The sequence below is a fragment of the Pseudomonas putida genome (assembly GCF_050989985.1).
In the GTDB taxonomy this organism is placed as follows: domain Bacteria; phylum Pseudomonadota; class Gammaproteobacteria; order Pseudomonadales; family Pseudomonadaceae; genus Aquipseudomonas; species Aquipseudomonas putida_AI.
In genome coordinates, this window is record NZ_CP158815.1 from 6424112 (window position 1) to 6538072 (window position 113961).

General features: G+C 60.4%; 104 protein-coding genes, 2 tRNA genes and 1 pseudogene (2 of these 107 only partly in view). 51 read left to right on the top strand and 56 right to left on the bottom strand.

Features of this window, described 5'->3' with window-relative positions; translation table 11 throughout:
* The 14 genes from ABTV29_RS29300 to hutC all read right to left on the bottom strand — a co-directional run.
* Window positions 1-1090 carry the 5' portion of a glucan biosynthesis protein G gene (locus tag ABTV29_RS29300; RefSeq protein WP_433772064.1) on the bottom strand. 728 nt of this gene lie to the left of the window's left edge, so the window shows 1090 of its 1818 coding nt (coding positions 1-1090); it begins with the start codon at window positions 1088-1090; the stop codon falls past the left edge of the window.
* A 321-nt stretch (window positions 1091-1411) separates the two neighbouring features.
* Window positions 1412-1849 (bottom strand): D-aminoacyl-tRNA deacylase, encoded by a 438-nt coding sequence (gene dtd, locus ABTV29_RS29305; RefSeq protein ID WP_433767992.1) that lies wholly within the window; start codon window positions 1847-1849, stop codon window positions 1412-1414.
* A complete protein-coding gene (pip, locus tag ABTV29_RS29310) occupies window positions 1846-2817 on the bottom strand; it encodes a prolyl aminopeptidase (protein ID WP_433767993.1) in 972 nt (323 codons plus the stop codon). Before pip ends, dtd begins: the two co-directional genes overlap by 4 nt.
* A 246-nt stretch (window positions 2818-3063) precedes the next feature.
* Window positions 3064-3867, bottom strand: a complete 804-nt coding sequence (gene hutG, locus ABTV29_RS29315) for an N-formylglutamate deformylase (protein ID WP_433767994.1) — start codon at window positions 3865-3867, stop codon at window positions 3064-3066.
* A 10-nt stretch (window positions 3868-3877) separates the two neighbouring features.
* Entirely contained in the window at window positions 3878-5083 is a 1206-nt protein-coding gene (hutI, locus tag ABTV29_RS29320) for an imidazolonepropionase (protein WP_433767995.1), read from the bottom strand.
* A 101-nt stretch (window positions 5084-5184) separates the two neighbouring features.
* The gene (gene hutH, locus ABTV29_RS29325; protein ID WP_433767996.1) at window positions 5185-6717 is read right to left on the bottom strand and encodes a histidine ammonia-lyase; all 1533 of its coding nucleotides are present in this window, start codon (window positions 6715-6717) and stop codon (window positions 5185-5187) included.
* A 118-nt stretch (window positions 6718-6835) separates the two neighbouring features.
* Entirely contained in the window at window positions 6836-8359 is a 1524-nt protein-coding gene (hutH, locus tag ABTV29_RS29330; protein ID WP_433767997.1) for a histidine ammonia-lyase, read from the bottom strand.
* Window positions 8360-8521: 162 nt separating this feature from the next.
* Window positions 8522-9352, bottom strand: a complete 831-nt coding sequence (locus ABTV29_RS29335; protein ID WP_433767998.1) for a quaternary amine ABC transporter ATP-binding protein — start codon at window positions 9350-9352, stop codon at window positions 8522-8524.
* A complete protein-coding gene (locus ABTV29_RS29340) occupies window positions 9349-10200 on the bottom strand; it encodes an ABC transporter permease (protein WP_110965926.1) in 852 nt (283 codons plus the stop codon). The genes ABTV29_RS29335 and ABTV29_RS29340 overlap by 4 nt, the downstream gene beginning before the upstream one ends.
* 71 nt (window positions 10201-10271) lie before the next feature.
* Window positions 10272-11240 (bottom strand): ABC transporter substrate-binding protein, encoded by a 969-nt coding sequence (locus ABTV29_RS29345; RefSeq protein ID WP_433767999.1) that lies wholly within the window; start codon window positions 11238-11240, stop codon window positions 10272-10274.
* Between the two features lie 69 nt (window positions 11241-11309).
* Window positions 11310-12782 carry a purine-cytosine permease family protein gene (locus tag ABTV29_RS29350; RefSeq protein ID WP_433768000.1) on the bottom strand — a complete coding sequence of 491 codons (1473 nt, stop codon included), beginning with the start codon at window positions 12780-12782 and terminating at the stop codon, window positions 11310-11312.
* A 151-nt stretch (window positions 12783-12933) separates the two neighbouring features.
* Window positions 12934-14616, bottom strand: a complete 1683-nt coding sequence (hutU, locus tag ABTV29_RS29355; RefSeq protein WP_433768001.1) for a urocanate hydratase — start codon at window positions 14614-14616, stop codon at window positions 12934-12936.
* Between the two features lie 520 nt (window positions 14617-15136).
* Entirely contained in the window at window positions 15137-15706 is a 570-nt protein-coding gene (locus tag ABTV29_RS29360) for a HutD/Ves family protein (protein WP_433768002.1), read from the bottom strand.
* Window positions 15707-15716: 10 nt separating this feature from the next.
* Window positions 15717-16427, bottom strand: a complete 711-nt coding sequence (hutC, locus tag ABTV29_RS29365) for a histidine utilization repressor (protein ID WP_173677901.1) — start codon at window positions 16425-16427, stop codon at window positions 15717-15719.
* Between the two features lie 146 nt (window positions 16428-16573).
* Here hutC and ABTV29_RS29370 point away from each other — a divergent pair, with 146 nt between their 5' ends.
* Window positions 16574-17938, top strand: coding sequence for a formimidoylglutamate deiminase (locus ABTV29_RS29370; RefSeq protein ID WP_433768003.1), 1365 nt, complete (start codon window positions 16574-16576; stop codon window positions 17936-17938).
* Between the two features lie 114 nt (window positions 17939-18052).
* On the opposite strand, the gene ABTV29_RS29375 is transcribed toward ABTV29_RS29370, so the two are convergent.
* Together ABTV29_RS29375 and bamE are read right to left on the bottom strand one after the other, a co-directional pair.
* On the bottom strand, window positions 18053-18622 hold the full coding sequence (locus ABTV29_RS29375; RefSeq protein WP_433768004.1) for a lipocalin family protein: 570 nt from the start codon (window positions 18620-18622) through the stop codon (window positions 18053-18055).
* A 31-nt stretch (window positions 18623-18653) separates the two neighbouring features.
* The gene (gene bamE / locus ABTV29_RS29380; protein WP_433768005.1) at window positions 18654-18908 is read right to left on the bottom strand and encodes an outer membrane protein assembly factor BamE domain-containing protein; all 255 of its coding nucleotides are present in this window, start codon (window positions 18906-18908) and stop codon (window positions 18654-18656) included.
* A gap of 417 nt (window positions 18909-19325) precedes the next feature.
* On the opposite strand from bamE, the pseudogene ABTV29_RS29385 reads away from it, so the two are divergent.
* Both ABTV29_RS29385 and ABTV29_RS29390 read left to right on the top strand, forming a co-directional pair.
* Window positions 19326-20177: pseudogene (locus ABTV29_RS29385) on the top strand (cache domain-containing protein); the annotation flags it as partial.
* 141 nt (window positions 20178-20318) lie between these two features.
* Entirely contained in the window at window positions 20319-21083 is a 765-nt protein-coding gene (locus ABTV29_RS29390) for a methyl-accepting chemotaxis protein (RefSeq protein WP_430523163.1), read from the top strand.
* A gap of 117 nt (window positions 21084-21200) precedes the next feature.
* Here ABTV29_RS29390 and ABTV29_RS29395 read toward each other — a convergent pair whose 3' ends face one another.
* The 5 genes from ABTV29_RS29395 to ABTV29_RS29415 all read right to left on the bottom strand — a co-directional run bounded on the left by ABTV29_RS29395 (window position 21201) and on the right by ABTV29_RS29415 (window position 30275).
* Window positions 21201-21803 carry a DUF924 family protein gene (locus ABTV29_RS29395; protein ID WP_433768006.1) on the bottom strand — a complete coding sequence of 201 codons (603 nt, stop codon included), beginning with the start codon at window positions 21801-21803 and terminating at the stop codon, window positions 21201-21203.
* Window positions 21804-21806: 3 nt separating this feature from the next.
* Window positions 21807-22817: a class 1 fructose-bisphosphatase gene (locus ABTV29_RS29400; protein WP_433768007.1), complete on the bottom strand. Its 1011-nt coding sequence runs from the start codon at window positions 22815-22817 to the stop codon at window positions 21807-21809.
* Between the two features lie 275 nt (window positions 22818-23092).
* A complete protein-coding gene (locus ABTV29_RS29405; protein ID WP_433768008.1) occupies window positions 23093-24463 on the bottom strand; it encodes a DUF3999 domain-containing protein in 1371 nt (456 codons plus the stop codon).
* Entirely contained in the window at window positions 24460-27666 is a 3207-nt protein-coding gene (locus ABTV29_RS29410) for a DUF2339 domain-containing protein (RefSeq protein WP_433768009.1), read from the bottom strand. The genes ABTV29_RS29405 and ABTV29_RS29410 overlap by 4 nt, the downstream gene beginning before the upstream one ends.
* A 158-nt stretch (window positions 27667-27824) precedes the next feature.
* The gene (locus ABTV29_RS29415; protein WP_433768010.1) at window positions 27825-30275 is read right to left on the bottom strand and encodes a glycogen/starch/alpha-glucan phosphorylase; all 2451 of its coding nucleotides are present in this window, start codon (window positions 30273-30275) and stop codon (window positions 27825-27827) included.
* A gap of 257 nt (window positions 30276-30532) precedes the next feature.
* Between ABTV29_RS29415 and ABTV29_RS29420 the strand changes: the two genes are divergently transcribed.
* From ABTV29_RS29420 to ABTV29_RS29435, 4 genes are all read left to right on the top strand, one after another.
* Window positions 30533-30973 (top strand): YkgJ family cysteine cluster protein, encoded by a 441-nt coding sequence (locus ABTV29_RS29420; RefSeq protein WP_433768011.1) that lies wholly within the window; start codon window positions 30533-30535, stop codon window positions 30971-30973.
* A gap of 386 nt (window positions 30974-31359) precedes the next feature.
* On the top strand, window positions 31360-32538 hold the full coding sequence (locus ABTV29_RS29425) for an efflux RND transporter periplasmic adaptor subunit (RefSeq protein WP_433768012.1): 1179 nt from the start codon (window positions 31360-31362) through the stop codon (window positions 32536-32538).
* Window positions 32535-35627 carry an efflux RND transporter permease subunit gene (locus tag ABTV29_RS29430; RefSeq protein WP_433768013.1) on the top strand — a complete coding sequence of 1031 codons (3093 nt, stop codon included), beginning with the start codon at window positions 32535-32537 and terminating at the stop codon, window positions 35625-35627. Before ABTV29_RS29425 ends, ABTV29_RS29430 begins: the two co-directional genes overlap by 4 nt.
* Complete coding sequence (locus tag ABTV29_RS29435; RefSeq protein ID WP_433768014.1) at window positions 35624-37033, top strand: efflux transporter outer membrane subunit; 1410 nt, start codon at window positions 35624-35626, stop codon at window positions 37031-37033. Before ABTV29_RS29430 ends, ABTV29_RS29435 begins: the two co-directional genes overlap by 4 nt.
* Window positions 37034-37152: 119 nt before the next feature.
* Here the strand turns inward: ABTV29_RS29435 and typA are convergent, their stop codons facing one another.
* Window positions 37153-38973: a translational GTPase TypA gene (gene typA / locus ABTV29_RS29440; RefSeq protein ID WP_433768015.1), complete on the bottom strand. Its 1821-nt coding sequence runs from the start codon at window positions 38971-38973 to the stop codon at window positions 37153-37155.
* Between the two features lie 139 nt (window positions 38974-39112).
* The gene (gene thiI / locus ABTV29_RS29445; RefSeq protein WP_433768016.1) at window positions 39113-40567 is read right to left on the bottom strand and encodes a tRNA uracil 4-sulfurtransferase ThiI; all 1455 of its coding nucleotides are present in this window, start codon (window positions 40565-40567) and stop codon (window positions 39113-39115) included.
* A 329-nt stretch (window positions 40568-40896) separates the two neighbouring features.
* Here thiI and glnA point away from each other — a divergent pair, with 329 nt between their 5' ends.
* The 5 genes from glnA to ntrC all read left to right on the top strand — a co-directional run bounded on the left by glnA (window position 40897) and on the right by ntrC (window position 46468).
* Window positions 40897-42303, top strand: coding sequence for a type I glutamate--ammonia ligase (gene glnA, locus ABTV29_RS29450; RefSeq protein ID WP_110965907.1), 1407 nt, complete (start codon window positions 40897-40899; stop codon window positions 42301-42303).
* A 296-nt stretch (window positions 42304-42599) separates the two neighbouring features.
* Window positions 42600-43115, top strand: a complete 516-nt coding sequence (locus ABTV29_RS29455) for a DUF4124 domain-containing protein (RefSeq protein ID WP_433768017.1) — start codon at window positions 42600-42602, stop codon at window positions 43113-43115.
* Window positions 43112-43729 carry a DUF4124 domain-containing protein gene (locus tag ABTV29_RS29460; protein ID WP_433768018.1) on the top strand — a complete coding sequence of 206 codons (618 nt, stop codon included), beginning with the start codon at window positions 43112-43114 and terminating at the stop codon, window positions 43727-43729. Before ABTV29_RS29455 ends, ABTV29_RS29460 begins: the two co-directional genes overlap by 4 nt.
* 220 nt (window positions 43730-43949) lie before the next feature.
* Window positions 43950-45035: a nitrogen regulation protein NR(II) gene (gene glnL, locus ABTV29_RS29465; RefSeq protein WP_433768019.1), complete on the top strand. Its 1086-nt coding sequence runs from the start codon at window positions 43950-43952 to the stop codon at window positions 45033-45035.
* Window positions 45032-46468 carry a nitrogen regulation protein NR(I) gene (gene ntrC / locus ABTV29_RS29470; RefSeq protein WP_433768020.1) on the top strand — a complete coding sequence of 479 codons (1437 nt, stop codon included), beginning with the start codon at window positions 45032-45034 and terminating at the stop codon, window positions 46466-46468. The genes glnL and ntrC overlap by 4 nt, the downstream gene beginning before the upstream one ends.
* 619 nt (window positions 46469-47087) lie before the next feature.
* On the opposite strand, the gene ABTV29_RS29475 is transcribed toward ntrC, so the two are convergent.
* On the bottom strand, window positions 47088-47528 hold the full coding sequence (locus ABTV29_RS29475; protein WP_433768021.1) for a hypothetical protein: 441 nt from the start codon (window positions 47526-47528) through the stop codon (window positions 47088-47090).
* Here ABTV29_RS29475 and trmL point away from each other — a divergent pair.
* Entirely contained in the window at window positions 47527-47982 is a 456-nt protein-coding gene (gene trmL / locus ABTV29_RS29480) for a tRNA (uridine(34)/cytosine(34)/5-carboxymethylaminomethyluridine(34)-2'-O)-methyltransferase TrmL (protein ID WP_433768022.1), read from the top strand. The genes ABTV29_RS29475 and trmL overlap by 2 nt on opposite strands.
* A 167-nt stretch (window positions 47983-48149) precedes the next feature.
* Here trmL and secB read toward each other — a convergent pair whose 3' ends face one another.
* The 3 genes from secB to ABTV29_RS29495 are packed head-to-tail and all read right to left on the bottom strand — an operon-like array spanning window position 48150 to window position 49348.
* Window positions 48150-48635 carry a protein-export chaperone SecB gene (gene secB / locus ABTV29_RS29485; RefSeq protein WP_433768023.1) on the bottom strand — a complete coding sequence of 162 codons (486 nt, stop codon included), beginning with the start codon at window positions 48633-48635 and terminating at the stop codon, window positions 48150-48152.
* Window positions 48636-48678: 43 nt separating this feature from the next.
* Window positions 48679-48933 (bottom strand): glutaredoxin 3, encoded by a 255-nt coding sequence (grxC, locus tag ABTV29_RS29490; RefSeq protein ID WP_433768024.1) that lies wholly within the window; start codon window positions 48931-48933, stop codon window positions 48679-48681.
* Window position 48934: 1 nt separating this feature from the next.
* Window positions 48935-49348 (bottom strand): rhodanese-like domain-containing protein, encoded by a 414-nt coding sequence (locus ABTV29_RS29495; protein WP_433768025.1) that lies wholly within the window; start codon window positions 49346-49348, stop codon window positions 48935-48937.
* 155 nt (window positions 49349-49503) lie between these two features.
* Between ABTV29_RS29495 and gpmI the strand changes: the two genes are divergently transcribed.
* The 5 genes from gpmI to ABTV29_RS29520 all read left to right on the top strand — a co-directional run bounded on the left by gpmI (window position 49504) and on the right by ABTV29_RS29520 (window position 56167).
* Complete coding sequence (gene gpmI / locus ABTV29_RS29500; RefSeq protein WP_433768026.1) at window positions 49504-51033, top strand: 2,3-bisphosphoglycerate-independent phosphoglycerate mutase; 1530 nt, start codon at window positions 49504-49506, stop codon at window positions 51031-51033.
* A 253-nt stretch (window positions 51034-51286) separates the two neighbouring features.
* Window positions 51287-52582, top strand: a complete 1296-nt coding sequence (locus tag ABTV29_RS29505; RefSeq protein ID WP_433768027.1) for a murein hydrolase activator EnvC family protein — start codon at window positions 51287-51289, stop codon at window positions 52580-52582.
* Between the two features lie 31 nt (window positions 52583-52613).
* A complete protein-coding gene (locus ABTV29_RS29510) occupies window positions 52614-53933 on the top strand; it encodes a S41 family peptidase (RefSeq protein ID WP_433768028.1) in 1320 nt (439 codons plus the stop codon).
* 2 nt (window positions 53934-53935) lie between these two features.
* Window positions 53936-54712, top strand: a complete 777-nt coding sequence (locus ABTV29_RS29515) for a divergent polysaccharide deacetylase family protein (protein ID WP_433768029.1) — start codon at window positions 53936-53938, stop codon at window positions 54710-54712.
* Between the two features lie 114 nt (window positions 54713-54826).
* Window positions 54827-56167, top strand: a complete 1341-nt coding sequence (locus tag ABTV29_RS29520) for a Vps62-related protein (RefSeq protein ID WP_433768030.1) — start codon at window positions 54827-54829, stop codon at window positions 56165-56167.
* Here the strand turns inward: ABTV29_RS29520 and ABTV29_RS29525 are convergent.
* The 7 genes from ABTV29_RS29525 to ABTV29_RS29555 all read right to left on the bottom strand — a co-directional run bounded on the left by ABTV29_RS29525 (window position 56148) and on the right by ABTV29_RS29555 (window position 61995).
* Window positions 56148-56903 (bottom strand): substrate-binding periplasmic protein, encoded by a 756-nt coding sequence (locus ABTV29_RS29525; protein WP_433768031.1) that lies wholly within the window; start codon window positions 56901-56903, stop codon window positions 56148-56150. The genes ABTV29_RS29520 and ABTV29_RS29525 overlap by 20 nt on opposite strands.
* A 78-nt stretch (window positions 56904-56981) precedes the next feature.
* On the bottom strand, window positions 56982-57752 hold the full coding sequence (gene hisF, locus ABTV29_RS29530; protein WP_007897430.1) for an imidazole glycerol phosphate synthase subunit HisF: 771 nt from the start codon (window positions 57750-57752) through the stop codon (window positions 56982-56984).
* Window positions 57753-57761: 9 nt separating this feature from the next.
* Window positions 57762-58499 (bottom strand): 1-(5-phosphoribosyl)-5-[(5-phosphoribosylamino)methylideneamino]imidazole-4-carboxamide isomerase, encoded by a 738-nt coding sequence (gene hisA / locus ABTV29_RS29535; RefSeq protein ID WP_433768032.1) that lies wholly within the window; start codon window positions 58497-58499, stop codon window positions 57762-57764.
* A 42-nt stretch (window positions 58500-58541) separates the two neighbouring features.
* A complete protein-coding gene (locus ABTV29_RS29540) occupies window positions 58542-58802 on the bottom strand; it encodes a DUF2164 domain-containing protein (RefSeq protein ID WP_433768033.1) in 261 nt (86 codons plus the stop codon).
* Entirely contained in the window at window positions 58803-59441 is a 639-nt protein-coding gene (gene hisH, locus ABTV29_RS29545; RefSeq protein WP_433768034.1) for an imidazole glycerol phosphate synthase subunit HisH, read from the bottom strand.
* Window positions 59441-60034, bottom strand: coding sequence for an imidazoleglycerol-phosphate dehydratase HisB (gene hisB / locus ABTV29_RS29550; RefSeq protein WP_024778052.1), 594 nt, complete (start codon window positions 60032-60034; stop codon window positions 59441-59443). The genes hisH and hisB overlap by 1 nt, the downstream gene beginning before the upstream one ends.
* A gap of 299 nt (window positions 60035-60333) precedes the next feature.
* A complete protein-coding gene (locus ABTV29_RS29555) occupies window positions 60334-61995 on the bottom strand; it encodes an OFA family MFS transporter (RefSeq protein WP_433768036.1) in 1662 nt (553 codons plus the stop codon).
* Window positions 61996-62285: 290 nt separating this feature from the next.
* On the opposite strand from ABTV29_RS29555, the gene ABTV29_RS29560 reads away from it, so the two are divergent.
* From ABTV29_RS29560 to ABTV29_RS29580, 5 genes are all read left to right on the top strand, one after another.
* Complete coding sequence (locus ABTV29_RS29560) at window positions 62286-62690, top strand: acetyl-CoA sensor PanZ family protein (protein ID WP_433768037.1); 405 nt, start codon at window positions 62286-62288, stop codon at window positions 62688-62690.
* A 78-nt stretch (window positions 62691-62768) separates the two neighbouring features.
* Window positions 62769-64997: an AsmA family protein gene (locus ABTV29_RS29565; protein ID WP_433768038.1), complete on the top strand. Its 2229-nt coding sequence runs from the start codon at window positions 62769-62771 to the stop codon at window positions 64995-64997.
* Window positions 64994-66061, top strand: a complete 1068-nt coding sequence (mutY, locus tag ABTV29_RS29570; protein WP_433768039.1) for an A/G-specific adenine glycosylase — start codon at window positions 64994-64996, stop codon at window positions 66059-66061. The genes ABTV29_RS29565 and mutY overlap by 4 nt, the downstream gene beginning before the upstream one ends.
* Entirely contained in the window at window positions 66058-66330 is a 273-nt protein-coding gene (locus ABTV29_RS29575) for an oxidative damage protection protein (RefSeq protein ID WP_433768040.1), read from the top strand. Before mutY ends, ABTV29_RS29575 begins: the two co-directional genes overlap by 4 nt.
* Before the next feature lie 102 nt (window positions 66331-66432).
* Window positions 66433-66508 (top strand) — tRNA-Phe (locus ABTV29_RS29580).
* Window positions 66509-66600: 92 nt separating this feature from the next.
* Here the strand turns inward: ABTV29_RS29580 and ABTV29_RS29585 are convergent.
* Window positions 66601-67050, bottom strand: coding sequence for a carboxypeptidase regulatory-like domain-containing protein (locus ABTV29_RS29585; protein ID WP_433768041.1), 450 nt, complete (start codon window positions 67048-67050; stop codon window positions 66601-66603).
* A 263-nt stretch (window positions 67051-67313) separates the two neighbouring features.
* On the opposite strand from ABTV29_RS29585, the gene ABTV29_RS29590 reads away from it, so the two are divergent.
* From ABTV29_RS29590 to ABTV29_RS29605, 4 genes are all read left to right on the top strand, one after another.
* Window positions 67314-68372, top strand: a complete 1059-nt coding sequence (locus ABTV29_RS29590; RefSeq protein ID WP_433768042.1) for a PDDEXK nuclease domain-containing protein — start codon at window positions 67314-67316, stop codon at window positions 68370-68372.
* Window positions 68373-68440: 68 nt separating this feature from the next.
* Complete coding sequence (locus tag ABTV29_RS29595; protein ID WP_433768043.1) at window positions 68441-69415, top strand: alpha/beta hydrolase family protein; 975 nt, start codon at window positions 68441-68443, stop codon at window positions 69413-69415.
* Window positions 69416-69451: 36 nt separating this feature from the next.
* Window positions 69452-69868 (top strand): hypothetical protein, encoded by a 417-nt coding sequence (locus tag ABTV29_RS29600; protein ID WP_433768044.1) that lies wholly within the window; start codon window positions 69452-69454, stop codon window positions 69866-69868.
* A gap of 6 nt (window positions 69869-69874) precedes the next feature.
* On the top strand, window positions 69875-70327 hold the full coding sequence (locus tag ABTV29_RS29605) for a hypothetical protein (protein ID WP_433768045.1): 453 nt from the start codon (window positions 69875-69877) through the stop codon (window positions 70325-70327).
* An 87-nt stretch (window positions 70328-70414) separates the two neighbouring features.
* Here the strand turns inward: ABTV29_RS29605 and gabP are convergent, their stop codons facing one another.
* Window positions 70415-71806 carry a GABA permease gene (gabP, locus tag ABTV29_RS29610; protein WP_433768046.1) on the bottom strand — a complete coding sequence of 464 codons (1392 nt, stop codon included), beginning with the start codon at window positions 71804-71806 and terminating at the stop codon, window positions 70415-70417.
* A gap of 564 nt (window positions 71807-72370) precedes the next feature.
* Here gabP and ABTV29_RS29615 point away from each other — a divergent pair.
* The 6 genes from ABTV29_RS29615 to ABTV29_RS29640 all read left to right on the top strand — a co-directional run bounded on the left by ABTV29_RS29615 (window position 72371) and on the right by ABTV29_RS29640 (window position 77067).
* Window positions 72371-73144 (top strand): ABC transporter ATP-binding protein, encoded by a 774-nt coding sequence (locus ABTV29_RS29615; RefSeq protein ID WP_007972784.1) that lies wholly within the window; start codon window positions 72371-72373, stop codon window positions 73142-73144.
* A 13-nt stretch (window positions 73145-73157) separates the two neighbouring features.
* The gene (locus tag ABTV29_RS29620; RefSeq protein ID WP_433768047.1) at window positions 73158-73904 is read left to right on the top strand and encodes an ABC transporter substrate-binding protein; all 747 of its coding nucleotides are present in this window, start codon (window positions 73158-73160) and stop codon (window positions 73902-73904) included.
* A 78-nt stretch (window positions 73905-73982) separates the two neighbouring features.
* On the top strand, window positions 73983-74678 hold the full coding sequence (locus tag ABTV29_RS29625) for an ABC transporter permease (RefSeq protein WP_433768048.1): 696 nt from the start codon (window positions 73983-73985) through the stop codon (window positions 74676-74678).
* Window positions 74675-75364 (top strand): ABC transporter permease, encoded by a 690-nt coding sequence (locus tag ABTV29_RS29630; RefSeq protein WP_433768049.1) that lies wholly within the window; start codon window positions 74675-74677, stop codon window positions 75362-75364. The genes ABTV29_RS29625 and ABTV29_RS29630 overlap by 4 nt, the downstream gene beginning before the upstream one ends.
* The gene (locus ABTV29_RS29635; RefSeq protein ID WP_433768050.1) at window positions 75345-76574 is read left to right on the top strand and encodes a methyltransferase; all 1230 of its coding nucleotides are present in this window, start codon (window positions 75345-75347) and stop codon (window positions 76572-76574) included. Before ABTV29_RS29630 ends, ABTV29_RS29635 begins: the two co-directional genes overlap by 20 nt.
* Window positions 76575-76991: 417 nt before the next feature.
* Window positions 76992-77067: transfer RNA gene (locus tag ABTV29_RS29640), tRNA-Thr, on the top strand.
* A gap of 57 nt (window positions 77068-77124) precedes the next feature.
* Here the strand turns inward: ABTV29_RS29640 and ABTV29_RS29645 are convergent.
* The 4 genes from ABTV29_RS29645 to ABTV29_RS29660 form a co-directional block, all read right to left on the bottom strand.
* The gene (locus ABTV29_RS29645) at window positions 77125-77769 is read right to left on the bottom strand and encodes a glycosyltransferase family 25 protein (protein ID WP_433768051.1); all 645 of its coding nucleotides are present in this window, start codon (window positions 77767-77769) and stop codon (window positions 77125-77127) included.
* A 263-nt stretch (window positions 77770-78032) separates the two neighbouring features.
* On the bottom strand, window positions 78033-78743 hold the full coding sequence (locus tag ABTV29_RS29650) for an SDR family NAD(P)-dependent oxidoreductase (RefSeq protein WP_433768052.1): 711 nt from the start codon (window positions 78741-78743) through the stop codon (window positions 78033-78035).
* A 43-nt stretch (window positions 78744-78786) separates the two neighbouring features.
* The gene (locus ABTV29_RS29655; protein ID WP_433768053.1) at window positions 78787-79443 is read right to left on the bottom strand and encodes a DsbA family oxidoreductase; all 657 of its coding nucleotides are present in this window, start codon (window positions 79441-79443) and stop codon (window positions 78787-78789) included.
* Window positions 79440-79658 (bottom strand): tautomerase family protein, encoded by a 219-nt coding sequence (locus ABTV29_RS29660; protein WP_175376510.1) that lies wholly within the window; start codon window positions 79656-79658, stop codon window positions 79440-79442. Before ABTV29_RS29660 ends, ABTV29_RS29655 begins: the two co-directional genes overlap by 4 nt.
* A 217-nt stretch (window positions 79659-79875) precedes the next feature.
* Here ABTV29_RS29660 and ABTV29_RS29665 point away from each other — a divergent pair, with 217 nt between their 5' ends.
* Entirely contained in the window at window positions 79876-80199 is a 324-nt protein-coding gene (locus ABTV29_RS29665; RefSeq protein ID WP_433768054.1) for a helix-turn-helix domain-containing protein, read from the top strand.
* On the opposite strand, the gene ABTV29_RS29670 is transcribed toward ABTV29_RS29665, so the two are convergent.
* Both ABTV29_RS29670 and ABTV29_RS29675 read right to left on the bottom strand, forming a co-directional pair.
* Complete coding sequence (locus tag ABTV29_RS29670) at window positions 80196-80453, bottom strand: type II toxin-antitoxin system RelE/ParE family toxin (protein WP_433768055.1); 258 nt, start codon at window positions 80451-80453, stop codon at window positions 80196-80198. The two genes, ABTV29_RS29665 and ABTV29_RS29670, sit on opposite strands and share 4 nt — an antisense overlap.
* Before the next feature lie 100 nt (window positions 80454-80553).
* Window positions 80554-81840 carry an OprD family porin gene (locus tag ABTV29_RS29675; RefSeq protein WP_433768056.1) on the bottom strand — a complete coding sequence of 429 codons (1287 nt, stop codon included), beginning with the start codon at window positions 81838-81840 and terminating at the stop codon, window positions 80554-80556.
* 444 nt (window positions 81841-82284) lie between these two features.
* On the opposite strand from ABTV29_RS29675, the gene ABTV29_RS29680 reads away from it, so the two are divergent.
* Complete coding sequence (locus ABTV29_RS29680) at window positions 82285-84381, top strand: TonB-dependent receptor (RefSeq protein WP_433768058.1); 2097 nt, start codon at window positions 82285-82287, stop codon at window positions 84379-84381.
* Window positions 84382-84576: 195 nt separating this feature from the next.
* Here ABTV29_RS29680 and ABTV29_RS29685 read toward each other — a convergent pair whose 3' ends face one another.
* The 4 genes from ABTV29_RS29685 to ABTV29_RS29700 all read right to left on the bottom strand — a co-directional run bounded on the left by ABTV29_RS29685 (window position 84577) and on the right by ABTV29_RS29700 (window position 90275).
* A complete protein-coding gene (locus tag ABTV29_RS29685) occupies window positions 84577-84789 on the bottom strand; it encodes a hypothetical protein (protein WP_110965847.1) in 213 nt (70 codons plus the stop codon).
* Window positions 84790-85034: 245 nt separating this feature from the next.
* On the bottom strand, window positions 85035-86141 hold the full coding sequence (gene aguA / locus ABTV29_RS29690; protein WP_433768059.1) for an agmatine deiminase: 1107 nt from the start codon (window positions 86139-86141) through the stop codon (window positions 85035-85037).
* A 5-nt stretch (window positions 86142-86146) separates the two neighbouring features.
* Window positions 86147-87025 (bottom strand): N-carbamoylputrescine amidase, encoded by an 879-nt coding sequence (aguB, locus tag ABTV29_RS29695; RefSeq protein ID WP_433768060.1) that lies wholly within the window; start codon window positions 87023-87025, stop codon window positions 86147-86149.
* Window positions 87026-87362: 337 nt separating this feature from the next.
* Window positions 87363-90275 carry an aminotransferase gene (locus ABTV29_RS29700; protein WP_433768061.1) on the bottom strand — a complete coding sequence of 971 codons (2913 nt, stop codon included), beginning with the start codon at window positions 90273-90275 and terminating at the stop codon, window positions 87363-87365.
* A 180-nt stretch (window positions 90276-90455) separates the two neighbouring features.
* Here ABTV29_RS29700 and ABTV29_RS29705 point away from each other — a divergent pair, with 180 nt between their 5' ends.
* The 3 genes from ABTV29_RS29705 to ABTV29_RS29715 are packed head-to-tail and all read left to right on the top strand — an operon-like array spanning window position 90456 to window position 94151.
* Complete coding sequence (locus ABTV29_RS29705) at window positions 90456-92264, top strand: sensor histidine kinase (RefSeq protein WP_433768062.1); 1809 nt, start codon at window positions 90456-90458, stop codon at window positions 92262-92264.
* The gene (locus ABTV29_RS29710) at window positions 92261-93655 is read left to right on the top strand and encodes a sigma-54-dependent transcriptional regulator (protein WP_433768063.1); all 1395 of its coding nucleotides are present in this window, start codon (window positions 92261-92263) and stop codon (window positions 93653-93655) included. The genes ABTV29_RS29705 and ABTV29_RS29710 overlap by 4 nt, the downstream gene beginning before the upstream one ends.
* A gap of 40 nt (window positions 93656-93695) precedes the next feature.
* On the top strand, window positions 93696-94151 hold the full coding sequence (locus tag ABTV29_RS29715; RefSeq protein WP_433768064.1) for a YiiD C-terminal domain-containing protein: 456 nt from the start codon (window positions 93696-93698) through the stop codon (window positions 94149-94151).
* Window positions 94152-94226: 75 nt separating this feature from the next.
* Here the strand turns inward: ABTV29_RS29715 and cysQ are convergent, their stop codons facing one another.
* Window positions 94227-95033 carry a 3'(2'),5'-bisphosphate nucleotidase CysQ gene (gene cysQ, locus ABTV29_RS29720; protein WP_433772066.1) on the bottom strand — a complete coding sequence of 269 codons (807 nt, stop codon included), beginning with the start codon at window positions 95031-95033 and terminating at the stop codon, window positions 94227-94229.
* A 17-nt stretch (window positions 95034-95050) separates the two neighbouring features.
* Window positions 95051-95617 (bottom strand): ADP compounds hydrolase NudE, encoded by a 567-nt coding sequence (gene nudE / locus ABTV29_RS29725; RefSeq protein WP_433768065.1) that lies wholly within the window; start codon window positions 95615-95617, stop codon window positions 95051-95053.
* An 88-nt stretch (window positions 95618-95705) separates the two neighbouring features.
* Between nudE and yrfG the strand changes: the two genes are divergently transcribed.
* Window positions 95706-96368 carry a GMP/IMP nucleotidase gene (gene yrfG / locus ABTV29_RS29730; RefSeq protein WP_433768066.1) on the top strand — a complete coding sequence of 221 codons (663 nt, stop codon included), beginning with the start codon at window positions 95706-95708 and terminating at the stop codon, window positions 96366-96368.
* Window positions 96369-96490: 122 nt separating this feature from the next.
* Here the strand turns inward: yrfG and lysM are convergent, their stop codons facing one another.
* Window positions 96491-96931 carry a peptidoglycan-binding protein LysM gene (lysM, locus tag ABTV29_RS29735; RefSeq protein ID WP_433768067.1) on the bottom strand — a complete coding sequence of 147 codons (441 nt, stop codon included), beginning with the start codon at window positions 96929-96931 and terminating at the stop codon, window positions 96491-96493.
* Between the two features lie 166 nt (window positions 96932-97097).
* Here lysM and ABTV29_RS29740 point away from each other — a divergent pair, with 166 nt between their 5' ends.
* From ABTV29_RS29740 to ABTV29_RS29755, 4 genes are all read left to right on the top strand, one after another.
* Complete coding sequence (locus ABTV29_RS29740) at window positions 97098-97985, top strand: LysR family transcriptional regulator (protein ID WP_433768068.1); 888 nt, start codon at window positions 97098-97100, stop codon at window positions 97983-97985.
* Between the two features lie 92 nt (window positions 97986-98077).
* Window positions 98078-98917: a formate dehydrogenase accessory sulfurtransferase FdhD gene (gene fdhD / locus ABTV29_RS29745; RefSeq protein ID WP_433768069.1), complete on the top strand. Its 840-nt coding sequence runs from the start codon at window positions 98078-98080 to the stop codon at window positions 98915-98917.
* On the top strand, window positions 98914-101262 hold the full coding sequence (locus ABTV29_RS29750; RefSeq protein ID WP_433768070.1) for an FdhF/YdeP family oxidoreductase: 2349 nt from the start codon (window positions 98914-98916) through the stop codon (window positions 101260-101262). Before fdhD ends, ABTV29_RS29750 begins: the two co-directional genes overlap by 4 nt.
* A 369-nt stretch (window positions 101263-101631) precedes the next feature.
* Entirely contained in the window at window positions 101632-102114 is a 483-nt protein-coding gene (locus ABTV29_RS29755) for a glycine zipper domain-containing protein (protein WP_433768071.1), read from the top strand.
* Window positions 102115-102179: 65 nt separating this feature from the next.
* On the opposite strand, the gene ABTV29_RS29760 is transcribed toward ABTV29_RS29755, so the two are convergent.
* Together ABTV29_RS29760 and ABTV29_RS29765 are read right to left on the bottom strand one after the other, a co-directional pair.
* Window positions 102180-102599, bottom strand: a complete 420-nt coding sequence (locus ABTV29_RS29760) for an acyl-CoA thioesterase (protein WP_433768072.1) — start codon at window positions 102597-102599, stop codon at window positions 102180-102182.
* A 50-nt stretch (window positions 102600-102649) separates the two neighbouring features.
* Window positions 102650-104587: a RecQ family ATP-dependent DNA helicase gene (locus tag ABTV29_RS29765; RefSeq protein WP_433768073.1), complete on the bottom strand. Its 1938-nt coding sequence runs from the start codon at window positions 104585-104587 to the stop codon at window positions 102650-102652.
* A 123-nt stretch (window positions 104588-104710) separates the two neighbouring features.
* Between ABTV29_RS29765 and ABTV29_RS29770 the strand changes: the two genes are divergently transcribed.
* The 6 genes from ABTV29_RS29770 to ABTV29_RS29795 all read left to right on the top strand — a co-directional run bounded on the left by ABTV29_RS29770 (window position 104711) and on the right by ABTV29_RS29795 (window position 107335).
* Window positions 104711-104833: a hypothetical protein gene (locus ABTV29_RS29770; protein WP_433768074.1), complete on the top strand. Its 123-nt coding sequence runs from the start codon at window positions 104711-104713 to the stop codon at window positions 104831-104833.
* A gap of 152 nt (window positions 104834-104985) precedes the next feature.
* Entirely contained in the window at window positions 104986-105276 is a 291-nt protein-coding gene (locus ABTV29_RS29775; protein ID WP_433768075.1) for a hypothetical protein, read from the top strand.
* Between the two features lie 83 nt (window positions 105277-105359).
* A complete protein-coding gene (locus ABTV29_RS29780; RefSeq protein ID WP_433772068.1) occupies window positions 105360-105674 on the top strand; it encodes a type II toxin-antitoxin system RelE/ParE family toxin in 315 nt (104 codons plus the stop codon).
* Between the two features lie 2 nt (window positions 105675-105676).
* Complete coding sequence (gene nadS / locus ABTV29_RS29785; protein WP_433768076.1) at window positions 105677-105964, top strand: NadS family protein; 288 nt, start codon at window positions 105677-105679, stop codon at window positions 105962-105964.
* 119 nt (window positions 105965-106083) lie between these two features.
* Window positions 106084-106437, top strand: a complete 354-nt coding sequence (locus tag ABTV29_RS29790; protein ID WP_433772069.1) for a DUF1493 family protein — start codon at window positions 106084-106086, stop codon at window positions 106435-106437.
* Window positions 106438-106480: 43 nt separating this feature from the next.
* Complete coding sequence (locus tag ABTV29_RS29795) at window positions 106481-107335, top strand: EamA family transporter (RefSeq protein WP_433772071.1); 855 nt, start codon at window positions 106481-106483, stop codon at window positions 107333-107335.
* Window positions 107336-107395: 60 nt separating this feature from the next.
* Here the strand turns inward: ABTV29_RS29795 and ABTV29_RS29800 are convergent, their stop codons facing one another.
* From ABTV29_RS29800 to ABTV29_RS29810, 3 genes are all read right to left on the bottom strand, one after another.
* Entirely contained in the window at window positions 107396-108937 is a 1542-nt protein-coding gene (locus tag ABTV29_RS29800) for a phosphoenolpyruvate carboxykinase (protein ID WP_433768077.1), read from the bottom strand.
* 181 nt (window positions 108938-109118) lie between these two features.
* Window positions 109119-110021: an Hsp33 family molecular chaperone HslO gene (gene hslO, locus ABTV29_RS29805; RefSeq protein WP_433768078.1), complete on the bottom strand. Its 903-nt coding sequence runs from the start codon at window positions 110019-110021 to the stop codon at window positions 109119-109121.
* A 202-nt stretch (window positions 110022-110223) separates the two neighbouring features.
* Complete coding sequence (locus tag ABTV29_RS29810; protein WP_433768079.1) at window positions 110224-110628, bottom strand: RNA-binding S4 domain-containing protein; 405 nt, start codon at window positions 110626-110628, stop codon at window positions 110224-110226.
* A gap of 275 nt (window positions 110629-110903) precedes the next feature.
* On the opposite strand from ABTV29_RS29810, the gene ABTV29_RS29815 reads away from it, so the two are divergent.
* Window positions 110904-111323, top strand: coding sequence for an ATP-dependent zinc protease family protein (locus tag ABTV29_RS29815; RefSeq protein WP_239499417.1), 420 nt, complete (start codon window positions 110904-110906; stop codon window positions 111321-111323).
* A complete protein-coding gene (rimK, locus tag ABTV29_RS29820) occupies window positions 111320-112225 on the top strand; it encodes a 30S ribosomal protein S6--L-glutamate ligase (RefSeq protein WP_175376484.1) in 906 nt (301 codons plus the stop codon). The genes ABTV29_RS29815 and rimK overlap by 4 nt, the downstream gene beginning before the upstream one ends.
* Before the next feature lie 70 nt (window positions 112226-112295).
* Here the strand turns inward: rimK and ABTV29_RS29825 are convergent, their stop codons facing one another.
* Window positions 112296-113609 (bottom strand): ATP-binding protein, encoded by a 1314-nt coding sequence (locus tag ABTV29_RS29825; protein ID WP_433768080.1) that lies wholly within the window; start codon window positions 113607-113609, stop codon window positions 112296-112298.
* A gap of 114 nt (window positions 113610-113723) precedes the next feature.
* Window positions 113724-113961, bottom strand: the 3' end of a protein-coding gene (gene ompR / locus ABTV29_RS29830; protein WP_433768081.1) for an osmolarity response regulator transcription factor OmpR. Its footprint extends 503 nt past the window's final position; 238 of the gene's 741 nt are visible here — the last part of the coding sequence; the start codon falls outside the window, past its right edge; it ends in the stop codon at window positions 113724-113726.

Sequence of the window (113961 nt, forward strand, 5' to 3'; positions counted from 1 at the left end):
CGACGGTGCCCTTGCCCCAGTCGCCTTTCGGCTCGATCCAGGCGCTCGGACGCTTGTCGTAGCGGTCATCGAGGTCTTCGTAGTGGCTGAAGTCACGGCCACGCTGCAGCAAACCGAAGCCACGCGGGTTCTCGACCGAGAAGTTGCTCACCGCCAGGTGTTTCGGGTTGTTCAGAGGGCGCCAGATCCACTCGCCATTGCCGGCATGGATCGCCAGGCCGCTGGAGTCGTGCAGCTCGCGACGGTAGTTGAGGACTTTCGACGGCTGGTTGGCGCCGAACAGGTACATGCTGGTCAACGGGGCGATGCCCAGTTTGCCGACCTTGTCACGCAGGTACATCTGCGCCTTGACGTCGACAATGGTGTCGCTGCCCGGACGCAGGGTCAGGCGGTAGGCGCCGGTCGCACGAGGCGAATCCAGCAGCGCGAAGATCACCAGGTGCTTGTCGCCCGGTTTCGGCTGTTCGATCCAGAACTCGCGAAAACGCGGGAATTCTTCGCCGGACGGCAAGGCGGTATCGAGCGCAAGGCCGCGGGCCGACAGACCGTAGACGTGACCCTTGCCGACAACGCGGAAGTAGCTCGCGCCGAGCATGGTCATGATTTCGTCCTGCTTGTCGGCCTTGTTGACCGGGTACAGCACGCGGAAACCGGCGTAGCCCAGTTGCTCGGTGGCCTTCGGGTCGAACTTGAGGTCGCCGAAATCGAAACGACTTGGGTCGTATTTGATCTCTTCGACGTTGTTCGCGGTGATTTCGTTGATTTTCACCGGCGTATCGAAGTGCATGCCCTGGTGATAGAAGGACAGCTTGAATGGGGTTTTCTGATCCGCCCACTCGGCCTTTTCCGTCAGAAAACGGATTTTCTGATAGTCGGCGAACTTCATCTCTCGGAATTCGTTCGGCAAGTTACTGCGCGGCGCTTCGAACTTCTGACCGGCCAGCTCTTTAGCCTTTGCCGATACATCATCCAGATTGAATGCCCAAAGCTGGCCGGCGCTGAGCAGGCAGAGCAGTGCCGAGCCTGCTACCAGAGCGCTACGTAACCGTTTGGCAGACAATTTTGGTGCGTTACAGGGACTAACAATCACGAGCAACCCTCGCCGAAAACAGATCAAAAAACCAACGGCCAGTTGAAGGGTCTGCTGGGCTTGCGGTACGAAAACACCGGCCTTGCAGACCACTCTTGCCAAGTTGGCGAGCATTGTTCCGACTCCGCTGGGGCGAAATGATTCCCCAATCGGATCCGGACAAGTCTCTACCTAAGTCAAAATGGACCAACGAACGCTGATCCCCGTAGCGCGCGATTATCTAGTAGGCCGCGTTACAACGCATCAGGGGTAACAAAGTATTTATCGCGAAAAATGCCTGTTTTCAGCCGAAAAACCCGTAAAAAGATGTTTCACGGGCTTTCAGGTCTGTAACAGAAAGGTTACCGGGCCATCATTGACCAGGTGCACCTGCATATCCGCGCCGAATCTACCTGATGCCACAGTGCCATGCACCTGTTTCGCTCTGCTTAATAGATAGTCGAACAACTCCTCTCCCAGGGCCGGGGGAGCCGCGGTCGAAAAACTCGGGCGCAGCCCGCTCTTGGTGTCGGCAGCCAGGGTGAACTGCGAGACCAGCAGCAACCCGCCGCCCACATCCGCCAGGGACAGATTCATCTTGCCCTCGGCATCGCTGAACACACGATAGTTAAGCAGCTTATTGAGAAGTTTGTCGGCGCTGGCCCGCGTATCCTGTGGCTCGACGGCCACCAGGACCAGCAAGCCCTGGTCCACCGCACCAACCACCTCCCCCGCTACCTCGACCCGCGCGCCACGCACGCGTTGCAGCAGGCCCTTCATGCTTCTTCAGGGGCGAGGTCGAGCAGGCGTCGCGCCATTTTGTCAGCCGCGCGCACCAGTGCATCGGTAATTCCCGGTTCGGCGGCGGCATGGCCGGCGTCGCGGATGATTTGCAGCTCGCTGTTCGGCCAGGCCTGGTGCAGTTCCCAGGCGTTGTCCAGCGGGCAGATCACGTCATAGCGGCCATGGATGATCACGCCCGGCAAATGGGCGATCTTGTCCATGTCGCGGATCAGCTGGTTGGGCTCGAGGAAACCGTTGTTGGTGAAGTAGTGGCATTCGATACGGGCGATGGACAGCGCACGCTGAGGCTCGGAAAAACGATCGACGACCAGCGGGTTCGGACGCAGGGTCGCGGTCCGGCCTTCCCAGGTGGACCAGGCCTTGGCCGCATGCATCTGGGCGATCTGGTCGTTGCCGGTCAGGCGCTTGTGGAATGCAGTGAGCAAGTCGTTGCGCTCGTCCAGCGGGATCGGTGCGATGTAGTCCTGCCAGTAATCGGGGAACAGACGGCTCGCGCCTGCCTGATAGAACCATTCGATTTCCTGCGGACGGCAGAGAAAGATCCCGCGAACGATCAGACCGTGCACACGCTCGGGGTGGGTTTGCGCGTAGGCCAGCGCCAGGGTCGAACCCCAGGAACCGCCGAACAGCACCCATTTGTCGATACCCAGGTGCTGGCGGATTTTCTCGAGGTCGGCGACCAGGTCCCAGGTGGTGTTGTTTTCCAGGCTGGCGTGGGGGGTGGAGCGACCGCAACCACGCTGGTCGAACGTGACGATGCGGTACAGGTTTGGATCGAAATAGCAGCGACTCGCCGCATCGCACCCGGCGCCGGGGCCGCCATGGATGAACACTACCGGCAAACCTTGCGGTGAACCGCTTTCGTCGACATACAGCGTGTGGGTTTCGTCGACGGCCAGATCGTGCCGGGCGTAGGGTTTGATCTGCGGGTACAAAGTCTGCATTGCGAGCTCCGTAAGGGGTTGGGTCATCCCTGGGGGGACTTCTATTATTCTGCCGTTGGGCATCATAAACCCGATTTACGTCAATGAGCATGCTCTTGCTGGATCGCAGGTTTGGCGCCAGAAAACCTGTAGGAGAAACCTGTGGGAGCGAGCTTGCTCGCGATAGCGGCTTAACATTCAACAATTGAGTCGACTGTTACTCCGCTATCGCGAGCAAGCTCGCTCCCACAGTGTTGTATGCCGGGCTTAGCGGTTGTAGTGCTGTTTGCCCCAGGCCAGCAGGCCTTGCAGCAGTTCCTTCAAGACCACTCGCGTCGGCTCCGCCAGATCCGCCCGATAGCGGAACGGCTCGAACTCTTCCATGTAGGTGCACTGGCCCAGCTCCAGCTGCACGGCATGGATGTTTTCTGCCGGATTGCCGTAGTGACGGGTGATGTGCCCGCCCTTGAAGCGTCCGTTCAGCACGTGGCTGTAGTCCGGGTGCCCGGCGCAGATGGCTTCCAGCTGCGAGGCCAACTGCGGATCGCAACTGGCGCCGTTGAAGGTGCCGAGGTTGAAGTCCGGCAACTTGCCGTCGAACAGGTGCGGAATGATCGAGCGGATCGAGTGCGCGTCGAACAGCAGCGCGTAGCCGAACTCGGCTTTCAGTCGCGCCAGCTCCTGTTGCAGGGTGCTGTGGTACGGCGTCCAGATCTGCTCCAGATACGTCGCGCGCTCTTCTTTCGAAGGCTCCAGGCCTTCGCGGAACAGCGGCACGCCGTCAAACAGGGTCGCCGGGTACAGACCCGTGGTGGCGCCAACATACAGCGGCTTGTCGTCGGACGGCCGGTTCAGGTCGATGACGAAACGCGAATACTCGGCGGCCAGGGTGCTGGCGCCCAGTTCGCTGGCGAAATCGTACAGCTGCGGGATGTGCCAGTCGGTGTCCGGCAGGCTTTTCGCGTCGGGGATCAACCCGGCTTCGACCACCGGAGTCAGACGGGTACCGGCGTGGGGCATGCTGATCAGCAGCGGTACCCGGCCTTGTTTGAAATTCAACACCTTATCCACAACGACTCTCCTACAGGCTCGTTTCGACGCCGTGACGCACGACGCGTTTTTCCAGATCACCACCCAGCCAGTACGACAGATCGGCCGGACGATCGATTTGCCAGGCGACGAAATCCGCGACCTTGCCCGCTTCGATCGAACCATGGGTGTCGGCCATGCCCAGTGCGGTGGCCGCATGAATGGTCGCGCCCGCCAGGGCTTCTTCCGGGGTCATGCGGAAGCACGTGCAGGCCATGTTCAGCATCAGGCGCACCGACAGGGCCGGCGAGGTGCCCGGATTGAGGTCGCTGGCAATGGCAATTTTCACGCCGTGCTTGCGCAGGGCTTCCATCGGCGGCAATTGGGTTTCGCGCAGGAAGTAGAACGCGCCGGGCAACAACACGGCGACCGTGCCGGACTTGGCCATGGCGATGGCGTCGTCTTCAGTCATGAATTCCAGGTGATCCGCGGACAGGGCGTGATAACGCGCCGCCAGGCTGGAGCCGTGCAGCGAAGACAATTGCTCGGCATGCAGCTTCACCGGCAAGCCCAGCTTTTGGGCGGTGATGAACACGCGCTCGACCTGGGCCGGGGAAAAGGCCAGGTATTCACAGAAGGCATCCACCGCGTCCACCAGCCCTTCGGCGGCCAGGGCCGGGAGCATTTCGGCGCAGATGTGTTCGATGTAGTCGTCGGCGCGGTCGGTGTACTCCGGCGGCAAGGCGTGGGCCGCGAGGCAAGTGGTGCGCACGCTGATCGGCAACTCGGCGCCGAGACGGCGGGCGACGCGCAGCATCTTGCCTTCGCTGGCCAGGTCGAGGCCGTAGCCGGACTTAATTTCGATGCTGGTGACACCGTCGCGCATCAGGCTTTTGAGGCGCTTGGCAGCGCTGGCGAACAGTTGCTCTTCGCTGGCGGCGCGGGTGGCGCGCACAGTGCTGGCGATGCCGCCACCGCTGGCGGCGATTTCCGCGTAGCTGACGCCCTGCAGGCGCTGTTCGAACTCGCCACTGCGATTACCGCCAAACACCGTGTGGGTGTGGCAGTCGATCAGGCCCGGCGTGACCCACGCCCCGTTCAAGTCATTGACCGCCGGGTACTCGCCGGACGGCAGTTCACTGCGCGGGCCGACCCACTCAATGTGCGCACCGGACGTCACGATGGCCGCGTCCTCGATGATCGAGTAAACGCCCTGGGCCATGGTTGCAACGTGGCAGTGTTGCCAGAGGGTTTTCATCCCTTGTTCTCCACAGTATTCAAAATCGAATCGCGAGCAGGCTAGCTCCCACAGGGGTTACGCATTCCAGTGTGGGAGCGAGCCTGCTCGCGATAGGTCAATCACAAACTAGGCAGCAACTTGACCGGAACCAGCTCGGTCAGGCACCGCGAAGCCAGCAGTTCAATCGCCGCATTGATGTCCGGTGCAAAGAAACGGTCTTTCTCGTACGGCGGCACTTCCTTACGCAGAATCGCCCGAACCTTTTCCAGTTTCGGCGAGGTCTTCAGGCCATTGCGCAGGTCCAGCCCCTGGGCAGCCGCCAGCCATTCCACCGCAAGAATGCCCCGGGTGTTTTCGGCCATTTCCCACAGGCGCTTGCCCGCCGCCGGGGCCATGGATACGTGGTCTTCCTGGTTGGCAGAGGTCGGCAGGCTGTCCACCGAATGCGGATGGGACAGGGCCTTGTTCTCGCTGGCCAGTGCCGCGGCGGTCACCTGGGCGATCATGAAGCCGGAGTTCACGCCACCGTTGGCCACCAGGAACGGCGGCAGTTGCGACATGTGCTTGTCCATCATCAGCGAGATACGACGCTCGCTCAGGGAACCGATTTCCGCGATGGCCAAGGCCATGTTGTCGGCGGCCATGGCCACTGGCTCGGCGTGGAAATTGCCGCCAGAAATCACATCGCCTTCGGCGGCGAACACCAGCGGGTTATCGGAAACGGCGTTGGCTTCGATCGCCAGCACCTCGGCGGCCTGACGGAACTGGGTCAGGCAGGCGCCCATGACTTGCGGCTGGCAGCGCAGGGAGTACGGGTCCTGGACCTTCTCGCAGTTCTCATGGGAATCGGACACTTCGCTGCGCTCGCCCAGCAGATCACGATAAGCGGCGGCGGCATCGATCTGGCCTTTCTGGCCACGGGCGGCGTGGATGCGTGCGTCGAACGGCGAACGCGAACCGAGTACCGCTTCAACGGTCAGGCCGCCCAACGCCAAAGCGCCGGCGAACAGGTCTTCGCCTTCGAACAGACCGCGCAGGGCGAAAGCGGTGGACACCTGGGTGCCGTTGAGCAGTGCCAGACCTTCTTTCGCGGCCAGGGTCAGCGGGGTCAGACCGGCGACTTTCAGCGCTTCGGTGGCTTCCATCCACTCACCCTTGTAGCGGGCCTTGCCTTCGCCCAGCAGTACCAGCGACATGTGCGCCAGTGGCGCCAGGTCGCCGGAAGCGCCCACCGAACCTTTCAGCGGGATGTGCGGGTAAACCTCGGCGTTGATCAGGGCGATCAGCGCATCGATGACTTTGCGGCGGATACCGGAGAAGCCACGGCTCAGGCTGTTGACCTTGAGCACCATGACCAGGCGGCACAGCGCGTCGCTGATCGGCTCGCCGACGCCGGCGGCGTGGGACAGCACCAGTGAACGCTGGAGGTTTTCCAGGTCCGCGCTGGCGATACGGGTCGAGGCCAGCAGGCCGAAACCGGTGTTGATGCCGTAGGCGGTGCGGTTTTCAGCGAGGATCTGTTCCACGCAGGCGACGCTGGCTTCGATCTGTGCCGAGGCGCTGTTATCGAGGGTCAGCTTCACCGGCTGCTGGTATACATCACGCAGCTGGGCAAGGCTCAGTTGGCCGGGAATCAGGTTTAGCGCAGTCATTTCGGGCTCCTTGTGAGAGTTCTCATGCTTTCTGACCAGACGCTCCGGAGGTATCCGTTGTCCGTCGCTGCCCGCCTTTTGAGCGGACTGGCGCCTTGGCACGCTGGTGTCGGGAAAATCAGTGCAAGTCCGGCAAGGCTTTTTGCAGCACAGCCGGGTCTTTCAACACGCTGGCCGCGGCGGCGATGTCAGGCGCCAGCCAGCGGTCCTGATCGTAGGCCGGCACGCGTTCGCGCAGCAGACGCCACGCCGCATCCGTGCCAGCGCCGAAACGTTGTTCCTTGAGGAATTCGAAGGCCTGGGCCGCCAGCAGGTACTCGATGGCAAGGATCTGCGTGCAGTTTTCCAGCGCGCGGTGCAGCTTCAGCGCGGCATTGGTGCCCATGCTCAGGTGGTCTTCCTGCAAGCCCGAGGTCACGTAGTTATCGAGCACGGCCGGTTGCGCCAGCTGACGGTTTTCCGCGCAGAGGGAAGCGGCAACGTACTGCACGATCATCATCCCGGAGTTTACCCCCGGATTGGCCACCAGGAAGGCTGGCAGACCACTGACGTGCGGGTTGATCAAACGGTCCAGGCGACGCTCGGCGATGGAGCCGATTTCCGCCATGGCAATGGCCAGCAGGTCCGCCGCCATCGCCACCGACTGGCCATGTGGATTGGCCTGGGACATCACGCGGAAGTTGTCCGGTGTGCCCAGCAACAACGGGTTGTCGGTGCAACCGTTGAGTTCGATTTCGACTTGCTTGATCGCGTGCGCCAGCTGATCGCGCGCGGCGCCGTGCACCTGCGGAATCGAGCGGATGCTCAGGGCGTCCTGGGTACGAATGCCTTTGCTTTGCGCGATCACTTCGCTGCCGTCGAGCAGCGCCCGCAGGTTAATGCCGACCTGCTGCATGCCCGGATGCGGCTTGAGCGCGATGATCTCTGCATCGAACGCGACGATCTGCCCGCGCTGGGCCTCGAAGCTCATGGCACTGATCACATCGGCCCACTGCAGCAGACGGGTGGCGTCGGCAATGGCCAGAGCGCTCAGGCCGTTCATGCATGGCGTACCGTTGACCAGGCACAGCCCGTCCTTGGCGCCCAGCTGCACAGGTTGCAGGCCTTCTTCGGCCAGGGCCTGTTGCGCGGCAACGATTTGCCCGCGATAGCTGACGTTGCCCACGCCCAGCAGCGCAATGCTGATGTGGGCCATGTGGGTCAGGTAACCGACCGAACCCTGGGACGGCACTTGTGGGGTGATGCCTTTGTTGAGCAACGCCAGCAAGGCTTCGACCACCCGGCGATGAACACCGGATTTGCCTTGGGTGAAGTTGAGGATGGCCGCGCACATGATCGCGCGGGTCTGCTCGTCGGCCAGTGGGGCGCCGACGCCACAGGCATGACTGAGCAGGGTATTGCGCGACAGCTGGCTGAGTTGTTCGTCTTTGAGCGAGACGTTGCACAGCGCGCCCAGGCCGGTGTTCACGCCGTAGGCGCGTTCGCCGCTGGTGACGATGCGCTGGACGATGGCCTGCGCATTTTCGATCCGTGCCCAGGCCTGCGCCGACAGCTCGAGCTGTGCGCCATGGCGGGCGACTGCGACTACATCCTGCCAACGCAGCGGGGCATCGGCGATAACGATTTTTTCAGCCTGGGACATCTTCAACCTCATACCTGAATATTGATGCAGCTCTACCGGCCTCATCGCGGGCAAGCCCGCTCCCACAGGTTCTGAGGTGTGCCCACAATCTGTGTCACCACACCTATCCCTGTGGGAGCGGGCTTGCCCGCGATGGGGCCCGCCCAATCACTGCAAATCTCTTTAAACCACCGCCGCCCGCCGCTGCACGAACCGGTCGACATACTCATCCGCCGGCGAATGCAGGATCTCTTTCGGCGTGCCGACCTGGATCAGGCGGCCGTCCTTGAGGATCGCGATGCGGTTGCCGATGCGCACGGCCTCGTCGAGGTCGTGGGTGATGAAGACGATGGTCTTGTGCAGGGTCTTTTGCAGCTCCAGCAACTGGTCCTGCATTTCCGCGCGGATCAGCGGGTCGAGGGCGCTGAAGGCTTCGTCCATCAGGATGATGTCGGTGTCCGCCGCCAGTGCGCGGGCCAGGCCCACACGCTGGCGCATGCCGCCCGAGAGCTGGTGCGGGTATTTGTTTTCGTAGCCCTTGAGGCCCACGGTGTTGATCCAGTGCAGCGCACGCTCGCTGCACATGGCTTTGCTTTCGCCACGGATCTTCAGGCCGTAGGCGACGTTGTCCAGCACCGTCTTGTGCGGCAGCAGGCCAAAGCTCTGGAACACCATGCTGATCTTGCGACGGCGGAATTCGCGCAGGGCTTCCATGTCGTATTGCAGGATGTCCACGCCGTCCACCAGGATCGCGCCGCTGGTCGGGTCGATCAGGCGGTTGAAGTGGCGCACCAGGGTGGATTTGCCGGAACCGGACAGGCCCATGATCACGAAGATCTCGCCGCTGCCGATGCTCAGCGACAGGTCGTTCACACCGACCACGCAGCCGGTTTCGGACAGCACCTGATCCTTGGTCTTGCCCTGGCCAACCAGGGCCAGCGCGTCCTTGGAACGGTTGCCGAAAATCTTGAAGACGTTTTTGACTTCAATCTTGCTTACGGTTGCGTTGCTCATTTGCTCACCTCATGCCGTGCGCGACCGTACGCCTGTGTAATGCGGTCGATCACCACTGCCAGAATCACGATCGCCAGACCCGCTTCCAGGCCACGTCCGACGTTGAGGGTTTGAATCCCTACCAGTACGTCTTCACCCAGGCCACGGGCACCGATCATCGAGGCGATTACCACCATCGACAGGGCCATCATGGTGGTCTGGTTGATCCCGGCCATGATGCTCGGCAGGGCCAGCGGCAGTTGCACGCCGAACAGTTGCTGCCAGCGGTTGGCACCGAAGGCGTTGATCGCTTCCATCACTTCACCGTCGACCTGGCGAATACCCAGATCGGTCAGGCGGATCAGCGGCGGCGCGGCGTAGATCACGGTGGCGAAAATCGCCGGGACCTTGCCCAGGCCGAACAGCATCAGTACCGGGATCAGGTACACGAAGCTCGGCATGGTCTGCATGATGTCCAGCAGCGGCATCAAGATCGAACGCAGGCGATTGCTGCGCGCCGACAGGATGCCCAGCGGCACGCCGATCAGCACCGAGATGATCGTCGCCACCAGCATCAGCGCCAGGGTTTGCATCAGTTTGTCCCAGAGGCCGACCGCACCCACCAGGAACAGCAAGCCGACGATGACCGCGGTGGTCGCCACTTTGCGGGTCGCGTGCCAGGCAACGCCGGCAACGATCGCCAGCATCAGCCACCAGGGCGCCGCACGCAGCAGGCCTTCAAGATTGACGATGGCCCACAACAGGGTGTCGGAGATGTGACGGAACACATCGCCGTAGTTGGTGACCAGCGAATCGACCCAACCGTTGACCCAGTCGGCGATGGAAAAGGTAAAGCTTTCGGGAAACATAATGAGACTCTCAATCAAGGGGTTGCGATCAAGCATCCGACTGCCGTTGCCGGCAGTCGGTGAAGCTCAACCTACAAGGCCGCGTCGATCTTTTTGGCTGCGTCTTCGCTCACCCATGCGTGCCAGACTTCAGGATGTTCCTTCAGGAAGATCTTGGCCAGTTTTGGCGACTCGATTCGCTCCTTGCTCATGCGTCCCAGGTTCTGGTTCAGCAGGTCGATCGGCAGGTTGACCTTTTCGAACACGGTCACCAGTTCCGGTGCTTCGTCGTGGAAGGTCTTGGACAGGCCGACCTTGATGGTCACGCTTTTGTTAACGCCTGGCTTCTCTTCCAGTTTCACTGCGTCAACCAGGCCCATCAGCGGCGTTGGCGACCAGTAGTAGAACAGGATCGGCTCGCCACGCTTGTAGCTCGACAGCACAGCGGCATCCAGTGCCGGACCGGTGCCCGGGCGGAAGTTGGTGTAGCTGTTTTCCAGGCCGTAGCTTTTCAGCATTTCGCTGTTGTCCAGCTCACAGGTCCAGCCGGCCGGGCAGTTGTAGAAACGGCCCTTGGATGGCTCTTCCGGGTCCTTGAACAAAGTGGAGTACTTGCCCAGGTCGGCGATGTTTTTCAGGTCCGGCGCCTTGGCTTCCAGCTTGCGCTTGGCGTCGCCTTCGATCACGTAGCGCGGCACGTACCAGCCTTCGATCGCGCCAACCACTGGAGCGCCGACACCGACGACCTTGCCGGCCTTCTCGGCCTTGTTCCAGACCTCGCTGCGGCCGACCCATTCTTCGGCAAACACCTGGATGTCATTGCTGCTCAGGGCGTTTTCCATGGCGATGGAGTTGCCCGGCAGGCTGTCGGTCTTGCAGTCGTAGCCTTTTTCCAACACGACTTGCAGCACGTCGGTCAGCAACATGGCGCTTTCCCAGTTCAAGCCGGCGAATTTCACCGGTTTGCCCGACTCGCACCAGCCCGCCGCCTGAGTGGCGCCGGCACTGGCCAGCAGGCCCATGGAAAGCAGTGTGGTCAGCAGGGTCTTGTTCGATTTCATTGTTGTGACGCTCCTAATCATGAATTGGCTTACGGCAGTCAAGAGGCATCCAGCCCTGTCTACGTCCAATCAGGCCTGCGCCGCAGCGCGCCCGGTCCCGTTTGTTTTAGGTTGTACAACGCTGTCCTGCTCAACCGGCAGAATCAGGTGATCGGGCACTGTGCCGTGCCATTTTTTTGCGCACACATAATAGAGAGCCGCAGGAAGCACCAGACCGATGATCCAGGAAATATCCACGTCACCCAGGGATGCCACCAGCGGACCGGTATAGAACTTAGTAGAGATGAACGGCAACTGCACCAGCACACCGAACACGTAGACGCTGATACCCAGCAGGTTCCAGCGGCCGTAACGACCGTTCGGATCAGCCAGCGCCGGTACGTCATAGCGCTCGCGGGTGATGCAGTAGTAGTCCACCAGGTTGATCGCGCTCCATGGCGTGAAGAACGCCAGCAGGAACAGGATGAAGGACTTGAATGCACCGAGGAACGAGTGCTGGCCGAGCAAAGCCATCAGGGTCGCGGCACCGACGATGACCAGCACCCACACCAGACGCTGCAAGCGCGTGACCTTCAGGTCACCACGGAAACCGCTGATGATGGTCGCAATGCACATGAAGCTGCCGTAGGAGTTCAGCGTGGAAATGGTGACCTTGCCGAACGCGATGCTGAAGTACAGCAGCGCGGCGGTGGCACCACTGCCGGCGAAACCCACGATGTAGGCCACTTCATGACCCGCGTATTGGCCATTGGCCGAAGCGGCGGCAAACACGCCGAGGATCATCGCCACCTGTGCGCCGATGACTGAACCGGCGCCCGCGGCGAAAAAGGTTTTCACCGAGGACGTCTTGCTCGGCAGGTAGCGCGAATAGTCAGCCACATAAGGGCCGAAAGCGATCTGCCAGGACGCCGCGAGCGACACCGCCAGCAGGAAGCTGCTCCAGCTGAATTGGCGAATCTGCAGCAGTGCGCCCACATCGGTCTGGCTCATCAGGCGGCTGAACAGATAGACGAAGGCAATGACGCCGATGATGCTGGCGACACGGCCAATCCAATGGATCACCCGATACCCGAGCACCGTGACCAGCACGATGACACTGGCGAAGATGAGGATGCCGACGGTGTCACTGACACCAAACAACTGGCCCAGGGCCTGGCCGGAAAGCACCGTGCCCGTTGCGGTAAAGCCCAGGTACATCAGGCAGACCAGCACGATCGGGATGGCCGCGCCGTAAACGCCGAACTGCACCCGGCTGGAAATCATCTGCGGCAGACCCAGCTTGGGCCCTTGCGCCGCGTGCAACGCCATGACCCCGCCACCGAGCACTTGACCGATCAACAGACCGATCAAAGACCAGAACACGTCACCGCCCAACACCACGGCCAGGGCCCCGGTGACGATCGCGGTGATTTGCAGGTTGGCACCCATCCACAGGGTGAACTGGCTGAACAGACGACCGTGTCTTTCCGCTTCCGGGATGTAGTCGATCGAGCGTTTCTCGATCAACGGTTTGTTGCCTGCACGTTCGTCAGTGACAGCCATGGTTCAACCTCTGTGGATTGTTATTTTGGGTTTACGCAATCCCTGTAGGAGCTGTCGAGTGAAACGAGGCTGCGATCTTTAAAGGAACAAGATCAAAAGATCGCAGCCTGCGGCAGCTCCTACAGGTTTGCATTGGGCCAAGGCCCAGTTTTTATTTGCCGGTAATCATCGGCAGGTTCAGCCCTTGTTCCTTGGCGCAGTCGATAGCGATCTGGTAACCCGCATCGGCATGGCGCATAACCCCGGTCGCCGGGTCGTTGTGCAGCACGCGTGCGATGCGCTCGGCCGCTTCGTCAGTACCGTCGCAGACAATCACCATGCCCGAGTGCTGGGAGAAGCCCATGCCGACACCGCCGCCGTGGTGCAGGGAAACCCAGGTCGCGCCGCTTGCGGTGTTGAGCAGGGCGTTGAGCAGTGGCCAGTCGGACACGGCGTCGGAACCGTCCTGCATCGATTCGGTTTCGCGGTTCGGGCTGGAGACCGAGCCGGAATCCAGGTGGTCGCGGCCGATCACGATCGGTGCCGACAGCTCGCCGCTACGCACCATTTCGTTGAACGCCAGGCCCAGCTTGGCGCGCAGGCCCAGGCCAACCCAGCAGATACGCGCCGGCAGGCCCTGGAAGCTGATGCGCTCGCGCGCCATGTCCAGCCAGTTGTGCAGGTGGGCGTCGTCCGGGATCAGTTCCTTGACCTTGGCGTCGGTCTTGTAGATGTCTTCCGCGTTGCCCGACAGAGCCGCCCAACGGAACGGGCCGATGCCACGGCAGAACAGCGGACGGATGTAGGCCGGTACGAAGCCCGGGAAGTCGAAAGCGTTTTCCACGCCCTCTTCCTGCGCCATCTGACGGATGTTGTTGCCGTAGTCGAAGGTCGGCACGCCCATTTTCTGGAAGTCCAGCATGGCCTTGACGTGCACGGCCATCGATTGCTTGGCGGCTTTCACCACGGCAGCCGGCTCGGTCTTGGCGCGAGCGCGGTATTCGTCCCAGGTCCAGCCGGCCGGCAGGTAGCCGTTCAGCGGGTCGTGGGCGCTGGTCTGGTCGGTGACCATGTCGGGACGCACGCCGCGACGCACCAGTTCCGGAAGGATTTCGGCGGCGTTACCGCACAGAGCGATGGAGATCGCCTTGCCTTCGGCGGTGTACTTGGCGATGCGCGCCAGGGCGTCGTCGAGGTCTTTGGCCTGCTCGTCGACGTAGCGGGTTTTCAGACGGAAATCGATGCTGATCTGTTGGCATTCAATGTTCAGCGAGCAAGCGCCGGCCAATGTAGCAGCCAGAGGCTGGGCGCCACCCATGCCACCCAGACCGGCGGTCAGGACCCACTTGCCGGTCAGGTTGTCGTTGTAGTGCTGGCGACCGGCTTCGACGAAGGTTTCGTAGGTGCCCTGGACGATGCCCTGGCTGCCGATGTAGATCCAGCTGCCGGCGGTCATCTGGCCATACATGGCCAGGCCCTTGGCGTCCAGTTCGTTGAAGTGTTCCCAGGTGGCCCAGTGTGGCACCAGGTTGGAGTTGGCGATCAGTACGCGCGGGGCGTTGCTGTGGGTCTTGAACACGCCGACCGGCTTGCCGGATTGCACCAGCAGGGTCTCGTCGTCGTTCAGGTTGGTCAGGCTCTCGACGATCTTGTCGTAGCACTCCCAGTTACGCGCGGCACGACCGATACCACCGTAAACCACCAGTTCTTTTGGATTCTCGGCAACTTCCGGGTCGAGGTTGTTCATCAGCATGCGCAGCGGCGCTTCGGTCAGCCAGCTCTTGGCGGTCAGCTTGTTGCCGCGCGGTGCACGGATTTCAACGTCACGGAATTTGGTAATTTTTTTGTCAGTCACGAAAAAGACTCCTCAGCGATCAATCCAAACCAACCCTGGCGGTGGGTAAGCCAGCCTGTACGCATCGTTGCGCTACAAGCGAATCAGTGGACGTTGCGGGTCGTCTCAATCGACTTATACGCATACGTCTTTACTTGTACATACAAGCATATGCAATCAAGCGGCCAACTTATTGGATGGGCATTCAAGAAAAATTCTGAAAGCGCTGGAAAGCGCCTGAATCAAGGGCTGTGGCGAAGATGAAATTTTTCGGGGGGATTTTTGCGAGGCGGTGGCGATTGTTACTTGAGTGTGGTTTTGCGCCGGGATGGGGCGTTCGGTAACAAGTTGGTGCGCGTTGGGGAACGGAGTTGGGTACTACTTTTTTGTGGCGAGGGAGCTTGCTCCCGCTGGGCTGCGCAGCAGCCCCAAAACCATCAACCGATTTTTAATCTTTGAATCCGGCTGGCAAGGCATACGACGGCTTCGCCGCCGAGCGGGAGCAAGCTCCCTCGCCACAGAGAAAGCGTATACAGCTGTATCAGCGTGCAGTCAGTTCAATCACACAGCAGGCGCCATGGCTGGAGACTTCCAAGAGACCGGTGTTACCGTCGAGTTGCAGGCAATCATGGCGACCCAGCTGCGAGGCACTGTTACCGACCTTCACCTCCAGCGCATCGCTGACGCTGAACACCAGCACAGTCCCGGCCTCGCTGAAAAACCGCTGTTGGCCATCCAGCCACTGCAACCGTGCGCTGTAGCGCTGCGGTGCATAGATCAGGTTGAAATCGCGAATCGGGCCGCCGAGCAGAGTGCAGGCCACCTTGCTCTCACCACTGAAGGCAAACGGGTCCAGCGGTAACAGTGGCCGCGTGTCGCTGCCGTCTACGGACAGGGTCATGCCGTCACCTTGCAGTACGGTAATGATCCGCTCGTAACCGGCGAAGGTGGAAAAGCCGCCCGACTCGCCAATGTCGGCAATCGACAGGCGCCAGCCGAAGCCGTCCAGGCCGGTACCGGCATCGCGGGTGATTTCTTCGGTGCTGCCGCCGCCGTTTTTCCACGGCATGCGCGGGTAGTCTTTGGCGCGAAGGACTTTCAACTCGTTCATTTACTGCTCTCTATTTATGAAACCGACCTTCCAGACGATGACGAGAACCTGGGTGAATCAGGCGGGCAGCCGTCACAGGCTGACGACCGGACCAGGTACGCCGGCGAATCAACAGGCACGGCTCGCCCTTTTCAATCTGCAGCAACTTGCATTCGGATGACTCGGCCAGAATGGCCTCGACCACGTGCTCGCCTTCGGTCAGCGGCGCGACCTGGTTCAGGTAGGCATAAGGCGTTTGCAGGGTGAAGTCCTGCTTGAGGTAATCCGGCGCGACCAGCGCGTTGACGAAGCGGTCTTCGATTTGCACCGGAATATCGTTTTCGAAATGCACGATCAGCGAATGGAACACCTTCTGCCCTTCGCGCATGTCCAGCGCCAATGCGCGCTCGGAACCGGCAGCCTCTTCCTCGAGGGTGATGACCTTGCAGGTATGGCGATGGCCACGGGAGGCGATTTCGTCGGCGATGTTGTGCACTTCAAACAGGGCGGACTGGCTTTTCGGCTCGGCGACGAAGGTGCCGACACCTTGCATGCGCACCAGCAGGCCATCGGCCGTCATCTCGCGCAGGGCACGGTTGATGGTCATGCGGCTGAAGCCCAACTGGCTGACCAGCTCACTTTCCGACGGAACGCGGTAGTGCGGCGGCCAGTTACCGCTGTCGATTTGCTGGGTGATCATCTGTTTGACGCGAGCGTACAGGGGCGCCGGACTGTCGCCCATGTTCGCGGCCAACGGAGAGACTGGAGGCGGAGTCGGCACGGTTAATCCTTGGTCGTTTAGTTGATGTTGCTAGCTTGCCGGAGTTTACCGGGCAGGCAAACGTCTGTATATGTATATACAAATAACACACGATGGGGTGCTGAACCATGTCCGCCTTCTTTGCCGAACGCGCGCTGCTGCCTAGTGGATGGGCCAACAATGTACGTCTTGAGGTCAACGCCGATGGCGTCCTGACCCATATCCAGGCCGATTCCCATGCAGATGGCGCCGAGCGGCTGAGCGGCCCGCTGTTGCCGGGCATGCCGAATCTGCACTCCCACGCTTTCCAGCGGGCGATGGCCGGGCTGGCGGAAGTGGCGGGCAATCCGAACGACAGCTTCTGGACCTGGCGCGACCTGATGTATCGCCTCGTCGGAAAAATCAGCCCGGAGCAACTGGGCGTCATCGCTCGCCAGCTGTACATCGAGATGCTCAAGGCCGGCTATACCTCGGTCGCCGAATTCCATTACGTGCATCACGACAACAACGGCCAGCCTTACGCCGATCCGGCGGAACTGGCGCTGCGCATCAGCCAGGCCGCCAGCTCCGCGGGTATCGGCTTGACCCTGTTGCCGGTGCTCTACAGCCACTCCGGTTTTGGTGGCCAGACCCCGAACGAAGGTCAGCGCCGCTTCATCAACAGCACCGAAAATTACCTGAAGCTGCAATCACGCCTGCAACCCCTGCTGGCTCAGCAGAAGGCGCAATCGCTGGGCCTGTGCTTCCACTCGTTGCGCGCGGTAACGCCGCAGCAGATCAGCGAAGTGCTGGCGGCCAGCGACAAGCAATGCCCTGTGCACATTCACATCGCCGAACAGCAGAAAGAAGTCGATGACTGCCTGACCTGGAGCGGTCGCCGCCCGCTGCAATGGCTGTACGAAAACGTCGAAGTCGACCAACGCTGGTGCCTGGTCCACGCCACCCACGCCAACCCGGAAGAAGTCACGCTGATGGCCAAGAGTCGCGCCATCGCGGGCCTGTGCCTGACCACCGAAGCCAACCTCGGCGACGGGATTTTCCCGGCGGTGGACTTCCTGGCACAAGGCGGACGCATGGGTATCGGCTCCGACAGCCATGTATCCCTGAGCGTGGTGGAAGAACTGCGCTGGCTGGAATACGGCCAGCGTCTGCGCGATCAGCGGCGTAACCGCCTGTATGGCGCCGATCAACCGATGGTCGGCCGCACGCTGTTCGATGCCGCGCTGGATGGCGGTGCCCAGGCACTGGGTCAGCCGATTGGTGCATTGGAAGTCGGCAAGCGCGCCGATTGGCTGGTGCTCGATGGCAACGATCCGTACCTGGCGACGGCCAGTGGTGACGGGATCCTGAACCGCTGGTTGTTTGCCGGTGGCGATCGTCAGGTGCGCGACGTGCTGGTCAACGGCCAGTGGGTAGTGCGCGATGGGCGCCATGCCGATGAAGAAGAAAGCAACCGGGCGTTCACCCAGGTCCTGCGCGATCTCTTAGGCTGACACAAAACAATGTGAGAGCTGGCTTGCCAGCGATGGCGGTAGATCAGACAGCAATGATGCTGAATCTGATGGCCTCATCGCTGGCAAGCCAGCTCCCACAAGGGATTTATGTGATCAGTTGGAAGTCTTCGCCATCTGCGTATCCGACGCCCGCCAGATCAGCCGCGTGGTGTCGTAACCCTGCTGACGCGCCTTGCTCAGCAACTCTTCACGCACCACCCCGTTGACGGTCGGCGTGCGCGACAACAACCACAGATAACGACGGCTCGGGTCGCCGACGATGGCGGTCTTGTAATCATCGCTGACGTACAGCACCCAGTATTCGCCCTTCGCCGAACCCGGAATCAACCGCGAGAACCAGGTATCGAACTCGACCCACAACTTGTCGGTCTTGCCCGGCACCTGTGGATAAGCGGTGCCCTTGACCTCTTCCCACTCCCACTGCGGCGTCAGGCAGCGGTTCAACACCGCGATGTTGCCGTCGGGCTTGAGCGTGTAATGGGCTTCGGATTGCGCGCAGTCGCGCTGGAAGTACATCGGCAAGCGAGCCAACTCGTACCAGGTGCCCTGGTAACGCTTGAGGTTCACGCTGTTGGCCGTCTTGGGAGCCAACGGATCCTGGCCAGAAGTGGCACAGCCGGCCAATACCAGGCAGGCAAAAAGCGTGATCAATAACTGCTTCATTATTTTTCTCCCGTGGGCGCACCGCCCCGGTTTACTTCAGGCCTTGGCCGGAAAACATCAGCACTTTGTCACCGGCGTACTGCACGCTGATAAAGCTGTTCTTGTCGCCCCAGGTGCAACTGGACATGCCAAGCGCGCCTGCACAATCGGTGGGTTTGCCCAACAGGGTTTCAACCTCGGCCTTGGTCATTCCAGACTCGAGCTTGGAGTAGTTTTCCTGATTGACCTTGCCGCAGGCAGCCAACAACACGCAGAACGAAAGCAAGGCGATGGATCGCAGGGACATTGTGTAACTCCGGGGGCGATGGGGGTTGGCATGACTGCCAAGCAGATCCTTAGAAGAGCAAACACCGTTCTGGTTCCCTCGCCGAGCGCCTATTTATGGGGCCACTCGTCTCTTTCTGCCCGCCAATCAACCACTTTGTGAACCTGTCGTGCATTTCGTCGTTTTTATCTAAAAACGACTAATCTTTGGCGCCGTCCAGCCGACATGCAAGGCAGCGCAATGGCTCATGGATGTGGCAATTGCCCCCCTTTGTCGACAAGCCTTTCCGCGGTAGATCATTTAATGACCAGAAACATGAAGTTCAGCCACAAGATCCTGTTGGCTGCCGCCCTCGTGGTGGCCGTTGCGTTCGCCTGTTTCATCCTGTTCAACGACTATCGCCAGCGCCAGACGCTGCGTAATAGCACCGAAGCCTCGATGCAGGAACTGGGCAGCCTGACCACCAGCAACATCCAGACCTGGCTGGTCAGCCGCATCCAGTTGCTGCAATCGATGTCCCAGCAAATCACCGTGGACGGCAGTGCCCCGGGCAGCCTCAAGCGCGCCATCGACCTGCCCGCCTACACCGGAAATTTCCAGCTGAGCTACTTCGGCGGCACCGATGGCCTGATGTTCTCGGTCCCGGCAGGCAACCGCGCGACGGACTACGACCCCCGCGCCCGTGGCTGGTACAAGGCGGCCAACAGCGCACAACAGACCATTGTCACCGAACCCTACATCGCCGCTTCGTCCGGCAAGCTGGTGATCACCGTCGCAACACCAGTGCAGCGTCAGGGCCAGATGATCGGTGTAGCCGGGGCCGACATCGACCTGTCCAGCGTCAGCGCGATCATCAATTCGCTGAACTTCGGCGGCCACGGCCACGCCTTCATCGTCAGCGCCGACGGCAAAATCCTGATCCACCCGGACAGCAAGCTGGTGCTCAAGAGCCTGGCCGAGGCTTACCCAAGCGATACCCCGAAAGTCAGCCCGGGGATGAAAGAGGTCGAGATCGACGGCAAGCGCCAGTTCATCTCCTTCACCCACGTAGGTGGCGTGCCGTCGGCTGACTGGTATGTGGCGCTGGTGCTCGACCAGGAAACCGCCTTTGCGATGCTCAGCGAATTCCGCACCTCGGCAATGGTTGCCATGGTGATCGCGGTGGTCATCATCATCGCGCTGCTGGGCATGCTGATCAGCTTCCTGATGCAGCCATTGCTGGCCATGGGTCGCGCCATGCATGACATCGCCGAAGGCGAAGGTGACCTGACCAAGCGCCTGACCATTCACGGTCACGACGAATTTGGCGCACTGGGGCTGTCGTTCAACCGTTTCGTCGAACGTATCCACACCTCGATCAGCGAAGTGTCCTCGGCCACCGGCCAGGTCAACGAAGTGGCGCTGCGCGTGGTGGCGGCCTCCAACTCGTCGATGTTCAACTCCGACCAGCAGGCTTCGCGCACCAGCAGCGTTGCCGCGGCGATCAATCAGCTGGGCGCCGCCGCCCAGGAAATCGCCCAGAACGCCGCCCTCGCCTCCCAGCATTCGAGCGATGCCCGTTCCCTGGCCGAAGAAGGCCAGCAGGTGGTGGATAAAACCATCTCGGCGATGCATCAGCTGTCAGCGAAGATCAGCGATTCGTGCGGCAACATCGAGACGCTCAACAGCAACACCGTCAACATCGGGCAGATTCTGGAAGTGATCACCAGCATCTCCCAGCAGACCAACCTGCTGGCCTTGAACGCCGCCATCGAAGCGGCCCGTGCCGGTGAAGCCGGACGCGGATTCGCGGTGGTCGCCGATGAAGTGCGCAACCTCGCCCACCGCACCCAGGATTCGGCGCAGCAAGTACAGAAAATGATCGAAGAGCTGCAAGTGGGCGCCCGCGAAGCGGTCAGCACCATGACCGACAGCCAGCGCCAGAGCGAAAGCAGCGTCGGCATCGCCAACCAGGCCGGCGAACGCCTGGGCAGCGTGACCCAGCGTATTGGCGAAATCGACGGCATGAACCAATCGGTAGCGACCGCCACCGAAGAACAGACGGCGGTGGTGGAATCGATCAACGTCGACATCACCGAGATCAACACGCTCAACCAGGAAGGCGTGGAGAACCTGCAGGCGACCTTGCGCGCCTGTGCCGATCTGGAGCAGCAGGCGGCGCGGTTGAAGCATTTGGTGGGCAGCTTCCGAATCTAGAGCGCCCTCACCGGCCCCATCGCGAGCAGGCTCGCTCCCACACTGGATCTGTGTCGTTCACAAATCCCCTGTAGGAGCGAGCCTGCTCGCGATGGGGCCATCAATGAGAATGAAGATTCAGAACCTGGATCCTGGCTTCGAAAGAAACTCCAACTCCTGCACCGTAGACTCGCGCCCCAACACCGCATTGCGATGGGGAAACCGTCCGAACTGCGCAATCACCTTCTGATGCTTCTCGGCATAGTCCAGGTAGTCGGCAAACAGCGCCCTGTCGCTTTCCGGCTGTTGCGCCAGCAGTTCGAGGTAGCGCGAGATGCATTCGTTTTGCACGTCGAGATTTTCGCAGTGCTCGAACACCAGAAGGATGAACACCCGCTGGATCGGCTGTAGTTGCCGATCGAAATCCGCGGCAATGCCTTGCGCCACCAGGGCCTGGGCTCTGATGTCTCCGGAAAAGGCTTTGGGGGAATCGCGAAAGAGCATGCGTGGCAGTTGATCGAGCAACAGCACCAGGGCCAGCCAACCTTCGGGGCGTTGCGCCCACTCGGTCAATCCGCCGGCCAGTGCCTGCTCGACCAGTTCCCCGAAACGCTCGCGCACTTCGAGGTCCTGGCTGTCACGCTTGCCGAACCATAACTTGCCCTTCTGCGCCGCCACTTCCTTCGCTGATCCGGATGTTCCGAACCACCATTGGAGCAACGGCTGCCAGGGCTCGTTCATGGTTTACTCCTTGTGGTACGCCGTGGCGCGGGCCACTTCTTCTTTCGAGCCGAGGAACACCGCACAACGCTGGTGCAGGCCTTCAGGCTGGATGTCGAGGATGCGCTGGTGGCCGTTGGTGGAGGCGCCGCCCGCTTGTTCAACGAGGAACGACATCGGGTTGGCTTCGTACATCAGGCGCAGTTTGCCTGGCTTGGACGGCTCACGGGCGTCACGCGGGTACATGAACAGACCGCCACGGGTCAGGATGCGGTGCACGTCGGCGACCATCGCGGCAACCCAGCGCATGTTGTAGTTCTTTTTCAGCGGGCCTTCTTCGCCAGCCAGCAATTCGCTGACGTAGCGCTGTACCGGGGCTTCCCAGTGGCGCTGGTTGGACATGTTGATCGCGAATTCCTGGGTGGATTCAGGAATGGTGATGTTCTCGTGGGTCAGGACAAAGCTGCCCATTTCACGATCGAGGGTGAAGCCTTTCACGCCGTCGCCCAGGGTCAGGATCAGCATGGTCTGTGGACCATAGATCGCGTAACCGGCGGCAACCTGCTGGGTGCCTGGCTGCAGGAAGGCCTTTTCGTTCAGCGCTTCGTTCTGGCTCAGGTATTCGTTCGGGCAACGCAGTACCGAGAAGATGGTGCCGACCGGCGCGTTGATGTCGATGTTCGACGAACCGTCCAGCGGGTCGAATACCAGCAGGTAGGCGCCTTTCGGGTATTTGCCCGGGATCTGGTAGGCATTGTCCATTTCTTCGGACGCCATGCCGGCCAGGTGACCGCCCCATTCGTTGGCTTCGAGCAGGATTTCGTTGGAGATCACGTCGAGCTTCTTCTGCACTTCGCCCTGAACGTTTTCAGTGCCCATGCTGCCCAGAACGCCGCCCAGGGCGCCTTTGGAAACGGCGTGGCTGATCTCCTTGCAAGCACGCGCCACCACTTCGATCAGGAAGCGCAGATCGGCAGGAGTGTTGTTGCTACGGGTCTGCTCAATCAAATAGCGACTCAAGGTAACGCGGGACATGGAAGGCTCCGAGGAATGGGGGGGCTAAAAACCCGCGCAGTTTAGCGCGAGTCGAGGCGCATTGCCTCCTATCAGACGTGATCGGCTGAAGAGAGTTCAGGCGCGGGGGATGAGCGTAGTTGGAAATCGGCTGGACGTGGACCGGGGAATGGCGACAGTTTCGAAGTTTCAGGTGGCTGTTCCGACGCTATCGCGGGCAAGCCCGCTCCCACAGGGTCAGCGCTATACCTGTGGGAGCGAGCCTGCTCGCGATTAGAGTGCGCAGCGCTCTGTCTTCAGGGTTTGACCGAGGACTTGCGCAGCAAGCTGAACGCCATCGCCGCCAAAAACAGCACGCTGAGCAACAACACCGCCCACAGGCCGAACTTCTTCCAGTCGGTCCCCGCAGACGCTTGCACCGCCGCGGCAGTCGGCGCGACCACCGCCGCGCCATCGACCGTGGCCTTGCCCAGCGTCGCCAGTTTCGCCGCGTTGTATTCCGGGATCAGCATCGACAAAGGCAGGTTGGCGGCTTTGGCCGTCGTACTGCCCAGCGCCAGCGTGTAAGGCCCCGGCCCCCGCGCCAGAAACACCAGTTGCGTGGCACGAACGGCAAATTTCAGGGCGGGCGCCTGCTCGCCCAGGCCACCGCCCCGCTCGTCCACGGTCAACTTGAGCTGCTGCACGGTTTGCCCCGACAGCTGCAATTCGTTCTGCACCACATCCTGGCCGTTCTGGGTCAGGCGGTAGAGCAAACCGCTGCTCATCGGTTGCCACGGCAGGCTGCTGTCCCGCCGACCGGACAGGGTCACGGGCGCCAGGCTATTGGCCTGATCCAGCGCGATCTGCACCCGCTCCACGTTCAGCCCCATCGGCAACTGCCAGGTGTACTCACCGGCCTTCACACTCGCGCCGGCCAACGCCTGCGACCACGACAACGGCAGCGGCAGGCTGCGAGGACTGGCGCTTTGCAGCTGCGCCGAGGTCAGGATCGGCGCCGATTGCGGCGCACTCCACAGCAAGCGCAGATAGCGCGCCGACTGCCCCGGCAGGCCGACTTCATGCTGCTCGACCCGTTCGTCGGCAAAGGCCAGCCGCGCCACCTGTCCTTCGCCCCACGCCTGCCAGTGCTGCAAATCGTCGCTGGCCTCGATGGTGAAGCGCTGGAAGCCATCGCGCTCGCTGGTCCAGTCGAGAATCAACTGTTGCAACGGCGCCTTGATGGCGCTGGCGTCCAGCAACCAGCCACGCAACGCTTCCTCGCCGGCCTCCAGCGGGCTGGAGGGCTGGACTTCGACCAATGCGCCGTTGGCGCTCGATTGCACGCGCACGCTCGGCGCGCGTTCGGTGTCGTCCGCCGAGTTGTACAAGGGGAACCATTTGACGTCGGTCAGCGTGCGATTGTCCTGGGTTTGCGCAACCTCCCGGGCCAGGGCGTAGGCCTGCGGCTGACCGGCGGCATTGAACACCCGCACATCGCCCAGATCGGTCTGCCGCGCATTGAGCAGAACGGCCAGCGGCAGCTCCAGGCGATACCACGGCCCTTCGCCGCTCACCGAAAGCGGAACCTGCGTGGCAAAATCCGCCGGTTTTTCCTCGGCAGCGGCGGCCAGCGCAATACCCATCGCAACGATGCCCAACCAATTCAGGTTCAGCTTCTGACTCAAGACGACACTCCTTCGGTTTCGGATGCCGGTTTTTCCGCGTCCGGCAACGCTTCGGCGCGCTTGGGCGGCAACGGGGCGAAGTAGCCCACCACCAGCAGCAACACACCAACGCCGATAAACGAGACGATCCGGGCGAGCCCGCCACGGTTGCTCAGTTCGACAAAGAACAGTTTGGCCACCACCAGGCCGATCAGCGCCGCGCCGATCAGCCAGACTTTACGACGATGGCGCAGGTGTCCACCGATCATCAGACCCAGGGCCATCAGGGTCCAGACGATCGACAGCCCGGCTTGCACCCGCATCGATTCAAGCAACGCCTCCAGCTCGTACGGCACGCCGCTCCAGTGATGTGCCGCACGCATCACCATGGCGGTGAAGAAGGCAAACAACGAAACGCCGACGATCAGCTGCGTGGCCTGATTCAGGTAAGACTTGCCGGTTGCCAGTTGCGTCAAGGCACTGCGTGACCAAACGAAAACGCCGAACAAGGCAAACAACAGCCCCAGTTCCAGTGGATTGAGCAGCGGTGCGTATGGCAACGGCTCGGCATTGCCATCGCTGAAGACATTGGCCAGCCAGAACCAGGCCAGCATCAACAGCGCCAGCGGTGCCGCCGCAAGCACACGGTACTCGCGCGAATGGCCCGACACCGGCCACGGCCAGTTTCGCGGCGCGGCCATCATCACCAGATAAAGGCTCGGCAGGATTGCCCAGCCCAGCCAGCGCCAGGCGTTGTATTGCTCGGACATCAGCAGCAGGCCGTAACGCAACTCCAGCGCCAGCACGCCGATCAGCAGCCAGCAGCCCAGCACGTGCGCGCCACTCAAGGCCCACACCGGCAGCATCGGCGCCAAGCGTCGCAGCGAGACGAAATGCACGATGAACACCGCGACCCACGCCAGCCAGCCGAAGTCGGCGGCCGGGTGATAACGCGAATGCCAGGCCGCCAGCAGCACCAGACCGGCCGCAGGAATCAACAGGGTGCAAAGCAATCCGAGGGCCGGCCATTTCAGGCGCAACGCCAGCACCGCCCAAAGCGCAACGCTCAGCGCCGCGACGGCGAGCAACAGCGTCGCTTGCAGTTGAAGCGGGGCGAAACGCAGCACTTCACTGCCCCAGGCCAATGCCCACCAGCCGGCGCCCCAAACCAGCAATCCCTCGGACAGGCGCTGCAGATTCAATCCATCAAAGGCTGTTGCCGGGTTGCCAAGCTGCAAGCGCCAGGCCCCGACCAGCCCCGCCAACCCAAGCACCAATGGCGTCCAGAATCCGCCATGGGTCAACGGCCGCACGCCTTCGTCGAGCAGCGAGCCACTCACCAGGAACAACGCACCACCCAGCAACTGAATGGCCATCGAGGTGAAGACAAAGGTGCGCGACGGTAGCCGCAGGCCGACGAGCAAGGTGACCAACCCGGCCAATGCCCAACTGATCGCCGTGCCGTGGGCGAAGAAAAACAGCGGTGCCAGCAGGTAGAGAAACGACAGGCCAAGACAGGCCAGTACCGGTGAGCCCTTGCGCTCCCATGGCGACGTTCGCTCAGGCAGCGACTTGTGCAATTGATGGAAGCTGAACAGCAACGCGACACCCAGCATCAGCGCCCCCAACGGCGCCCCCTTGAGCAGGCTGCCCTCGCCCTCGCCCAACTCGCTGAAAAACGCCAGCGCAGAGCCCAGTTGCAGCAGCAAGGCGAACGCCCGGGCCAGCCGCCGTTGCTGACGCAGGCCGAGCCAGAAAATCCCCGCGCCTTCCACGGCCCAGGCGGCGGTCGTCCAGCGCGCATCCAGCCCCAGGGGAATCGCCAGGCTGGTGAAGATCACGCCCAGGGCGAGGCAGGTTTCTCCCAGCAGCAAGGTGCGGCCGGTAAAAAACAAACGGGCCAGGCCCATGTACAGGATGCCCAGTGCCAGGGCGCTGAACGCAGGGGCGAATTCCATGTGTTGCACCAGCGCGAATTGCAGGCCGAAGCCCACCAACGGCGGACCGAACAGCAGCGTGCCGTCGACGTAAGCGCCCTTGCGTGTCGACCAGTGCAGCAAGGCTTCACGGCTGTCCTCTTGCGGTGCATCGCTCATCTCCAGCAACTTGCGCCGGGCGAACAACAGGCCGATGGCCAGGTACATCAGGAAGAACAGAATCAGAAACGGTTCGGTGCTCCACAGCAGCTCCGGTGTATAGGACCGCGCGCCCCAGGCGAAGCCGATGCCGAAGGTGCCGACGAACCCGATCACGTTGAGCAAGCGCCAGGCCTTGAACCAGGCAATGGCGAGAATGCCGGCATTGAGCAAGGCGAAATAGCTGAACAAGGCGACGTGGCTGCCGGCACCGGTGGACGCCAGCAGCGGCGCGGCGAAACCACCGAGGGCGGCCGCAGCGGCCAGCCCGAGGGAATCCTGGGTGATGGCGAGAATGGCCGAGAACACCGTCACCGCCACCAGCAGCCCGAACGCCGCCGAAGGGTCGAGCAACGGGTGCAGGCGCATCGCGGCAAAGACTGTCAGGTACAGCACGGCAACCCCGGTACCTTGCAGGATCAACGCGTAGTTGGCATTGCGTGCCCGGAGCCACCAGCCCAGCCCCAACAGGCCCAGGGCCGCGGCCGCGACACCGGCGTAACGCAGTTCGACCGGCACCACCACGCCTTCGGTGGCGTAGCGCAGCAGGAAGGCAAGACCGAGAAACAGCAGCACCACGCCCACCCGCAGCACCGTGTTGCCGCCCAGCAGCCACGCTCGAGCAGCGCCGATGGCGCGTTCGATGACGTTGGGCTCACGGGGGATTGCGGGCTGTTGTGCCTGGCGGGGGGTGGAAGAGGCTTTCCAGGGATCGTCGGGCAGCGGTCGGGCGGCTTCGGTAGCCACCGTCAGCGGCTCCAGTTCCGGTGGTAATTCCCAGACCAGCTCGGGGGTTTCAGCAGGGGTCACATTCTCAGGGACCGGAACGGATTCGCCAACGGTTTGACCAGCCTCGACAGTCGTGGCGCCGGGCACTTCCAGCAAGGCCAACCGCTGCTCGACGCCATGCAATACCACCTGGGCCTGCTCCAGCAGCTTCTGCTGTTCGCTGGCTTGCGAAGCCAACCGGGTGATACGCAGGGTCTGGCCGATCGCCAACCCGAACAATCCGCCCAGCAGCGCATCGCTGAATGACTCATCGAGTATCCAGCCCAGCACCAGGCCAATCAGCATCAACATCCATTGCATGGTCGATATCCTTGAGCGCAATCCTGAAAGACTAGCGTAGCCAGCCCAAAAAGATCGCAGCCTTCGGCAGCTCCTACATTGGAATGCGTTCCCCTGTAGGAGCTGCCGAAGGCTGCGATCTTTTTCGGTGCGCTCAGTATATCGACCCGATCAGAGCGTTACCCCAACGCCTTCCAGATATCCGTGGCGTACTCGCGAATCGTCCGGTCCGACGAGAACCAGCCCATCCGCGCCGTGTTCAACACCGCTGAGCGCCACCATTGCTGGGAATCGTGCCAGTGGGCTTCGACCCGCATCTGCGCATTCCAGTAGGAGTCGAAATCGGCGCAGACAAAGAAGCGGTCGTAGTCCACCAGCGAGTCGATCAGCCCGGTGTAACGCGCAGGATCATCCGGCGAGAACACCCCGCCGCGAATCGCCTGCAGTACATCGTTGAGCCGATGGGAGGCGGCGATGTCCGGCACCGCGCTGAACTCGTGATTCTGCTTGCGTGCTTCCACCTGCTGGGCGCTGAGGCCGAAGATGAACATGTGCTCGGCACCGATGCGCTCGCACATTTCCACGTTGGCGCCGTCCAGCGTGCCGATGGTCAGCGCGCCGTTCAGGCCGAACTTCATGTTGCTGGTGCCCGAAGCCTCGAAGCCGGCGGTGGAAATCTGCTCGGACAAGTCCGCCGCCGGAATGATGCTTTCCGCCAGGCTGACGTTGTAGTTGGGCAGGAACACCACTTTGAGCAAGCCGCGCACGGTCGGGTCGTTGTTCACCACCCGGGCGATGTCGTTGGTCAGTTTGATGATCAGCTTGGCCTGGTGATAACTGGCCGCCGCCTTGCCGGCAAAGATCTTCACCCTCGGCACCCAGTCGATTTCCGGCTCGGCGCGAATCGCCTGGTACAGCGCCACGGTGTGCATCAGGTTGAGCAGCTGGCGCTTGTACTCGTGGATCCGCTTGACCTGCACGTCGAACATCGCCGCCGGGTTGACCGCCACCCCCAGCCGTTCGTGAATGATGTACGCCAGGGCTTTTTTACTGTGCAGGCGCTGTTCGGCGAAGGCCTTGCGGAATGCGTTCTTCTCGGCGAACGGCTCCAGGCCGAGCAAGGACTCCTCGGGATTGTCCAGCACTTGCGGGCCGAGCGAATCGACCAGCATCGAGGTCAACTCCTGGTTCGACTGGAACAGCCAGCGGCGGAAAGTGATGCCGTTGGTCTTGTTGTTGATCCGATCCGGATAGAGCTTGTGCAGCTCCGAGAACACCGTTTTGCGCATCAACTGGGTATGCAGCCCGGATACGCCGTTGACGCTGTGGGAGCCGAGGAACGCCAGGTTGCCCATGCGCACGCGGCGACCATTGTCCTCTTCGATCAGCGACACCGCGCGCAGCACGTCGAAGTCGTGAATGCCTTTGGCCCGCAGCGAATCGATGTGCTGGGCGTTGATCAGGTAAATGATCTGCATGTGCCGTGGCAGCATGCGCTCCATCAGGCCCACCGGCCAGGTTTCCAGCGCCTCTGGCAGCAGGGTGTGGTTGGTGTAGGACAGCGTATCGACCGTGACCTGCCACGCCGCGTCCCAGGCCACGTCATACACGTCGACCAACTGACGCATCAGTTCGGCGACGGCAATCGAGGGGTGGGTGTCGTTGAGCTGGATCGCCGCATGATCGCCCAGGGTCAGCACCGAGGTGTGCATGTTGCGATGGCGGCGCAGCAAGTCCTGCAAGGAGGCCGCGACGAAGAAATATTCCTGGCGCAGGCGCAGCTCCTGGCCGGCTTCGGTACTGTCCGCCGGATAGAGCACGCGGGAAATGCTTTCGGCCCGGGCCACTTCGGCCACCGCACCGAGGTGGTCGCCGGCGTTGAAACGCTCCAGATGCAGATCTTCCATGGCCCGGGCACGCCACAGACGCAGGGTGTTGACGCTCGCCCCGCGCCAGCCGACCACCGGCGTGTCGTAGGCAATGGCCCGAACGGTTTCCGCCGGATGCCACACCTGCTTGGACTTGCCCTCGCTATCGGTCACGGTCTCGACGCTGCCGCCGAAGCCGATCGGGTAGACCACCTCGGGCCGCTCGAACTCCCAGGGGTTGCCGAAATCCAGCCAGTGCTCGGTCTGCTCCTGCTGCCAGCCGTCGACAATCGCCTGGCGGAACAGGCCGTGCTCGTAACGAATGCCATAGCCGTGACCCGCGATGCCCAGGGTCGACATGCTTTCCATGAAGCACGCCGCCAGACGACCGAGGCCGCCGTTGCCCAGCGCGGCGTCGGGCTCCAGCAGGCGGATGCGTTCCAGATCGACGCCCAACTCCGTCAGCGCCTCGCGCGCCACGTCGAGCAGGCCCAGGTTGCTCAAGCTGTCGTAGAGCAGCCGGCCGATGAGAAATTCCAGGGAGAGGTAGTAAACCCGCTTCTGACCTTTGCGGTAGATCTGCCGCGTGTGGTCCATCCAGTGCTCGACCATGTGATCGCGCGCTGCCAGCGCAATGGCTTCGAACCAGTCATGGTCGAAGGCATGATCCGGGTCTTTGCCCACCGCATAGGTGAGTTTGGTCAAGACGGCGTCGCGGAATGCGGCCACCTCTGCTTCGCGAACAAGTGGTTCTTGAGTCATCGATTGGACCTCGAGCGAGCTTTGAGTTGTCTGAGCCTAGACGGTCTGACAGGCGGTAGAGGCTCTGGTTCGGCAGTTTTTCCCGTGAATGCGAATGGCTCGACAGTACATTGTCATGTGCACGAATCAATGCAGGTGCCGTGCCGGAATGGCGGTTTATTGGACGGCGCGTAAAAAATCTGGCGAAAGGTTGTTCAAAAATCCACCAGTCCCGGTATGATCGCGCGCCCTGATGCACACGCCTGGTAAAACCCCCGATGATGAAGCCCAACCTGATCGCCGCAGCCGAGATCGACCGTCTCGAGACCTGGGCCAAATATTCGGCCCCGATGTGCGGCTCGTGCATCTCCAGCTGCTGCACCCTGCCGGTCGAGGTCAAGATCAAGGATCTGGTGCGTATCGGCGTGGTCGATGAGTTCGAGATGGGTGATCCGCCCAAGAACATCGCCAAGCGCCTGCAGAAGGAAGGGTTGGTCGAACGCTTCAACCAGAAATCGGGCATCTTCACCTTGCAGCGCATGAGCAACAACGATTGCTATTACCTGGATCGTAAGAGCCGTCTGTGCACCATTTATGACAAGCGCCCGGACACCTGCCGCAACCATCCGAAGATCGGGCCGCGTCCAGGGTATTGCGCTTACAAGCCCAAGGAAGTGGAGCGCGAGACCAATAGCCGTCGAACGCTGGAAAAATTCTGACTTTCGTTTTCTTAAACGAATATTTGAAAAACTTCTTACGCAATTATTTGAAGAGCCCGACAACTTGTTCGGGCTTTTTTGCGCACCGTATTTCGCTTTTTGCAAAACTGCGTTTATTACATGCAGGGGATTTCCTATTAATAAGTAGGAAGCTTCTTTATTTAGCGAATCCTTCATAGACCCACAGAACACCCTCTGCAACAGCATGAATCAATCCATGGCATTCATGCGGCCGCCTGATAACAGTTAGTTAATACATCAAAAACAACATCCGGGGCTCACCCGGAATACCTGTTGGCAACCAACTTCTGCGTCATTCACTTCGACGGTTAATGACAGGTGCCCTTTGTGCGGTGAAAACAATAATCACCAAGGAGGTCGCGTTAATGCCACCACACAAAATACGCCGGACTTTAATCAGCACGTCTTTGACTTTTTGCACACTGGCCATTGTTGGCGGGATGACCTACTGGCTTTGGCCAGGCAGCTCAATGACCACCACGACAACCACTCCCACCGTGCCGGTGAGTGCAATCGAGATTGGCCACCGGGACGTCCCTGTCCTTCTCAATGCCATCGGCAACGTACGCTCACTGCGCAGTGTCGATATCCGCCCCCAAGTGGACGGGCTGTTGCTGGAGTTGCCTGTGCGTGAGGGAGCGCAGGTCAGGCAAGGTGACCTGCTGGCACGCATTGACGATCGCGCCATTGTCGCCGCGCTGGAAGCGGCCAAGGCCCAGCAGACGGTTGTACAGGCCCAGCTGGCATCGGCAACGCTCGACCTCAAGCGCTATCGCGAATTGGCCAGCACGCAAGCTGTCTCTGCACAGACACTGGATCAACAAATCGCGCTGGTTGCTCAACTACAAGCGACGCTAAAGAGCCAGCAAGCCGCGGTGTCAGCCGCTCAGGTTCAGCTGTCCCATACCCGGATTCATGCGCCCGCCGATGGCCGCATCGGCCTCCACAATCTGCACGAAGGCAACTACGTGAGGGCAAGCGATGCACAGGCGCTGTTCTCACTGGTTCAACTGGACCCCATCAGCATTGAATTCGCCCTGCCCCAGGCCCGCCTTCCCCAGCTACAGGCGCTGATGGCCAGTGCTGATAAATCGTCGGTGCAATTACGCGCCTACTCCGGTGAAGGCGGAACGCTTCTGGGGGAGGGGCCTCTGGACCTGATCGACAACCGGGTGTCCGACGCGACCGGGACCGTGCGGATCAAAGGCACCGTTGCCAATTCGCAATGGCATCTCTGGCCGGATCAGTCGGTGGTGATCACACTTCAGGCCGGCACCTTGCAAGACGCCCTGGTTGTGCCGCAAAAAGCGCTGCGACAAGGCGCGAAAGGCTCTTTTGTCTGGCGCCTGAATGAGGGTAAAGCGACACCCCAGCCAGTGCAGGTCACGTACTCAGACTCGGACATCGCCGTGGTAGAGGGCATCCAGCCAGGGGACCAGGTTGTCACTGATGGCTATTCGCGGCTGCGTCCCGGATCGGAGGTGACCATTCTCCAGGCCACCGATACAGCGATTGCCCCCGTCGCCAGCCGGAGCACGCCATGATGACCAGACGCAATGTTTACGCCTGGTGCATGGACCGTCCGATCGGCACCCTTCTGTTGAGTTTCGCCCTGGTTCTTCTCGGCATCGTCGCCTACCTGCGCCTGCCCATTGCACCGCTCCCCGAGGCGGATTTCCCGACGATCCAGATTACCGCCAGCCTGCCCGGCGCCAGCGCTCAAACCATGGCGTCCTCTGTTGCAACGCCCCTGGAGGTGCAGCTCAGTTCCATCGCCGGCATCACCGAAATGACCTCGACCAGCTCCCTGGGGAAGCTGACGCTGACCCTGCAGTTCAGCCTGGAGAAAAACATCGACACCGCGGCTCAGGAGGTGCAGGTGGCGATCAATACCGCTTCCGCCCGGCTGCCCAGCGACATGCCCAGCCTGCCGGTCTGGCGCAAGGTCAATCCGGCGGACGGTGCGGTCATGATCCTCGGCGTCCACTCCGACACGCTTCCCCTGACCGAAGTCAGCGACCTTGCTGAAACCGTGCTGTCGCGCCGACTGAGCCAGCTCGAAGGTGTCGGCCTGATCAATGTGATCGGCCAGCGTCGCCCGGCCATCCGCATCCAGGCAAGGCCGGAGGTGCTCGCGGCCGCGGGCGTGACCCTGGCGGATATTCGCAGCGCGGTGCAGCAAGCCAGTGTCAACCTGCCCAAAGGCGCATTGTTCGGGGGCCATCGGGTATCGAACCTGGAGGTCAACGATCAACTGTTCGAACCCGCGCAGTACGACAACGTCATCGTGACCTGGCGCAATGGCGCGGCCGTTCGGGTGCGGGACGTGGCCAAAGTGAGCCTGGGCGCTGAGGATGACTATGCGCAAAGCTGGCCCGACGGCCAGTCCGGTGTATCGCTGCTGATCCGGCGCCAGCCAGGGGCGAACATCGTTGCCGTCGCCGATCGCATCAAGCAGGCCCTGCCCGGGCTCCAGGCGGTTTTACCGGCGGACTTGAACGTCGAAGTGATCAATGACCGAACCCGCACCATCCGCTCGTCATTGCATGAAGTTGAGCTGACGCTGGTCATCGCCATTGTCCTGGTGATTGGCGTGATGGCGCTGTTTCTGCGGCAGTGGTCGGCGACGCTGATCGTCACCCTCGTGCTCGGTGTCTCCATCGTATCGACCTGCGCCGTGATGTACCTGGCGGGATTCAGCCTGAACAACCTGACACTGGTGGCCATCGTCATCTCCGTGGGATTCATCGTCGATGACGCGATCGTGGTGATCGAAAACATCCATCGCCACCTGGAGCGTGGCGAGGACAAGCGCAGCGCCGCACTCAAGGGCGTCAGCGAAATCGGCTTCACGGTGGTCACGATCAGCGTGTCATTGATCGCTGCATTGATCCCCTTGCTGTTCATGGGCGGCGTCGTGGGTCGACTGTTCAGTGAGTTCGCCCTCACGTTGGTCGCCACACTCGTCATATCGGTCCTGGCGTGCCTGACACTGGCGCCGACACTGGCCTCGCTGTTCATGAAGGCGCCCAGCCACTCTCAATCGGGAGGTTTCTTCAGCGGGTTGTTGAGTGCCTATGATCGCGCCCTGGGGTGGGCACTGGATCATCAGCGCTGCATGTTGGCGGTGTTTCTGGCCAGCGTGGTACTCAGCGTTGCCAGTTTCGTCATGATCCCCAAAGGGTTTTTCCCCTTGCAGGACACGGCTTTCATCATGGGCTTTACCCGCGCTTCTGCCGATGTCTCCTATGAGGAGATGGTCGACAGGCACAAGCAGCTGGAGGCGATATTCAGCAAGGACCCGGCTGTCATCAGCTACAACCATGCCATCGGCGGTAGCACCACCGACTCGATCGGCAATGGCCGGGTGTGGCTGGTATTGAATGATCCGGGGGAGCGGGACGCGACAATCAGCCAGGTCATCGACCGGCTGCGCCCTCAATTGGCGCAGGTCCCCGGTATCCAGATATCCCTGCGCGCGGTTCAAGACATCAACCTCAGCGCGGGCCAGCCCAGGGCCCAGTATCAATACGTCCTCCAGGCGCAGAACAGTGACGAACTGGCAACCTGGGTGACGACCCTGGCCGACCGCCTGCGCACAAATCCATTGTTCCGTGACGTGTCCCACGACCTGCAACTGGATGCCAACATCACGCGAATCACCCTCGACCGGGATGAAGCGGCACGCTATGGCTTCACCGCTCGCGACCTCGATAACGCGCTCTATGACGCATTCGGACAGCGCCAGATCAGCGAGTATCAAACCGAGGTCAATCAGTACAAGGTTGTACTCGAACTCTCCACCGAGCAACGTGGCAATAGCGAAAGCCTGAGCTACTTCCATCTGCGCTCTCCGCTGACCGGCGAGATGGTGCCATTGCTGGCATTTGCGCGAGTGGAACCGCCCACGAGCGGCCCTGTGGTGATCAATCACAACGGCATGCTGCCGGCGGCCAACCTGTCCTTCAATCTGGCCCCTGGCGTCGCCCTGGGCCAGGCAGTTGCCGCCCTTCAGGGCACGGAACTGGAAATCGGCATGCCTGTTTCGGTGAGCGGCACCTTCCAGGGCTCCGCTCAAGCATTCCAGGCATCGCTGGCCAGCCAGCGGTTCCTGATCCTTGCTGCGGTGATTGCCGTCTACATCATTCTCGGTGTGCTCTATGAAAGCCTTGTGCACCCCCTGACCATCCTTTCCACCCTGCCTTCGGCAGGAATCGGCGCGATTTTGTTGCTGTGGGCGTGGCAACTGGACTTCTCGATCATGGCGTTGATCGGCTTGATCATGCTGATCGGCATCGTCAAGAAGAACGGCATCCTGCTGATCGACTTCGCCCTGCAAGCCCGGCGCGAACGCAACCTGTCGCCACGGGAAGCGATCCACCAGGCCTGCCTGGCGCGTTTTCGACCGATTCTGATGACCACCCTGGCGGCATTGCTTGGCGCGGTGCCGTTGATGCTGGCTTTCGGTACCGGTGCGGAGCTGCGCGAACCCCTCGGGGTGGTGATCGTCGGCGGCCTGTTGCTCAGCCAGGTGCTGACCTTGCTGACTACACCGGTGGTGTTCCTGGCCCTCGAGCGCCTGTTCCAAGGGGGCAAACGCCAGCAAGCTCGTGACATGGAGCATTCCAAATGATGTACAGAACACCTCTGCTCACGCTGCTTCTGTTGTCCTCTCTCACCGGCTGTTCCAGTCATACAGACACCGAAAGCCTGCCGATGCAGACCGCATCGGCAGAAGCGCCCGATAAGGTGCTCGCCTCCCTGGCACCGCGCTGGTGGGAAAGCTTCGAAGATCCGGTGCTGAACCAACTCATCACGCACGCGCTTCGCGACAACCTGGACCTGGCCGCTGCCATCGAACGGGTCCGCGAAGTACGCGCCCAGCACAATTTGCTCGCCAGCGAGCTGTACCCGCAAGTCGGCATCGCAGCGCAGTACGGCCGGTCCCGGACGGCGCAGGAAAGCACGAGCACCAAGTACTCCTACGGCGTGGACATGGTCTGGGAGCTCGATCTGTTCGGTCGCCTCAAAGCGTTGCGCAATGAAGCCGGCGCCGAGCTCAATGCAGTCCACCAGGACTATCTGAGCCTGCGCCTCAGCCTGATGGCAGAGGTGGCCAACAGTTACCTTCAATACCGGCTGGCGCAGCAGTTGATGGAAATCGCCACCCAGGCCGGCATCAACCAGGAGCAGACCGCACGGGTGACTCGGGCCCGCCTGGAGTCGGGGTCGGCCAATCGTTTTGATCTGGAGCGCATCGAATCCCAGCTCGCGATCACCCACGCCGAGATACCCACGGCGCAGCAGCAGGCACAAGCTGCCCGCTACAACCTCGCTTACCTGCTGGCCAGCGAGCAGACACGGATCGACAGCCTGCTTGCCGAGCCTTCTCCCCCATCCCTGCGATTTTCCGAGTCCGCGCTGCCGCAACTGTTGTCGATGCCCGCCGAGGTACTGCGCGAGCGGCCGGATGTGCGGGCTGCAGAGCAACGGTTGCGCGCCGCCGATGAATCGCTCGTCGCCACCAGGGCAGCACGCTTCCCTCAATTGACCTTGAGCGCACTGACATTGTTCGAGCAGGGGGGCGCCGCGCCTTGGGCACTGACCAGCCAATTGTTCCAGCCACTATTGGACTTCGGCCGGAGCGGCTCACGCATCGAGGCAAGCGATGCCCGTCGTGAACAGGCCAGATTGGCTTACCAGCAAAGCCTTTTACAGGCGCTGCGCGAAGCCCATACGTCGATCCAGGCTTACGGCCAGGGCATCCATCGACAAACCGAGCTCGACAAGGCCACTGCCGCCGCGACCCGCGCGGTCGACCTGGCCAGGCAGCAATACCAGGCAGGCACGGTTTCCATGCTGGAGGTACTGGATGCCGAGCGCAGCCTGTTCAATGTGCAGCGTATCCAGGCTCAGGCAAACGTCGATGTTGCGCTGCACTGGGTGGCGATCAACCGCAGCCTTGGGCTTGCACCCACGCAGGGCGCACCGGGCATGGAGACTGAGGATGGCAACGTCATACCGGATCAGAGGACCTGATCCTCGAAGAACGGGTGTTTCCGAGGTGAAGTAGCCCCCGCCCGACAACGAAAAAAGACGCACAAACAAAAACGCCCCCGGCCTTTCGACCGGGGGCGTTTTCGTTCAGCCGGGGCTAATTAGGCCTTGGCTTTCTTGGCAGCGCGGGTACGCTCGCTTTCGTCCAGGATCTTCTTGCGAAGACGGATGGACTTAGGAGTTACTTCGCACAGCTCGTCTTCCTGGATGTATTCCAGAGCCTGTTCCAGGGTGAAGCGAACAGGTGGAACCAGGGCGATGGTTTCGTCTTTACCCGAAGCACGCATGTTGTCGAGCTTCTTGCCCTTGGTAGGGTTGACGCCCAGGTCGTTGTCGCGGCTGTTCTGGCCGACGATCTGACCGTTGTAGATCTCCTGGCCGTGTTCTACGAACAGCTTGCCACGAGCCTGCAGGGTTTCCAGGGAGTAGGTCAGAGCCTTGCCGGTTTCAACCGAAACCAGAACGCCATTCTGACGGCCGGACATGTGGCCCGACTTCACTGGAGCGTAACGATCGAAGATCGAGGTCAGGATGCCAGCGCCGTTGGTCAGGGTCAGGAACTGGTTACGGAAACCGATCAGACCGCGAGCAGGGATGTTGTACTCCAGGCGAACACGGCCTTTGCCATCCGGCACCATGTTGCTCAGGTCGCCCTTACGCAGGCCCATCTCTTCCATGACCTTGCCCTGGGATTCTTCAGGGATGTCGATGGTCACGTTTTCGAACGGTTCCTGCTTCACGCCGTCAACTTCACGGATGATCACTTCAGGACGGCCCAGGGCCAGCTCGAAGCCTTCGCGACGCATGGTTTCGATCAGTACCGAGAGGTGCAGCTCACCACGGCCGGAAACCTTGAACTTGTCAGCCGAGTCGCCTTCTTCAACGCGCAGTGCAACGTTGTACAGCAGCTCTTTGTCCAGACGATCCTTGATGTTACGGGAGGTCACGAACTTGCCTTCTTTACCGCAGAATGGCGAGTCGTTTACCTGGAAGGTCATGGAAACGGTTGGCTCGTCAACGGTCAGAGGCTTCATCGCCTCGACGGTGTTGATGTCGCACAGGGTGTCGGAGATGAACAGCTCGTCGAAACCGCTGATGCAGACGATGTCGCCGGCAGCTGCTTCTTCAACGTCGATGCGGTGCAGACCGTGGTGACCCATCAGCTTCAGGATACGACCGTTGCGGCGCTTGCCGTCGGCGCTGATAGCGACAACCGGGGTGTTCGGCTTGACGCGACCACGAGCGATACGGCCAACACCGATAACACCCAGGAAGCTGTTGTAGTCCAGAGCGGAGATCTGCATCTGGAACGGGCCGTCACGGTCAACAGCTGGCGCTGGAACGTGGTCGACAACCGCCTGGTACAGCGCGGTCATGTCTTCGCCCATTTCGGTGTGGTCCAGACCGGCAATGCCGTTCAGGGCCGAGGCGTAGACGACTTTGAAGTCCAGCTGTTCGTCGGTGGCACCCAGGTTGTCGAACAGGTCGAAGATCTGGTCCAGAACCCAGTCAGGACGCGCGCCCGGACGGTCGACCTTGTTGATCACGACGATTGGCTTCAGACCGGCTTCGAAAGCCTTCTTGGTCACGAAACGGGTTTGCGGCATAGGGCCGTCTTGAGCGTCAACCAGCAGCAGAACGGAGTCGACCATCGACATTACGCGCTCTACTTCGCCGCCGAAGTCGGCGTGGCCCGGGGTGTCCACGATGTTGATGTGGTAGCCGTTCCAGTTGATGGCGGTGTTTTTCGCCAGAATGGTAATGCCGCGCTCTTTTTCCTGGTCGTTGGAGTCCATCACGCGCTCGTCGTTGAGCTCGTTGCGCTCCAGGGTGCCGGACTGACGCAGGAGTTTGTCTACCAGGGTGGTTTTACCGTGGTCAACGTGGGCGATGATGGCGATGTTGCGTAGATTTTCGATCACTTGTGTATCTCGATCAGAGGATTCGGTGTGCTGACAAGTCTTGGCAGCGATTAACAGTAGCGTCCGTGAAAGCCGTTACAGCTTGACGGTGGCATCGGGGGGCCGGTGACGCAGGCCACAGGCAAACAGCCCCGGGCACTTAGCTCGGTCGATAAACGCGCACATTGGCATGCCCCTCACTGAGCAGATGGTGGGCATGCAGGCGACTCATCACGCCTTTGTCGCAATACAACAGGTACTGGCGAGTAGGGTCCAGTTCCTTGAAACGAGCGTTCAGTGCATAAAACGGCATCGTTCGTACCTCGATGCCAGCGAGTTCCAGCGGGTCATCCTCGGCGGCATCCGGGTGACGGATGTCGATCACGATCTGGCCTGCCAGCGCATCGCTGACTTCTTCAATCTGTATGTCCTGGCCCAACTCGTCGATCACGCGATCGATAGGGACCAGCTTGGCGTTCTCGAGCGCGCGCTCAAGCACTGCCATGTCGAATTCTTTCTCTTCGTGCTCCACGCGGTAGCGCTTGGCGGCGGTCTTCGGATTGACCGAAATGACCCCGCAGTACTCCGGCATGTGCCGGGCGAAGTCGGCGGTGCCGATTTCGTTGGCCGTGTCGATAATGTCCTGCTTGTGACTGGCGATCAGCGGGCGCAGCACCAGCTTGTCGGTCACGCAGTCGATCACGGACAGGTTCGGCAACGTCTGGCTCGATACCTGGGAGATCGCCTCACCGGTGACCAGCGCCTCGATGTGCAGTCGATCGGCAATCGCGGAGGAAGCGCGCAACATCATACGCTTCAATACTACGCCCATATGACTGTTATCGACTTTGCCGAGAATTTCTCCCAGCACTTCCTCGAACGGCACACTGACAAATAACACGCGTTGTGAGCTGCCGTACTTCTTCCAGATGAAATGCGCGACTTCCATGACGCCCAGTTCGTGGGCCCGTCCGCCCAGGTTGAAGAAGCAGAAGTGGGCCATCAGGCCACGGCGCATGATCTGGTAGGCCGCCACGGTGGAGTCGAAACCACCGGACATCAGCACCAGCGTCTGCTCCAGCGCGCCCAGCGGGTAACCGCCGATGCCGTTGTGCTGGCTGTGGATCACGAACAACCGTTGGTCGCGAACTTCGATACGGACTTCGATTTCAGGCTTTTTCAGGTCGATCCCGGCGGCACCGCACTGGCGGCGCAACTGGCTGCCGACGTACTTCTCGACATCGATCGAGCTGAAGGTGTGCTTGCCGGCACGCTTGCAACGCACCGAGAAAATCTTCCCGGCCAGCGCCTCGCCGTAGTGCTGCTTGCACTTTTCGACGATGTCGTCGAAATCGCCCAGCGGGTACTCGTCGATTTGCAGGAAGTGCGCGATGCCCGGCATGCAGCTCAGGCGCTCGCCCATCTCTTTCAGGGCCTTGGGGTCGCTGACGCGGGTTTCCAGCTCGAGGTTGTCCCACACGCCGTTCACCACCACAGCCGGGTCCAGGTCGCGGAGCACGGCACGGATGTTCTTGGCCAGCTGACGGATGAAACGCGTCCGTACAGGGCGGCTCTTGATGGTGATCTCGGGAAAGACTTTTACGATTAGTTTCATGAAAACAGCGCGCGCTGGGCCAGCCGAAAAAGGGGGGCGCGGATTATAGCGGAAATTGCTCAAGGTTTAACCAATTAATGTGCAGAAGGTTTTGCACGCACCAAAACGGTTCACTTTCCAATTTGCACGCTACATTAAGGGGCGAGAATTTCCGCTTTTTTGGGCTTTGCACCTCTATAAGCGTGAATTTGGGGCAAAAAACCCATGCTGGGGCACTGGCATGCAATTTGCTCCCTTGTGAGGCAGGTTGCCTTGGCAGAGTATTCGCGCCGGCATCACAAACATTTAAGGGCATCCACTACCCGCCCTAAGCCACCCCGGAGGACAGTATGTCGAAGTCGGTTCAACTCATTAAAGATCATGACGTCAAGTGGATTGATCTGCGCTTCACGGACACCCGCGGTACTCAGCACCACGTGACCATGCCGGCTCGCGACGCGCTGGACGAAGACTTCTTTGAAGTCGGCAAGATGTTCGACGGTTCCTCCATCGCTGGCTGGAAAGGCATCGAAGCCTCCGACATGATCCTGATGCCGGACGACAGCACTGCCGTTCTGGACCCGTTCACCGAAGAGCCGACCCTGATCCTGGTTTGCGACATCGTCGATCCTTCGAGCATGCAAGGCTACGACCGCGACCCACGTGCGATCGCCAAGCGCGCCGAAGAGTATCTGAAGTCCACCGGCATCGGTGACACTGCATACGCCGGTCCAGAGCCAGAGTTCTTCATCTTCGACCAAGTGAAGTTCAAGTCCGACATCTCCGGCTCCATGTTCAAGATCTACTCCGAACAAGGCTCCTGGATGTCCGACCAGGACGTGGAAGGCGGCAACAAAGGCCACCGTCCAGGCGTCAAAGGCGGCTACTTCCCGGTTCCACCGTTCGACCACGACCACGAAATCCGTACCTCCATGTGCAACGCACTGGAAGAAATGGGCCTGACCGTCGAAGTTCACCACCACGAAGTGGCAACTGCCGGCCAGAACGAAATCGGCGTTAAGTTCAACACCCTGGTGAAGAAAGCCGACGAAACCCAAACCCTGAAGTACGTCGTGCACAACGTTGCCGATGCCTACGGCCGTACCGCTACCTTCATGCCTAAGCCGCTGTACGGCGACAACGGTTCGGGTATGCACGTGCACATGTCCCTGTGGAAAGACGGCAAGAACACCTTCGCAGGCGAAGGCTATGCCGGCCTGTCCGATACCGCCCTGTACTTCATCGGCGGCATCATCAAGCACGGTAAGGCCCTGAACGGCTTCACCAACCCGGCTACCAACTCCTACAAGCGTCTGGTTCCAGGCTTCGAAGCTCCGGTAATGCTGGCCTACTCGGCTCGCAACCGTTCCGCTTCGATCCGTATTCCTTACGTGTCGAGCCCGAAAGCCCGCCGTATCGAAGCGCGCTTCCCGGATCCAGCTGCCAACCCGTACCTGTGCTTCGCCGCACTGATGATGGCTGGCCTGGACGGTATCCAGAACAAGATCCACCCTGGCGATGCCGCTGACAAAAACCTGTATGACCTGCCGCCTGAAGAGGCCAAAGAGATCCCACAAGTTTGCGGCAGCCTGAAAGAAGCCCTGGAAGAGCTGGACAAAGGTCGTGCGTTCCTGACCAAAGGCGGCGTTTTCAGCGACGACTTCATCGACGCTTACATCGCTCTGAAAAGCGAAGAAGAAATCAAGGTACGTACCTTCGTACACCCACTGGAATACGACCTGTACTACAGCTGCTAATCCAGTAGCGCCTGCGCAAGCGGCGTAAAAAGAGGCCTCCTTCGGGAGGCCTTTTTTGTGCCCGGGATTTAACAATCGATGGAGATCAACTGTGGGAGCGAGCCTGCTCGCGATAGCGGTGGGTCAGTCAAAATCATTATCGAATGACAGTCCGCCATCGCGAGCAAGCTCGCTCCTACAGGGGATTTGCAGCGCCTGGGGGAGCGGGGCAAATCATGGCCAGGTGTTAACGGTTTGAGACAACCGCCACCCGTGACCTATGCTGCAACCCAACGCTTTCGCTTCCGGTCGATTTTATGGCTCGTGGTTTTCTCTACATCCTGCTGCTGATCGCCCTGCCCGCCGCGGCGCAGATCTACAAGTACACCGACGACGACGGCAATACCGCCTACAGCAACCAGCCACCCGATGGCGTGACCGCCCGGCCGGTCGACCTGCCGCCGCTCAACAGCGTCGAACCCCAGCCACAGGGCAATCCTGCACCAACGGCCAGGGCCGGCAACCCTGAACAGCCCCATGGTGCCTACGAGCTCCTTGAGCTCACCGGCCTGCCCACCACCGAAGCCCTGCGCGCCAACAATGGCACCTTCACCGTCAACGTACTGATCAAGCCGCGCCTGCAAGGTCCGCATCTGTTCAGGCTGCTATTGGACGACCAACCCTACGGTCAGCCGGGGAATGTGCCGACCCTGCAACTGGTCAACATCGATCGCGGCCTGCACAGCCTCGCCGTGCAAGTGATCGACGGGGAAACAGTCATACAGCAAAGCCCCACCGTGACCTTCACTGTGCAACGGGTACACAAGCCTTGAAGGCCTGGCTGCTGATCGCCTGCCTGTTCGCGCTGCCCGCCTCGGCAGAGGTGTTCACCTACGTCGACGCCCAGGGCAATCGAGTGTTCACCGACCAGCCAAAAACCGGTAACGCCAAACATGTACCGCTGGCGACCGGCAATCGAATGTCCGCTCCGAACACTGCGCCTGCCATCGCAAGTAGCCAGAAGCCGGAGAAGAAACCGCCGTTTCGCTATGACCTGCTGCGTATCCTGGTGCCGGAACCGGACGCCACCGTGCGCAGCACCGCCGGGGAAATCATTGTCAGCGTGACCAGCGAACCGGGTCTGCAACGAGGCCATCGTTATCGCTTGCTGCTTGATGGCCAACCCACTGCCGAACCAGGCCTGAGCCCGGTGTTCCCGCTGACCAACGTCGACCGCGGCACCCATCAACTGTCCGTGGAAATCCTCGACGAACAAGGCCGGACCGTCGAGCGCACCGCCAATCAGCCGATGCACATGCTGCGCATGTCACTGGCGCAAAAACGCAAGGTCAGACCCTGCACCCTCGAAGACTTCGGCCAGCGCCCGGAATGCCCGCTCGCCGACAAACCTGTTGAAGAAAAAAATCCGTTTTTGCGCTTCTTCTAACCCTGTTCAGGTTTGCGCACTATATTGGTGCGAATAGTTGCATCGTTTTCTCGCTGCAACCCATTTTGGTTCGAAACGACCCGCCAAAGCCGGCAGAGCGCCACGCAATCGAGCGTCAAACGCCTGTTTCAGGGGCCGCGCGCTTCTTTTCGGAGCCTTGGTTTGGTTCTTGCAGTTTCCTCGCATCGGCTTTTTATTCATGCGCCAAAAGAGGTCCTGAATGACCATCAGCGACGCACTACACCGTTTGCTGCTCGATAACCTCACCACGGCGACGATCCTGCTCGACGCCGAGTTGCGCCTCGAGTACATGAACCCGGCGGCGGAAATGCTCCTGGCCATCAGCGGCCAGCGCAGCCATGGCCAATTCATCAGTGAGCTGTTCACCGAATCCACCGAAGCCCTGAATTCGTTGCGCCAGGCGGTCCAGCAGGCCCACCCGTTCACCAAGCGCGAAGCCATGCTCACAGCACTCACCGGCCAGACCCTGACGGTCGATTACGCGGTTACGCCGATCCTCAGTGGCGGCGACACGATGTTGCTGCTTGAGGTCCACCCCCGCGACCGCTTGCTGCGGATCACCAAGGAAGAGGCGCAGCTGTCGAAGCAGGAAACCAGCAAGATGCTGGTGCGCGGCCTGGCCCATGAAATCAAGAACCCACTGGGCGGGATTCGCGGCGCGGCACAGCTGCTGGCCCGCGAACTGCCGGAAGAAAGCCTGCGCGACTACACCAACGTGATCATTGAAGAAGCCGACCGCCTGCGCAATCTGGTCGATCGCATGCTCGGCTCCAACAAGCTGCCGTCGCTGGCGATGTGCAACGTCCACGAAGTGCTGGAGCGCGTCTGTCAGCTGGTCGAGGCGGAAAGCCAGGGCTGCATCACTTTGGTGCGCGACTACGACCCGAGCATTCCCGACGTTTTGATCGATCGCGAGCAGATGATCCAGGCCGTGCTGAACATCGTGCGCAACGCGATGCAGGCCATCAGCAGCCAGAACGAACTGCGCCTGGGCCGCATCACCCTGCGTACCCGCACCATGCGCCAATTCACCATCGGCCACGTACGCCATCGCCTGGTGACCAAGATCGAAATCATCGACAACGGCCCGGGCATTCCTGCGGAACTTCAGGAAACCATCTTCTTTCCCATGGTCAGCGGTCGTCCGGACGGTACCGGGCTGGGCCTGGCCATTACCCAGAACATCATCAGCCAGCACCAGGGCCTGATCGAGTGTGACAGCCACCCAGGCCACACCACTTTCTCGATCTTTCTGCCACTGGAACAAGGAGCCACATCGACATGAGCCGTAGTGAAACCGTGTGGATCGTCGATGACGACCGTTCTATCCGTTGGGTTCTGGAAAAGGCCCTGCAACAGGAAGGCATGACCACGCAAAGCTTCGACAGCGCCGATGGCGTGATGAGCCGCCTGGCACGCCAGCAACCGGACGTGATCATCTCTGACATTCGCATGCCTGGTGCCAGCGGCCTGGACCTTCTGGCACGGATTCGCGAACAGCACCCACGGCTGCCAGTGATCATCATGACCGCTCATTCCGATCTGGACAGCGCTGTCGCGTCCTATCAGGGCGGCGCGTTCGAATACCTGCCCAAGCCGTTCGATGTCGATGAAGCGGTGTCGCTGGTCAAGCGCGCCAACCAGCACGCCCAGGAACAGCAAGGCCTGGAAGTCGCTCCAGCGCTGACCCGCACTCCGGAAATCATCGGCGAAGCGCCGGCGATGCAGGAAGTGTTTCGCGCCATCGGCCGCTTGAGCCACTCCAACATCACCGTGCTGATCAACGGTGAGTCGGGGACTGGCAAGGAATTGGTGGCCCACGCCCTGCACCGCCACAGCCCGCGTGCGGCTTCGCCGTTCATCGCCCTGAACATGGCCGCGATTCCGAAGGATCTGATGGAGTCCGAGCTGTTCGGTCACGAAAAAGGGGCCTTCACCGGCGCCGCCAACCTGCGTCGCGGGCGCTTCGAGCAGGCCGATGGCGGCACGCTGTTCCTCGACGAAATCGGCGACATGCCGGCCGATACCCAGACCCGTCTGCTGCGGGTGCTGGCCGATGGTGAGTTCTACCGCGTGGGCGGGCATGTGCCGGTGAAGGTCGATGTGCGGATCATCGCCGCGACCCACCAGAATCTGGAAACCCTGGTGCACGCCGGGAAATTCCGTGAGGACTTGTTCCACCGCCTGAACGTGATCCGCATCCACATTCCGCGCCTGTCGGATCGCCGTGAAGACATCCCGACCCTGGCCAAGCATTTCCTCGGCCGCGCCGCGCAGGAGCTGGCGGTTGAGCCGAAGCTGCTGAAAAACGAGACCGAGGAATACCTGAAAAACCTGCCCTGGCCGGGCAACGTTCGCCAGCTGGAAAACACCTGCCGCTGGATCACGGTGATGGCTTCGGGTCGTGAAGTGCACATCGGCGATCTGCCACCGGAGCTGCTGAGCCTGCCACAGGATTCGGCGCCGGTGACCAACTGGGAGCAGGCACTGCGCCAGTGGGCCGACCAGGCACTGGCTCGCGGCCAGTCGAGCCTGCTGGACAGCGCCGTACCTGCCTTCGAGCGGATCATGATCGAGACCGCCCTCAAGCACACAGCGGGTCGCCGTCGGGATGCCGCGGTCCTGCTGGGCTGGGGGCGCAATACCCTGACTCGCAAGATCAAAGAGCTGGGGATGAAGGTCGATGGTGGAGATGAGGATGAAGGGGACGAGGGTTAAACAGCCTTAAAGTCATCGTCGTTCTTTAGATCCATTCGCGGGCAAGCCTTGCTCCCACAGGTCATGCGCCAATTTTGAAATGGAGCATGACCTGTGGGAGCAAGGCTTGCCCGCGATGCTTTTGAGGGCTCCCTGCACCGCCGCAATGCACCGTGAACCGCAATCGCGCACGGCAGCTGATCCGAAATCCCGCCTGAGTTCGCAATCGAACCCCGATCGAAAAAACACGAAAGCCCCGGATTACGGGGCTTTCAGCGCTTCTAGGCGACGTTCTGTTTCAACTTGTTAAAACCTGGCACGCCCCCTGCAATAGTCTCATCAGTGAATCAGTTCACTTCCCGGTTTCGGGGACCTTGGTACAGGCAGGCCGGGGATTCCCCTCTTTTACATCGGGCTCACACCGCTCATGCGACGAGCCCTGCCGTTTTGGGGTCCTTGGTACAGGCAGGCCGGGGATTCCCTCTTTACACCGGGTTCACGACACCGTGCGCGAACCCACCCTTTTGGGGTCCTTGGTACAGGCAGGCCGGGGATTCCCTCTTTACACCGGGCTCACGACACCGTGCGCGAACCCATCCTTTTGGGGACCTTGGTACAGGCAGGCCGGGGATTCCCTCTTTTATTGCTCCCGGAGATGGATCTCCAGCCGCCAGCGGTCATCGACCTCGCTACCGGCCCAGTCGCCCTGCAGCGGTCGGGCCGCTACCACCGTCAGCACCAAGCCCCCATCACTCAAACGCACCCGCCAGTTCACGCTTTTGTCGTTGAGCTTGAGCTGCCCCTGCTGCGCCTTGCCTTGGGCCTCGAACAACAGCGCGACGCTGCCATCGACGATCTCGCCATGGGTCTTGGGTTCGTTGTTGAACCACACCACCAATCCGCCGTCCGTCACTTCGACCTGCTGCAACTCGGTGGGATCGGGGGTGGTCAGGCGACCGATCATCATTCCCACCATCACCCCGACAATCGCCAGCGAAGCCATCACCCGCGGGAATAGTTTCGAACGTTCATCGGGTTGCGGCGTAGAATGCCGCACATCTTTACCTTCGGAGCCGTGCATGTTTCACGTCATCCTTTTCCAACCGGAAATTCCGCCGAATACCGGCAACGTTATCAGGCTGTGCGCCAACAGTGGCTGCCACCTGCATTTGATCGAACCGCTGGGCTTCGAAATGGACGACAAGCGCCTGCGCCGGGCCGGCCTCGACTACCACGAGTATGCCACCCTGCAACGCCACGCGGACCTGGCCAGCTGCCTGGAAAGCCTGGGCAACCCGCGGCTGTTCGCCTTCACCACCAAGGGCTCGCGGCCGTTCCACGACGTCAGTTTCGCACCGGGCGATGCATTCCTGTTCGGCCCGGAAAGCCGTGGCCTGCCCGCCGAAGTGCTCGATGCCCTACCCGGCGAACAACGCCTGCGCCTGCCGATGCGTGAAGGCTGCCGCAGCCTGAACCTGTCCAATACCGTGGCGGTGGCCGTTTACGAAGCCTGGCGGCAGAACGACTTCAAATAACACCGCCGCCTATGTAGGAGCTGCCGAAGGCTGCGATCTTTTGATTTTGATTTTTAAAAGCAAGATCAAAAGATCGCAGCCTTCGGCAGCTCCTAATCGAAGGTTTCGTTTGCCCCATGAAAAAAGCGCCATCAAAGGCGCTTTTTTCATGGGACAAACGAAGCTTTTTACTGAACGGTCGGAGTCTCGCCGGCCGCCTGCATGCGCTGCAGCTCTTGGGCGTACAGCGCATCGAAGTTCACCGGAGCCAGCATCAGTGCCGGGAACGAACCACGGGTCACCAGGCTGTCCAGCGCTTCGCGAGCGTACGGGAACAGGATGTTCGGGCAGAACGCGCCCAGGGTGTGGCTCATGGAAGCTGCGTCCAGGTTCTTGATCAGGAAGATACCGGCCTGTTGCACTTCGGCGATGAACGCCACTTCTTCACCGTTCTTCACGGTGACCGACAGGGTCAGCACGACTTCGTGGAAATCGTTTTCCAGTGCCTTCTGGCGGGTGTTCAGATCCAGACCGACGCTCGGCTCCCACTGCTGGCGGAAGATCGCCGGGCTTTTCGGGGCTTCGAAGGACAGGTCACGTACGTAGATGCGCTGCAAGGAGAATTGCGGTGCGGTTTCTTCTTCGCTAGCTGCAGTGTTCTGTTGGTCAGTCATCTCAGATCCTTTCTGATCTTGGGTCTTTTATTGGGTACGGAATTCAGGCCTTGAGCATCGCATCGAGCTTGCCGGCACGTTCCAGGGCGAACAAATCATCACAACCACCTACGTGGGTGCTGCCGATCCAGATCTGCGGCACGGACGTGCGTCCGGCTTTCTGAGCCATGGCGGCGCGCACCTGAGGCTTGCCATCGACCTTGATCTCTTCGAAGGCCACGCCTTTGTTCTCGAGCAGGAACTTGGCTCGCGAGCAGTAAGGGCAGTAATCGCTGGAATAGACGACGACGTTGTTCATATCACTTCACCAGCGGCAGGTTGTCGGCTTTCCAGCTGGAAACGCCACCGGACAGCTTGGCGGCGGTGAAACCGGCCTTCACCAGCTCGCGTGCATGGGTACCGGCGGTCTGGCCCAGGGCGTCGACCAGGATGATGGTCTTGGCCTTGTGCTTTTCCAGCTCGCCGATGCGTGCAGCCAGTTTGTCCTGAGGAATGTTCACGGCGCCGACAATGTGACCGGCGGCGTAGTCCTTGCTCGGGCGGATGTCTACCACCAGACCGGCGTCCTTGTTGACCAATGCGGTCAGTTCACCGGTGCTCAGGCTGCGGCCGCCGCCTTGCATCTGGTAAGCAATCAGCAAAGCCAGCAGTACGACGAAGATACCGACAAGAATGTAGTGGTTGGTGGCGAATTCAATCAGGTGAGCAACCATCGAAGGAGGTTCCAGGGCATTAAAATGTCGGCCAGTATACACAGCCCCCAAGGTGGGCCAAACCCCGTCCGGCGGTGACGTGGCCGGAACTTCGCTTTAAACTGCCACTCCCATTTTTCCATCGCCCCTTTTTAATTCAGCCACGAGTGGATTCCATGACTACCACGCCTAAACCTTTGGTCCTGATGATTCTCGACGGCTTCGGTCACAGTGACAGCCCTGAATCCAACGCAGTGTTCGCGGCGAAGAAGCCCGTACTCGACCGTCTGTGGGCCACCGTCCCGAACGGCCTGATCTCGGGCAGCGGCATGGACGTCGGCTTGCCGGACGGCCAGATGGGCAACTCCGAAGTCGGTCACATGAACCTCGGCGCCGGCCGCGTGGTGTACCAGGACTTCACTCGCGTGACCAAATCGATCCGCGATGGCGAATTCTTCGAGAACCCGACCATCTGCGCCGCGGTGGATAAAGCCGTTGCCGCCGGTAAAGCGGTGCACTTCATGGGCCTGCTGTCCGATGGCGGCGTGCACAGCCACCAGGATCACCTGATCGCCATGGCCGAACTGGCCGCCAAGCGCGGCGCGCAGAACATCTACCTGCACGCCTTCCTCGACGGCCGCGATACGCCGCCGAAAAGCGCGCAATCGTCGATCGAACTGCTCGACGCCACCTTCCAGGCCTTGGGCAAGGGCCGCATCGCCAGCCTGATCGGTCGTTACTTCGCGATGGACCGTGACAATCGTTGGGACCGCGTGGCCCAGGCTTACAACCTGATCGTCGACGGCAAGGGCGAATTCAATGCCGCCACGGCCCAGGAAGGCCTGCAGGCCGCCTACGAGCGCGGCGAAAGCGACGAATTCGTCAAAGCCACTTCCATCGGCGAGCCGGTGAAAGTCGAAGACGGCGACGCCGTGGTGTTCATGAACTTCCGCGCCGACCGTGCCCGCGAGCTGTCCCGCGTGTTCGTCGAGGACGATTTCAAGGAATTCGAACGCAGCCGCCAGCCAAAACTGGCCGGCTTCGTGATGCTGACCCAATACGCCGCCAGCATCCCGGCTCCCGCGGCTTTCGCCCCTGGCAGCCTGGAAAACGTCCTGGGCGACTACCTGGCGAAAAACGGCAAGACCCAGCTGCGCATCGCCGAAACCGAGAAGTACGCCCACGTGACCTTCTTCTTTTCCGGTGGTCGTGAAGAACCGTTCCCGGGCGAAGAGCGCATCCTGATCCCGTCGCCGAAAGTCGCCACCTATGACTTGCAGCCGGAAATGAGCGCGCCGGAAGTTACCGATCGCATTGTCGACGCCATCGAAAACCTGCGCTACGACGTGATCGTGGTCAACTACGCCAACGGCGACATGGTTGGCCACAGTGGCGTGTTCGAAGCGGCGGTGAAAGCCGTTGAATGCCTGGATCAGTGCGTCGGCCGCATCGTTGATGCCCTGGAGAAAGTCGGCGGCGAAGCCCTGATCACCGCCGACCACGGCAACGTCGAGCAGATGTCCGACGAAACCACCGGCCAGGCCCACACCGCCCACACCACAGAGCCAGTGCCTTTCATCTATGTCGGCAAGCGCAACCTCAAGGTTCGTGAAGGCGGCGTGCTGGCGGACGTGGCGCCGACCATGCTCAAGCTGCTGGGCCTGGAAAAACCGGCGGAAATGACCGGGACTTCGATCCTGGTGTAAACCGGTTCTCCCGAACACTGCAAAACCCTGTGGGAGCGGGCTTGCCCGCGAATAGGGTGTATCAGTCGACCTCAAAGTTGCCTGACACACCGCATTCGCGGGCAAGCCCGCTCCCACAGTGGTTTCTGGGGTTTTCAAACAGGTATTTACCCTGTCGTTTGCTCCAGTTATCACACAGTCCCAATTGGGCGTTTTTTTTGCAGCGTGGGGCGGGCATACTAGGCCGTCCCTTTCCCTGGTGCTGCCCGCCTCTATGCTTCGCGTCCTGATAGCCCTTGCTCTGACATGCCTGCTCCAACCGGCCTTCGCGGACGAGCGCGCGCAAACCCAACAACAGTTGGAAGCCACGCGTCAGGACATTGCCGAGCTGAAGAAGCTGCTGAGCAAGCTGCAGGAAGAAAAATCCGGCGTGCAGAAAGACCTCAAGGGCACCGAAACCGAGATGGGCAAGCTCGAGAAGCAGGTCGAAGCCCTGCAAAAAGAGCTGAAGAAGAGCGAAGCCGAGCTGCAGCGACTCGATGCGGAGAAAAAAAAACTCCAGAGCGCGCGCACTGAACAGCAAAGACTGATCGCCATCCAGGCCCGGGCCGCCTACCAGAACGGTCGCCAGGAGTACCTGAAGCTGCTGCTCAACCAGCAGAATCCGGAAAAATTCGCCCGCACCCTCACCTATTACGACTACCTGAGCCAGGCTCGCCTGGAACAGCTGAAGAATTTCAACGAAACCCTCCGCCAGTTGGCCAATGTCGAACAGGACATCGCCAAACAGCAGGCCCAGCTGCTGGTGCAGCAAGGCAACCTCGACTCCCAGCGCACTGAACTCGACAAGGTCCGTCAGGAGCGCCAGCAAGCCCTGGCCAAGCTCAATGACGACGTGAAGGCTCGCGATCAAAAACTGGCAGCCCGCGAGCAGGATCAGGCAGACCTGTCTAAAGTCCTTAAAACCATTGAAGAAACCCTGGCACGCCAGGCTCGTGAGGCAGAAGAAGCGCGACAAAAAGCGCTGATTGCCCAGCAGGAAGCGGAAAAAAAGCGTTTGCGTGAGGCTCAGGAGCAGGCAGATGCCAGCGATGAAGCCCCACGAAAACCGGTCAGATCAACACCTGGTGCGCTGGTTTCCAGCTCAGGCGAAACTTTTGGCGGTCCGTTTGCGTCTACCCGCGGCAAGCTTCCCTGGCCTGTCGACGGCCGACTGCTGGCGCGCTTCGGTGAAACCCGTGGCGACGATGCACGGACCAAGTGGGACGGCGTGATGATCGGCGCCTCCGCCGGCAGCGCGGTGCATGCGGTACACGGCGGTCGCGTGGTGTTCGCCGACTGGTTGCGTGGCGCCGGGCTGCTGGTGATCCTCGACCACGGCAACGGTTTTTTGAGTCTTTACGGTCACAACCAGACGCTGCTCAAGTCTGCGGGTGATGTGGTTAAAGCCGGTGAGTCCATCTCCACTGTCGGTAACAGTGGCGGACAGGACACGCCAGCACTGTATTTTGCGATTCGTCAGCAGGGTCACCCGAGTGATCCGGCGCAATGGTGTCGCACGCAAGGATAAGCGTGCCGCCTAATTCAGGAGTTCGTTCGACATGCTGCATTTGTCCCGCCTTACCTCGCTGGCCCTGACGATCGCCCTGGTGATCGGCGCGCCGTTGGCGTTCGCTGCTCAACCAGCCCCGGCGGCCGCACCTGCGGGCACTGCGGCGACCACCAAGGCGCCATTGCCGCTGGAAGAGCTGCGCACCTTCGCCGAGGTCATGGACCGTATCAAGGCTGCATACGTCGAACCGGTGGACGACAAGACCCTGCTGGAAAATGCCATCAAGGGCATGCTCAGCAACCTCGACCCGCACTCTGCCTACCTGGGTCCGGAAGACTTTGCCGAATTGCAGGAAAGCACCAGCGGCGAATTCGGCGGCCTGGGCATTGAAGTCGGCGCCGAGGACGGCTTCATCAAGGTGGTGTCGCCGATCGATGACACCCCTGCCTCGAAGGCCGGCATCCAGGCCGGTGACTTCATCGTCAAGATCAACGGCCAGCCTACCCGCGGCCAGAGCATGACCGAAGCCGTGGACAAGATGCGCGGCAAGATCGGCCAGAAAATCACCCTGACCCTGGTACGCGACGGTGGCACGCCGTTCGACGTGACCCTGGCCCGCGCCATCATTCAAGTGAAAAGCGTGAAGAGCCAGTTGCTGGAGTCCGGCTACGGCTACATCCGCATCACCCAGTTCCAGGTCAAGACCGGCGAAGAGGTCTCCAAGGCCCTGGCCAAGCTGCGCAAGGAAAACGGCAAGAAGCTCAAGGGCATCGTGCTCGACCTGCGTAACAACCCGGGCGGTGTGCTGCAGGCAGCGGTGGAAGTGGTCGACCACTTCATCACCAAGGGCCTGATCGTCTACACCAAGGGCCGTATCGCCAACTCCGAACTGCGCTTCTCGGCCACCGGCAAGGACGAAAGCGAGGCCGTGCCAATGGTCGTGCTGATCAACGGCGGCAGCGCATCGGCTTCGGAAATCGTCGCCGGCGCCTTGCAGGACCAGAAACGCGCGGTAGTCATGGGCACCACCAGCTTCGGCAAAGGCTCGGTGCAAACCGTGCTGCCACTGAACAACGATCGTGCGCTGAAGATCACCACCGCGCTGTACTACACGCCGAATGGCCGCTCGATCCAGGCCCAAGGCATCGTCCCGGACATCGAAGTACGCAAGGCCAAGATCACCAGCGAGCAGGACGGCGACTACTTCAAGGAAGCCGACCTGCAAGGTCACCTGGGCAATGGCAACGGCGGCGAAGACAAACCGACAGGTTCCGGCGGCAAGGCCAAGGCCATGCCGCAGGATGACGACTACCAATTGGCCCAGGCCCTTAGCCTGCTTAAAGGGCTGAGCATCACCTCCGGCCGTTGAGGATGGGTTTGCGCTTCATCCTCGTTCTGTTGTGCTGTCTGGCGGGTACGGTTCACGCCACCCCCGCCGGACAGGTACCTCACAAGGCCTACCTGAGCCTGATCATCGACGACCTGGGGCAGAACCTGCCCCGGGATCGCCGTGTGCTGGCCCTGCCCGGCCCGGTCACCGCGGCGATCATACCCGACACGCCCCATGCCACCGAATTTGCCCGCGAAGCCCATCGCGCCGGCAAGATCGTCATCCTGCACATGCCCATGGACCCGGCCACCGGCCCGTTCGCCTGGCACCCTGAACTGCCACTGGAAGAACTCGAAAAGCGCCTCAACGCCGCCTTCAAAATGGTGCCCTACACCGCCGGCATCAATAACCACATGGGCAGCCGAATGACCGCGCAACCCGCGGCCATGGCGTGGCTGATGGCTGAACTGCAACTCCGACACAAGTTTTTCGTAGACAGTCGCACCAGCGCTCAGACGGTCGCGGCGCAGCAGGCGCAGAAGATCGATCTGGCGAGCGTCTCGCGGGATGTGTTTCTCGATGACGAGCGCACTGAAGCGGCGATCTACACCCAGCTGCAGACTGCGATCGACCTCGCGCACAAGCAGGGTTCGGCGGTGATGATCGGCCATCCCTATCCGCAGACCCTGGCGGTGCTGGAACGCGAACTGCCGAAGCTCAAGGCGCAGGGAATCGAGTGGATCGATATCCGGCAGATGATCAGCGTACGCGGCAATCGGGCCACCGCAGCCCATGGCAAAGACGGCATCTACCGATAGGCCCTGGCACACGTCGATAAATACTTACCGCGGGACCCACATCCCGATTCCTGAAAGTAAGCGCTCAACCACCCGTGACCTCCAAATGTCACCTTTGAGCTATCAGGATCGAGTATGCAAACCAGCGAAATAGCAACATCGCCCAATGGGCAAAGGGCACCGATAAAGTTCGGTAATCTGTTGATCAACTTCACCACCGAGTTCCATCGCATCTGGGACAGCAAAGGCTCCGGTTCCAAACCGGGAAGCTTCTGGCGCCCGACCCCTGCTCCCGATACCCTGCCGGGATATTTTCCACTCGGCGATTTCGCCACCCCCGGATTCGACAACATTAACGGCAACACCGTCGTGGCCGTGGTTTGCGAAGGCCCGGCGGAGAATGGAGATACATCAAAAGGCAAAGCGCTCAGCGCCCCTGAGGACTTTGAACGGGTCTGGAAGGATTCGAACTCCCGCGCCGACGCCGACTGCACGATATGGCGCCCGATTCCTCCCACCGGCTATGTGGCGCTGGGAATGGTCTGCTCCAATGGTCGTGACAAACCGCTGCCCAATACCGTGCGTTGCGTCCGGGAAGATCTGGTGGTCGCGTCCAGCGTCAGCAACACGATCTGGAGCGATAATGGCAGTGGCGCCAGGCAGGACTTCAGCGCCTGGGCCATCGACCCGCCGAGTGCCGAAGCGGGTGAGATCTACTTCTCGCCGGGCACCTTCATCGGCATCAACAGCCATGGCAGGCCTGCAGCCAATACCGTCGCCTACTCATTGCGCATGCAGGTAGCGCTGCAAGTCGCCCCGCCACCCGCGCCGCCTGTTCTCTCCGGGCATGAATCGCCCGCCGCCGAAGAAATGCCCACGATCACTCAAACAGCCCGACTTCCCTGGTTCGCAGTCATAGACCCCGACCTGACCCCACTGGAGCAATTCCAGACATCGCCGTTCTACCGCCTGGAAAGATCGGATCGCTATGTGCTCGTCGGGCATGGGCACAATACCGGGACTGTCGGCCAGACCTTCAAATGGACAGCACCACGAGTACAGAGGAGTGAGTCATTGGAACAGTTCACTGATGCCACCACCATCAGGGTCGCGTCCGAGTGGCCGCTCTACGTGTCAAACCCGATGAACCTGCATGTGCTGCTGTCCGCTTCGATCCGTTTCTCGGCGAAACTGAGCAAGGCGTTCACACACACTGAAACCTCGCACATCGGCTGGACAACCTCCGCCGCCGTGGAAGTCATCACCCGCATCGCGAAAAAAACCAGTGTGGCGGTTTATGTGATTGAAAGTCGCTTCAGACTGCTGCGCGAGGACGGTGCTCAAGTGGCCAACGACGTCCTCTACACCGAAATCGACAGCCTGTACCTGACCGAATACCCGCCGGAAACAGACAGCAAAACCGCTACCTCTACGCAGCAGCCAGCCGAATCTGTCGCTACAGATAACGCGCCATGATGTCGTCCACGCCGCCTTCCTTGCGCAGCTGATCCAGGGCAGCCTGAAGCTTGGCAACGACGTCATCCGGCACGTCCTTGTTCAGCGCCAGATAGAGTTCAGCGCTGTTGAAACGCAATACCGTCTTGAGCCCGGTCACGCCGTCCTGCCTTGCCAGGTAACGGCCGGCCGGGTCGCCGGTTGCCCACAGGTCGATCTGGCCGTTGACCAGTTTCTTCGCGTTGTCCTGGTCGCGCAGCACCACTACCGGATTCAACCCCTGCTTGGTCAACGTCTCGGCAATCGCATCGCCCTTGTAGGCGCCGATCCTGTACTTGCGCGCATCGTCCAGGGTTTCGAGGGTGATCTTGCTGTCAGCCTTGGCCAGCATGATCCAGTCGTCCGGGCCGATGGGGCCGACCCATTTGAAGAGCTTTTCGCGGTCCGGCAAGCGGGCCATGACGAACACGCCGTAGCCGGGTTTTTCCAGGGTGAGTTTGTAGATTCGTTCCCAGGGGAAGCGCAGTGTCAGGCTGTAGGTGATGTCAGCGCGCTTGAAGATCTCGCGGACGATGTCAGTGGCGATGCCATTGATGTTTTCATCCTGCGCGAAGTTCTTGCCGTTCTTCGCCATGTTGTATGGCGGGAAGTTTTCCGTCAGCAACACCATGTCGGTATCGGGACGGTCATTGGCCTGAGCGCCGTTGATCAACAACAGAGAAGCGCTGGCAAGGGCAAGAAGAAGGCGTTTAAGCATGTCTGGCTACCGAAATCCATGGCGTACCCAAGAGTGCCTTGAGCCCGCCATGATGTCCACTGGCCTGCATCGGAATGTTTAACGCATCACGATTCCGCGATGGGCCATATACGCCTTGGCTTCCTGAACGGTGTATTCGCCGAAGTGGAAAATACTCGCCGCCAGCACTGCGCTGGCGTGGCCTTCGAGGATACCGTCAGCCAGGTGCTGCAGGTTGCCGACACCTCCGGAAGCGATGACCGGAATGCCCAGCGCATCGCTGATGGCACGGGTGACGCCCAGGTCGAAGCCGTTTTTCATGCCGTCCTGGTCCATGCTGGTCAGCAGGATTTCACCCGCACCCAGGCCTTCCATCTTCTTCGCCCACTCGACAGCGTCGAGGCCGGTCGGCTTGCGCCCGCCGTGGGTGAAGATTTCCCAGCGTGGGGTTTCGCCCGGGCCGGAAACCTTCTTCGCGTCGATCGCGACGACGATGCACTGGGAGCCGAAATGCTGCGCGGCTTCACCGACGAATTCCGGATTGAACACGGCAGCGGTGTTGATCGAAACCTTGTCCGCACCGGCATTGAGCAGATTGCGAATGTCCTGCACGGTACGCACGCCACCGCCGACGGTCAGCGGGATGAACACCTGGCTGGCCATGCGCTCGACGGTATGCAGCGTGGTATCGCGACCGTCGACGCTGGCGGTGATGTCGAGAAAGGTAATCTCGTCGGCACCCTGCTCGTCGTAACGACGGGCGATTTCCACCGGGTCACCGGCGTCGCGGATGTTTTCGAATTTCACACCCTTGACGACCCGGCCGTTGTCCACGTCCAGGCAAGGGATGATGCGTTTGGCCAGCGCCATGGTCAGTCCTCAGCCTTTGTACGAATCGCAGAAAGCTTGCGCTTCGGCGACGTCGAGGGTGCCTTCGTAGATGGCGCGCCCGGTGATTGCGCCGATGATGCCTGGCGCCTTGGCGTCGAGCAGCGTCTTGATGTCACCCAGGTTGTGAATGCCGCCGGAGGCGATCACCGGGATCGAAGTCGCGGCCGCCAGCGCAGCGGTGAAGGGTACGTTGCAGCCCTGCATCATGCCGTCTTTGGCGATGTCGGTGTAAACGATGGCAGACACGCCGTCAGCTTCGAACTGCTTGGCCAGGTCGATCACTTGCACGGTGCTGATTTCAGCCCAGCCGTCAGTGGCAACGAAACCGTCCTTGGCGTCCAGGCCAACGATCACCTTGCCGGGGAACGCGCGGCAGGCTTCAGCAACGAAAGCCGGATCTTTCACAGCCTTGGTGCCGATGATCACGTAGCTCACGCCCGCTTTCACGTAGTGCTCGATGGTTTCCAGGGAGCGGATACCGCCGCCGATCTGGATCGGCAGGTTCGGGTAGCGCCTGGCGATGGCGGTGACCACTTCGCCGTTGACCGGCTGGCCTTCGAACGCGCCGTTCAGGTCGACCAGATGCAGACGGCGGCAACCGCCCTCCACCCACTTGGCAGCCATGCTCACCGGGTCATCGGAGAACACTGTGGAATCTTCCATGCGGCCCTGGCGCAGACGAACACAGGCACCGTCTTTAAGATCGATAGCGGGAATAATCAGCATCTGGCAAACCTTCAGAATTGAATGTTCAGCTTGGCTCGGAAATCAGTTTTTCTCGAGCGCCCACAGGTCGCTTTCGATGCTTTCGAACCTCTCTTTGAGGTGCGTCTGCACATCGAAAATCGCTCTGTTGTAATAGTGCGGAGCAATTTCGCGGGTAAACAGCTCAAGAATCTCGGCCGCCTCGAACGAGCCCAAATCAAGCTCGAAGCGCTCCTCCATGAAGCGCTTGATCTTGCGGTTGGCCTCTACCTCCTGCTCAGGGGTGAGCGAGAGGATTGGCGGCTTGGATTTCTTGACAGCCATTTACCAGCGACCGTCCCACGCAGCGAAGTTCTGCAAGAGTTGCAGGCCATGGGTATGGCTTTTCTCGGGGTGGAACTGCACGGCGAAACGCGAGCCATCGGCCAGCGCCGCGGCGAAATCGACCCCGTAGTGGCCGCCGCCCACCACCTGGCGCGCATTGGCGGCGGCGATGTAGTAGCTGTGCACGAAGTAGAAGCGCGCCATGTCCGGAATGTCGTGCCACAGCGGGTGATTGACCGTCTGCTTCACTTCGTTCCAGCCCATGTGCGGGACCTTCAGGTGCTCGCCGTCTTCACGCAGGTCCTTGCCGAAGAACTTCACCGCCCCCGGAAACAGGCCGATGCAGTCGACGCCGTCGTTCTCTTCGCTGCTGTCGAGCAAGGCTTGCATGCCGACGCAGATGCCGAGGAACGGACGGTCCTGGCTGACTTCACGCACCAGCGCATCGAAGCCCAGGCGACGGATTTCCGCCATGCAATCGCGAATCGCACCGACACCTGGGAAAACCACCCGGTCGGCTTCGCGAATCACGCTCGCATCGCTGGTGATCAGCACCTTGCCGGCGCCGACGTGCTCGAGGGCCTTGGCCACCGAGTGCAGGTTGCCCATGCCGTAATCGATAACCGCGACTGTCTGCATTACAGAACGCCCTTGGTCGATGGCATTTGCCCGGCCATGCGGTCATCGAGCTCGACGGCCATGCGCAGCGCGCGGCCGAAAGCCTTGAACACGGTTTCGATCTGGTGGTGGGTGTTGTGGCCACGCAGATTGTCGATGTGCAGTGTGACGTTGGCGTGGTTGACGAAGCCCTGGAAGAACTCCTGGAACAGGTCAACGTCGAAACCGCCGACGGTGGCGCGGGTGTACGGAACATGCATCTGCAGGCCAGGGCGGCCGGAGAAGTCGATCACGACGCGCGACAGTGCTTCATCGAGCGGCACATAGGCGTGGCCATAACGACGGATGCCTTTCTTGTCGCCGATGGCCTGGGTGAATGCCTGGCCGAGGGTGATACCGACGTCTTCCACGGTGTGGTGGTCATCGATATGCAGGTCACCCTTGCTGACGATATCCAGGTCGATCAACCCATGACGGGCGATCTGGTCCAGCATGTGCTCAAGGAAAGGAACACCGATATCAAATCGGGCCTTACCGGTGCCATCAAGGTTGATCGAGGCTTTGATCTGGGTTTCCAGAGTGTCGCGCTCGACAGACGCCTTACGTTCGGCCATCACCAGCTCCGCAAAATCATTGGGCGAAAAAGGCAGCCATTATAGGCGCGCGGGCGCCAAACAGAAACACGGGAGGTGATATCGCTGACGGACAGACCCTCGAGTCACCGGCGATAGACATGTCCATACAAGCCATTTGGACAGTTTCAAAACAAATGTGGGAGCGGGCTTGCTCGCGAAAGCGGCGTGTCAGGCAACATTAAAGTCGACTGACACTCCCTCTTCGCGAGCAAGCCCGCTCCCACAGGTTCGGCGTCAAGCAGGACTGGCCCGGGCCGCCAAGGCCCGGGCCAGAGCCTTTAGTGGAACAGCACCGCCGTCTTCTGCAGCGTCACCCACACGCCCCAGGCCAGCGGGATACCCACCACCAGCCAGGCAGCCACCGCCAGCGGCTTGGTGCCGGCAGCGGCTTTCCACTCCAGCACGGTGCTGCCGTCGGCGCCTTTGTCGTGACCCAGTGCCTGTTCGGCAGCCAGTTCAGCATCGGTCATGAAGTACTTGTCGGCCACCGGGCGCACCATCAGGTTGCAGAGGAAACCCAGCACCAGCAGGCCCGCGAGGATGTACAGCGTGATGTCGTAAGCGGCGGCACGTTCAACGCCGATGCTCAACTGATACTCACGCAGGTAGTTCACCAGTACCGGACCCAGCACGCCCGCCGCTGCCCACGCCGTCAGCAGGCGACCGTGGATCGCGCCGACCATTTGCGTACCGAACAGGTCAGCCAGGTAAGCCGGAACGGTCGCGAAACCGCCGCCGTACATCGACAGGACAACGCAGAACGCCGCCACGAACAGGGCGATGTGGCCCGAATGACCGAGATTCGGAATCAAGGCGTAGAGCGTCATGCCCAGGGCGAAGAACACGAAGTAGGTGTTTTTGCGGCCCAGGAAGTCCGAGAACGATGCCCAGAAGAACCGGCCACCAATGTTGAACAGGCTCAGCAGGCCGGTGAAACCGGCAGCGATCGCGGCAATAGACGCCAGTTGCGAAGCGTCCAGCTGACCGAACGCCAGCTCATTGCCCAGCAACTTGCCGCCAAAGACTTCCTGCAGCAACGGCGAAGCCATGCCGAGGATGCCGATACCGGCCGATACGTTCAGGCACAGCACCAGCCAGACCAGGCGGAACTGCGGGGTTTTCCACGCCACGTTCACGTGTACGTGACGATGGGTGATCATCGCATTCGAAGCTTTTTTCGCCGGCGCAGTCCAGCCTTCAGGCTTCCAGCCGGTTGGCGGAACGCGATAGGACAGAGCGCCACCGATCATGAACACGAAGTAGATCGCAGCCATTGCCACGAAGCTCTGCCATACACCGACACCTTCCGGCGAACCGAAATGATTCATCAGCGCAGTCGCCAACGGCGCACCGACCATCGCGCCACCGCCGAAGCCCATGATCGCCATGCCGGTCGCCATGCCGCGCTTGTCCGGGAACCACTTGATCAGTGTCGACACCGGCGAGATGTAACCCAGGCCCAGACCGATACCGCCGATAACCCCGGAGCCGATCCACATCAGCCAGATCTGGTGGGTGTAGATACCCAACGCCGAAATCAGCAGGCCACCACACCAGCACAGTGCCGACACGACGCCAGCCTTGCGCGGCCCGGCATGTTCCAGCCAGCCACCCCAGATGGCTGCCGAGCAACCCAGGAAGATGAAGAACAGGGTGTAAATCCAGCCGAGCATCGAGATCGGCCAGTCGCATTGCGAAGAAAAGACCTGGGCGATGAAGCTCATGTCTGGCGCGCAGGCCAGCGGCTTGGTGATGCCCAGGGCCTTGGACAGTGGCAGCCAGAACACCGAGAAGCCGTAGGCCATGCCGATGCAGAGGTGGATGGCCAGAGCGGCCGGCGGCACCAGCCAACGGTTGAAACCGGGCTTGGCGATGATGCGCTCCTTGGACAGGAACGAGGGCTGGTCGGCGTAGCCGTCAGCCGCAATACTCGTGGTCATTGTGTATCCCCCAATTATTAGTATGGTTCGCCAGCCACTCTTCACCCTCCAGCCTTGGCGCACGCAGGCACGACTGTTTTTTCAGGGAAAGCTCAACTTTGGTGCGACATCGGGTCGCAGAAGGACGGACGAACGGGCGAAGGTTACCATTTGCACGTGACAGAAAAACCAAAGTGACATCACGTTTTTCGAAGTTGTCTGTTCTCGTACCACTATTGGCTCACGCGCTCCCCTGCTGACGCTGCCGAAAGCTGCGCCTGCACACCACGACTCACTTCCAAGGAGAGACCATGCCGGTCATTGTCCAATTGCTGAATCAAGCCACCGATCAGGATCAGCAAGATCTGCAGAAAATCTATCGCGACGCTCCGCAGTGGCTGTTTGCGCCGTTCACAGGGGACGTGCAACTGATTGAAACAAATCTGGCGGAAGGCTCATTGATCGCAGGGCGTTTCAATGATCGGCTGCTGGGCGCGGCGCGCCTGCAACGGCAAGCGGACATCTGGCATCTGTCCCAATTGTGCGTACGAAAAATCACCCGCCGCCGTGGGGTCGCGGAGCGCCTGGTGCGTGCAGCACAGGCCATGGCTGCCCAGTCCGGCGCCACCCTGCATCTGCTCGCGCCCGCCGGCCACCTGGAAGCCCAGGCACTGGCGGCGAAGCTGAACGTGCCACTTGATGCCCTGTCCGAGTGATCGCTGACCGGTCGTCCGCCGCGGGGCGCTATACTCCTCGGCTAAATTTTGAATTCGATTAACTACAAGGACTCGCCCATGAAAGCGTTCGGCAAAATCCTGGGTCTGGTACTTCTCGGGTTGTTGCTGATCATTGTGGCGCTGGGCTTTGCCCTGACCCACCTCTTCGATCCCAACGACTATAAAGACGAGATTCGTCAGATTGCCCGCGACAAAGCCCACATCGAGCTGACGCTCAATGGCGATATCGGCTGGAGCCTGTTCCCCTGGCTTGGCCTGGAACTGCACGACGCCGCCGTGGCAACCCTGGCCAAGCCGGCCGAGCCTTTCGCCGATTTGCAGATGCTCGGTCTTTCGGTGCGCGTGCTGCCGCTGCTGCGCCGGGAAGTGCAGATGAGCGACGTGCGTGTGGAGGGCCTGAACCTGCGCCTGAACCGCGACAAGGACGGTCACGGTAACTGGGAAGACATCGGCAAGGTCCCGGCCAAGGCGACCACCGCTGGCACCCCGCCCGCCACCACCGGCGAGGCCGAGCCGCAACCTGCCGCCCAGCCGGAGAAACCGCCGCAACCCATGCGCCTGGACATCGACAGCCTGACCGTCAATAACGCCCGCGTGGAATTCAGCGACGAGAAAACCGGCCGTCAATTCAGCGCAGAAAGTATCCAGCTGAGCACCGGTCCGGTGCATGACTCCACCAACATTCCGGTGAAACTCACCGCCTTCCTGGGCACCAACCAGCCTGTTCTGCGGGTCCGGACCGAACTCAACGGCGAGCTGCGTTTTGAGCGCGCGTTGCAGCGCTACAAGCTCGAAGACATGAGACTGTCCGGTGAACTCGCCGGCGATCCGCTGCAAGGCAAGACCGTAACCTTTGCCGCCCAGGGGCAGTTGCTGCTGGACAAGGCCGCCAATGTCGCTGAATGGACCGGCATCAAAATCTCCGCCAACCAGCTTCGCGCATTGGGCGAGTTGAAGGTCAACGAACTCGACAAGACCCCGCAGATCAGTGGCGGTCTGTCGGTTGCCCAGTTCGATCTGGCGAAATTCGTCGACAGCATCGGCCAGCAACTGCCAAAGATGGCCGAAGGCAGCCTGAGCAAGGTCGAGTTGGTCAGCCGTCTCGCAGCCACGCCGACCAGCCTTGTGCTCGATGACATCAATCTGAAAGTCGACGACAGCACCTTCACCGGCCGTATCGCGGTCGAAGACTTTGCCAAACAATCGCTGCGCGCCACGCTCAAGGCCGATACCTTCAACGTCGACCGCTACCTGCCGCCGAAGTCCGCCGAGGCCAACAGCGCGAAACAGGTGCGCCAGGCGGAAGTCGCCAGTACCGAAGCCGATGCCATGGCAGGCGCTGGCACCACTCCGTTGCCGCCGGCACCGACCAAAGAGGCGTGGAGCAATGAACGCCTGTTGCCGGTGGAGCGCCTGAGCAAGCTGGACGTGGATGCCGACCTGACCTTCGGCCAGTTGACCCTGGAGAAACTGCCGATCCACAACGCCATCCTCAAGGCCAACGGCCAGGGCGGGCTGCTGACCCTGTCGGACCTGCGTGGCGACCTCTACGAAGGCAGCTTCGACGCCAAAGGCACCCTCGACGTACGCCCACAGGCGCCACTGCTTAACCTGCAGACCCAGATCAGCCGGGTGCCGGTGGAGAAAATCCTCGAAAGTCAGGGCAAAAATCCTCCGGTCAAAGGCCTGGTGACCCTCAACAGCACCCTGACTGGCAGTGGCAACAGCCAGAAAGCGCTGATCGAAACCCTCAACGGCAACGCCAGTTTCGTGATCAACAATGGCGTGCTGCTCAACGCCAACCTCGAACAACAGTTGTGCAGAGGCATCGCCACGCTCAACCGCAAAACCCTCAGCGGCGAACCGCGGGGCAAGGACACACCGTTCCAGGAGCTCAAGGGCAACCTGAATTTCCGCAACGGCGTGGCCAGCAACCCGGACCTGAAGGTTCGCATCCCGGGCATGACCGTCAATGGCGACGGCGATGTCGATCTGCGGGTGCTGGGTATGGACTATCGCGTCGGCATCATCGTCGAAGGCGACAAGAGCGACATGCCCGACCCGGCCTGCCAGGTGGGCGAGAAGTTCGTCGGCATCGAATGGCCGTTGCGCTGCCGCGGCCCTCTCGAGCTGGGCGCCAAGGCCTGCCGGCTGGACAACGAGCGCATGGGTCAGGTCGCCAGCAAAATGGCCGGCGAGCGGATCGGCGAAAAGATCGAGGAAAAACTTGGCGACAAGGTCAGCCCGGAACTCAAGGACGCACTCAAGGGGCTGTTCAAACGATGAGAGCCGAGCAGTTTTCAACGGCGGTGCTGGACTGGTTCGACCGCCACGGCCGGCATGATTTGCCCTGGCAACAGGACATCAATCCGTATCGGGTATGGGTGTCGGAAATCATGTTGCAGCAAACCCAGGTCAGCACGGTGCTGAACTACTTCGACCGCTTCATGGCCTCGTTGCCGACGGTCCAGGCGCTGGCCGCTGCGCCTGAAGACGAAGTGCTGCACCTGTGGACGGGCCTGGGCTACTACACCCGCGCGCGCAACCTGCAGAAAACCGCGAAGATCGTCGTCGAGCAGTACGGCGGCGAATTCCCGCGGGATGTGGAAAAACTCACCGACCTGCCGGGTATCGGCCTGTCCACCGCCGGGGCCATTGCCAGCATCAGCATGGGCCTGCGCGCGCCGATCCTCGACGGCAACGTCAAACGGGTGCTGGCGCGCTTTACCGCGCAAGAGGGCTACCCTGGCGAGCCGAAGGTCGCCAAACAGCTGTGGGCGAACGCTGAGCGCTTTACGCCGCATGACCGGGTCAATGCCTACACCCAGGCGATGATGGACCTGGGCGCCACGCTCTGCACCCGCAGCAAGCCGAGCTGCCTGCTGTGCCCGCTGGAAAAGGGTTGCGAAGCGCACATGCTCGGCCTGGAAACCCGCTATCCGATTCCCAAGCCGCGCAAGGCCATTCCACAGAAACGCACGCTGATGCCGATGCTCGCCAACGGTGAAGGCGAAATCCTGCTTTACCGTCGCCCTTCCACGGGACTGTGGGGCGGCCTGTGGAGCTTGCCGGAACTCGACGACCTCGAAGACCTGCAACATCTGGCCGCGCAACACTCGCTGGAGCTCGGTGCCCAACAGGCGATGCCTGGCCTGGTGCACACCTTCAGTCATTTTCAGTTGTCCATCGAACCCGTGCTGGTTCAGGTCCAGGAAGCCGGCCATCACGTGGCCGAGGCCGACTGGCTCTGGTATAACCTCGCCACCCCGCCGCGCCTGGGCCTCGCCGCCCCGGTCAAGACCTTGCTCGAACGCGCGGCCGTCGTATTGAACGCAGGAGAGTCGTCATGACCCGCACCATCATGTGCCGCAAGTACAAAGAAGAATTGCCCGCCCTGGAGCGCGCCCCCTTCCCTGGCGCCAAAGGCCAGGACATTCTCGATCACGTCTCGGCCAAGGCATGGGCCGACTGGCAAAAGCACCAGACCCTGCTGATCAACGAAAAACGCCTGAACATGATGAACGCCGAAGACCGCAAATACCTTCAGGCCGAGATGGACAAGTACTTCGCAGGCGAGGAATACGCCAAGGCCGAAGGCTACGTGCCGCCGTCCGAATAACCCGTTTTTTCAGGGGTCGGAACGTAAGCGACGGTAATAATTAAATTTTTTTTGAAAACTTGCTTGACGACCCTCTGAAAAACCCGTTTAATGCGCCCCGTTGCCCAGATAGCTCAGTCGGTAGAGCAGGGGATTGAAAATCCCCGTGTCGGCGGTTCGATTCCGTCTCTGGGCACCAAATACCGAAAACCCTGAATCGAAAGATTCAGGGTTTTTTTATGCCTGCCATTTAATAACGGCCGCCTCCAGCGATCATTTCACCGGTCATGACTACTGAGGGTCATTCCAGTGAAAAACCAGATTGCGCGCCGCGCCACTGCCCACATCCGTGGTGTCATGCCGCTCTACCCCATTTCGAGTCGCGACCACCGTGTATTTGCCAGGAGGCAACTGGGCGTAGACCAGAGGCCCGGCCTGGCTCAAGGTCAGAACCGGGTGCCCCGGCGTTTTCTGAACGACCACATCCACATCGGGCACGTATTCATTCTGCGGACCGGTAGAAAAAGTCATGTGCAGGTTGTAGCCGGTAGTCTGCTGGATGGCTTTCGACTCATCCTCGCCAATACCTCCGGACAGATAGGCAATCCCGTTTTGCTCCTGCCGCTGAACCTGCACACCCTGACTGTCAACAGGATCCAGACTGGTGGCGTGCAGCAAAGCGGGACACATCAAAACGCCGACCGTGGCGAGGGGCAACATCAGTGAATGGAAACGCTTCATGATGACGACTCCCGGGCTCTACAGAACCCAATCTGTTACTTAATTTGGATTTCGGGTGCAGTGGTCGGGTTTTAGATCGATTCCTGATTGAGCCCAGTACGAAACGTACTACATGAAATACCCCTGATGCCTCACACGGCTTAAGGCCTCTCCCGCCAGCAAGACAGTCAGCTTCCTTCCGGTTTCTCGGCCGCGCCCTGCATCCTCGGTCAACGCTCCTTTGCCATCCTCTTCTGCCTGTTCAGCCACCCGCGGAAGACTTGATGAGCGCCCTCAAACCCGATGACACACATGACCCACAGATCACATCACTGCTTGGCAATATTGGTGAATTGATACGACAGGCTCGCCTGACGGTGCAGCGAGCAGTCGACACTGCTCAGGTACAAACCTATTGGCAAATCGGACGACACATAGTTGAGTTCGAACAGGATGGCTCCAGACGCGCTGCTTACGGCAAGCATCTGCTGGCCAAGCTTGCGAAGGTACTGACAGTGGAGTTTGGAAAGGGCTTCGACGAGACCAATCTGCGAAAAATGCGACTGTTCTATCAGGCATTTCCAATTCGAGACGCACTGCGGCTCGAATTGAGCTGGACTCACTACCGGAGGCTTCTCCGAGTGGACAGTGAAAAGGCACGCAAGTGGTACATGAATGAAGCCGCCACTCAAAACTGGTCAAGCCGCAGTCTGGAACGTCAGATCAACACTCTCTACTACGAGCGCCTATTGCTGAGCCGTGACAAGTCTGCCGTCATGGAAGAGGCCGCCACCAACATTCATGCAATGAACAACAGCCCCCGGGACTTCATTCGGGATCCTGTGATGCTGGAGTTTCTCGGCCTGCCCAATACTGGACTCGTCCTCGAGTCCAAACTCGAGCAAGCCCTCATCGAACAACTCCAGGGCTTTCTGCTTGAGCTGGGCAAGGGGTTCGCTTTCATTGCCCGGCAACAAAGGATCAGCACCGAAGGCAGAGACTTCTATATCGACTTGGTGTTCTACAACTACCTGCTCAACTGCTTTGTTATTTTCGATCTCAAGCGCGGTGAATTGACACACCAGGATGTTGGGCAGATGGACATGTATGTGCGTATGTACGACGACCTCAAACGCAGAGAAACGGACGGCCCCACTGTCGGAATCATTCTTTGCGCTCAAAAAAACGAGTCTGTCGTACGCTACTCAGTACTACAGGGCAATGAGCAACTCTTCGCCAGCAAGTACAAGTTGGTATTGCCGACTGAAGACGAACTGCGAGCGGAATTGGATCGGGAGCAGGCGATGATTGAGGAACGATTGCTAAACCAGATGCCTGAGTAGAACAGACGGATTGTTCATCCGCAGCACGAAGACTATCGTTGGCAGCTACCCGCAAAGGTTCAGTGCCCATGAATTTGCAGGACATGCCACCCCTGGCCCCCACTCAAATCGAGCTGCCGCTGACGGCGGACGCCGTTGCAGAGCCCTTCAAGCACCCCGCCGCCGACGGTTTCATCCTCGGCGGCTTCACCTGGCGGCACGCTGCCCAGGACTCGTCCCGCCCCGTCGTCATCATCAACGCCGCCACCTCGGTTCGCTGTCGGCACTACTCGCGTTTCGCCGATTACCTGTTCGCCAACAATTTCGATGTCATCACCTATGACTACCGCGGCATAGGTGAATCGCGCCCGGCTTCGCTCAAGGGGCTTGAGGCGTCCTGGACCGATTGGGGCGCCCTGGATTTCGAAGCGATGCTCCAGCGCGCGCAGCGCGAGTTTCCGGGCCAGCCTGTCGATGTGGTCGGTCATAGCTTTGGCGGCTGTGCAGCAGGCCTGGGAGCTTCAGGGCCGGTTATCCGGCGCCTGGTGACGGTCGGTGCACAGTTCGCTTACTGGCGCGATTACGCGCCCGCTCAGCGCTGGCGCATGTTCGGCAAATGGCATGTGGTGATGCCGATCGTGACGCTGCTGTGCGGTTTCTTTCCCGGCAAGCGCCTGGGCTGGCTCGAGGACACTCCTGCAGGCGTGGTCCGCGACTGGGCCACACCCACACCGCGCTACGAAAAACGCCCCAGCGGTCGCCTCCTGCAGGCAACCACCGGTCGCCTGCCCTTCGCCACGGTCAACGCGCAAGTCCTCGCGATCAGCATCAGCGATGACCCCTACGGCACCGTCCCGGCCATCGAACGCCTGCTGGGCTACTTCAACGGCAGCGCCAAAACCCACCTGCGCATCACGCCCGAAGACATTGGCGAAAAAGAAGTCGGACATTTCGCCTTTTTTCGTAGCGCATACCAAGCCACACTATGGCCCATTGCATTGTCCTGGTTGCAACACGGCGAACTGGCCCCCGACACCCCCGGGCAAGCCGTGCCACGCGCCTGAGCCATTGCCCTTTCAACGAATTACGGAACGACGCCCATGGCCTCCGCCAACAAGCAGCAAAAACGCGCCTCCCGCGCCAAGGCCAAAGCCAAGCAGAACCGCACCCAACGCGCCGCCGCGCCGGTCGAGCTGGACCCGAACGACGACCGCATCGATTTCGAATCGGTGGACCTGACCGATCTGTTCAAGAAAATGATCGACGCTGAAAAAACCAGCCAGCAAGCCATGTGCACAGCCTTCCTCGAAGACCCGCTGCTGGAGCTGGTGTACGAGCAGGAAGGCGAAGAAGGCGCAATGGACTTCATCCTCGCCGCGCTGATCGAGTATCGCCAGTGGTCCAGCGAAACCGACGAAGCCGGCGCCCTGGCATGGATCGAATCCCCTGCCTTCCAGGCTGACTACGTGGCCGCGTCCGACGCGATCGCCGCGCAATCCCAACAGAAACCAAACTGAGTTCCCATGGCCTCCCTGAACAAGCAACAGAAACGCGCAAAACGCGCCAAGCTCAAAGCCAAGCAAATTAATATCCACGGCAGAAAACCCGCCGCACTGGATGATGACCTGGGTGAAATCGGCGAGCCGATCCCTGAATACACCCTGGCAATGTTCAGCAAAATGCGCGATGCGGAAGCCATCAGCCGCAGTGAAATGCTCTCCGTGCTGCTGAGGGATCTGGCCTTTATCATCATTGACCACCCAGAACTGCTGGACATGGAAAACGCCGACGACGAAGGCATGGCCGCCACCCACCTGGCCGCCGACATGCTGATCGACTACCGCATGTGGGCCGACGGCATGGACCGCGATGCTGCCCAGACATGGCTGTCCGATCCACAGTTCATTGCTGATTTCGGCGATGCACTGGACGTCTACCGCCAGTCGCAGAATGTGACGGAAGACAAAGCCGAATAAGAGATACGGCACAAACAAAAACGGCCGCTTGTCATCACTGACAGCGGCCGTTTTTTTATTTCAACAACGCGTCGATTGAGCCAGGACTCAGCGCGCTACTGCAGCAACACCGCCTTCGTTGCGACGACGGCGAGCCACCAGCAAGCCGGCAGCAACCACCAGAACGCTCAGCAGGCCAGTCGCGAGGATTTCCACGCGATGAGCTTCCTGGAACAGCATGATGGTCAGGGCGCCCACGATGAATGCGATCACTGCGTAGGTCAGGCCCGGGAACAGCCACATGCTGAAGGCGATTTTCTCGCCACGCGCAATACGCTGCTTGCGCATACGCAGTTGCGAGATCGCGATCACCAGGTACACCAGCAGTGCGATGGCGCCGGAACTGGCCAGCAGGAACTCGAACACCGCAGCCGGGGCCACGTAGTTGGCGAAAGTTGCCAGGAACGCAGCGCCGGTGGACAGCATCACCGCCCAGTAAGGGGTGCCGCTCTTGTTGGTGCGGGTGGACATGGCCGGTGCATCACCGCGCTTGCCCAGGGAGAACAACATGCGCGACGAGGTGTAGAGCGCCGAGTTCAGGCAGCTGGTTACAGCAACCAATACAACGATGTCGACGATCATCTTGGCGTTCGGGATGCCCATGCGCTCAAGAACGGTCTGGTAGGAACCGAGGCTGGCCAGAACCGGGTCGTTCCATGGCACCAGGGCCACAACGATGAAGATCGAAACGAGGTAGAACAAACCGATACGCCAGATCACCGAGTTGGTGGCCTTGGAGATCTGCTTGCCAGGGTTCTTCGATTCCGCGGCCGCGATGGTCACGATCTCGGTACCCATGAACGAGAACATGGTGGTCAGGATGGCACCCAGTACCGCGCCCATGCCGTTTGGCAGGAAGCCTTGGGTGTCGAATATGTGCGAAACGCCGCTGACCTGGCTGTTCGGCAGGAAGCCGAAAATCGCCAGAACGCCGAGAACGATGAAGCCGATGATTGCCACGACCTTGAGCAGGGCGAACCAGAACTCGAACTCACCGTAGTTCTTCACGCTGAACAGGTTGGTCACGGTCAACAGCATGGTGATGACCAGGGCGAAGGCCCAGATATCCACGCCAGGGAACCAGGCGTGCAGGATGGTGGCGGCAGCGTTGGCTTCCAGCGGAATTACCAGAACCCAGAACCACCAGTACAGCCAGCCGATGGTGAAACCGGCCCAGTGACCGATTGCGCGATCGGCGTAAGTGGAGAAGGAACCTGTATCAGGCGAAGCAACGGCCATCTCGCCGAGCATACGCATCACCAACACCACCAGCATACCGGCGGCAGCGTAGGCCAACAGCACAGCCGGGCCTGCAGCAGCGATAGCGTGGCCGGAGCCTACGAACAGGCCGGCGCCGATAACACCGGCGATCGACAGCATCGTTACGTGACGCGGTTTGAGCCCCTGTTCGAGGCCGTTAGAGCTTTGGGTACTGCTCATTGAAACTACCTTTGTAAGGAAAAGCGAATGCATGCATCCCGTGTGGATTTCCCTTTTGTAAAAAGAAACCAACGGGGCGTTCCGGAATCTGCACGCAATAATTGCGCCAAAATGTTTCAAATCCCTCTAATCCGGTGATCTCAACCAGACCGGACAGTCATCGCAAGTCATTGAAAGTAATGGCACTTTGCCAAAACGTTACCCTGTGACCCACTTTAGGAACGAAACAGCGCACCGGAAACACACCCCAAAAGGCGCTTGACGCACGATAAAAGTGCGGATCGGGGGCGTCTGGTCCTTTAACGCTTCCAACACCCCGCCAAAGCTGGCAACATCGCGCCCTTTTTTGCGGCAGCCGACCCGCTTTCCCACTGGAAGCCCGCTTCAAACGGCTGTTCGGTTGTTGGTTGGGCGACAGTCTGCTGTGCCGATGCGACAACCTGCCCAATGCCACCCGTTTACCGCCCGTAGCGCGGTTGGCTGCCATCGAAACGCTATGCTAGGTTGGCCGCCTCGTCAGGAAGGCCACCAACAGCAGGAGCGCAACATATATGAGGAACGCACATGGCTGAGGCCACGCCCGCGCTTGAAATCCGCAACCTGCATAAACGCTACGGTTCGCTGGAGGTGCTCAAAGGCATCTCGCTGACCGCCCGTGACGGCGATGTGATCTCGATCCTGGGTTCCTCCGGCTCTGGCAAATCCACGTTCCTGCGCTGCATCAACCTGCTGGAAAACCCGCACCAGGGGCAGATCCTGGTGGCGGGCGAAGAACTCAAGCTCAAGGCCGCGAAGAACGGTGAACTGGTCGCTGCCGACGGCAAGCAGATCAATCGCCTGCGCAGTGAGATTGGTTTTGTGTTTCAAAACTTTAATCTGTGGCCGCACATGAGCGTGCTCGACAACATCATCGAGGCCCCGCGCCGTGTGCTCGGCCAAAGCAAAGCCGAAGCCATCGAAGTCGCCGAAGCCCTGCTGGCCAAGGTCGGCATCGCCGACAAGCGCCACGCCTACCCTGCGCAACTGTCCGGCGGCCAGCAACAACGCGCGGCCATCGCCCGCACCCTGGCCATGCAGCCCAAGGTCATCCTGTTTGACGAGCCGACTTCCGCCCTTGACCCCGAAATGGTCCAGGAAGTACTTAATGTCATCCGCGCCCTGGCCGAAGAAGGCCGCACCATGCTGCTGGTCACCCATGAAATGGGCTTCGCCCGTCAGGTTTCCAGCGAAGTGGTGTTCCTCCACCAGGGCCTGGTCGAAGAGCAAGGATCGCCACAGCAGGTGTTTGAAAACCCGCTTTCGGCGCGCTGCAAACAATTCATGTCCAGCAACCGCTAACGGAGCTACCCGCATGCAGAACTACAAAAAGGTCTTCCTGGCCGCCGCCGTCACCCTGGCCTTCAGCGCCGGTGCCATGGCCGAGACCCTGAAGATGGGCATCGAAGCGGCCTACCCGCCGTTCAACAACAAAGATGCCAGCGGCAACGTTGTCGGCTTCGACAAGGAAATCGGCGACGCCCTGTGCGCCAAGATGAAAGTCGAATGCTCCGTGGTCACTTCCGACTGGGACGGCATCATCCCTGCCCTGAACGCCAAGAAGTTCGACTTCCTGATCTCCTCGATGTCGATCACCGACGAGCGCAAGCAAGCGGTGGACTTCACCGACCCGTACTACTCGAACAAGCTGCAGTTCATCGCCAAAAAAGACGCTGACTTCAAAACCGACAAGGACTCCCTGAAAGGCAAAGTGATCGGCGCACAACGTGCGACCCTCGCCGGTACCTGGATGGAAGACAACATGCCGGGCGTTGAAGTGAAGCTCTACGACACCCAGGAAAACGCCTACCTCGACCTGACTGCCGGCCGCGTGGACGCCATCCTGGCCGACAAGTACGTCAACTACGAGTGGCTGAAAAGCGACGCCGGCAAGTCCTACGAATTCAAGGGCGACCCGGTGGAAGAAAGCGACAAGATCGGTATCGCCGTGCGCAAGGCCGACCCTCTGCGCGAGAAGCTGAACGTCGCACTGAAAGAAATCGTCGCTGACGGCACCTACAAGAAGATCAACGACAAGTACTTCCCGTTCAGCATCTATTGATACTGACCTGCCGGACCCGCGCCGCCTTCTGACGGCGCAGGTCCCCGGCCTTGCCTGCCGCGATTTGAAAAGAAATCCATGATTATCGACCTCTACGGATTCGGCCCGGCGCTTGCCGCTGGCGCGCTGATGACTGTGAAACTGGCGCTCACGGCCCTGTGCCTGGGGCTGGTGCTCGGTCTGCTTGGCGCCTTGGCCAAGACCTCCCCGTACAAGCCGCTGCAATGGCTTGGCGGTACTTATTCAACGTTGGTTCGCGGCGTCCCGGAATTGCTCTGGGTGCTGCTGATCTACTTCGGCACCGTCAACATGATGCGTGCCCTGGGCGAGTTCTTCGGCAACCCCGATCTGGAACTCAACGCCTTCGCCGCCGGCGTGATCGCGCTGGGTCTGTGCTTTGGCGCCTACGCCACGGAAGTGTTTCGCGGCGCGATCCTCGCCATTCCCAAGGGTCATCGTGAGGCCGGCGTGGCCCTGGGCCTGTCGAAATGGCGCATCTTTACCCGGTTGATCATGCCGCAGATGTGGCGCATCGCCCTGCCCGGCCTGGGCAACCTGTTCATGATCCTGATGAAAGACACCGCGCTGGTATCGGTGATCGGCCTGGAAGAAATCATGCGTCACGCACAGATTGGCGTGACCGTGTCCAAGCAACCGTTCACCTTCTATATGGTCGCGGCCTTCATGTACCTGGGCCTGACGATCCTGGCCATGACCGGCATGCATTTCCTGGAAAAACGCGCCGCTCGCGGCTTCGCGAGGAGCACCCAATGAACTGGGAAGTCATCATCAAGTGGCTGCCGAAACTGGCCCAGGGCGCGACCCTGACCCTGGAGCTGGTGGCCATCGCCGTGATCGCCGGCTTGCTGCTGGCAATTCCACTGGGCATCGCCCGCTCGTCGCGCCTGTGGTGGGTGCGGGCATTTCCCTACGGCTACATCTTCTTTTTCCGTGGCACACCCTTGTTGGTTCAACTGTTCCTCGTCTATTACGGCCTGGCGCAGTTCGACGTGATCCGTAGCAGTTCGATGTGGCCTTATCTGCGCGATCCGTTCTGGTGCGCCACGGCCACCATGACCCTGCACACCGCGGCTTATATAGCCGAGATCCTGCGCGGCGCCATTCAGGCGATCCCACCGGGCGAGATCGAAGCGGCCCGGGCGCTGGGCATGTCCAAACCCAAGGCGCTGTTCTACATCATGCTGCCCCGAGCAGCACGAATCGGCCTGCCGGCCTACAGCAACGAAGTGATCCTGATGCTCAAGGCCAGCGCCCTGGCCAGTACCGTGACCCTGCTGGAATTGACCGGCATGGCCCGCACCATCATTGCCCGAACCTACCTGCCGGTAGAAATCTTCTTCGCCGCCGGGCTGTTCTACCTGTTGATGGCTTATGTGCTGGTGCGCGGCTTCAAGCTGCTGGAGCGCTGGCTGCGCGTCGATGCCTGCCAAGGGCGTTGATGCCTGCGTGCTGACGGGCGAGACTCTGCTCGCCCGTTTCGCCGCGCTGGATGCTTTTCTGACACAGCATCAGGCGCTGTGGAAACCACGGCCATTCACTCACCTGCAACTGCCTTGGGAAACGTCCTACCCTGAATTGGCCACCTGGCTACGCGGGCGGTCTCTGGAAGAGGCAGAAAGCGCGCACAACCAACCTGCCCTGATGGATGCGCCGCAACCTTTTGCTGCGCTGGCGGCGACGTCACTGGCGTTGAGTGCAGTGGATGAATTGCCCGCCCACGCATTGGAAGCGGCGACGCATCGACTGAATGTCGATGTGCCGGGACGCAAATGGCAGCAGATCGAAGCGTTCGCCAGCCGATTGCAGTTTGCCGACACCCCCAGCCATTGGCTGGACTGGTGCTCGGGCAAGGGCCATTTGGGACGACGCTTGCTGCAGCCTGGCCAACAACTGACCTGCCTGGAATACGACCCGGCACTGGTTGCCAGCGGCCAGGCCCTCAGTGAGCGTCATCAACTGCACGCTCTACACGTCGAACAGGATGTGCTTGCTGCCGGTGTGGCTGCATTGCTGAGTGCTCAACACACCCCTGTTGCGCTCCACGCCTGCGGCGATCTGCACGTGCGCTTGATCCAGCTCGCCAGCTCCGCAGGCTGCAAACAACTCGCCATCGCTCCCTGCTGCTACAACCGCATCAATCAGACCCGATACTCGCCGATTTCCTCAGCTGCCAAGGGCTCAGACCTACAGCTGTCACTCGATGATCTGGCGTTACCGATGAGCGAAACCGTGACCGCCGGTGCCCGGGTCCGACGCCAGCGTGACACTTCGATGGCCCGCCGCCTGGCGTTCGACCTGTTGCAGCGGCAGGTGCGCGGCATTGACGAATACCTGCCCACCCCCTCCCTGCCGAGTCACTGGCTGGATAAACCCTTCGCCGACTACTGCCATCATTTGGCCGAGCTTAAAGAGTTATCCACAATCGGCGCTCAGGACTGGCCAACATGGGAAGCCGCCGGTTGGCAGCGCCTGGCACAGGTCCGCAATCTGGAGCTCCTACGCGGACTTTTCCGACGCCCGCTGGAACTTTGGTTGGTGCTCGACCGAGCTCTTTTCCTGCAGGAGCAGGGCTACGGTGTTCGCCTCGGCACCTTCTGCGAAACCCCGCTCACACCACGCAATTTCCTGATCCTGGCCGAACGCCTTTAAAGCTTCTCAGCCTGTGGATAACTCTGTTGATGAAAATAGCGTGGATCCAATATTTACAGCTGTTTCAGGGCTGAAACGGCACTGTTCAGTTTTCGTACACCCAAATAAAAAACCCGAAAAACAGTGATTTGCGTGCACATGAGAACGGATCCACAAATTGGCCAAATCGCCCGCGCATTGAAAAGCCGGTTGTGCATAAGCGTTCGATCAAAAAGACATAACCGCAAAACCAAAGGGCTGTTTGAGCAGAAAATGCGGGGATTTGGCGGCGGGTTATCAGGCACGCAGATCGCGCTGAAACCATGGAAAAGCTCAATCCAGGCACGCCATGGATCCTGCGCAATCCGTCAGGCAAAAATAGTCAGAATTCAGGGGTTTACAGAACCTGTCCAATCGCTATAATCGTCGCCCTGACACGCCGGTATAGCTCAGATGGTAGAGCAACTGACTTGTAATCAGTAGGTCCCGGGTTCGATTCCTGGTGCCGGCACCATACAAAACAAAGCCCTCGTAGCAATACGAGGGCTTTGTTGTTTTCGGACGATCGATATCAGAACCCCATCCTCAGGATCGTCCTCCAGATATTCCTCCACACCGACCGCCGGTGCCTCTTCCAATTTCGCTCCCACCACTCGTCTTCATTCAAGGCAATCACCTCGATATCGCTACCGGTAATAGCAGCCGCGTGCTGACGGAAGAGCATGGGAAACACGCAGTGCTGCTTGATCCGTTGCTTGAATAAAACATCAACAGGTTTTGCGCAATAGGGCGTTTCAGCCAGGATCTGACAAGCTTCGCGCGAAATGATGTAGGCATGGAGCGCGACGACTCTTCCGCGAGCAATAAACGGAAACCAGGTCAGCCAGGTTCGCCCCATGCTGTAACCCAGGTGCAGCGACTGGAATTTTTTTGTTCGGACGAACCGGTTCACCCACTGAATCTGCCCAGCGCAAAACTCGTAGGGTTGCGCATCGTCTTCAAAGATCAGTATTCGTTGCCAATTTTCAGCCAGGACTCTTTTGGCCAGCGCCTGATGAGATTCATAGCATCCCTGGACCGGGTCGCTGCATCGCTCCACAAGTAGGAACTCAATCGGGTTGGTTATCCGCGTTGCGACGGTTCGCCGAAACAGGATCCGCCTGTCTTCACGCGCCCTCAAGGAAATGCAAAACACGCGATCAACGTCGAAAGACATCTTGGGCTTGGAGGACCTCATCAGCGACGGCTCAGCGCTGACAGGTCAGTCGACATACCTGCTTGAAATTGATTGCGATGCAGCATTCGAAATCCTTCAATGACCTTGCCTGGCGATGTGCCGCGGGAGGGGCCAATGATCATCAGGATCTTGCTACCGTGTATGTCGGACGCTTCCGAAAATGCCGCTGACTCGTTCGCGAAAGACAAAGCCCTCGTATCGCTACGAGGGCTTTGTTGTTTCTGCCGTTTGAAACCCGGCGCTTAGTGACCCGCGCTCTGACCGCCGTCAACGTGCAGGATTTCGCCGGTGACAAACTTGGCGTTGTCCAGGTACACCACCGCGTTGGCGATGTCGTCGATCTCGCCCATGTGGCCGACCGGGTGCAGGGCGCCCAGTGCGGCGTGGGTTTCTTCGCCGTGCATCGGGGTCTTGATGATGCCTGGGGACACGGCGTTCACCCGGATGCCGCGCTTGGCGTATTCGATGGCCAGGGATTTGGTCGCCGCGTTCAAACCACCTTTGGTCAGCGAAGCCAGTACCGATGGCACGCCGTCGATGGCGTGATCGACCAGGCTGGTGGTGATGTTCACAACGTGGCCGCTACCCTGTTTTTCCATCTCGGCGATGGCCAGTTGAGTGATGTAGAAGAAGCCGTTGAGGTTCACCGACAACACGTTGGCGTAGTCTTCAGCGGTGTACTGGGTGAACGGCTTGGCGATGAAGATACCGGCGTTGTTGACCAGGGTGTCGATGCGGCCGAAACGGGCGATCGCTTCACGAATCACGCGCTGGGCGGTCTCTGGCTCGCCGATGTCGCCGGCCACGGTGAGGATGTCCGGATCGGTGGACGGCTTGATCGAACGCGAAGTGGCGACGATGCGGTAACCCTGCTCACGGAAGGCCTTGACCATGCCGTCGCCAAGACCTTGGGATGCGCCAGTGATAACGATGACTTTTTTCGAATTGCTCATGATGTTTACCTCTAACCAATAATGGGATCTGAAATTTGGTGAATCAGGCTTCAGCGGGGGCCGACGCCATTTGCCGCAACACTTGTTCGTAGTACTCGACCGACTGCGATCCGGACACCAGGTGACGACCGTTCAAGACCATGGCCGGGACCGAATTGATGCCGCGCTGCCGGTAAAACTCCTCAAGCTCACGTACTTCATCGCCATACGCGCCGGACACCAGCACCTTGCGTGCACGGGCCTCATCCAGCCCGGCTTCAGCCGCCAGCCGCACCAGCGTCTGCTGGTCACTCGGGTTCTGGCCTTCGCTGAAGTAAGCGCGAAGCAGGATCTTTTTCAGCGCCACCTGACGCCCTTCTTCCTGCGCCCAGAACAACAAACGGTGAGCGTCGAAGGTGTTGTAGAAGTGAGTGCGCTTCTCCAGGTCGAACTTGAAGCCGATGGCCGCACCGCGTTCGATTTGCATCTTTTTGCCGGCCGCGACGTCCTGGGCGGTGCGTCCGTATTTGCGCATCAAATGTTCGACGGCCTTCTCGCCTTCTGGCGGCATATTCGGGTTCAGCTCGAAAGGCTTGTAGGTCAGCTCCACCGAGATTTCACCGGCCACGTTTTCGATTGCCTGCTCCAGTGCCGTCGCGCCCAGTGCGCACCAGGGGCACACCACATCGGAGATGAAATCGATGGTCACCGCCGCCGTCATGACTTCCCCTCTTCCGCCAGTTGCTTGCGGTATTGGGTGGTGGTGATCCCGGCGTAACCCCAGTTATCGGTGTCGACTTCCTCGATCACGATGTGGGTCAGGTCAGGGCGCTTGTTGAGAACGCGTTCCAGTGTTTCAGTGATTTCGGCGATCACCTGAGCTTTCTGCTCAGTGGTAACCCCGTCGCGGGTAATGCGGACACTTACGAAAGGCATTGAGGAATCTCCAGTGACCTTCCCGTCGGGATGATGGGAGAGGCGTTGGAGCTCAATGTATGGAGTTCGCTGGAGGGGATAAATATGGGGGCGGGAACATCATTAGTTACGTGATGTAATTTATATATCGGAGTGCGGCAAAAAATCGGTTGCCTCATAAATCGCCAGTCAGCTAACCTCGACTTATCTTAAATTTTATATATTTCGAGGCAAGGCAATGGCCATTCAATTCTTCGACAGCCCTTTCCACGTCACACATGACGATGAAGTCGCCAGCAAAATGGCCTTGAAAATGGAACTGTCGATATTCATCACTGACTGCATCAAAAAGCTAGGTCTAAAACAGAGTGAGGCTGCAACCATGCTTGATGTAACCCAGTCACGCGTCTCAGAGCTGGCCACTGGCAAGATCGAGAAATTCACGATTGATGCGATGATGGATATGCTGGATAAACTGGGTTTTCGTACCACATTCACATTGGCACCCAATGATGCTGCGTCTTTGCCTCGGATCGTCATTTCTCGAGTCCACGCGGGCTAAGTGCTGAATCCCATTTTTCGAAGCTCCGCCTTGAGCTCCTTCAATCGATTCTGCGCAACGACCATTGCATGGCGATCAGTTCCATTCGTGGTTTTAATGAACGAATGAAGAACGAAAATGGTGTCGGCGTACTTCGCAATGTAGATGCATCGGTAGGCAGGACTACCGTTGATAATCAGCTCAATGGCACCCGCCCCAACTGAACTCAGTTGCTTGATCGCCAGGTCTGGCCCCGCGCCGTATTGCACTCGCATGAGGTCTTTTCCCCATCGAGCACGCAAAAAAAAGCCCCGAGCCAGTCGGGGCTTTTTCTTTTCTCAGCCTTTCATCAGGCCTCGATACCACAACCCGTCATCAGAAGATGTTGATCGGGTAATCCACGAACACACGTACTTCGTTACCGCTGACGTTGTACTCACTCGATTTCTGCGACACGCGCAGGATGGAGCTGCGCAGTTTCACGCTGAGGTCCTTGGCCGGGCCGCTTTGGACGACGTATTTGAACTGGTTGAAGATTTCGCGCTCGGTGCCGCCTTCGCTGGTGGAGGTGGTGATGTTGTCACCGCGCACGTAGGCGAAGTTGTAGCTCAGGCCCGGTACACCGAAGGTGCTGAAGTCCAGGCCGTAGCCCAGTTGCCAGCTGCGTTCGTCTTCGGCGTTGAAGTCGGACCAGTAGGAGTTGGCCAGGTAGATGGTGTTGCCACCGTCGCCGATGCGGTTCTGGTCTTTCTGGTAGCCGCCGTACGGGTAGCCCAGGTTGCTGTCGCCGGTGCTGCGCTGATAGCCCAGGGTGAACGAGTGCGGGCCGGTGGCGTAGATGGCGGCCAGGCTCCAGATCTTGTTGTCGTCGCCGGTGGCGCCGACGTCGCGCATGTAGGAATCATCCAGCTTGGTGCGGTAGCCGTTGAAGTCCAGGGTCAGGGACTGATCCTTGGCCAGCGGGAACACGTAGTTGGCGTTCACGTACTGCTTCTTCAACACGTCTTCGACGTCGGAAGCGTACAGCGCAGCCTTGAATTGTTCGGTGAACTGGTAGCTACCGCCCAACACGTTGATGGACTTCAGGCCACCGCTGTCATGGCCTTCGGCGCTCTTACGCGATTCGGCGGTGAAGCGACCGGCGTCCAGTTGCAGGCCCTTGATCTCTTTGGAAGTGATCAGGGTGCCGGTGTAGCTTTCCGGCAGCAGACGCACGTTGTCGTAGCTCAGCACCGGCAGGGCCGGCATCTGGTCGCCGTAGGTCAGCGTGGTGCTGGACAGGCGGAATTTGACGGCTGCGCCGGCCTTGGCCAGATCGTCGGCCGGTTGGCCGCTGTCACCTTTTTTGAAGAAGTCGATACCTTGTGCGCCGCTGCGGTCTTCGCTGCGCTCAAGGTTCAGTGCGTACAGACCGAAGGCATCCACGCCGACACCGACGGTGCCCTGGGTGAAACCGGACGAGAACGTACCGATGGCCGCTTGGCCCCACTCGGACTTATCGGCGTTGCCGTCTTTGAAATCACGGTTCATGTAGGCGTTGCGCAGCAGCACTTTGAGGCTGCTGTCTTCAACAAAACCCTTGGATTCGGCCTGGTCGTTAGCCATGGCCTGTGAAGCGCTCAAAATCCCCAGAGCGATCAGGCTGATTCGCTTGTTCAACATGTTGTTTTCCTTATTACGGGTTGAAACGCGCTGTGTCGAACTGCTGAAACGGCACTATCGCGCTCTTTTTTCATTCCGCAAACAAAAAAGCCCGCCCACGATGATTCGCGGCGGGCCTTTTTATTATTTTGGGGTTATGGCGGTCTGCCACAGGCGTTGGGCCGAATCGTAGCCGCGGTTTTAACGGTGTGTCAATTTCATGAATCGTCTGCAATTAGGCGAAAAACGTCTAAGAAATGATTTTACGTGGCAGAAAAAATCAATTTGCAACGAATATTTCATAAATCAAATGAAGGGAAACAGCCCAAACGTAGCAGTATCGACACAATTAGAAACAAACCTGAACAAGGGTTTATCAAGAATAATTAACGCAGGTAAATAACAAGCATTACCATTCGCGCCGTTCACGCTACAGCCCTAAAAATCCTACGGATGCGCTTTTCAATGCCTGCCCCTTTTCGCCTTCTGCCCTACACCAGCCTTGGGCTTTCTGCATTTCTGTCTGCCGGTTTTTCCTACGCTGCACCGACTACCCTGCCTGCCACAGCCATCAGCGCTGAAGCAGAAGCCGATGATCCACGCGTCAAGGAAACCAACACGGCGACCCGCACCAATACGCCGGTACGCTACGTTCCCCAGGCCATCGATTCGATCAAAACCGAGAACGTCGTCGATTACGGCACCAACGACCTGGGCACGGCGCTCAGTGGCATCCCCAACGTCAGCAGCGGTGCCGACACCCGCTTCGACAGCCTGCGCATTCGCGGCTTCGATGCCAGTAACGACTTCTATCTCGACGGCATCCGCGACGACAGCCAATACGTGCGCGACTTGCACAACATCGAACGCATCGACGTGCTCAAAGGCCCGGCAGCCGTGTTGTATGGCCGGGGCAGCCAGGGTGGGATCGTCAACCGGGTGAGCAAGCTGCCGGAGTTCGGGCGCCGCTCGACCCTCGAAGCCCAGGGTGGCAGCGATGATCTGCGCAGCCTGTACGCTGACCTCAGCACCGACCCTTCCGAGAACATCAGCCTGCGCCTGAACATGGGCAACATGGACCAGAACAGTTTCCGCGATGGCGTGAGCGGCAATCGCCAACTGTTCGCGCCGTCCATGAGCTGGCAACTGACCCCCGACCTGAACTGGCTGGTGCAGTACGAATACAGCCGCTACAACCGTACGCCGGATCGCGGTATTCCCGGGGTAAACGGTCGCCCGGCGGACGTCGGGCGCGATACCACCTACTTCAGCGATAATGATTTCATCGACGACAAGTCTCAATCCCTGCGCTCGAAACTCACCTATGAACTGAGCGACAACTGGCAACTGCGCCAGACCCTGGGTGTGTTCAAGCTCAACAGCGATTTCGACAACACCTATCAGACCGGCTACACCCCGGCGACCAACCGGGTTTCGCGGCAGCACTGGCAACAAGACCTGGCTACTCGTAACGTTTACAACAATGTGGAGCTGGAAGGCGGTTTCGATACGTTCGGCCTGGAACATCGCCTGCTGACCGGGATCGAGATCGGCAGCCAACGCCGCGACCCGACGCTGTACACCGCCGCCACCTCCGGGCCGGGCAGTTCGCCCGTCCCCTCTCTGGACCTGAACAACCCCAATCGCGACCTGCGCCACACTGGCCGCATGCAGGTCAGCAGCAGTTCCCACACCGAGGTCGAAAGCCGCGCGGTGTATGTGCAGGATCAGCTGCAACTGAACGATCAATGGCAATTGCTCGGTGGTCTGCGCTACGACACGTTCGACATCGAGTCGACCAACAAACTGCGGGACATTTCCGAAGACCGTGACAGCCATAGCACCAGCCCGCGTGTAGGACTGGTCTGGACACCGCTGCAGAATCATTCCTTCTACGCCTCGTGGTCGAAGACCTTTTCCCCGGTCGGCGGTGGCTTGATTGGCATCACGCCGGGCGCGGCCGGCAACACCAATGACCTGAGCCCGGAGCTGACCAAACAGAAAGAAATCGGCGTGAAGAGCGACTGGCTGGACGACCGCTTGAGCACCACCCTGGCGATCTACGAACTGGAACTCTACAACCGCCGTACCAGCGACCCGAACAACCCGACCATCACCCTGCTCACTGGCATGCAGCGCTCCCGCGGTATCGAGCTGACTGCCGCCGGCAAGATCACCGGCAACTGGTACGTGCGCGGTGGCGTGGGCGTACAGGACGCCACGGTCGAGAAAGACAACAACGGCTTTGAAGGCAAGCGCATCAGCAACGTGGCCAAGCACAACGGCAGCCTGTTCGTGACCTGGAAACCGGAAATGGGCTGGTACGCCGAAACCGGCTTGACCCTGGTGGGCGATCGTTACGCCGATAACCTCAACACCACCGTGCTACCGGGCTATGGGCGCTGGGACGCGCTGGCCGGGTTCCGGCAAAAGGATTGGGATTTGCGTGCGGCGCTGAACAACATCGCCGACAAGACTTACTACTCGTCGGCCACCAGTGCGGCGCAGATTCTGCCGGGGGAACCGCGTAGCGTGGTGGTCACTGGGACCTACAGCTTCTAAACACCAAGAAACCCTGTGGGAGCGAGCCTGCTCGCGATAGCGAAACATCAGTCAAAAAATCTGTCGACTGACACACCGCAATCGCGAGCAGGCTCGCTCCCACAATAGAAAGCGGTGGCCTCAAATCTATCGTCCATAAAAAAAGCGCTGCCATCCCGGCAGCGCTTTCGTTTGTTCAATCCGTTGTTTTTCTTCTTATCCTTCCATTACATCCCACAGCGCATCCAGCTCCGCTTCGCTGAATAAACCAGCGGGGTAGCGCTCGATTATTGTCCGGCGCGGATCAGTCTCGCTGATCGGACGCGTTCCATTGGACTTGAACCAGTGCGCCAGGATCTGGAGCGATTCACCATTTACTGCCAGGGGATGCAGCGCCCGCTCGCCCACTACCTTTACTTCGGCGTTCATTTCAGCGCTCTCTCCCGGTTTGTGAGCGGCTAACTTATCCAAGGTTTATGACAGAACGACTAAAGTTCTCCCCTCCCTGTTTTGCAACATGTGCAATACAAGAGCTATGCCAAGGTGTCTTGATTGTTGGGAAACCGATACAAAAAAGCCCGCAAACCTTACGGAATGCGGGCTGTATGCAAGGCGAGGAACGAAAACGTTTGCCTGATTTTTTTCACAATTAACTCAGGATGTTACGGGGTCACTCATTCCTTGTGTGGCGCAGGCTGCTGTTGGGTAAGGCAGTGAATGTTACCGCCACCCAGTAACAGTTCGCGGCCGGGAACCATGACCACTTCGTGCTGCGGGAACAGCGACTGCAGGATCTCCTTGGCAGGGCCATCCAGCGGGTCGTCGAAGCTCGGTGCAATGATGCCGCCGTTGACGATCAGGAAGTTCACGTAGGAACCGGCCAGGCGCACCGACGGATTACGCTCCTGGGTGCCATCCACCGGATCGACGCCCGCACACTCTTCCTCGGTCGCGTACAGCGGCCCCGGAATCGGCATTTTGTGCACCGTGAATGGGCGTCCCTTGGCGTCGGTGCTGCTTTGCAGCACTTTCATCGCCGCCTGGCAACGCGGGTAGTTCGGGTCCTGCGGGTCGTCGGTCCACGCCAGCAGCACTTCACCCGGACGCACATAGCAGCAGAAGTTATCCACATGGCCGTCGGTTTCGTCGTTGAACAAACCGTCCGGCAGCCAGATGATCTTATCCACAGCCAGATTGTCTTTGAGCACCGCTTCGATTTGCGCACGATCCATGTGCGGATTGCGATTGCGGTTGAGCAGGCATTCTTCGGTGGTGATCAGCGTGCCTTCGCCGTCGACGTGAATCGAACCGCCTTCGAGCACGAAGCCCTCAGTGCGGTAGCGCGGGCTGCGCTCGATTTCGAGGATCTTGCCGCCGACCTGGGAGTCACGGTTCCACGGTGAATACAGGCCACCGTCAAAACCGCCCCAGGAGTTGAAGTCCCAGTTCACGCCACGGACTTCACCGCTGTTATTGATGACGAATGTCGGGCCGGTATCCCGGACCCAGGCGTCGTCGCTGGACATTTCCACCACGCGGATGTTCGGCACGTCCAGGCGGGCACGGGCGTTTTCGTACTGGCCGGCGGATACCGCCACGGTGACCGGTTCGAAACGGGCAATGGCCTTGGCCACCGCAACGTGCGCAGCTTGCGCCGGTTTGCCGCCCAGGCGCCAGTTGTCAGGGCGCTCGGGCCAGATCATCCAGGTCTGGGTCTGTGGTGCCCACTCGGCCGGCATGTAGAAACCGTCTGCGCGAGGGGTGCTTTTCAAAGTGGTCATGTCGATCAGGACTCCAGGGTTCCGTCGAGGGTTTTCAGCGCGCCGTACAGGTTCGGACGACGGTCACGGAACGAGCCCCACGCGCTGCGGATGTGTTCGAGTTGGTCGAGGTCAAAGGTGTGAACCAGAATGCCTTCTTCGGTTTCATTGAGTTCCTGCACCTTCTCGCCGAACTGGTTGGCAATGAACGACGAACCATAAAAGGTAATGTCGTAGCCGTCTTGTTCTTCGTTGCCGATGCGGTTACTGGCGATCAGCGGCATCAGGTTAGCGCCGGCGTGGCCTTGTTGCACGCGCTGCCAATGGTCGCGGGACGAAATGGTCTTGTCGTGGGGTTCGCTGCCGATGGCCGTCGGGTAGAACAGAATCTCCGCACCTTGCAGCGCCATGCTGCGCGCAGCCTCTGGAAACCACTGGTCCCAGCAGATGCCCACGCCGATTTTCGCATAGCGGGTGTTCCAGACCTTGAAGCCGGTATCGCCCGGGTTGAAGTAGTACTTCTCGTGGTAGCCAGGGCCATCCGGGATGTGGCTTTTCCGATAAATCCCGAGGTTGCTGCCGTCGGCATCGATGATCGCGATGCTGTTGAAGCGCGCGCGGCCGGCCAGTTCGTAGAAGCTGATCGGCAATACGACTTGCAGCTCCTTCGCGACTTTCTGGAAGTGCTTGATGGCGACGTCGTTTTCAACGGTCGTGGCCAGTTGCAGGTAATCCGGGTTCGGCTTCTGGCAGAAGTACGGCGCTTCGAACAATTCCTGGATCAGGATGATCTGCGCGCCCTTGGCGGCGGCTTCGCGGACCAGTCTTTCAGCGACCTCGATGTTGCCCTCAAGGTCCCAGGAACAGGCCATTTGAGTGGCAGCGACAGTAACGTTACGGCTCATGAAGCATCTCCGGGCAAGTGCGTGACGGTCGGGCATGGTTCGACCACGCCCTGGCATTGGCGACTTTATATCCGATAAATATCGGTTTTAAAAGTTATAAATTAGCCTTTCGTCTTAAAACACGCACAAAACACAGATATTAATCGATATACATACCCAAAGTAGGAGCTGCCGCAGGCTGCGATCTTTTGACTTTGATTTTCAAGATCAAGATCAAGATCAAGATCAAGATCAAGATCAAGATCAAGATCAAGATCAAGATCAAGATCAAGATCAAGATCAAGATCAAGATCAAAAGATCGCAGCCTGCGGCAGCTCCTACATTGGGCCAGGGTGGTTACAGATCTTCGCTCAGCACCTTCGAAAGCATGTCCACAAAGAAATCCACGCTCTGGCGCGACGTCACCATCGGCGGCTTGATCTTGAGCACGTTCAGGTAATCGCCGGTCGGCTGCATGAAGATGCCCAGGTCGCGCAAGCGATTGCACAGCTCTGTTGTTTCCTCGGTCGCCGGCTCCAGGGTTTCGCGGTTGCGGATCAGCTCCACGCCCAGATAGAAGCCGGACCCATGCACCGCCCCCACCAGTGGATGAATATCAATCAGCGCTTCAAGGCGCTCCTTGAAATACCCGCCCACGACCTGAGCGTTTTCCCAGAGCTTTTCTTCTTCCATCACATCCAGCACCGCCATGCCGATCTCGCAACTGACCGGGCTGCCGCCGGCCGACGAGAAGAAATAACCCTCAGCCTCCAGGGCCTCGGCGATTTCCCGGCGAGTGATCACCGCACCCAGTGGCTGGCCGTTGCCCATGCCCTTGGCCATGGTGATGATGTCCGGCACCACGCCCTGCTCTTCGAAGCCCCAGAAGAAGTGACCCATGCGCCCGTAGCCGACCTGCACTTCGTCGGCGATACACACGCCACCCTGGGCGCGCACCTTGGCATAGACCTCTTTCAGGTAGCCCGCTGGCAGCGAGATACCGCCGGCATTGCCGTACACCGGTTCACAGATGAAACCGGCCAGCTGGCGTTTCTGTTCGGCGATTTTCGCCAGGTTGTGTTCGACACTGCGCACATAGTCCGGCGCGCTGTCCGGGCCACGGAATTCGCCGCGATAGGTGTTCGGCGCCGTCACCGGATGCACCCAGTCCGGGCGGCTTTCCAGCGCCCTGGGGTTGTCGGCGATCGAGGTCGACACCGCATCCGCGCCCACGGTCCATCCGTGATAAGCCTCCAGCACGCTGACAATGTCGCGCCCGCCGCTGTAGGCCCAGGCCAGGCGGATCGCCAGGTCATTGGCCTCGCTGCCGCTGTTGACCAGGAACACGCGGTCCATGGATTCCGGCGCCAGCTTCAGCAAACGCTCGGAGAATTCCGCCACGGCGGCGTAGTTGAATCGCGAGTTGGTGTTGAGCAGCGACCACTGTCGGCTGGCGACTGCGGCCATGCGCGGGTGACCGTGGCCAAGCACCGCGACGTTGTTGAGCATGTCGAGGTACGAACGGCCCTGCATGTCGATCAGGTGGTTGCGCCAGCCGCGCTCAATGCGCGGCGGGTCGACGTAATAGTGTTTTTGCGTGCGGGCGAAACTGGCGTCGCGACGGGCCAACAAGGTCTGCGCATCCAGCTCTGCCTCAGCGTCACAGGCCAGGCCCAGCAGCGCCGCCGGTGATGGGCATAGTGCCCGCCAGGCCGGTGCGCGGGTCGGCGTGCAGAACAGCGGCGCGTTGAACGATGCGTCCCGGCACAGTTGCACCCGCAACGGCCCGCTGACGGCGCCCAACACCTGGCCTTTGACCAGTGCGGCACCGGCATGCACCGCTGACGTCACGCCCCACAGGCGCACGCTCACTTGTGGGCCGTCCAGTTGCAACACACCGGGCGATGGCTGATGCACTACCCCGGCAAACGGCGCTTCGACGGTCGTGCCTTGTGGTACGCGCAATTCGACGTGTAACGGGCAGGTATCGGGTTCGATCGCGCTGTCCGGCAGGGTACGGGAAAGGCGGTATTGCCCGTAGCGGCTGGCCGCCAGGCCGTGAGCTGCGGCGGCTTCATCCAACAGGCGCTGGTCAATGCCTTCCTGTTCCCAATTACCGGCCTCGAAGTGCGGGCTGAGCACGCCCAAATCGATCAAGGCGAATTCACGTCCCACCAGGCTTGGTAGCAGCGGCGCAAATCCTTCGCTGACGATGCCCGGCAACGTCTGGCCGACAGCGCTCAGAATCGCGGCTTCCATCAGCGCCAGCGGCACCGAGGTCGCCACGCGGAAGATTTCCCACTCGTGGGTCAGGTTGTCTCGGCTATAGGTGTTGCCCGGATCGATGCTGACCTGCTGCTCGCCACTGAGTACCAGCACCGCCGCCCGGGCGACGATCAGCGGCCACAGCGCCAGCAACTCTTCGTGGGTCAGCGGATTGACCGCGTGATACGCCTGAACCGCCGGCAAAATGCAGAATGGATCGCCATCGCCGTGGTGCAGCAAGGCTGCGCAGGTCACCGACAGATCGGTGATGCGCCAGGTGCGCACCAGATCGCCGAAATCGATCACGCCCTGCAGTTGCCACTGACGCTCGGCATCGCGCTGCCAGACCACGTTATCGTCGGTGATGTCCATGTGAATGGCCTGCACCGGCAGCTTGTCCAACAGAGGCTGCAAATGGCATTCGGCTTGCGCTGCCGCTTCGGCGATCAGCTTGCGCTGGGCGTCGTCCTGGATGACTGGCAGCAAATGCGCGATCAATGCCTGGGCATGGCGCGCGTCCCATTGCAGCGTGCGCACCAGGCCGGGATGGTCGAAACCGGCCAGCGCCAAGTCCATCTCGCCACACAAGCGACCGAAACCGGCCACCACCGTGCGGTTGAAATGATCGAGGTGGGTCAGGGACTGGCCTTCGATGTAGTCGAGCAGGCGTACATGCACCGCCTGGCCGGCTACCTCCAGCGACAGCAGATCCTCACCGTTTTTTGCCGCGATCACACGGGGCACGTGGACATCAGGATGCTGCCCCAGATGCTTGAGCCCGGCATGCTGGGCCTGCAACTCCAGCGCCGAATAATCGCCGCGGCAGATTTTCAGGACGAAACGGCCCTGATCGCTGTCGACTCGGTAGTTCAAATCCTGCTGGCTGCCCAGGGCCTGCAATCTGCCGCCAAGCCCGTAATGTTCCTGCAACAGCTCAAGTGCTTGCTCCGCAGAGACCTGCGGGCTAGGCAAACTGGCGCGGTGAATCAAGGTGGCGAGCGGCATGGAACGGACCTCTTCAATGAAGGTGTTAAATTTATTAGGCGCCTATATCGCCACTGCGCGAGCCGATACGCAACCCCCCCCTTCACCGGCCTGATGAACAACCGACGGATATCAACGGTTCGCAGACTGCGCCCGCTGGCCTAGGCATAATGCGTCAGTACTCACAGGCGTTCGATGCACATGACTCAGACCCTTCCTCGCAGACCCCGCTGGCGCAGCCTGGCCCTGCTCGCGCTGTGCCTGGCGCCATTGCTGTGGCCGCTGGAGCATCTGGCCGAGCGCTATTACCGCAGCGAACTGGCCGGGCAGAATCGCCAGACCCTCGACCTCTACGTCGCCAACCTGCTGGGTACCCTGCACCGTTATGAAGTGCTGCCGCAGATTCTCGGCGACTTGCCGGCCCTGCGCGCCGTGCTGGGTGCACCGGACGATAGCGTCACCCAGGGCAACGCCAACCGCCTGTTAAAAAACATCAGCACCCAGACCGGGGCCGAGGTCATGTACCTGATGGACACCACAGGCAAGACCCTGGCGGCCTCCAACTGGGATAAACACGACAGTTTCGTCGGGCGCAATTTTTCCTTCAGGCCGTATTTCAGCGAGGCCATGGCCGGGCGTCTCGGGCGCTTTTTCGGGCTGGGCACCACGTCCGCCAAGCGCGGCTACTTCTTTGCCGCCGCCGTGCGCAATGGCGAGAAAATCATCGGCGTGCTGGTGGTCAAGGTTGACCTGGACCACACCGAGAGCCTGTGGGGCAAAACCCCGGAACAACTGCTGCTGACCGATCACAACGGTGTGGTCATCCTCACCTCGCGGCCGGAATGGCGCTTTCGCGCGACCCGCCCCTTGAGCGAAGACGAACGCAAGGCCATCAGCGCGATCCAGCCCTATCCGACCCGCGAACCCAAGCCCTTGAAGCTCAACCCCAATGCCTGGCTGACCCAGACCCAGACCATGGCGGAAACCGGCTGGAACGTCAGCATCCTCGCCCCACGAACCCTGATCGACCGCCCGGTGCGCACCGTGGTCGCGATTGGCGGTGCCACGCTGCTGGTGGTGATGCTGTTGCTCGGCCTGGTGATGCAACGCCGCCGTCATTACCTGGAACGAATCGCCTTCGAAGCCAAGGCCCGGCGTGAACTGGAAGATCGGGTCGCCGAACGCACCAGCGACCTGGAAGGCCTCAACCGCCGCCTCAAACAGGAAGTGCTGGAGCGCGAGCAGGCCCAGCAAGAGCTGGTGCGTGCCCAGGATGATCTGGTCCAGGCCGGCAAACTGTCGGCCCTGGGGACCATGTCGGCGAGTATCAGCCATGAGCTCAATCAGCCGCTGGCCGCCATCCGCAGCTACGCGGAAAACGCCGAAGTGTTGCTCGACCACCAGCGCACCGACGACGCCCGCGGCAACCTCAAGCTGATCAGCGAGCTGACCGGGCGCATGTCCTCGATCATCGCCCATTTACGCGCCTTTGCCCGACGTGATCGCCATGCCCCGGAAAGCGTCGCCCTGCAGCCGGCGCTGGACGATGCACTGGCCCTTTTGGCCAAGCGCCGACGCAGCATGGACGTCGAATTGATCCGCGACTTGCCCGCCGCGACGCTGTGGGTCGAGGCCGGGGAAACCCGCTTGCGCCAGGTGCTTGGCAATCTGCTGGCCAACGCCCTGGACGCCCTCACGGAAAAAGGCCCGCCGCGCAAACTCTGGTTGAGTGCCCAATCCAGCGCGGATGGCGTCACCCTGTACATTCGCGACAATGGCCCCGGTTTCTGCATGGAAGCCCTTGGCCGCGCCAGCGAACCCTTCTACACCACCAAGACCCGCACCCAGGGGCTTGGCCTGGGATTGGCGATCTGCGAGACCCTCATGCGCGCCTTCGGCGGTGAACTGTCGTTCGCCAATCACAAGGAAGGCGGCGCGTTGATTACTTTGAAACTGCGTGCAGGCGCACCGGGCGTGAGCCTGCAACCGTCCGAGGACCGAATTGCATGACCATCGACAATCGCATTCAGGTCGTGTTGATCGACGATGATCCGCACCTGCGCCAGGCCCTGAGCCAGACCCTCGATCTGGCCGGCCTGAAGGTGCTGTCGCTGGCCGAGGCCAAGGGGTTGGCCGCGCAAGTGGAGCGTGACTGGCCGGGTGTGGTGGTCAGTGACATTCGCATGCCCGGCATGGACGGCATCGAATTGCTCACCGAACTGCATGCCCAGGATCCGGAGCTGCCAGTGCTGCTGATCACCGGCCACGGCGACGTGCCGCTGGCGGTGCAAGCCATGCGCGCCGGGGCCTATGATTTTCTGGAAAAACCCTTCGCCAGCGATGCCCTGCTCGACAGCGTGCGCCGCGCCCTGGCCCTGCGCCGCCTGGTGCTGGACAACCGCAGCCTGCGACTGGCCCTGAGCGATCGCAATGAATTGAGCACGCGTCTGGTCGGGCAATCGTCGTCGATGTCGCGGCTGCGCGAACAGATCGGCGCCCTGGCGGCGACCAAGGCCGACGTACTGATCCTCGGTGAAACCGGTGCCGGCAAAGAAGTGGTGGCCCGGGCACTGCATGATTTGTCGAGCCGCAGGAACGGCCCGTTCGTGGCGATCAACGCCGGGGCGCTGGCCGAGTCGGTGGTCGAGAGCGAGTTGTTCGGCCATGAGCCCGGCGCCTTCACCGGGGCGCAGAAACGGCGTATCGGCAAGTTCGAATTCGCCAACGGCGGCACCTTGTTCCTCGACGAAATCGAGAGCATGAGCCTGGATGTGCAGGTGAAATTGCTGCGCTTGCTGCAGGAACGGGTGGTCGAACGCCTTGGCGGCAACCAGCTGATCCCGCTGGACATCCGCATCATCGCCGCCACCAAGGAAGACCTGCGTCAGGCCGCTGATCAGGGACGTTTCCGCGCCGACCTGTATTACCGCCTGAACGTCGCGCCACTGCGCATTCCACCGCTGCGCGAGCGTGGCGAAGATGCGTTGGTGCTGTTCCAGCACTTTGCCGACGAGGCTAGTGCCCGCCATGGCTTGCCACCCCACGAACTGCAACCGGGGCAACGCGCCCTGCTGCTGCGCCACACCTGGCCCGGCAACGTGCGTGAACTGCAGAACGCCGCCGAACGCTTTGCCCTAGGCCTGGAACTGGCGCTGGACAACAGTGAGGCCCAAGGCACCACCGGCACCCTGGTGGAACTGGTCAGCGGCGGCCTGAGCGAGCAAGTGGAAAACTTCGAAAAAACCCTGATTGCCGCCGAACTGGCGCGCTCGCACAGCTCCTTGCGCAGCGTCGCCGAAGCCTTGGGCATTCCGCGCAAGACCTTGCACGACAAGCTGCGCAAACACGGCCTGAGCTTCGCCGACAGCGGTGCCGCCAGCCACAGCGAAGAACTCGATTGAGCTACCGTTCCATTAACCCCTGCACACAAGAGGCTGCTCAATGAGCCGCGACAGTCGTCAACTGGAATCCGTCCTCCACCACGACATCCCCCTCACCCGGGACATGGGCCTCAAGGTGCTCGACTGGCACGATCAGCAACTGCGCCTGCACTTGCCGCTGGACGCCAACGTCAACCACAAAAGCACCATGTTCGGCGGCAGCCTGTATTGCGGCGCGGTACTGGCCGGTTGGGGCTGGATGCATCTGCGCCTGAAAGAAGAAGGCATCACCGATGGGCACATCGTGATCCAGGAAGGACAGATCAACTACCCGCTACCGGTGACAGGCGATGCCCATGCCATTTGCCCGGCGCCGAACCCGCAGGTGTGGAAAAAATTTCTGGCGATGTATCAGCGCTATGGACGGGCGCGGCTGACCCTGAATACGCGGGTGGTGAATGCCGGTAGTGATGAGGATGCGGTGAAGTTTGTGGGGCAGTACGTCCTGCACCGCTAAAGCAAAAGATCGCAGCCTGCGACAGCTCCTACACCGGTCACTGTAGGAACTGCCGCAGGCTGCGATCTTTTGATCTTAATTCCGGGCCAGTTCCAGCAACGTCTCGCGCCACGCCGCCTTGGCCGGCAACGCCAGGAAAAACCCGTTCAACAAAGACTCCCGCGGCGGATAGGAGAACGGCTCGCCGTTCAGATCCAGCACCTCGCCGCCCGCCCCTTCCAGCACACCTTGCGCCGCCGCCGTGTCCCACTGGGAAGTCGGCGCCAGGCGCGGATAGCAATCCGCCGCCCCTTCGGCCAACAGGCAGAACTTCAACGAACTGCCGATGTTCGCCAGTTCCAGCTCACCCAAACCGGCACTCAAGCCGGCAAGCAGCCGCTCCTGCTCCGGGCTGGAATGGCGGCGACTGGCGACCACCGTAAACGCGGTCCCCGCCGGTGGCACTTCACGCACCTGAATCGGCTGCGGCTCGGCGTCCTTGTCGCCACGCCACGCACCCAATCCGGCGCCGCCCACATAAAACCGGCCGTTGGTCGGCATCGAAACCACGCCAAACACCACGCGCCCCTGTTCTACCAGGGCAATGTTGACGGTGAACTCTTCGCTGCCCGAGATAAATTCCTTGGTGCCGTCCAGAGGGTCCACCAGCCACCAGCGCTGCCATCCGGCACGCACGTTTTGGGGGATGTTGGCGTCTTCTTCGGACAGCACCGGGATGCTGGGGTCCAGCGCCGTCAGCCCGGCCACAATCAGGTGATGAGCGGCCAGGTCGGCGGCAGTCACCGGCGAATCGTCTGCCTTGGCAGTCACTTCGGTATTGATGCGCCAGAACGGCAGGATCGCATCGCCAGCCTTCAAGGCCAGCTCAATCACCGGCGCCATCAATGGATGAGGGAAATTCACGGCAGAAACACTCCGCGTTGGGTCAACAGATCTCGGGCCAGGTACAACGCCGCCAGGGCACGGCCTTCGGTGAATTGCGGATTTTGCGCCAACGCCGACAGCTCCCGCAGGTTGACCCTGGACAGGCCCATAGGCTCGGGCTCGTCACCTTCCAGGCGTTCTTCGTACAAATCGGTGGCCAGTACCACCTGAATTTTCTGGCTCATGTAGCCAGGCGACAGCGACAACTCGGTCAAATGTTCCAACTGCCGTGCGCCAAAGCCGGCCTCTTCCTTGAGTTCACGCTCCGCCGCCGCCAGCACGTCTTCGCCCGGTTCGATCAGGCCCTTGGGCAGCGACAATTCGTATTCATCTGTACCGCCGCAGTACTCCTCGACCAGCACCGCATGATCGGCATCGAGCATCGCCACGACCATCACCGCGCCATAACCGGCACCCTTGCCGACCAAACGCTCATAGGTACGCTCCACGCCATTGGAAAAGCGCAGCTTGAGCTCTTCGACGCAGAACAGGCGGCTGGTGGCGACGATCTCGCGGGCGAGGACGGTGGGTTTCTGGCGCATGCAAAGCTCCTTGGCGTGAACGCGCTACTATAACGCGGCTTTTCCGATTGTTTACGCCGGATATCCATCTACCACCCGAGACACTGCCATGCCCTCATTACCGTGGCCTGACATCGACACCGTTCTGTTGGACATGGACGGCACGCTGTTGGACCTGCACTTCGACAACCACTTCTGGCTGGAGCACTTGCCCCGGCGCTACGCCGAATTGCACGGCGTCAGCCAGGCCATGGCCGAGCTGGAGTTGCAGCCGCTGTTCGAACGCAACGCTGGCCAGTTGCAGTGGTACTGCCTGGATTTCTGGAGTGCCGAACTGAAGCTACCGGTGCGCGAACTGAAACTGGAAACCGCCCACCTGATCGCCCTGCGCCCGGATGCCGACACCTTTCTGGCGGCGATCAAACAGGCCGGCAAGCGCGTGATACTGATCACCAATGCGCACCGCGATTCACTGTCGTTGAAGCTGGAAAGAATCGAACTGGCACCGTATTTCGAGCGCCTGATCAGCTCTCACGATTACGGTTTCCCCAAGGAAAACCCGCAGTTCTGGGACGCGTTGCAGGCCGACATCGATTTCGACCCGGCGCGCAGCCTGTTCATCGACGACACCTTGCCGATCTTGCGCAGCGCGAGAAATTTCGGCGTGGCGCATTTGCTGGCGGTGAGCGAGCCGGACAGCCGCAAGGGGCCGAAAGACACGGCGGAGTTCGCGGCGGTGACGGATTATCGGGATTTGATTGCAGGGCTTTGAGACTGCGGCGACTGCATCGCGAGCAGGCTCGCTCCCACATTAGATCTTCAATGCCTGCATCATTTGTGCACGAAGTAGATCCAGTGTGGGAGCGAGCCTGCTCGCGATTGCGGTCTTGAAGGTTATTCGGGAATCCGCAACGACTGCCCCGGATAAATCTTGTCCGGATGGGACAGCATCGGTTTGTTGGCTTCAAAGATCTTGTTGTACTGGTTGGCATCGCCATACACCCGCTTGGAAATGGCGCTGAGGGTGTCGCCCTTCACAACAGTGACGAATACGGCGGCCTTCACGACCGGTCCGGTCACGGTGATCTGATCATCCACGCTGCCGACACCGGCAATATTGCCCACTGCCAGCAGAATTTTTTCTTTCTCCTCCTGACTGCCTACCTCGCCGGTCACGGTGACTTTGTCGCCATCAACCGTCGCCTGTACATTCGGATTACCCAGGCCAACCTTACTGATGTGATCTTTCAACTGCTCACTGGCATTGGCGTTACCGGGCGTCAGCAAATCCAACAGTTTTTCGCCTGCCTCTTTCACAAAGCTTAAAAGACTCATCGTTTGCTCTCCCTGGAAAGTTAGTTAGTTGTCCAGACGCAAAAGCCTAGACCACCATCGCAAACCACGGATCCAACCCGACCAATGACGCCGCTTGGCGCCTGGCGATAGAATCCGCCCCTGCTCACCCCACTGCTCACCCCCCAAAAGCCCCTTTGGAGCGAAGATGGACATCAAGCAGCTGAAATTCCTCATCGCTCTCGACGAAACCCGGCACTTCGGCCAGGCCGCCGCGCGCTGCCACATCACCCAGCCGACCCTGTCCATGCGCCTGCGCAGCCTCGAAGAGGAGCTCGATCTGCCACTGGTCAATCGTGGGCAGCGCTTCGAAGGTTTTACCGCCCCTGGCGAACGAGTGCTGGCCTGGGCGCGCACGGTGCTGGCGGCCTATGACGGTTTGTACGCTGAAGCGGCGGCCTGTCGCGGCAATCTGGTCGGTACCCTGCGCCTGGGCGTGGTGCCACTGTCGAGCTTCGACCCGTTGCCGCTGTTGCAACGCCTGCACGCCGAACACCCGAACCTGCGCTTCGAGCTGTCATCGCTCAGTTCCGAGCAAATCCTCGAGCAACTGGCAAACAACCGCCTGGACCTCGGCGTGTCGTATCTGGAGCGCCTGGATGTCGAGCACTTCGATTCGCTTACCTTCAGCGAAGCCCGCATGGGCCTGCTCTACGATCACCGTTTCTTCAACTTCGGCGAGGCGCCGCTGAGCTGGGAGTCGTTGATCGAACTGCCGCTGGGCATGCTCACAAGCGGCATGCATTTTCGCCAGTCCATCGACCACAACTTCCACAGCCGAGGCCTCACACCCCAGCCCATGTTGCAGACCGATGCCGTGCATCAGCTGTTACAGGCGGTCCACGGAGGCTTGTGCTGCGCGATCATGCCGTTGGACAGCGGCCTGGAAAGCCTGACCGATGATTTGCGCCTGCAGCCCATCGAGAACGCACAGACCCTCGGCCGGCTGGGGCTGATCATGCGCCGAAGCGCGCCGCGCTCGGCGCTCGTGGAGGCCTGTTTCGCGATTTACCAGCAATCGCTGGCAGGCGCTTGATCGACGGCATCTATCGGTAGATCAGTATTAGCGATTAGACGCGACAACTTGTCGCGCCTAGTCTTTAACCTGATCAACCCCTCGGTGATGCCATGGACACCAAGCGCCCTTCCTGCCCGGCGCCCGCCCTAGAAACGCCCGCGCCCGCTGCCAGCCATACCTACAGCTACAGCAATCTCGAAAATACGGAATCGGCCGACACTGCGTTGGCCGAGGAAGTCGCGTTGTCGATCGCCTACAACGGCATCAGCCAAGCGGTGATGCTGGTGACGCCGTCCGATCTTGAAGACTTCATCGTCGGCTTCAGCCTGGGCAGCGGCATCATCGAGGACGCCAATGACATTTATGACCTGCAGCTGAGTGGCTCGGGATCAGCGCAATACGCGCAAGTGACCATCGCCAACCGCGCATTCTGGAACCTCAAGCAGCAACGTCGACAAATGGCCGGCACCAGCGGTTGCGGGCTCTGCGGCGTGGAAGCAGTCGAGCAGGCATTGCCCGACCTGAAAGTGTTGCCCGGCGCCCCCTTGCCACCGGCCGAATGGCTCGACGGCCTGCGCCAGCGTATCGGCGCCTTCCAGCCCCTGGGCCAGTACAGCGGCGCGGTGCATGCGGCGGTGTTCATGAACGACCGGGGCGAGTTGTTGCTCGGTCGTGAAGACATCGGCCGGCACAACGCTCTCGACAAGCTGATTGGCGGGCTGATCCGTCGCAACATCCCGATCACTGGCGGGCTGGCGATTGTCACCAGCCGCTGCAGCCTTGAATTGATCCAGAAAGTTTTGCGCGCAGGCATCCAGACCCTGGTCAGCCTGTCGTCGCCCACGGGCCTTGCGGTGCAATGGGCCCGTCGCCACAACCTCAACCTCATCCATCTGCCACAAAAGAATGCGCCGCGGGTTTACAGCCCAGCGTTGGAGAACCACGCGTGAGTCAACACCGTCAAGCCGACCAGACACCCGTTCCCCGTTACAAACCCTATAAAGGTCCGGCCGGCGGCTGGGGCGCGCTGATCAGCGTCGCCCAGGCCTGGTTGACCAGCGACAACGCGCTGAAGAACCTGCGCATGATGCTCAAGACCAACAAGAACGGCGGCTTCGACTGCCCGGGCTGCGCCTGGGGCGATTCCAATGAAGCCGGCATGGTGGCGTTCTGCGAGAACGGCGCCAAGGCGGTGAACTGGGAAGCGACCAAACGCCGTGTCGATGGCAAATTCTTCGCCAAACACAGCGTCACCTCGCTGCTGGAACAGAGCGATTACTGGCTTGAATATCAGGGCCGTCTGACCGAGCCGCTGGTGTACAACGCCGAAACCGATCGCTACCAACCCATCAGTTGGGACGATGCCTTCGCCTTGATCGCCAAGCATCTGCGCGGTCTGTCGAGCCCGGATCAAGCCGAGTTCTACACCTCGGGACGGGCCAGCAACGAAGCGGCATTTCTCTATCAATTGTTTGTGCGCGCCTATGGCACCAACAACTTCCCCGACTGTTCGAACATGTGCCACGAGGCCAGTGGCGTCGCGCTGTCGCAAAGCGTTGGCGTGGGCAAAGGCACCGTGACCTTCGATGACTTCGAACACGCCGATGCGATTTTCGTCTGGGGCCAGAACCCCGGCACCAACCACCCACGGATGCTCGAACCGCTGCGTGAAGCGGTGAAACGCGGCGCGCAGGTGGTGTGCATCAACCCGCTCAAGGAACGCGGCCTGGAACGTTTCCAGCACCCTCAGCACGCGATCGAAATGCTCACCAACGGTGACAGGCCGACCAACACGGCCTACTTCCGCCCGGCACTGGGCGGTGACATGGCAATCATGCGCGGCATGGCCAAGTTCCTGCTGCAATGGGAGCGCGACGCGCAGAAGGCTGGCGCCCCGGCGGTGTTCGATCATGATTTCCTCAACGAACACAGCGTCAGCGTGCTGGAGTACCTGGCGGTCATCGACGATACGCCATGGGAGCAGATCGTCGAGCAGTCGGGCCTGACGCTGGTCGAGATCGAACAGGCGGCGCGCATGTACGCCAAGGGCAAGAACGTCATCATGTGCTGGGCGATGGGCATCACCCAGCATCGCCATTCCGTGGCGACCATCCAGGAAATCGCCAACCTGATGCTGCTGCGCGGCAACATCGGCCGGCCGGGCGCGGGCCTGTGCCCGGTGCGTGGCCACAGTAACGTGCAGGGCGACCGGACCATGGGCATCAACGAGCGTCCGCCAGCGGCATTCCTCGATGCGCTGGAGCGTCGTTTCCAGTTCAAGGTGCCCCGCGAAAACGGTCACAACGTGGTCGAGGCGATCCACGCCATGGCCGAAGGCCGCGCCAAAGTATTCGTTGCCCTGGGCGGCAACTTCGCCCAGGCCACCCCTGACAGCCCACGGACCTTCCAGGCCCTGCGCAACTGCGACCTGACCGTGCAGATCAGCACCAAGCTCAACCGCAGCCACCTGACCCACGGTAAAGACGCGCTGATCCTGCCGTGCCTGGGCCGGACCGATATCGACCGGCAGACCGAAGGGCCACAAGCGGTGACCGTCGAAGACTCGTTCAGCATGGTCCACGCCTCCAACGGCCAGCTGGAGCCACTGTCGAACCAGATGCGCTCTGAGCCGGCGATCCTGGCCGGCATCGCCGCCGCCACCCTGGGCAACCACCCGGTGGACTGGAATTGGCTGGTTGCGGATTACAGCCGCATCCGCGATCTGATTGCCGACACCATTCCCAACTTCAAGGACTTCAACGAGAAGATCAAAAACAAGGGCGGCTTTTACCTCGGCAACACCGCCGGCGCGCGCAAGTGGAACACCACTTCAGGCCGGGCCAATTTCCGTCCCAACGCACTGCCAAAGGACCTGATACACGAACGCACCCGCTCCACCGGCGTACAGCCGGACCTGATCCTGCAATCGATGCGCTCCCACGACCAGTACAACACCACGATCTACGGCCTCAACGATCGTTATCGCGGGGTCAAGGGCCAACGCGATGTGCTGTTCGTCAATGAAGCCGACATCATTCGCCTGGGTTTCAAGCCGGGCCAAAAGGCCGACATCGTGTCGATCTGGGACGATGGCGTGGAACGTCGGGTGAAGGGCTTCACGCTGTTGGCGTTCGATATCCCGGCCGGGCAAGCGGCGGCGTATTACCCGGAAGTGAATCCGCTGGTGCCGCTGGAAAGCATCGGCGACAGCAGCCATACGCCGACGTCAAAGTTCGTGGCGATCCGGTTGGAAGCGGCGAGTGAGACCGGGTTGATCATGGCCAGGTCGGCTTAACGCCCAGCTATGTGGCGAGGGAGCTTGCTCCCGTTCGGCTACGCAGTAGCCGCATACACGGCAAATCCAAATGATCGATTGGGCTTACCTCTTAGGGGGCCGCTTAGCGGCCCAACGGGAGCAAGCTCCCTCGCCACAAAATCTCTCATTTCTGCTGGCGCACAACTTTCCAAACGCCCACAAAAAAGGCCGTTTTCTCACGAAAACGGCCATTGCGAAGTAGTTAAAGACCGGCGAAAAACCATTAAGTTCCGTCTAAAAAACAGCAACTTATAGAAATGTGCTCAAGTCGTGTTACTCGTCGGATTTCGATTGTCACGACCATGACACAGCCTCAGGATCGCGCCGTCATCCCCTTGAGGTTCCTCCATGAAGTTCTCCTCGATTCTCTTGTTGTCCCTTGGCCTGGTCAGTGGCTTTGCCTCTGCTGGCGGCACCACCGAAGCAGGTGTGGGCGGCGCATTGGGCGGGGTTCTAGGCTCGGTCGTCGGCCAGTCGCTTGGCGGCAGTACAGGTTCCACCATCGGCGCAGCCCTGGGCGGCGCGGGTGGTAGCGCAGTCGGCGCAGACAAACACAGCCGTGGCGAAGCCGCCATTGGTGGTGCGCTGGGCGCAGCAGGCGGTAACGTGGTTGGCCGCAACATGGGCGGCACCACCGGCAGCCTGATCGGCTCCGCAGCAGGCGGCGGCGCCGGTGGCGCGCTGGGTAACTACATGGGCAACAAGGCCGATGAAGACGACGATGATGATCGTCGTGGCGGCCGTCGCTACTACCGTGACGACTATCGTCATGACCGTGGCCACCACTATGGCCACCGCAAGCACCACAAATACTGGCGCCACCGCGACTAACCAAACGGTTTCGCGCGCAGGTAAAAAAAATCGCAGCCCGAGGGCTGCGATTTTTTTTGCCTGCTTTAAACCACCAAACGCTCCAAGGCCCCGCGCAACCCGCCCGGAATCGCCACCGGCTGATTCGACGCACGATCAACGAATACATGGACGAAGCGCCCCGCGGCACAGGCCTCGTCCTCCCCTTGCTTGAACACTGCCAACTCGTACTGCACCGAACTGTTGCCCAGCTTGCCGACCCGCAGACCGATCTCGATCCGGTCCGGAAAGGCGATGGAAGCAAAGTAGTCGCAGGACGAGCTCACCACGAAACCCACCACTTCACCATCGTGAATATCCAGGCCACCGACCTCGATCAGATAAGTATTCACGGCCGTGTCGAAGAAGCTGTAGTAGGTGACGTTGTTGACGTGACCGTAGGCATCGTTGTCGTGCCAGCGGGTGGTGATGGGCTGGAAATGCAAATAGTCGGCGCGTTGGGGCATCGGGTTGGTTCCTGAGGTAAAGAACAAAAGATCGCAGCCTTCGGCAGCTCCTACACAGATTGGAGGTGTGCCTGAGCCCACGACCTTACTTCGGCATAGGGGTAATCTTCCAGCATCGCGAAGCCTGTAATCGCCCGTGCCTTGAGCTTGGTAAACAACGGCACGCTGATCCCGCACAGGAATCGCGTCAGTCGCTCCGACGAAGGCGCATGCCCGGTGTGTTGCTCATGCCTGTGGATAAATTCGCTGCACAACGCCTCGAAATTTTTATCCACAAGCGCCGGCAGCGCAGGAGGCTCCGGCAGATGGGTCACCTGCCCGTGGCACACCGAACAGTGTCCGCACTGCACCGGCGCATCGTGGTCGCCGAAATATTCGGCCAGGCGAAAACCCAGGCAGCGATCGGTGGCGAACAGATCGAGCATGGCGTGAATCCGCGCGATCTCGGTTTGTTCATGCCGAGTGAAGTAAGCGTGCAGTTCCTCGCTCAACGCCGCGCTATCGAAACCACTGTCCAGCAGGTTGTAGACCTCGGTCATCAACTTGCTTTCAAGTTCTACCCAACCTTTCTCCTGGAAGTAATCCAGCGCCCTGACCACCCGATCGCGCTCGGCTCGGTGCTGTTCGTACAAGGTCTCGAAATTCACCGTGGCCCAGGTTCGTGCACGAGGGGAGGTCTGGATGATCGCCGCGACGAAATCCCTGCGCTCACCTTCGAAACGGGCCAGCAATGCCTCGGGTTCTTCAAGGTATTTGAATCGGTACTCGGCGTAGTAGGCGTAACGCGGCGCGATGATTCCATGCAACTCAAGCTGCACCAGCAAGGTTTTGAGGGGCAGCTGGCGGATGTTGCTGTTGTCCGCCAACGGCCCCAGTAGAAACTCCCACTGCCCCTCCGGCGCACTCGCTTGCAACTCGTCGAGTACATAACGGATGCCGTCCAGTTCGGGCGTGTCGCCGTAGACGAAATTTTCCAGCACATTGAGGCTGTCACGGTTGGCCAGCACCAGGCAGTCGGACGGCTGACCGTCACGTCCGGCGCGGCCGATTTCCTGGCTGTAGTTTTCGACGGATTTAGGCAAGTCGAAATGCACCACGTTACGGATATCGCTCTTGTCGATACCCATGCCGAAGGCGATGGTGGCGACGATGCAGTTGCACTGCCCGTCCATGAAGCGTTTCTGCAGCGATTCCCGTTGCTCGTGGGGCAAGCCGGCGTGATAGGCCTGCGCCGCAATGCCGTTGCGCTGCAGGTGTTCAGCGATGTGTTCGGCGGTTTTTTGCAGGGTGACGTAGACGATGCTCGGCTGGCCTGCGCGCTGACTCATCCACTCGACCAGGCGCCGGCGCTTGTCCTGACCGCGCACCGGCTCCACCCATAGATTGAGGTTCGGCCGATAGAAACCAGTGGTCACCACGTCCTCGGCCGCGATGGCGAACCTGGCCTGCATGTCGGCGATCACCTTGGGCGTTGCGGTGGCCGTCAGCAGCAACACTTGCGGGATATTGAACTGGCGTTGGTAGTCCGGAAGCTTGAGGTAGTCCGGGCGGAAGTTGTGGCCCCATTCGGAGATGCAGTGCGCCTCGTCCACCACCAGCAACGAAATGGGGACCTGCTGCAGGAAGTTACGGAAGCGCTCGTTCTTCAGGCGCTCCACGGAAATCATCAGGATCTTCAATTCCCCGGACCTGGCGCGGGCCATGACATCGCTGGCGTCGTCGCGGCTCTGCGCCGAATCGATACTGCCCGCAGAAATGCCATGGCGTTGAAGGAATGCCAGCTGATCCTGCATCAACGCCAACAGCGGCGAAACCACCAGCGTCAGATGCGGCAGCATCACCGCCGACAATTGGTAGCACAGGGATTTGCCGGAACCGGTTGGAAAAATCGCCGCCGCCGAGCGCCCGGCCAGCACCGCGCTGATGGCCGTTTCCTGACCGGGGCGAAACTGTGGATAACCGAAAACCTGTTCCAGGGTGTTGTGCATAAGCTGTCACTCCGTTGACCGCTGAAAAGTCCGAAGCCTAGTCGGCGATGGCAGCGAGTCGAGAAAAGGTCGGGGCAAAAACGATACGGGATGATACAGCGTCCTCACAGACCCGAACCCGGCATGTTCGAAATGCCCTACATCATCTGGCGCATCCCTTCAGAAGTTTTTGGCGACACGCCTGACAAGCCCGCAGGAAATTTCACCTATCAGGCTTTCACTGTTGAAAACCGCGCTGGCATGTAGGGCCATTCCTCCAAAACCGGAAAAAGTCCTTACGAACCCTGTCGATTGCAGCCGTATTGCTGCTGCGCGCCGGCCCCTGCATAGTTTTGCTCGCGGCTGACAGTGCATCGGCCTGCCGGCAAGACTGCCCGAATTTCCAAAGGACTGACCTGATGACCACGCCCGATCCGCTTACAACCCGCTATCACCCCCTCAAAGCCAGCTACAGCGACACTGCCGTACTGGTCATCGACACCGAGGCCGACCCTGTCGAGATCCTCGACGCCGCCCGCCAACGCATCCGCGCCGCCAGCAACCTGCTCGAAACCCTTTATTGCCTGTGCTTCAAACAAGCCGACGCCAGCGACATCCCCAACATCGTCAGCGCCCTGTACCTGCTGACGCAGGACGGCAACGACCTCCTAGACATCGCCCGGCATCGTTTGCCAAAAACCACCCGTTAATCACCTTCTCCGTGGAATCGAGCATGCTCGCGAAGAGCGAAAATGCAGCCTGCCTAAAAGTAAGTCAATGGCGTACACTTACTATGATTTTTATCGAAACTTCAGCCTTCACCCGTAGGGCCAAAGATCTGATAGATGACGAAGCCTATACAGCTTTTCAAAATGTACTGGTACTGAACCCATTGGCCGGCGATGTGATCGAAAATACAGGCGGGATTCGAAAAATTCGAATCGCGGCTAAAGGTCATGGCAAACGAGGTGGAGCACGAGTGATTTACTATCACTTCGTCTCGATGTCACAGATCGTTTTATTGATGATCTACCCTAAAAATGAACAGCAAGACCTCACTGGCGACGAGCGTAAAGCGTTGAAGGCAGCAATAGAGCACTGGAGATAAATATGAGTAAGTTTTTTGATGAGCTGATGGGAAGCGTTCAAGAGATGAATGAAATTCTGCGAGGTGAACGCCAGCCCTCTCGCGAATTTACCGTCGACGCACTGCAGGTCAAAGAGATCCGCAAGGCTACCGGACTCACACAGGCAAAGTTCGCCGCCTTGATCGACGTGCAACTCGGCACTTTGCGCAATTGGGAACAGGGCCGCCGCGAACCGACAGGCCCGGCCAAAGCTTTGCTGAAAGCCATTCATAACGACCCTGTCCATGTGTTGAATGCATTAGCCAGCTGAGCAGTGCCGCCCAACGATACTGCTCTCGCCTCAAACTCTATTGCCATGGAATGAATGTCAGGGCTTCTTTTGATGAGCAAACCATGCCCCGACTAGCCTCCCAGTCAGATACTTTTCCAATGAATCTCTCCTCCACCCTCCCCGACGACCCCGCTCTCCACCAGCTCATCCAACTCCTCCACGAAGAAATCGGCCTGCCCGAACGCAAAACCATCAGCCTCACCACGTCCATCAACTTCGACCTCGGCTGCAACGGATCTGACGCGCAACATCTGCTTGAAACCCTGGAAGACCGATTCATGATCGATTTCGTGGAGTACGACAGTTATCGCTATTTCCAGCCCGATGGCTACGATGTGTATTTAAAGCGCAAGGCCAAGGGTCGCGGCGAAAAGGTGCCTTTGACCATCGGCATGCTCTATCGGGCGATCAAGGCCCAACGCTGGGACACCGAGGTGCTTGAAGGGCTGTGACGGCGCGGGTGCATAACGATAAGGACATTGTGTGGACGTACTGATGGGGTTGTTGGCCGCCTTGCTGTGGGGGGGCACAGATTTCCTGGTGGGCGTGAACGCCCGTGCGGTAGGAGTCAAACGCGCCGTGTATTTCGGTCAGGCGTTGGGCTTCAGCATCATGAGCCTGCTGTTGATTGCCTTCCCCGTCTTCATCCTGCGCGCCACGGCCGCGCCGCTGGAAACCTGGTTGCTCGGGGTTGTCGCCGCGATGCTCACCGTGTCCGGCGCGCTGTCGCTGTCCAAGGCTTTTGCCCTCGGCAAAGCCTCGATCGTGGCGCCGCTGGTGACCACCTACGGCGTGGTGACGACGCTGCTTTCCTGGGCTGCGGGTGAACACATCAGCTTGCTGCAATCGGTCTGTATCGCGCTCTGCGTGATCGGCGTGATCCTCTCCAGCGTTCACTCCGAACCGCAAGTGCCCCACACCTCTGAAGCCAGCAGCTCCATTGCCTATGCGCTGCTGGCGGCGGTTTTCTACGGCACCAGCTTCTGGTTGCAAGGCCATTTTGTACTGCCCGCCCTGGGGCCTGTGACGATGCTGTGGCTCGCGTACCTGATCGGATTGATTGTGCTGGTGGCGATCGTCCTGAGGATTGACGACGGCCTGAAAATCCCGCCGCTGAAAAACTGCCTGACACTGACCGGTGCCAGCCTGATGAACCTCGGCGGCTTTTCAGCATTTGCCTGGGGCGCAGTGGCCGGGTCCGTCTCGGTGGTGACGGTGATCAGCACATTGTCCGGTGGGATCGCTGCGATCCTTGGCTATTTGTTTTTCAAGGAGCGGCTGGCGAAAGTGCAGGTGCTGGGGGTCGCGCTGGTGCTGGTCGGGGCGTTCGTGCTGCACCTGAAAACCTGAAACGACACGCACAAAAAAGCCGCCCCGAGGGGCGGCTTTTTCATCGCTTCAATCCAACGCTTACAGCTTTGGACCAGCAGCCTTGATCGCGTCGCTCACGTCGAACTTCTTGAAGTTCTCGATGAACAGGCCGGCCAGTGCTTTGGCGGCTTCGTCGTAGGCGGCTTTGTCAGCCCAGGTGTTGCGTGGGTTCAGCAGACCAGCGTCAACGCCCGGTACGGCTTTTGGCACGTCGAGGTTGATGGTGTCCAGGTGCTCGGTTTCGGCACCGATCAGAGCGCCGCTCTGGATCGCTGCGATCACGCCACGGGTGGTCGGGATGTTGAATCGCTTGCCGACGCCGTAGCCACCGCCAGTCCAGCCGGTGTTGACCAGGTAAACCTTGGAGCCGAAGCCGTTGATGCGCTTGATCAGCAGCTCAGCGTATTCGCCAGCCGGACGCGGGAAGAACGGTGCGCCGAAGCAGGTGGAGAAGGTCGACTTGATGCCGCCGCCCGAGCCCATTTCGGTCGAACCGACCAGCGCGGTGTAGCCGGACAGGAAGTGGTAGGCCGCCTGCTCGTTGTTCAGGATCGACACTGGCGGCAGTACGCCGGTCAGGTCGCAGGTCAGGAAGATCACGGCGTTCGGCTCGCCGCCCAGGTTCGCTTCGGAACGCTTGGCAACGTGCTCCAGCGGGTAGGCGGCGCGGCTGTTCTGGGTCAGGCTGACATCGGCGTAGTCGGCGTGCTTGGCGTCGTCGATCACGACGTTTTCCAGTACAGCGCCGTGCTTGATGGCTTTCCAGATGACCGGCTCGTTCTTCTCGGACAGGTCGATGCACTTGGCGTAGCAGCCGCCTTCCATGTTGAAGACAACGCCTTCGCCCCAACCGTGCTCGTCGTCACCGATCAGGTAACGGCTTTCGTCGGCGGACAGGGTGGTTTTACCGGTGCCCGACAGACCGAAGAACAGGGTCACGTCGCCAGCTTCGCCGATGTTGGCGGCGCAGTGCATTGGCAGCACGTCGGCAGCCGGCAGCAGGAAGTTCTGCACGGAGAACATGGCTTTCTTCATTTCACCGGCGTAACGCATGCCGGCGATCAGAACTTTCTTCTGTGCGAAGTTGAGGATCACGCAACCATCGGAGTTGGTGCCGTCACGCTCAGGCACGCACTCGAAGTTGGCAACGTTGAGGATTTGCCACTCTTCACGGCCAGCCGGGTTGTACTGCTCCGGGTTGATGAACAGGCAACGGCCGAACAGGTTCTGCCAGGCAGTCTGGGTGGTCATCTTCACAGCCAGGTAGTGCTCGGCAGCGGCACCTACGTGAACGTGGGAAACGAAGTGCTCCTGCGCGTTGTTGAACGCTTCGACGCGAGCCCACAGGGCATCGAACTTGTCGGCCGGGAACTTGCGGTTGATCGGGCCCCAGGCGATAGCGGCCTGAGTGCTCGGCTCTTCAACAATGAAGCGATCGACTGGCGAACGGCCGGTACGGTGACCGGTACGAACAACCAGTGCGCCGGTATCGGCAAGCTCGCCCTCACCGCGATTCAGGGCTTCTTTAACCAGATCATCAACACTGAGATCGGTGTACACGGCGTTATTGGCTTGCGTCATGAGTTTCCCCGTCGGCCAGTGGCCGAGTGTGCTCCAAACGTTTTGTAGTAGAAAGTCGTGCACTACTACCGCGAAAAAAGTGGCCCGGATTATGCCAGAAATGCCCAAAAAGAGTAGGGCCCTCCCGTCGTAACGGCGTTAATCCGGCACTTACCAGTGAATTTACCTGCGCTGAACCGTTTTAGTGACGGGTATCTGACGGCGTCTCGACGCCCGCTCCGGCGAACAATTGGGCGACATCGGCTGCATCGAACAGGTATTGCTGGTTGCAGAACTGGCAGTCGATTTCGATATGACCACCGTGTTCGACCACCAGGTTTTGCGCGTCTTCCATACCCAGACTGACCAGCGCATTGGCCGAACGTTCGCGGGAGCAGCTGCAGCGAAAGCGCAGTTTCTGCACGTCGAACAGGCGCACCTGCTCTTCGTGGAAGAGGCGATGGAGCACGGTTTCGTTGTCCAGACCCAGCAGCTCATCGACGGTCAGCGTCCCGGTCAGCGCAGAGAGGTGCTGCCAGTTGGCGGCGCGCTCTTCCTCATCCTTGATGCGGTCGGAAGGCAATTGCTGCAACAGGAGGCCACGGGCACGGCGGCCGTCGGCGCAAAGCGTGATGCGCGTGCCGATCTGCTGGGACATGACGAAGTAGTTGGTAAAGCACTCGGACAGGTTTGCGCCGTCGAGATCGACGACACCCTGATAGCGCTGGCCCTGTCTTGGGTCGATGGTCAAGGTCAGCGAGCCATCCGGCATCAGGTCGGACAGTGTCGCATCGGGCGCGATCCGGTCTGCCTCGTAACGGGCCAGGCCACGGATGTCGCGCTCGCTGGAGCACTCGATCATCAACAGCGGGATCGGGCCTTCGGAGCGGGCCTGGAGGATCAGCAACCCATCGAACTTCAGGGTGCCGACCAGCAGCGCCGCGGCCGCCATCAGTTCGCCGAGCAGTTGTGCGACCGGCTCCGGATAGGCGTGCTTGGCAAGGACCTCGGCGTAGCTGAGCTCCAGCGAAACCATTTCGCCACGGGTGTCGCTGTCATCGAAGATGAAGCGTTGAGTGAAGTCGGTATCCGGTAGGTCGGTCATAAGTCTGAGTATCTGAATGGTAAAAAATGGAATTCAACGCCTCTGACGCCGTAGGCCCTCTTTATGGCCCATGGGGTCGGATGCTGTAGCGATATTCGACGAGCGGCTAGTTTGCGCTCGTTACGCCGTTGAGGAATCCCCCGATATGGTTACTCATCCGGGCAATTGCAAGTAGGTCACGGACAAAGGGCCCCAATTGCGACTATTCGTTACTGCTGCCGCGAAACTTGAACAGGTCCCGCCGCTGCTTCTTGCTTGGCTTGCCATCGGTGCTGACGCCCAGGGCGCCGGCCTTGCGCTGGGCTGCGGCTGTTTCGCGCTTGGCGATGCTGGCTTCGGTTTCGGTGTACAGCGTCTGCGCTTCCGGCGCGCCTCGGCGCACAATCGACAACGCCTGGACCACTACCGTGCGCTCATCGAATCCGGTGCGTATCTCGAATTCATCGCCGATACGCGGCTCCTTCCCCGGCTTGCAGCGCTCGCCCCGGTGATGCACCTTGCCACTTTCGATCGCAGCCTTGGCCAAGGCGCGTGTCTTATAGAAGCGCGCAGCCCACAACCATTTATCGAGGCGGACTTTGTCGTCCTCTTCGTTTTTTTGTGCCATGGGATTTCCTCGTTCTGAAATATTGGTGAACTGTACTACCGTTCTGTCGTACGAAAAATTACGTGGCCCCGGATTACAATGCCGACAATTCCTAACCTCCTTGGGAAACAGGAAATCGGGGCCGTAGATATCTGTCGCCTTTGAACCATTATTCTGCGTGAATACCGCGAATTCGGCCGCCTGTGGCCACCGTGGTTTCTACCGGTTGAGCAAATTTGAAGACATTTGACCATTTGACCGTTGTCGGTCTGCGCGAGTGGGTGGCGCTCCCGGATCTGGGAGTCGCGGGCCTGCGGGCAAAAATCGACACCGGCGCCAGCACCTCCAGCCTGCATGCCACCGACATCGAGGTATTCGATCGCGATGGCGAGCAATGGGTGCGCTTCACGGCGCACCTGGGCACGGTGGTGCAACTGCGTCACCGTCGCTGCGAAGCGCCGCTGGTAACGAAAAAAACCATCAAAAGCTCCAACGGTCACGCGCAGGTGCGATACGTGATCAGTACCACCCTGGCCCTCGGTGATCGGGTCTGGCGGGTCGAGTTCACCCTCGCCTGCCGCAAATCCATGCGTTATCGCCTGCTACTCGGTTCCAAAGCCCTGATCGAAGGCCAGTTGGTGGTCAATCCGGGCATTAAATATGTACAAGACAAGCCGGTGTTCCCGGTATCTACCTCTTCCACAGGTGTTGCATGAAGATCGCTGTGCTGTCGCGTAACCCGCGTCTGTATTCCACCCGCCGCCTGGTCGAAGCCGGTACTGAACGCGGCCATGAAATGGTGGTGGTCGATACCCTTCGTGCCTACATGAACATTGCCAGCCACAAGCCGCAAATCCACTATCGCGGCAAACCGCTGGAAGGGTTCGACGCGGTGATTCCACGGATCGGTGCGTCCGTGACCTTCTATGGCTGCGCGGTATTGCGCCAGTTTGAAATGATGGGCGTGTTCCCCCTCAACGAATCGGTGGCCATTGCCCGCTCGCGGGACAAGCTGCGTTCGCTGCAATTGCTGTCCCGCCGCGGTATCGGCTTGCCGGTCACCGGTTTCGCCCACTCCCCCGACGACATTCCCGACCTGATTGCGATGGTCAACGGTGCGCCACTGGTGATCAAGGTGCTGGAAGGCACCCAGGGCATTGGCGTGGTGCTGTGCGAAACCGCCACGGCGGCGGAATCGGTGATCGAGGCATTCATGGGCCTCAAGCAAAACATCATGGTTCAGGAATACATCAAGGAAGCCGGCGGCGCCGACATTCGCTGCTTCGTGGTGGGCGACAAGGTGATTGCCGCGATGAAGCGCCAGGCCAAGCCCGGCGAGTTTCGTTCCAACCTGCATCGCGGCGGCAGCGCCAGCCTGATCAAGATCACGCCGGAAGAGCGCATGACCGCCTTGCGCGCAGCGAAGGTCATGGGCCTGACCGTAGCGGGTGTGGATATCCTGCGCTCCAATCATGGACCGCTGGTGATGGAGGTGAACTCGTCGCCGGGACTCGAAGGGATCGAGACCACCACCGGCAAGAATGTGGCGGGGATCATCATTGAGCACTTGGAGAAGAATGGCGGGCCGAACATGACCCGGACCAAGGGCAAGGGATAATGCAAAAAAGATCGCAGCCTGCGGCAGATCCTTATGTAGGAACTGCCGCAGGCTGCGATCTTTTCAGCGGTTAAACCGCATCCCGGGGCAGCATCAGCCCCAGCGGCAACCGCACCCGAGCTTCCAGCCCTCCGCCCTCACGGTTGCGCAATTCGACATTCCCGCCATGCATCGAAGCAATCCGCTTCACAATCGCCAGCCCCAATCCGGTGCCCTTGCCGCCTCGGGCACGGTCGCCGCGGGTGAAGGGGTTGAAGATCGCTTCCAGCTCCGCCGGATCGATGCCGGCGCCACGGTCCATGACGCTCAGCACCACATAGGGAGCGGCAGTGTCACCGGAGACGTAGGCGGCCACTTCCACACCACTGCCCGCGTGGTGCAGCGCGTTGCCGATCAGGTTGTTCAATAGTCGCTTCATCGACACCCGACGCAACGGAAACGGCTGGATCGGCTCCAGGCGCAGGTGCACTTTTTCTTCGATCTGGTTGTACGGTGCGGCGACTTCGCGGACCAGATCGCTCAGGTCCACCTCTTCCACCGACTCATCACGGCCGTCGCGGATAAAGGCCAGGAACTGGTCGAGAATCGCATCCATGTCCTCGATGTCGCGGACCATGTCATCAGTCAGGTCGCTGCGATCACCCATGAGTTCCAGTGACAGGCGCAAGCGGGTCAGCGGCGTACGCAGGTCATGGGACACCCCGGCCAGCATCAGTTCACGCTCGCGACCGGCCTGCTCGACATCCTCGGCCATCTGGTTGAAGGCGCGATACACCTCGGTCATTTCACTGGGCGTATCGCTGATCGGCAGACGCACACTGCGACCCTGGCCGAGTTGCCGAGCCGCGTAAACCAGCCGTTTGAGGGGTTGGTTGAGCTGGCTGACAAAAATCCACGCCGAAGCCGTGGACAGCAAACCGATAGCCAGGAACCAACCCAGCACATTCCAGATTTTCTGGCCGCGCAGCGGATGCGGGTACAGCGGCACTTTCAACCAGCCATCACCCAGGCTTGGCGCCCGCACCCACAATGCCGGAGGCGTGTGCATGCGTAATCGCACCTCGGTGTCGGCCCCCAGCTCGGCCTGCATCTGCCGTTGGTAGATTTCGCTGTACGGCCAATGTTGTTCGCCTTCGGGCACGCCAGCCCCTACCACCCGGATCAGGGTCGCTGCTTCGGCAATCTTGTCGCGGTTGTTTTCATCGGCGGCCCAATAGGCGCGTAGCGTCAGGGCGACACCGTGGCTGTATTGGCGGTCCACCAACACGTCCTCGTTCATCAACAGATAAACCAGGGTCAGTGCCTTGGAAAACAGAACGACGATGAGCACCAGCCAAAGGGTGCGGGAGAAGAAACTCTGAGGGAACCAAACGGGGGTTTTCATGGATAGGCGCTACATACTTGCAGGAACGAGCGATGCTCGCATATTGCAGGTCGCGAGTCTGCGGCCAAGGTCATCTGACTTTTCGACCGCCGACCCGCTCCTGCAATGGGCCGATCACTTGGTGGCGGCACCATCCGGCACGAACACATAACCTACGCCCCAGACCGTCTGAATATAGCGCGGCTTGGACGGATCGGGCTCGATCATCCGGCGCAGGCGGGAAATCTGCACGTCGATGGAGCGCTCCAGGGCATCCCACTCGCGGCCACGGGCCAGGTTCATCAGTTTGTCGCGGGTCAGCGGTTGACGGGCGTTCATCACCAGCGCCTTGAGTACCGCGAACTCACCGGTG

Coding starts and splice junctions, on each gene's coding strand:
- dtd (WP_433767992.1), bottom strand. CDS start 1,849: ATGAAGGGCCTGCTGCAACGCGTGCGTGGCGCGCGGGTCGAGGTAGCG.
- pip (WP_433767993.1), bottom strand. CDS start 2,817: ATGCAGACTTTGTACCCGCAGATCAAACCCTACGCCCGGCACGATCTG.
- hutI (WP_433767995.1), bottom strand. CDS start 5,083: ATGAAAACCCTCTGGCAACACTGCCACGTTGCAACCATGGCCCAGGGC.
- hutH (WP_433767996.1), bottom strand. CDS start 6,717: ATGACTGCGCTAAACCTGATTCCCGGCCAACTGAGCCTTGCCCAGCTG.
- hutH (WP_433767997.1), bottom strand. CDS start 8,359: ATGTCCCAGGCTGAAAAAATCGTTATCGCCGATGCCCCGCTGCGTTGG.
- ABTV29_RS29335 (WP_433767998.1), bottom strand. CDS start 9,352: ATGAGCAACGCAACCGTAAGCAAGATTGAAGTCAAAAACGTCTTCAAG.
- ABTV29_RS29340 (WP_110965926.1), bottom strand. CDS start 10,200: ATGTTTCCCGAAAGCTTTACCTTTTCCATCGCCGACTGGGTCAACGGT.
- ABTV29_RS29345 (WP_433767999.1), bottom strand. CDS start 11,240: ATGAAATCGAACAAGACCCTGCTGACCACACTGCTTTCCATGGGCCTG.
- ABTV29_RS29350 (WP_433768000.1), bottom strand. CDS start 12,782: ATGGCTGTCACTGACGAACGTGCAGGCAACAAACCGTTGATCGAGAAA.
- ABTV29_RS29360 (WP_433768002.1), bottom strand. CDS start 15,706: ATGAACGAGTTGAAAGTCCTTCGCGCCAAAGACTACCCGCGCATGCCG.
- hutC (WP_173677901.1), bottom strand. CDS start 16,427: ATGGGCGACAGTCCGGCGCCCCTGTACGCTCGCGTCAAACAGATGATC.
- ABTV29_RS29370 (WP_433768003.1), top strand. CDS start 16,574: ATGTCCGCCTTCTTTGCCGAACGCGCGCTGCTGCCTAGTGGATGGGCC.
- ABTV29_RS29375 (WP_433768004.1), bottom strand. CDS start 18,622: ATGAAGCAGTTATTGATCACGCTTTTTGCCTGCCTGGTATTGGCCGGC.
- bamE (WP_433768005.1), bottom strand. CDS start 18,908: ATGTCCCTGCGATCCATCGCCTTGCTTTCGTTCTGCGTGTTGTTGGCT.
- ABTV29_RS29390 (WP_430523163.1), top strand. CDS start 20,319: ATGTTCAACTCCGACCAGCAGGCTTCGCGCACCAGCAGCGTTGCCGCG.
- ABTV29_RS29395 (WP_433768006.1), bottom strand. CDS start 21,803: ATGAACGAGCCCTGGCAGCCGTTGCTCCAATGGTGGTTCGGAACATCC.
- ABTV29_RS29400 (WP_433768007.1), bottom strand. CDS start 22,817: ATGTCCCGCGTTACCTTGAGTCGCTATTTGATTGAGCAGACCCGTAGC.
- ABTV29_RS29410 (WP_433768009.1), bottom strand. CDS start 27,666: ATGCAATGGATGTTGATGCTGATTGGCCTGGTGCTGGGCTGGATACTC.
- ABTV29_RS29415 (WP_433768010.1), bottom strand. CDS start 30,275: ATGACTCAAGAACCACTTGTTCGCGAAGCAGAGGTGGCCGCATTCCGC.
- ABTV29_RS29420 (WP_433768011.1), top strand. CDS start 30,533: ATGATGAAGCCCAACCTGATCGCCGCAGCCGAGATCGACCGTCTCGAG.
- ABTV29_RS29425 (WP_433768012.1), top strand. CDS start 31,360: ATGCCACCACACAAAATACGCCGGACTTTAATCAGCACGTCTTTGACT.
- ABTV29_RS29430 (WP_433768013.1), top strand. CDS start 32,535: ATGATGACCAGACGCAATGTTTACGCCTGGTGCATGGACCGTCCGATC.
- ABTV29_RS29435 (WP_433768014.1), top strand. CDS start 35,624: ATGATGTACAGAACACCTCTGCTCACGCTGCTTCTGTTGTCCTCTCTC.
- thiI (WP_433768016.1), bottom strand. CDS start 40,567: ATGAAACTAATCGTAAAAGTCTTTCCCGAGATCACCATCAAGAGCCGC.
- glnA (WP_110965907.1), top strand. CDS start 40,897: ATGTCGAAGTCGGTTCAACTCATTAAAGATCATGACGTCAAGTGGATT.
- ABTV29_RS29455 (WP_433768017.1), top strand. CDS start 42,600: ATGGCTCGTGGTTTTCTCTACATCCTGCTGCTGATCGCCCTGCCCGCC.
- glnL (WP_433768019.1), top strand. CDS start 43,950: ATGACCATCAGCGACGCACTACACCGTTTGCTGCTCGATAACCTCACC.
- ntrC (WP_433768020.1), top strand. CDS start 45,032: ATGAGCCGTAGTGAAACCGTGTGGATCGTCGATGACGACCGTTCTATC.
- trmL (WP_433768022.1), top strand. CDS start 47,527: ATGTTTCACGTCATCCTTTTCCAACCGGAAATTCCGCCGAATACCGGC.
- ABTV29_RS29475 (WP_433768021.1), bottom strand. CDS start 47,528: ATGCACGGCTCCGAAGGTAAAGATGTGCGGCATTCTACGCCGCAACCC.
- secB (WP_433768023.1), bottom strand. CDS start 48,635: ATGACTGACCAACAGAACACTGCAGCTAGCGAAGAAGAAACCGCACCG.
- grxC (WP_433768024.1), bottom strand. CDS start 48,933: ATGAACAACGTCGTCGTCTATTCCAGCGATTACTGCCCTTACTGCTCG.
- ABTV29_RS29495 (WP_433768025.1), bottom strand. CDS start 49,348: ATGGTTGCTCACCTGATTGAATTCGCCACCAACCACTACATTCTTGTC.
- gpmI (WP_433768026.1), top strand. CDS start 49,504: ATGACTACCACGCCTAAACCTTTGGTCCTGATGATTCTCGACGGCTTC.
- ABTV29_RS29505 (WP_433768027.1), top strand. CDS start 51,287: ATGCTTCGCGTCCTGATAGCCCTTGCTCTGACATGCCTGCTCCAACCG.
- ABTV29_RS29510 (WP_433768028.1), top strand. CDS start 52,614: ATGCTGCATTTGTCCCGCCTTACCTCGCTGGCCCTGACGATCGCCCTG.
- ABTV29_RS29515 (WP_433768029.1), top strand. CDS start 53,936: ATGGGTTTGCGCTTCATCCTCGTTCTGTTGTGCTGTCTGGCGGGTACG.
- ABTV29_RS29520 (WP_433768030.1), top strand. CDS start 54,827: ATGCAAACCAGCGAAATAGCAACATCGCCCAATGGGCAAAGGGCACCG.
- ABTV29_RS29525 (WP_433768031.1), bottom strand. CDS start 56,903: ATGCTTAAACGCCTTCTTCTTGCCCTTGCCAGCGCTTCTCTGTTGTTG.
- hisF (WP_007897430.1), bottom strand. CDS start 57,752: ATGGCGCTGGCCAAACGCATCATCCCTTGCCTGGACGTGGACAACGGC.
- hisA (WP_433768032.1), bottom strand. CDS start 58,499: ATGCTGATTATTCCCGCTATCGATCTTAAAGACGGTGCCTGTGTTCGT.
- ABTV29_RS29540 (WP_433768033.1), bottom strand. CDS start 58,802: ATGGCTGTCAAGAAATCCAAGCCGCCAATCCTCTCGCTCACCCCTGAG.
- hisH (WP_433768034.1), bottom strand. CDS start 59,441: ATGCAGACAGTCGCGGTTATCGATTACGGCATGGGCAACCTGCACTCG.
- hisB (WP_024778052.1), bottom strand. CDS start 60,034: ATGGCCGAACGTAAGGCGTCTGTCGAGCGCGACACTCTGGAAACCCAG.
- ABTV29_RS29555 (WP_433768036.1), bottom strand. CDS start 61,995: ATGACCACGAGTATTGCGGCTGACGGCTACGCCGACCAGCCCTCGTTC.
- ABTV29_RS29560 (WP_433768037.1), top strand. CDS start 62,286: ATGCCGGTCATTGTCCAATTGCTGAATCAAGCCACCGATCAGGATCAG.
- ABTV29_RS29565 (WP_433768038.1), top strand. CDS start 62,769: ATGAAAGCGTTCGGCAAAATCCTGGGTCTGGTACTTCTCGGGTTGTTG.
- mutY (WP_433768039.1), top strand. CDS start 64,994: ATGAGAGCCGAGCAGTTTTCAACGGCGGTGCTGGACTGGTTCGACCGC.
- ABTV29_RS29575 (WP_433768040.1), top strand. CDS start 66,058: ATGACCCGCACCATCATGTGCCGCAAGTACAAAGAAGAATTGCCCGCC.
- ABTV29_RS29585 (WP_433768041.1), bottom strand. CDS start 67,050: ATGAAGCGTTTCCATTCACTGATGTTGCCCCTCGCCACGGTCGGCGTT.
- ABTV29_RS29590 (WP_433768042.1), top strand. CDS start 67,314: ATGAGCGCCCTCAAACCCGATGACACACATGACCCACAGATCACATCA.
- ABTV29_RS29595 (WP_433768043.1), top strand. CDS start 68,441: ATGAATTTGCAGGACATGCCACCCCTGGCCCCCACTCAAATCGAGCTG.
- ABTV29_RS29600 (WP_433768044.1), top strand. CDS start 69,452: ATGGCCTCCGCCAACAAGCAGCAAAAACGCGCCTCCCGCGCCAAGGCC.
- ABTV29_RS29605 (WP_433768045.1), top strand. CDS start 69,875: ATGGCCTCCCTGAACAAGCAACAGAAACGCGCAAAACGCGCCAAGCTC.
- gabP (WP_433768046.1), bottom strand. CDS start 71,806: ATGAGCAGTACCCAAAGCTCTAACGGCCTCGAACAGGGGCTCAAACCG.
- ABTV29_RS29615 (WP_007972784.1), top strand. CDS start 72,371: ATGGCTGAGGCCACGCCCGCGCTTGAAATCCGCAACCTGCATAAACGC.
- ABTV29_RS29620 (WP_433768047.1), top strand. CDS start 73,158: ATGCAGAACTACAAAAAGGTCTTCCTGGCCGCCGCCGTCACCCTGGCC.
- ABTV29_RS29625 (WP_433768048.1), top strand. CDS start 73,983: ATGATTATCGACCTCTACGGATTCGGCCCGGCGCTTGCCGCTGGCGCG.
- ABTV29_RS29630 (WP_433768049.1), top strand. CDS start 74,675: ATGAACTGGGAAGTCATCATCAAGTGGCTGCCGAAACTGGCCCAGGGC.
- ABTV29_RS29635 (WP_433768050.1), top strand. CDS start 75,345: ATGCCTGCCAAGGGCGTTGATGCCTGCGTGCTGACGGGCGAGACTCTG.
- ABTV29_RS29645 (WP_433768051.1), bottom strand. CDS start 77,769: ATGTCTTTCGACGTTGATCGCGTGTTTTGCATTTCCTTGAGGGCGCGT.
- ABTV29_RS29650 (WP_433768052.1), bottom strand. CDS start 78,743: ATGAGCAATTCGAAAAAAGTCATCGTTATCACTGGCGCATCCCAAGGT.
- ABTV29_RS29655 (WP_433768053.1), bottom strand. CDS start 79,443: ATGACGGCGGCGGTGACCATCGATTTCATCTCCGATGTGGTGTGCCCC.
- ABTV29_RS29660 (WP_175376510.1), bottom strand. CDS start 79,658: ATGCCTTTCGTAAGTGTCCGCATTACCCGCGACGGGGTTACCACTGAG.
- ABTV29_RS29665 (WP_433768054.1), top strand. CDS start 79,876: ATGGCCATTCAATTCTTCGACAGCCCTTTCCACGTCACACATGACGAT.
- ABTV29_RS29670 (WP_433768055.1), bottom strand. CDS start 80,453: ATGCGAGTGCAATACGGCGCGGGGCCAGACCTGGCGATCAAGCAACTG.
- ABTV29_RS29675 (WP_433768056.1), bottom strand. CDS start 81,840: ATGTTGAACAAGCGAATCAGCCTGATCGCTCTGGGGATTTTGAGCGCT.
- ABTV29_RS29680 (WP_433768058.1), top strand. CDS start 82,285: ATGCCTGCCCCTTTTCGCCTTCTGCCCTACACCAGCCTTGGGCTTTCT.
- ABTV29_RS29685 (WP_110965847.1), bottom strand. CDS start 84,789: ATGAACGCCGAAGTAAAGGTAGTGGGCGAGCGGGCGCTGCATCCCCTG.
- aguA (WP_433768059.1), bottom strand. CDS start 86,141: ATGACCACTTTGAAAAGCACCCCTCGCGCAGACGGTTTCTACATGCCG.
- aguB (WP_433768060.1), bottom strand. CDS start 87,025: ATGAGCCGTAACGTTACTGTCGCTGCCACTCAAATGGCCTGTTCCTGG.
- ABTV29_RS29700 (WP_433768061.1), bottom strand. CDS start 90,275: ATGCCGCTCGCCACCTTGATTCACCGCGCCAGTTTGCCTAGCCCGCAG.
- ABTV29_RS29705 (WP_433768062.1), top strand. CDS start 90,456: ATGACTCAGACCCTTCCTCGCAGACCCCGCTGGCGCAGCCTGGCCCTG.
- ABTV29_RS29710 (WP_433768063.1), top strand. CDS start 92,261: ATGACCATCGACAATCGCATTCAGGTCGTGTTGATCGACGATGATCCG.
- ABTV29_RS29715 (WP_433768064.1), top strand. CDS start 93,696: ATGAGCCGCGACAGTCGTCAACTGGAATCCGTCCTCCACCACGACATC.
- cysQ (WP_433772066.1), bottom strand. CDS start 95,033: ATGGCGCCGGTGATTGAGCTGGCCTTGAAGGCTGGCGATGCGATCCTG.
- nudE (WP_433768065.1), bottom strand. CDS start 95,617: ATGCGCCAGAAACCCACCGTCCTCGCCCGCGAGATCGTCGCCACCAGC.
- yrfG (WP_433768066.1), top strand. CDS start 95,706: ATGCCCTCATTACCGTGGCCTGACATCGACACCGTTCTGTTGGACATG.
- lysM (WP_433768067.1), bottom strand. CDS start 96,931: ATGAGTCTTTTAAGCTTTGTGAAAGAGGCAGGCGAAAAACTGTTGGAT.
- ABTV29_RS29740 (WP_433768068.1), top strand. CDS start 97,098: ATGGACATCAAGCAGCTGAAATTCCTCATCGCTCTCGACGAAACCCGG.
- fdhD (WP_433768069.1), top strand. CDS start 98,078: ATGGACACCAAGCGCCCTTCCTGCCCGGCGCCCGCCCTAGAAACGCCC.
- ABTV29_RS29755 (WP_433768071.1), top strand. CDS start 101,632: ATGAAGTTCTCCTCGATTCTCTTGTTGTCCCTTGGCCTGGTCAGTGGC.
- ABTV29_RS29760 (WP_433768072.1), bottom strand. CDS start 102,599: ATGCCCCAACGCGCCGACTATTTGCATTTCCAGCCCATCACCACCCGC.
- ABTV29_RS29765 (WP_433768073.1), bottom strand. CDS start 104,587: ATGCACAACACCCTGGAACAGGTTTTCGGTTATCCACAGTTTCGCCCC.
- ABTV29_RS29770 (WP_433768074.1), top strand. CDS start 104,711: ATGTTCGAAATGCCCTACATCATCTGGCGCATCCCTTCAGAAGTTTTT.
- ABTV29_RS29775 (WP_433768075.1), top strand. CDS start 104,986: ATGACCACGCCCGATCCGCTTACAACCCGCTATCACCCCCTCAAAGCC.
- ABTV29_RS29780 (WP_433772068.1), top strand. CDS start 105,360: ATGATTTTTATCGAAACTTCAGCCTTCACCCGTAGGGCCAAAGATCTG.
- nadS (WP_433768076.1), top strand. CDS start 105,677: ATGAGTAAGTTTTTTGATGAGCTGATGGGAAGCGTTCAAGAGATGAAT.
- ABTV29_RS29790 (WP_433772069.1), top strand. CDS start 106,084: ATGAATCTCTCCTCCACCCTCCCCGACGACCCCGCTCTCCACCAGCTC.
- ABTV29_RS29795 (WP_433772071.1), top strand. CDS start 106,481: ATGGGGTTGTTGGCCGCCTTGCTGTGGGGGGGCACAGATTTCCTGGTG.
- ABTV29_RS29800 (WP_433768077.1), bottom strand. CDS start 108,937: ATGACGCAAGCCAATAACGCCGTGTACACCGATCTCAGTGTTGATGAT.
- hslO (WP_433768078.1), bottom strand. CDS start 110,021: ATGACCGACCTACCGGATACCGACTTCACTCAACGCTTCATCTTCGAT.
- ABTV29_RS29810 (WP_433768079.1), bottom strand. CDS start 110,628: ATGGCACAAAAAAACGAAGAGGACGACAAAGTCCGCCTCGATAAATGG.
- rimK (WP_175376484.1), top strand. CDS start 111,320: ATGAAGATCGCTGTGCTGTCGCGTAACCCGCGTCTGTATTCCACCCGC.
- ABTV29_RS29825 (WP_433768080.1), bottom strand. CDS start 113,609: ATGAAAACCCCCGTTTGGTTCCCTCAGAGTTTCTTCTCCCGCACCCTT.